The organism is Streptomyces sp. NPDC088261 (assembly GCF_044740805.1).
GTDB lineage: Bacteria > Actinomycetota > Actinomycetes > Streptomycetales > Streptomycetaceae > Streptomyces.
Genome location: NZ_JBIURL010000002.1, coordinates 512,928 through 628,270 on the forward strand (window position 1 = coordinate 512,928; position 115,343 = coordinate 628,270).

Below are 115,343 nucleotides of genomic sequence, written 5' to 3' on the forward strand. Positions count from 1 at the left end.
GGCCGCCGGCGACGGTGGGCAGGAAGTAGCCGGGGTGCAGCCGGTCGAGTTCGAGGGGCCCGTAGATCCACTGGCCGGTCAGCCAGCCCCCGAGGAGCACGGTCAGTACGAGGAAGATGTCCACCAGCACTTTTCCGGCGGTGGGCGCCTGGGGGGCGAGCCCTTCGGAAGCGAGCAGCATGGGTGTGATGACGGCGAGCGAGGAGAACGGGCTCGCGACGGGGTCGAGCAGGTCCGCACGGAGGGCCCCCGGCTTCGACAGCACGTACCGCAGGTAGAACGCCACCGTGGCCAACCAGACCACGGCGGCGAGCGCCAGCAGCCCGTTTCCCACGGCGTGAGTGACATGCCCCTGGTCGGCGGCCGTGACCCAGCAACCCGCGAGGCCGGCCAGACCGAAGCCCATTCCGAAGAAATTGAGCGGGATCCGTTGCGCCTGTGCTGTCAGGGCGAACTCCTCAGAAAGGTGTGGGCGGGCAACCTCTGGGACCTGGGTCTGGGGTACCGCTGACGGGCCGGCGGCCCAGGGTCAGGGCGTGACCACCGTTTCGACGCGTCCGGTCGCGACGTCGTGGACCAGCCCTGAGACGCGCGCACCGAGCTTCGGCTTCATGTCGCCTGTCCGTCACACTAACCTCGGGACTTCATCGTTACAAGCATGGTTGTCGTGCGGGCAACTACCGTGTTTGAGAAAGTAAGCTATGATTATCGTATGAAGCGTCGCAACTTTGGCCAGTACTGCGGACTCGCACGAGCCCTTGAACTGGTGGGCGAACGCTGGGCACTGCTGATCATTCGCGATCTCGCGGTGCGACCGCAGCGCTACACCGACCTGCTCGAAGGGCTGCCCGGCATCCCGACCAATGTGCTTTCCACCCGGCTCAAGGAGCTGGAGCAGGCGGGCCTGGTGGAGCGGCGCGTCGCGCCGGCGCCGGAGCGCGGTGTCCGGTACGTCCTCACGCCCGAGGGGAGCGCCCTCGAACCGGCGGTCCACGCCCTCGGACGGTGGGGAACGAAGCATCTCGAAGAGCCCCGGCCGGGAGACGTCGTCACCCCGGAGTCCGTGACCATGTCACTGCGGGCCGGGTTCAATCCCGCCGCCGCGACGGGGCTCAACGAGTCCTGGGAGATCCACGCCGACGACATGGTGCTCCACGCCGTCGTCACGGACGGGCGGTTGGCGGCCGGCGTCGGCCCCGTACCCGGTGAGGCGGACCTGGTCATCACCCTGACCGCGGAGGGCCTGCCCTCTTCTCAGGCACTGCTGCGAGCCGCCCGGTGCGGGCTGGTCGAGTTGGAGGGACGGCGCGCACTCCTGAACACGTTCGTGAACGTGTTCACCCGCCCCGTCGACCAGAACGCCCCTCACGACTGACGCTTCACCCCCACGTACCCATGACCTCCTGTCCAGGCAGCGGGTCGGCGGGCGCCGCGCCCTTCGCCTCGCGGACCGACCGGGGCAGAGCCCCTGTCCTCACACAGTGGAGACACTCATGTCCACCTCACTCGTCAGCAAGACCGTCCTTGTCTCCGGGGCGACCGGTGACACCGGCCGGGCGACCGTACGGGAGTCCCTCGCCCTCGGCCTCGATGTCAGAGCACTCGTCCGTACGATCGACGCACGATCCCAGGCCCTTGCCGATCTCGGCGCCGAGGTCGTGGTCGGGGACTTCATGGACCCCAACAGCCTCCGCTCGGCCATGGAGGGAACGGACGCGGCGTACCTCTGCTATCCGGTCAGTCCGGGGCTCCTCCCCGCGACCGTCAACTTCGCGCAGGCCGCGAAGGAAACCGGCGTCGGCACCGTCGTCAACTGCTCCCAGCGGTCCGCGAATCGCGAGTCCACCAGCCCGTCGTGCCGCGACACCTTCATCGCCGAGCAGGTGCTCGACTGGTCCGGCCTCGATGTCATCCACCTCCGCCCCACCCTGTTCCTCGAATGGCTCCAGTACTTCTGGATGCTGCCCAGGCTGCGGCAGGGCGTCCTGTCGATGCCGGTCGGCGACGGCACCAGTTCCCCCGTCGCCGCGGCGGACCAGGGACGTGCCATCGCCGCGTTGCTCCGTCACCCCGACGAGCACATCGGCACCACCATCCCGCTCTCCGGGCCCGCGGAGATGAACCACACGCAGATGGCGGCCGAGCTCTCCGAAGCCCTGGGCAGGAGGATCGTCTTCGAGAACCCGCCCATGGACGAGTACGCCGCGCATCTGGAGAAGGTGGGCGTTCCTCCGTACGGTGTCGCCCACATCACCGGTGCCATGCTCGACTACCAGAACGGCGCCATGTCGGGAGCCGACAACAACATCGAGAAGATCACGGGCCGCCGCTCGATGACGGTCGGCGAGTACGCCCGCACACACGCCGATCTCCTCAACGGGGTCAACGGCTAAAACAGGCCCATAACATCCACAGCGATGGCCGACCGGCCAGGGAACAGGGAAATGGCCCTGCGGGATTCATGAATCCGGCAGGGCCATTTTCCCGCGAGAAGGCCGCCTAGACGTCGAACCCGCGTGCGCCGAGGTGATTCTCGAGGTCGCCGGGTTGCTGTAGCCCTTGCTCGAAGGACCGGCCGATCCATCCGCTGACTTTCGGCCCCATCAGCCGGGTGAAGAACGCGTCGGATTGCGGCGCGAACTCCTGGTCCTCAGGAAGGGTCATCTCGTTGACCCAGCCCTTCAGTTCCGCGATGGCACCGCGATCGGTACGGGCGACACGTTGGGCGAACGCGTCGACGAACGCGTCGAGTTCCGCGTCCGGGAGGGAACGATTGACGTATCCGTACCGTTCGGCGAGGTCGCCGTCGAAGTCGTCGGCCCCGGCGAGGATTTCGAGCGCACGGGCACGACCGACCAGGCGTGGAAGCCGGGATACGGATCCGCCGCCGGGTGCGAGGCCCGTGGTCATCTCGAACTGCCCGATGAGAGTGCGCTCGCGGCTCGCGAAGCGGATGTCGGTGGCGAGGAGGAACTCACTGCCGGCTCCGCGCGCGCGGCCTCGGATGCTGCTGATGGAGATGACCGGCAGCTTGCTGAGCCGGATGAGTACGTCCACGAACGCCTGCTGGCCGGTGACGGGTGGCGGCTCGCTCGCCAGGGACGACGTGTCGTCCGTGAGATCCCAGTGGGCGCAGAAGAATTCGGGGTTCGCGCTCTCGAACAGGATGACGGTCAGGTCGGGGTCCGCTTCTGCGGCGTCGACCAGTGCTCGCAACTCAATAATTGTTTGCGAGCTGAAGACGTTCACGGGTGGATTGTCGAACGAAACCCGCCACATCGAGGGCGATGGCTTGGTGATGGTGAAGTGGTTCACGCATTGACGCTACAGGGCTGACTTTGAAAAACACAAGCCAACCGGATGCGTTTCGCCCGCGCGGTCGGGTGAAATGCACGGGAGTCGATGCGGAGGAATTCTTTCCGGGCAGGGAAGGATTGTTATGTAGATTCGGATTCCTGCTGGGCTGTGGTCTTTCGGCCGGTGGGAGGGCGTACCCCGGCGCGGCGCCGGGCGCCCTCCCCGGGACCGGCCCGCGATCAGGCGCCGCCGGTGTTGATCAGGTGGGCGTGGGCGCGCGCGAACTCGCCGACCGTCATGGACCGCGTGCCGGTGATCTTCTCGATGTTGTGGTCGGAGCCGGCCATGCGGCCGTCCTGGTAGTCGGCCATGATGCCGGCGATGCTGTCGACGAGGAACGGCGGAAGGCCGAGCTCGCGCAGATCGGCCGCGTACTCCTCCAGCGGCAGGTCCTGGTAGACGATCTTCCTGCCGAGCGCGTCGGACAGTTCGGCGGCCAGCTGCTCGAAATCCATCTCGACCGGGCCGGACAGCGCGGTGACCTTGCCGACGCGCTTCCCTGGCTCCTTCAGCAGCGCGGCGATGGCCCTGCCCTGGTCCTGAGCCGCCACCGGGGCGCAGCGGCCCTGTCCGGCCGGCAGGCGCAGGACGCCCTGCTGGAGGGGGCCCAGCACCCACGGGTAGAGCAGCTGGTCGAGGAACACGGTCGGGCGCAGGTGTGTCACGTCCAGCCCGGACCAGTTGAACACCTCTTCCGCGATGAACGTGTCACGGCACGAGGGGCTGACGGACTCGCGGTTCACGGAGCGCTGGGAGAGGTTGAGGGCGGTGGGTACGCCGGTCTCCTTCACGGCCTGCGCGAAGTTGACGGCGGCGTGGATCAGGCCGGGGTCGATCGGGAAGACGAAGTACGCGGCATCGGCGCCCTCCAGGGCCGGGCGCAGTGTGTTGATCTCCAGCTGATCGCCGACGACGATCTCGGCGCCGAGATCGGCGAGGGCGCGGGAGCGTTCGTCGTGGCCACGCACGAGGGCCCGCACGCGCATGCCGAGCGCGAGGCTCTCCTTGACGGCGGCCCGGCCGGTATTGCCGCTCGCCCCGGTGACGAGGACGGTCCTGGTGTCGGTCGAGGAAGACATGGGGTTCTCCAGGTGAGCTGGTCGCATGACGGGTTGCCGGACTGTCCTGTCAACACTACAGGTCTACTGCATTGTTGCAAGTGAACTTGACAGGACGACGCGCAGGGCGCGATCGCGCCGCCGCCGGCACGTAGCCGAGGGCCGCAGGGGCGAAGAAAATGGCACTCCCCAGAACGATGTGGACTTCATCATCGCTATCGAACTTGCAAAACAGCAGTAGACGCCTATGCTGGAAGCATGACATCACTCAAAGACGCAACCGTTCTCGTCACAGGTGCCAACGGCGGACTGGGGACCGCCTACGTCTCCGCCGCCCTGGAGCGCGGCGCTCGCCGCGTCTACGCCACGGCGCGTCGTCCCGGCCAGTGGGGCGACGAGCGTGTGGTGGCTCTGACGTTGGACGTCTCCGACCCGGCCTCGGTCGAGCGGGCGAAGGCCCAGGCCGGTGACGTCTCGATCCTGATCAACAACGCCGCGACGTTCCCGCGCGGAGACCTGCTGACGGCCCCCGTCGACGAGGTGCGGGCTACGATCGACGCCAACCTGCTGGGCCCGATCCTGACGGCACGTGCTTTCGCTCCCGCGCTCCGCTCGGCGAAGGGCGCGCTCGTCAACGTCGGTTCGGTGCTCAGCTGGTTCGCTGTCGGCAAGGCGCACAGCGTTTCCAAGGCGGGGCTGTGGATGGCCACGAACGCCTTGCGGCTCGAACTCGCTCCCGACGGAGTCCACGTCCTGGGCGTCTACCCCGGGCCGATCGACACGCCGATGCAGCCGGGCGCGGACCGTACGGGAATGAGCGCGCCGTCCGACATCGCCGCCGCCACGTTCGACGCGCTCGAAGCGGGTGAGTTCGAACTGATCCCGGACGAGATGGCGAAGAAGGTGCACGGAGCCCTGTCCGCCCCGGTGACCGCCCTGTACCCGGCGCTGGCGCCGAAGTAGCCGGCCCGACACCGGTAGCCCGGCGGGTTCACTGGTCTTTCAGTGGCCCCGCCGGGCTGTTGTGTGTCCCGTTCGCCGTTGTGTGAGTGGTTCTGTGACGGGTGCTGGGCCTACTTCGGCTTGGCGGCGCCGGCGGTGGCCTTGGTGTCGACCTTCGGGAGGGGGAACACCCGTATGAACGTCTCGAGGAGTGTGCGCGGCCCGTCCAGTTCCACCAACCCGCACGTGGCGGCCTGCATGAGTGCCCGGTACGAGGCCAGGCCGTCCGGCTCGAAGGTGATGGCCAGGTCGGGCTTGCCCGGCAGCGGCCCGACGCCGGATTCAAGTTTCCCGTCGGTGACCGCCGCGTGCAGCACCATGGCGGGGGAGCGGATCTCCCACGACGCGTTCACTCCCGCTGCCGCCTCCGGATCGAACACGGCTCGGAGCGACAGGATCACCGAGCCGGGGGTGACGACATCCCCGGGCTGAGGTTCTTCGAGCTGGGTCGCTCCCCAGAGGCCGAGGGTGAGGATCGCCGGTTCGAGGTCACGTCCCACGGGCGTCAGGGCATACAGAACACCGCGCTGCGGCGCCGGTGCGATGCGGCGCTCCACCAGGCCCGCCTGCTCCAGCTCCTTGAGCCGGGTGGAGAGCACGTTGGTTGGGATGCCCGGCAGGCCGTTGAGCAGGTCGGTGTACCGCTGCGGCTGAGCTGCGAGATCACGGACGACCAATAGGGCCCACCGTTCGCCGACCAGCTCCAGGGCCCGGGCGAGGCCACAGTACTGCCCGTAATCACGACGTTTCATTCTGCAAGAATATCAAACTTGCGTATGTGATGCAGGAATTGCATGTGGATACTTTACTTGCAAAGATGCAGTGAAGCGTCTTACGGTGATCGGCATGAATCAAAGAAGCCAGGTGGCTGCCCCTACTCCAGCGATCGGGCAGGCAGCGACATACAACCCTCGCGCGATCCTCGCCGTCCTTTCGCTCGCCGCGTTCATGGCGAGCCTGGACGTCTTCATCGTCAACGTCGCCTTCGACAAGATCGGCGAGAGTTTCCACGGTTCGTCGATCAGCGATCTGAGCTGGGTGCTCAACGCGTACGCGATCATCTACGCGGCCCTCCTGGTCCCGCTCGGCCGCCTGGCGGACAAGATCGGCCGCAAGCGGATGTTCCTCCTGGGGCTCGGGTTGTTCACCCTGGCGAGCGTGGTCTGCGCGGCAGCCCCAGGGCTGTGGTGGCTCGTGGCGTTCCGGGCGATCCAGGCCGTCGGCGCGGCCGCACTGACGCCCACCTCGCTCGGCCTCCTGCTGGCCTCGGTGCCGCCGGAGAAGCGCATGCCGTACGTCCGGATCTGGTCCGCCGTGGCGGGGATCGCCGCGGCGGCCGGCCCCGTCATAGGGGGCCTGCTCGTCTCGGCGAGCTGGCGCTGGGTGTTCCTCGTGAACCTGCCGGTCGGCATCGTCGCACTCATCGCGGCCGCCCGGGTCGTACCGGACTCGCGGGACGCCAAGGTCTCCAAAGTCCCCGACCTGCTCGGAGCCGGCGCGCTGACCCTGGGGACAGGCGCGCTCGCGCTGGCCATCGTGAAGGGCGGCGACTGGGGCTGGGGCAGCGGCGACACCCTCACGGCCTTCATCGTCGCGGCCGTGCTCCTGGTCTGGTTCGTCTGGCGAGCCGAGCATCACCCCGTGCCCCTCGTCGAGCCCGACCTCTACAAGGTCCGCACCTTCGCCGCGGCGAACATCGCGATGATCGCCTTCAGCATCGGCTTCGCCGGCTACCTCCTCACCCTCGTCCTCTGGTTGCAGAACGTCTGGCACTGGTCGACCATCTCCACAGGGCTCGCCGTAGCCCCGGGCCCCGCGGTCGTGCCGATCATCACCGTGCTCGTACAGCGGCTCGGCCGCCGCGTGCAGCCCGGTGTACTCACCACACTCGGCTGCCTCACCTTCGGAGCCGGGATCGTCACGACGCTCCTGCTGGTGGGCCCCCACGGTTCGAACTACGCGAGCGGGCTGCTGCCCGGCGAGCTCCTCTCCGGCATCGGCATCGGGCTGGCCCTGCCCACCCTGCTCGGCTCCGCGACCGCCGGACTGCCACCGCACCGCACCTCCACCGGCAGCGGGGTCATCAACATGACGCGCCAGATCGGGTACGTACTGGGCGTCAGCGTCATCCTCGCGATCCTCGGCACACCGACCTCCTACGCCCGCGCGCACAGCGCGTTCACCCACGGCTGGTGGACCCTGGCGGCCATCGAGGTGGCCGCGGCGGTGGCCGGCCTGGGCCTGCTCGACCGACGCGCGAAAGCGAAGTGACGTTCGCCCGCTGCCCGTAGAGAGCCGTTCTTCCGCCGGCCCCAGCTTGTCGAGGCAGGCCGTGGAGCGGACGTGCTCGCCCGGGTTCTCCGCCATGGCGTCAACCTTCATGGAGCGTGCTCCCCGCGCTCCGGCTCGGTCATCTCAACCGTCGTCTGTGAACGTCCGCAGAAGCGTTCAACGCGTGCACGCATCGGTCTTCTCTGCCGGGTTCTGTCGCGGCGCCGGGTCTGCCTCACTGGAGGTGGACAACGGCGTGTCGTGGCCGGTCTCGGCGGCTGGCTCCGGTCCAGCCGCCTTCAGAGCCACACTCCGTCCCATCCGGAAGATCACCGGCCTCCCGGGCTGTCTCTTCCCCGACCTCTTGAGGATGTGTGCACCTCTCATGACGATGCGAACCAGTCTTCTGCTGGGAACGACGGCCGAAGCGGGAGGAGGGCTGCGGTCCCTGCCCGCCGAGCAGGTGCCGGTGCTGGCGGCGGAGATCAGAGAGTTCCTGGTCGAGAAGGTGTGTGCGTCGGGCGGGCATCTGGGTCCGAATCTGGGGATGGTGGAGCTGACGCTCGCTCTGCACCGGGTGTTCGAGTCCCCGCGGGACGCGCTGGTGTTCGACATCGGTCATCAGGCTTATGTGCACAAGCTGCTGACCGGCCGCCGTGACGCGTTCGACTCGCTGCGGCGGGCCGGAGGGCTGACGGGGTATCCCTCACGTTCGGAGTCGGTGCACGACCTGGTGGAGAACTCGCACGCTTCCACCGCGCTGTCGTACGCGGACGGTCTGGCCAAGGCCCGCCAACTCGCCGGTGAGAGTGACCGTGCGGTGGTGGCGGTCATCGGCGACGGCGCGATGACCGGCGGCCTGGCGTGGGAAGCGCTGAACAACCTCGGCGCCGCGAAGGACCGGCCCGTCATCATCGTCCTCAACGACAACGGCCGCTCCTACGCCCCTACCACCGGAGCCCTCGCCGAGCACCTGAACGTGCTGAAATTCGGCGGCGGCGCGGAAGCGTGCCGCAATCTGTTCACCGATCTCGGCTTCGCCTACTCCGGGCCCGTCGACGGACACGACACCGGGGAGATCGAGCAGGCGTTACGACAGGCCCGCGCCCTGTCCCGGCCGGTGGTCGTGCATGTGATGACGGTCAAGGGCAAGGGCTACCGGCCCGCCGAGACGGACGAGGCGGACTGCCTGCACGCGGTGGGCGAAGTCGACCCGGCCACCGGTCGCCCCGTCCCCACCCGCACGGCCAAGGCCGCGTCGTGGACCAGTGTCTTCGGCCAGGAACTCCGCCAGATCGCCGCCGGGCACCCCGAGGTGGTGGCCATCACCGCCTCCATGCTGAGCCCGACGGGCCTGCTCCCCATGCAACAGGCATTCCCGGAGCGGGTGTTCGAGGTCGGAATCGCCGAGCAGCACGCCGTCACCAGCGCGGCCGGGCTGGCGATGGGCGGCTACCACCCCGTCGTCGCGATCTACGCCACCTTCCTGAACCGGGCCTTCGACCAGGTCCTCATGGACGTGGCCCTGCACCGGCTGCCCGTCACGTTCGTCCTGGACCGGGCCGGTATCACCGGCCCCGACGGACCGAGTCATCACGGTATGTGGGACCTCGCCGTTCTCTCCACGATCCCCGGCCTGCGCATCGCCGCCCCCCGAGACGCCACGCGGCTGCGTGAACAGCTGCGCGAGGCCACCACCGCCCAGGGCGGGCCCAGCGTGCTGCGGCTGCCCAAAGCCACCGTGGGCTCCGACATCGAGGCGCTCACCCGCATGGACGGCCTGGACATCCTGCACCGCACCCGCCGCGGCCCCCTGGATGTGCTGCTCGTTCCCACCGGCCCGCTCGCCGCGGCCGCCATGGACGCCGCCGTGCTGCTCGAGGAACAGGGGCTGGGGGTGACGGTCGCCGATCCGGGCTGGGTGCTGCCCGTCAACCCCGCTCTGCCCGCCCTGGCGGCCCGCCACCGTGTGACCCTCACGGTCGAGGACGGACTGCGCACCGGAGGCTTCGGCACCGCCCTGGCCCAGGCCTGCACCGATACGGCCGTGTCCGCCCCGGTGATCAGTTGCGGTCTGCCGACCGCCTTCATCCCCCAGGCGCCCCGCACCCACCTGCTCGGCAGGGCAGGACTCGACGGTACCGGCCTCTCCACCGCGGCCCTGGCCCATCTGCGCCCGGGCCCGACAGAGCACGCACCGGCTCCCACTCCCAGGAGCACTCGATGACCGCCCTCGGCCTAGGCCCGCCCACCCCGTCCCCCGCGTCCCGGGCCACGCCGATTCCAGCGCGCCGCCGCCCGACCCGGCAACTGAACGTCGGAACGGTGCCCGTGGGCGGCGGCGCCCCGATCTCCGTACAGACCATGACCACGACCTTGACCGCCGACGTCGACGCCACGCTGCGGCAGATCGCCGAAATCACCGCCGCCGGCTGCGACATCGTCCGCGTCGCCGTCCCCTCCCAGGACGACGCCGACGCCCTGCCCGCCATCGTGGCCAAGTCCCCGATCCCGGTGATCGCCGACATTCACTTCCAGCCCCGCTACGTCTTCCAGTCCATCGACGCCGGCTGCGCCGCCGTCCGCGTCAACCCCGGCAACATCAAGAAGTTCGACGACAGGGTGGGCGAGATCGCCCAAGCCGCCACGGCGGCCGCGGTGCCCATCCGCATCGGCGTCAATGCCGGCTCCCTCGACCCACGCCTCCTCGCCAAACACGGCTCCGCCACTCCCGAAGCCCTCGTGGAGTCCGCCCTGTGGGAGTGCTCCCTGTTCGAGGAACACGGCTTCAGGGACTTGAAGATCGCGGTCAAGCACCACGACCCCATGACGATGATCGCCGCGAACCGGCTGCTCGCCGCCCGCTGCGACTACCCCCTCCACCTCGGAGTCACCGAAGCCGGCCCCGCCTTCCAAGGAGCCATCAAGTCCGCCGTCGCCTTCGGCGTCCTCCTCGGCGAGGGCATCGGAGACACCATCCGCGTCTCCCTCTCCGACGACCCGGTGCAGCAGGTCAAGGCCGGCTGCCACATCCTCGCCGCCCTCGGCCTGCGCCCCCGCAAACTCGAAATCGTCTCCTGCCCCGGCTGCGGCCGCCTCCAGGTCGACATCCACAAACTCGCCGGCCGGGTCGAGGCCGCCTTCGACGGCTTCCCCCACCCCTTGCGCATTGCCGTCATGGGCTGCGTCGTCAACGGACCCGGCGAATCCCGCGAAGCCGACCTCGGCGTCTCCTGCGGCAACGGCAAGGGCCAGATCTACCGACAGGGCCGCGTCCTGCGCACCGTACCGGAATCGAAGATCGTCGAGGCATTGATGGACGAAGCTCTCGCTCTCACCGCCGCCTGCGACGACGAGGCAGGTGATCAGCCATGACCGCTTCCAGCGGTATCCACACCGCCCCCGCGTACTCCTCCCACGCCTCGGCCGCGTTCCGGAAAGGCGAGGTGCGCCAACGCGTCTCGCAGATCCTGGACGACTTCGTCGACGGCAAGATCACCGCAGCCAGGACCGGCGCCCTCCCCGAGGAACTCGCCCAGTACGTCGGGGATCTCCTCAACGCCGGCGGCAAGCGCATCCGCCCGCTGCTCTGCGTGCTGGGGTGGCACGCCGCGGGGGGCACAGGCAGTGTGAATCAGGCGGCACGGGTCGGAGCCGCACTGGAGATGTTCCACGCCTTCTGCCTGGTCCATGACGATGTGATGGACCACTCCGCGACCCGCCGCGGCCGGCCCGCCATGCACCATGCCCTGGCTGCCCACCACAGCAAGGACCGCACCCCGCAGGCGGCCACCGACATCGGCACCGCGGCCGCCATCCTCCTGGGCGACCTCGCCCTGATCTGGTCCGACGAACTCCTGCACGCCCCCGAGACAGCCCTGGACGCGCGGCAACGCACCCACGTACTCCCCCTGATCGACACCATGCGCAACGAGGTGCTGTACGGCCAATACCTCGACCTGACCGCCACCAGCCACCCCACCCCCGACGTCGGCCGCGCCCTGCGCATCATCCGCTACAAGACCGCCAAGTACACCGTCGAACGCCCCCTGCACATCGGCGCCGCCCTCGCCGGCGCCCCCGACGCCCTCCTCGCCCAGCTCAGCGCGTTCGCCGTGCCCCTGGGAGAGGCCTTCCAGCTGCGCGACGATCTCCTCGGCGTCTTCGGCCATCCGGACGAGACCGGGAAACCGGCCCTGGACGACCTGCGCGAGGGCAAGCACACCTGCCTGATCGCACTCACCCTGCACCGGGCCCCCCGCGCCCAGGCCGATCAGCTGCGCCTGCTCGTGGGATGCCCCACCCTGACCGAAGACCAAGCACACGTCGCACGGCGCATCATCACCGCCTCCGGGGCCCCGGACACGGTCGAGGAGATGATCCGCGAACGGTACGCGCGCGCCTCGTCCGCCCTGGCCGCGGCCGCTGTCCCCGCCGATACCCGCACCAGCCTCCAACACATCGCCCACCAGGCCGTATGGAGGACCACATGAACACCGCCACCCCGCCCCAGGGCCACCCGGCCCGTCCCACCCGGGCCACGAAGCGGGTACTGCTCGCGTCACCGCGAGGCTGGTGCGCCGGGGTGGACCGTGCCGTGGCCGCCGTCGAGAAGGCGCTGGAGCTGTACGGGGCCCCGATCTATGTCCGCCACGAGATCGTCCACAACAAGTACGTCGTGCGGACCCTGGAACGTAAGGGCGCGATCTTCGTCGAGCAGACGGAGGAGGTCCCCGAGGGCTCCCTCGTCGTGTTCTCGGCGCACGGCGTGGCCCCGGCCGTGCACGCGGAGGCAGCCGAGCGGAAGCTCACCACCATCGACGCGACCTGCCCACTGGTGACCAAGGTCCACAAGGAAGCGGTCCGGTACGCGAACGAGGACTACGACATCCTCCTGATCGGCCACGAGGGCCATGAGGAAGTCATCGGCACCTCCGGTGAGGCCCCGGACCGCATCACCCTGGTCGACGGCCCCGCGGACGTCGCCAAGGTCGAGGTCCGTGACGAGTCGAAGGTCGTCTGGCTCTCCCAGACCACCCTCTCCGTGGACGAGACGATGGAAACGGTCGACGCGCTGAAGAACAGGTTCCCGAACCTGCTCTCGCCGCCCAGCGACGACATCTGCTACGCCACGCAGAACCGCCAGATCGCGGTCAAGAAGCTCGCCGAAGAAGCCCAGTTGGTCATCGTCGTCGGCTCCCGCAACTCGTCGAACTCCCAGCGCATGGTCGAGGCCGCCCTCGGCGCCGGCGCGGACGCCGCCCACCTGGTGGACTTCGCCGACGAGATCGACGAAGCCTGGCTTCAGAGCGTCACCACGGTCGGCCTGACCTCCGGCGCATCGGTCCCCGACGTGCTCGTCGACGGCGTCCTCACGTGGCTGGCCGAGCGCGGCTACACGGACGTGGAGACCGTCAGGACCGCCGACGAGTCCATCACCTTCTCGCCGCCCAGGGAACTCCGCCGCGACCTGCGCACGCCACCGGTGGACAACCCGTGACACCCCACCGACTCCATGCCCTGAGGCAATGCCCTGAGGCCGAAGCATCCAGTCATCATCGAGGAAGGAGTACAGCATGCCTTCAGGCTCACAGTCGGTGACGGTCCCCGGCCCTGAGCACGTACGCCGCCTGCGGGCCCAGGGGGAGCGCATCACGGATGTGTGGGACGCCGTCGCCTGCGGACTCACCGCTGGTCGTGGATGTGCCGAGCGCCTCACCCAGGTGGAAGCGGCCGTGCACCGTGCGCCGGACGGTACGCCCCGGATGCGGTGCGCGGATGAACTCCCCATGTACAGGGTCCAGGAGCCGGTCTACGAACCCTACCGGTCGGCGGAGGTACCGAGCTTTGAGGCAGGGGACCGTGCGGCCCGCCGGATCCTGGGCGCAGCCTTCGCCCCCGAGGTCCTCCAGAGCGTGATGGAAAGCCCGCTTCTGGCGACGGCTCAGGTCACCGCCGCGCAGATCCAGGCCGGGCTGTGGACGGCGCGGAAGGACAGCCTGGCAGCCCTGATAGAAGCGGTGCCCAGGAAAGGCGGTGAAGTGACCAGGATCCTGGACGAATACTGCGTACGCCATGCCGGAAGTCCCCTCCAGGCCGCGCCGATGGCCCTGCGCGACTTCATCCTGCTGTGGTTTGCCGCCGCCTTCATCCGCGCGGACGGCCGGACGCTCGACCTGTGCGGTTCAACGTCATGCTTGATGATGGCCGTCGACTACGTCGACGCTCGGGACGACGCCGGGGGCGGCGGCCACGCCGCCTACGCGACAGCGGCCAGTGAGGGACTTGCCTGCCTCGGAGGGAAATCCGTCACTCAAGCCCTGCGGGACACGGTGCTCGTGGACGCCGTCCTCAACGCCCGGGACATCACGACGGCAGCGACCAGTCGTATGACGGACCCGAGCGGATTCGTCGACGCCGCGGGCGGACCGGTGACACCCCAGGAGTACCTGCGGGCACGCTGGTGGGACGCCGCCATGGTCCCCTACCACCGCCTGCCCATGAGCGCGCCCGGATACCGGCACGTCACCGACGAACTGGGCACCTTCACGGTGGCCGACCGCTGTGGGGCGATCAAGCGCGCCCTCGACTGCGCCATCCGCTACAACGACATCGTCGACATCGTGCCGGACTGCGCCAACGGAGAGTCCTTCAACGAGATACTCCTCGCGCTGGCGTCCAGGGGAGGACATGCCGTGTACGGCTACGCGGACGCCCTCGCACGAGTCACCGACGATGTTCTCCGGTGCGACTGCGGTGCTGGCGGACACGAGGAAGCGGCCGAACTGGCCATGGGTGACTGCCTGTTCTACCTGCTGACCACTCGCTACCAGCTGCGGAGGCAACTGCGAGGCCTGTCGGCCGCGGGCGGCGCGATCAAGGAAGCCTATGCGCGGCGGCCACCAGGCGCACGGCTGAAAGCCGTGGCCTCCACCACGCTGCGGCCGGGAAACCTCCTGTACTCGGATGCCTGGGAACCCCTGTGGGAGCCGGTCGAAGCGGCACACCACATGCCCGGGAGGTGGGCAGACCACCTCGCCCGGCGCGCGGCACGGCGCGGCCTTCCGGCCGACACGGCCGCGCGCGACCGCGAACGGTGTGAAACCGTCATCACGTCGCTCCTGGCCGACTGCGACACCGCTCCCCTCGAGTCCCTGCCCACCCTCGCGAAGCGATGGGGTGAGGTCTTCGACGGTGTGCTCACGGCTGCGGTGGCGGACCACGCGCCACTGCGCCAACACTCCCGTACTTTGCGGGAACTTATCGAACGCATCTGGCTGCTGTGCGTCGTGGATGGCGATGACGGTACGCCGCACCCGGCGGAACGGGCTGACGAGCAGTTGGCCATGGACACCACCCAGGCTCTTTTCGCCACCTATGGGCTCTCCCCGACCGAGGGCTTGGCCATCAGGCGGGCCTTCAGCGGTGTGGCGACCAGCGCTGTCGAGTTGAGCGGCCTCAACCCCTACAGCCGCCTGTCCGACGGCATCAGCCGGATCCTGCTGGACCACAACTCGCACGGGTGATCGCTGTGGTGATCGTGTTCGACTGGATCGTCAGCGCCCCGGAGTCGTTGCCCTACTTCTTCTTCGCGCTGTCGGCCATGGCTGCGGGTGCGGTTGCTGAGCCGGTCACTCCGTTACGGGCAGGCATTCGGTGAGCAGGGCGGTGACGTCGCGCCAGGCGCGCTGGGCGTGTCGGGGGTGGTGGCCGACGCCGGGGACCGTGGGATGGTCGACCGGCGGGTGGTGGAAGGCGTGCAGGGCGCCGCCGTAGACCACGAGGCGCCAGTCGACGCCCGCCGCCTGCATCTCGGCGGTGAACGCGTCCCGTTGCGCGGGAGGCATGATCGGGTCTTCCGACCCGACCCCGGCCCACACCGGGCAGCGGATGCGCGCCGACTCGCCCGGCCGGCCCGTCGTCAGCGCGTTGACCGTGCCGATCGCGCGCAGGTCGACGCCGTCACGCCCGAGTTCCAGCGCGACGGCGCCGCCGGTGCCATAGCCGATGGCGGCGATCCGGTCGGGGTCGGTCCGCGGTTCGGCGCGCAACACGTCGAGCGCCGCGTGGCCGATGCCCCGCATCCGGTCGGGGTCGGCGAGCAGCGGCAGGCAACGGGCCAGCATCTCGTCCGGGTCGCCCAGGTAGCGTCCGCCGTGGAGGTCGAAGGCCAGCGCCACGTATCCCAGTTCGGCCAGCGCGTCCGCCCGGCGGCGCTCGACGTCGCTGAGCCCCATGCCCTCCGGTCCGACCAGCACTGCGGGCCGGCGGCCGACGCCGGCCGGGAGCGCGAGGTGCCCGGTCATCGTGAGGCCGTCGGCCGGGTACTCGACCGTGCGCGTGGTCATCGTCGGCATCGTCGTCATGAGACCGACCGTAGTGATCGTCGCGCCCGGCCGGGCCGGTGTTCTCCGCCGGCGGACAGCGGGGGAGTGCCTCCTGAGCCGGACGCGAAGGGGTTCGCGAACGCGTTCGCTTGTGCCCGCGCGACGGGGCCCGGGGTGATGCGGCGACCGGTCGGTCTCGCTCGCCGCATCACCCCCGCCTGCCGTGCGGTGTCGTTACTTCGCCTCGCTCTCCGCCGGCTCCTTCGTGAAGGCCGCCGCCGTCGTGCGCAGCGGGACCTCCTTGATGAAGAAGGCCAGGACGAAGGCGAACACCAGCACCACCGCGCCCACCAGGAACGCGACCGTGACCGCGTTCGTGAAGCCGACCTTGAAGGGGTGGGCGAGAACCGGGTCGAGGTGGTTGAGGAACGACGTGTTGTCGAGGGTGCCCGCCGAGCCGGAGGACGCCGACGTCAGTGTCTTGAGCTGGTCGGGGTGGGCCTTCGCGGCGGCCTGGAAGGCCGCAGTGCCGCGTGCGTCGGCGAAGGCGTCGCTGATCTTGCCGCCCACCACGGAGTAGACGATCGACAGGAACACGGCGACACCCGCCGTACCGCCCATCTGCCGGAAGAACGTGGTGGACGACGTGGCGACGCCGATGTCGCGCGGCGGCACGGCGTTCTGCATGGCCAGCACGATGGTCTGCATGTTCAGCCCCAGACCGGCGCCGACCACGAACATCGAGATGTCCGTGTAGACGAGGCCGCTGTCGGCCGACAGGCGCCACAGCATGAGCATGCCGATGACGAGCAGTGCGCCGCCGATGATCGGGAAGATCTTGTAGCGGCCGGTACGTGAGGTGATCTGCCCCGCGACGACCGAGAGCGCCATGATGCCCAGCACCAGGGGGAGGGTCAGCAGACCCGCCCTGGTCGGGGAGTTGCCCTTGACGAGCTGGAGGTAGAGCGGCAGCAGGGTGATGCCGCCGAACATGCCGATGCCGATGATCGTCGACTGGGCGGCCCCGACGGCGAACACGCCGTTGCGGAAGAGCCGCATCGGCAGCAGCGCGTCGTCCCCGGCCCGGTGCTCGGCGACCAGGAAGCCGACGACGCCGAGCGCGCCGACGACGTAACAGGCGAGCGAGGAGCCGGAACCCCAGCCCCACGTCCTGCCCTGTTCCGCGACGATCAGCAGCGGCACCAGCGCGACCACGAGCGCGAGGGCACCCGCGAAGTCGATGCGGTGCTCGCGCCGGGTGTGCTCCAGGTGGAGGACCTTGGCCACCACGATCAGCGCCACGACGCCGATCGGGACGTTGATGAGGAAGATCCAGCGCCAGCCGTCGATGCCGAGCAGGGTGTTCTGGCCGGCCAGCGCGCCGCCGACGACCGGGCCGAGCACGCTGGACGTACCGAAGACGGCCATGAAGTAGCCCTGGTACTTCGCGCGTTCACGCGGCGCGATGATGTCGCCGATGATCGCGAAGGCGAGGGAGAACAGGCCGCCGGCGCCTATGCCCTGGAACGCGCGGAACCCGGCGAGCATGTACATCGAGGTGGAGAGGGTGCAGAGCGCCGAGCCGGTGATGAACACCGCGATGGCGAAGAGGAAGAAGGGCTTGCGCCCGTACTGGTCGGACAGTTTGCCGTACATCGGCGTGGCGATCGTCGACGTGATGAGGAACGCCGTGGTCACCCAGGCCTGGGCGGTCAGCCCGTCGAGGCTTTCACCGATCTTGTAGATCGCGGTCGAGACGACGGTCTGGTCCAGGGCCGCCAGGAACATCCCGAGCAGCAGACCGGACAGGATGACCATGATCTGCCGGTGGGTGTAGCCGGTTCTCGGCGCCTCCCCCGTACCGACCGGGCCGATATCGGCGGACGCGGCGCTGGTGGAACTCATGCGGTGCTCTCCTCTCGGCCCGCCGCCGGGCCGAGGCCCTTCCAGTCCTTGTCGGCGAGCACGTTCTTGTACGTTTCAAAGTCGTCGATGAATCGCACCAGCAGTGCGGCCAGCCGCTCACGGTCGTGGTCGTCCCATGCGTGGAGCATTTTCTCGAAGTGCACGTCACGCGACCTGGTGCGGTCGGCGACGGCATGCCGGGCCTTGTCGGTGGCCACCAGGAGGCAGGCGCGGCCGTCATCGGCGTCGGCGCGTCTTTCGAGGAAGCCGTCACGTACGAGCTGTGCCACGTGACGGCTGACGGTGGAGGGATCGGAGTGGACCAGCTCCGCCAGCTTCGTGACGCGCATGGGCCCGTTCTTGACGAGGGCGCCCATGACGATCTGGACCGACCAGTCGACGTCGTCGCGGGCGCGGTCCAGCAGCTGCGCGCGGGTACGGACGAACATCCGCATGAGGCGGTCGACACCGTCGGCGAGCTGCCGGACGGTCTCACCGCCGCCGGACCCCTCGGGTGACGAGCCGGGATCCCCTTCCTGGGGCGGATCACCCATGCCCGTACCTCCCTCCTGCGAGTATATGGTTGCGTGTATCACGCAACCATATACTGTCCCGGCGGTGGTTTCGACGCCGGGGCGGCGCCGGTAGCGCTCGCGGCCGAACCTGGCGAAGCAAGTCCGGATCCCCTTTCATCACGCCCTGCGCCCTGATCCGAACCACAGGCCCCCGTTCCGGGGTCGTCGCCCGCGCGGGAGAGGTATAACTCTGTCTTCGGGCGTCTTCGGGCGAAGACGCGTCAGCGGGGGGGGCTTGTTGAAGCGGGGGCTGCGGCATGTTCTGTTCCTGTGGGCGGCGGCGACACTGCTGTGCGTGTTGCCCGGCGCGCCCGCCCGGGCCGCGGACGACGACTGCCACGCCGGACAGCTGAAGTCGGCGCGGGTCACCGCGTCGGTCCGGTTCACGCACGAGAACGAGGACTACAGCAAGGCCGCGGGGCGCTTCACGGTCCAGGTGCCCAAGTCCTGGAGCCGGGCGCCGGATCTGCTGCTGAACGGCGACACCGAGCGGTACCGGACGGCGATGAGGTGTCTGCTGCGGCGGCCCGACGACCCCTATCCGTACCGGGACACGGAGGGGCGTACCGAGGCGCCCGAGGTGACCGTCGGGAAGAAGTGGGTGACGGTCGACCAGCGGGTCATGACCTGGGTCGTCGCTCTCGGCACCCGCGAGTTCGGGCCCTGGGAACTCACCGTCGGCACCCGGCTGTGGACCCTGGAACTGATCCGTCCGCCCGCCCTGGACGGCTCCTGGTGGCAGGAGGTCACCGTCGACCTGGGCGGAAGGGCCGCCCGGAGCGTCTCCTCGATGCCGACCACGGGCGCCACCACCGACCTGACCTGGAGCAGGGCGAAGCCGGGCGGTACGCCTCCGGGGATACGGGTCGCCCTGCAACCGCCGGCCGCCAAGGCGTCGGCGGCACGGTGGAGCGAGCACCCCTGGTACGTCCTGGACGCGCTGGCCTGGCTGCTGTTGCAGGTGGTCTTCCTCATCCTGCTCCTGGTCGCGGCCGGCACGGTGCGCCGCGCACCCGCCGCCACCCCGCGCACCGACGCGGAGACCCGTACCGTTCGCAACCTGCTGTCCGTGTGCCTGCTGACGTTCGCGGTCACCGTCGTCCAGCTGCTCGACGGTCCGCTGCTGGGCCACTTCGCCGAGCGGGGCACGGCCCTGTTCTGGACGGAGGAGCAGCGCATCGCCGTCCAGTTCGGTCTCACCGTCCTCACCGGATGGGCGCTGTGCGTCTTCGGCAGACCCGGCAGAACCGCGGCCGGTCTCGTGATCGCCGCCACCGCCTACACAGCCGTGGTGGCGTGCCGCCCCGGATGGCTGGGCCTGCCCACCCAGCTGACGCTGGACTGGGAGAACTTCCCCGACGAGGTACGCAGGTTCCGGGAGACCGGGGCCCTGCTCGCATTCGCGGGGGCCTGCGCGTGCGTGGTGCTCATCTGGCTGGTGGGCGCGGCGGCGTCCCTGCTGCGGGTGTGGCGCGCCGTCGACGCCCCGGTGGCCGGACGGCTGTGGGGCCGTTTCCCGCACACCTTGCTGGTCGCGCTGGTCCTGGTGTCGGTGACTGTCTCCGCGGTGAGCGTGTGGACCGCCGAGAACCTGTGGGAGCAGCAGAGCTGGCTCAGCAGACGCGACGCGGACGAGGCTTTCGGACTGCGGCACGTGACGACCCTCTTCAACGACCTGCGCTGGTTCCCCGCCGACTGGCTGGACTGGTTCTACGGCGGCTCCCTCTGGTGGTGGGGCCCGTCGCTGGCGATCCTGGCCGTCCTGCGGGCCCGCGCCGGGGCGGCCCCCGCCCCTCCGGCCGTCCTTCCCGCACCGGCGGACCTGCGCCTCCTGAAGGTCTTCTTCGTCGTCTGCGTCGTGCCGCTGGTCGGCTGGTACGCGGGTGTCCCGCTGCCCCTGCTGCCGCTGCTGGCGCTCTGGCTCGCCCTGACCGGGCTGCTCGCCCTCGGCGCCAGACGCGCGGTCCTGTACCAGAAGCTCTCCTCGGGGCGCCGGCTGCACGAGGTGACGAGGGAATCCGACCGGCGGTACCTGCTCAGGACGGCACGCCGCTACCGGGAGCTCCACGCCCAACTGCGACGCCTCGAACAGGGCCAGCAGGACGAGGACCGCTCCGAGCTGGAACGCAAGCTGGACGCGCTGCACCGGCTGCCGCACCCCGCCCCGCCGCCCGGCCTGCCGCGCACCTGGATCCGGCTGCCCCCGTCCATCGGTCCGGTGGAACTGGCCCTGGCCTGGGGGCCGCAGGCCACCTCATGGGGCAACGCCTTGCGGGCCGCGCGTTTCGCCGCGCTGCTCTCGGTGCCCGCGGTGGCGATACTGGTCTGGGCCGAGCAGGTCCGCGGCATTCAGTGGGACGACAAGTTCCTCCAGCGCTTCGGGTTCGCCGAGGCGGTGATGTCGGCGCTGACCATGGAACTCATCTGGGTCGGCGCCGGGTTCGTGCTGGGCGCCCTGTGGCGGGTGCTGCCCGGCCGGCGTGGTCCGGCCCGGGCCTTCGGTCTGGCACTCGTCTACGCGGCTCCGGTGTTCGTGCAGTGGGCCGGCGACTGGATCGTGGACCAGCCCCTCGGCACCTGGCCGCTCCACCTCAGCCTCACGCTGCTCGTCCTCACCCTGACCGGAGTCGCGATGGACATCGACACGTTCCGCGGGGAGAGGCGCTACTGGCCGACCAGGGCGGGCCTGCTGCTGTCCCTCTACCAGTGGCGTACGGCCTCGCTCCAGATCGCGTTCCTGATCGGCCAGATCGTGGCGCTGGTCACCATCTGGCAGCAGCTGAAGGGCAACGAGCCGATGATCGTGATCGAACGAAGCCCCAGCGAGAACGGGGGCAGCGCGGGGAGCGACGGCCCCTAGCGGTCTGCGGATGCCTTAGCTGTACGGATGCTTTCGCCGTACGGGTGCCGTCGCTGTACGGCGGCGGATCAGACCCTTGCCGGCAGGGCGACGCCGGTCAGTTCCTCGGCCCTGGCCCACAGCCGCTCGTTCGCGGTGGTGTCCCGCGCGCGGCCGGGGACCCGCAGCGGCGCCGTCGGCCCGACGAGGCCGAAGCGGCCGCCGGGGCCGTAGAACATCCCGCCCTCGGCGTCCGGGCTGGTGGCGGCGTACAGGAGGGGTTCGGCACCGGTTTCGACGCCCTGCTTGGGCAGGAAGGTCAGACTGTTGAGCATGGACCGCTTGGGCCTGTCCCGGCCGAGGCTGGCGCCCGAACTTTGGAGGTTGGTGACGGTGTAGCCGGGGTGGGCCGCCGCGCTCAGCAGGTTCCAGCCCCGTTCGCGCGCCACGTCGGCGAGCCGTACCGCCAGCATCAGGTCGGCGAGCTTGGACTGGGCGTAGGTCATGTTCGCGCTGTACCGGCGCCTCTCCCACTGGAGGTCGTCGAAGCGGACGCGCCCGTAACCCGCGGTGCCGCTGGTCATCGTGGCGACGCGCGGCGCGGGCGCCGCGAGCAGTGCGGGAAGCAGCCGCAGGGTGAGGGCGAAGGGACCCAGGAAGTTGCTGCCGAACTGGAGTTCAAAGCCGTCGGCGGTGACCATCCGGGTGGGCGGCGCCATGACGCCCGCGTTGTTGACCAGCAGGTCGAGCTTCCCGTCGGCCAGCACGCCGTCCGCGAACTCCTGGACGGAGCCGAGGTCGGCGAGGTCCAGCCGGCGCACCTCCAGCTCGGCGCCGGGCTGGTCCGCCACGATCTCGGCCCGCGCCCGCTCGCCCTTGGCGGGGGTACGTACGGCCATGATCACGCGCGCTCCGGCGGCGGCCAGCCGACGGGCGGCCTCCTTGCCGGTGCCGCTGTTGGCGCCGGTGACGACGGCGGTCTTCCCGGTCTGGTCGGGAACGGTGTACATGGGGGGCTCCTCAGTGCTCGCGGCCATCCTCGGACCCTCAAGAGACCACGGGTCCGATAATTCGATGGTAGCGGACCGTCGGTCCGATAACAAAAGACCGGGGGTCTGTGAGGGGGGCGGTCTGTCTGAGGGGCGTGGCCGCCGGGTCAGGAGCCGGCGCGCGCGAGCGCTCCCGCGGTCAGGGTGACCAGCACCTGCTGGAGAGAAGAGGCGAAATCCATCTTCAGCGCGGCGAGGGACGGATCGGTCTCACAGGCGACGAGCATCGCCCGGGAGGGACGGGCGTGGGTCCACACCGCTCCGATGATCATGACCGTGGAGGCCGCCAGTTCCGGTGCCCGGTCCTTGAGTTCGGGCAGGTGGAGGCGGGTGAGCGAGACAAGGTCGCCCACGTTCGCGATCGCGGCCCTCTTGTAGCGGGCGGCGACCTCCGGTGACACGTTGTGCTCCAGGACGCCCGCCTGTGCGCTGAGCAGGTCGCACAGCATCCGGCGCCCGGCGAGGGAGTCGGTGACCACCGCGGCGAACTGCTCAGCCCGCTCCTCCGCCGGCGCCTCCGCGTCGACGCCCTCGGCCAGCCGGCCGGGCAGCTCGGCCGTCCACTGCTTCCAGGCCTGGTCCAGAAGCTCCAGCAGCACTGCCTCACGGGACTCGAAGTAGCGCAGCACGTTCGACTTGGCCAGCCCGACGCGACGGCTCAGCTCGTTGAGGCTCACCTCGTTCACGGTCGCCTCTTCGAGCATGGCGGCGGCGGTGTGGAGGATCGCGCGGCGCCGTATCTCGCGCTGCTCCTCGCTGCGTGCGCGCTGAAATGTGGTCATGCCCCCAGCTTACGGACTCTTGGTCTTTTGACCGGAGACCGGAGGTCCGGGGTTCCGCGGCGATGCCCGCCGCGCCCTTTGCGCGTACGGGAATCAGATGTGCGGAGGCGTTCAGCAGACCGTTGTACGTGGTGAGCCCGGCGCACAGCAGTGGTGCCACCGCCGCCGACGGCAGGCTGTCGGGGACGGCCATCAGCCCGGTCTGCCGGGCGATCATGTACTCGGCGTAGCCCCCGTCGACCTCCAGCCCGGTCTTCGGCTGGTTCTTGCAGGTCACGAAGTCGAACGGGACTCCGGTGGGTGGGCACCGGTTCGGAGCGGGGTGGCCGATTGCCCGGGCTTCCTGGACGGGACGAAGAACTCGTCGGCCCCGTACCGCTCCAGCAACGGCCCGGAGGGTCAGCCCCCGGGGAGCGAGTAGCCCGACGCGACGTTCAGCGTGGTGGCGAACGTCAGGTACATCAGCCACAGGCCGGTGAGGATGCGGAAGGTGCCGAGGCCCTTCTCGCCGATGACGGTCACCGGACCCTTGCCCGCCACCCGGCCCGGGCGGCCGAGCGGGACGCTCGCGAAGAGCTCGAAGAAGTACACCGCGGTCAGCCCGGTGAAGAGCAGGCCCACCGGCCACGCTCCGATGCGGTAGAAGACGACCATGCCCAGGATCGAGATGATCATGAACGCGACGCACATTCCGCCATTGGTGCGCGCGTCGGACTGCCGGTAGCGGTTCCATCCCAGGGCGAACCAGTGGATGCCGTACACGCTGAACGCCAGGGCCGTCATGTACAGGGCCTTGTCGTCGAAGACCTGGAACCAGGTCAGGCCGACGAAGAGGTAGATCCCGGCGAGAGCCTGGCACAGGCCGGGCATGAAGACGCCCCAGACACCGGTGGCCCGGTCCACGGCGGCGTCGCGCGCCGGGGAGCCGAACAGTTCCTGCGGCCCGTAGATCAGATAGCCCGTCCCCAGACCGAAGAATCCGAGGACCACGGGAACGAACGCGGACTGGGGGAAAACGAGGGCGAATCTGCTGGGATCCATGCGGCGCGGCTTTCGCTGGGGAATCGACCGGACAACGACGCTGTCCGGACCGGTGTGCGTGGGTCCGAGTAAATCCATCCGGCGCGGGGGCGGCGCCCTGACACGCCGCAATGTCCCCAGTGACGCTCTGATGAGCGGAAGGCGGCAGCCTTCCCTACGCTGGGGAGAGTCCGAGGCAGTCGTGCGGGTGGCGTGACCAGACGCGGAGAGACGGGTCATTCATGAGCATCATCGAGGCTTCCGCCGCCATCGGCGTCCCCGTCCGAATGGCGTACAACCAGTGGACGCAATTTGAAACGTTTCCGCGGTTCATGGACAGCGTGGTGTCCGTCGAGCGGTCCACGGCGACCCAGACCCACTGGGTGACGAAGTGCGGCGGGCTCACCCGTGAATTCGACACCGAGGTGGTGGAGCAGCGCCCGGACGAGCGCGTCGCCTGGCGGAGCCTGGGCCGGCCGCTCCACTCGGGTTCCGTCACGTTCGTCCCGCTGGGCGACGAGCTGGTCCGGGTGACGATGCGGATCGAGGTGTCGCCGCGCGGGATCCTGGAGCGGGCCGGCAACGCGATGGGCGTGGTGCGCAAACGGGTGGACCAGGACCTGGCGAACTTCAAGGAGTTCATCGAGGGCCAGGGGTGCGAGACCGGGCAGTGGCGCGGTGCGATCACCGAGAGCCGCGTGCGGCCGGACTCCGGCCAGAAGCATCCGGAGGTCCCCAACTGGCCGAGCGGCTGACAGCCTTCGAGCGGCTGACAGCGCCGGCTGACCGCGTCCGGCCGGCCCCTCCGCGCCGTACCCCTGTCTCACCCACTCGGCCCTGGGCGGCCGTGCCGCCCGCGTGCGTACGCCCGCCCCCGGTGCGTAGATGGACCGACGGCAAGTGACGATTCCGGCTTCGCGTGCACCGTCCGGCTGGGCGCGGCGCGCAAAAGGAGATCGATTCCGGGTGAGGAAACCACCGACAGCGGACCAGGCCGACGAACCGACCGGCGACCTCGCACAGATCACCCCGCCCAAGCGAGCGGCGGCCGGAGTGCCCGCGGTGACCCACGCCCTGACGTACTCCCTCGCCGAGGCCTCCGTCACGCACACCGCGCTCACGCTGCTCAACATGAATCAGACCAAGGGCTTCGACTGCCCGGGCTGTGCGTGGCCCGACCCCGACCCGGGCAGCCGGCACGTCAACGAGTACTGCGAGAACGGCGCCAAGCACGTCAACGACGAGGCGACCGGGCGGCGGATCACCCCCGACTTCTTCGAGAAGTACTCCGTCACCGAGCTCGGGCGCTGCTCGGACCAGTGGCTCAACCAGCAGGGCCGGCTCACCCAGCCCATGGTGAAGCGGCCCGGGTCCGACCACTACGAGCCCCTCAGCTGGCACGACGCGCTCGGGCTGATCGCCCGGGAGCTCCAGGGCCTCGACTCGCCCGACGAGGCCGTGTTCTACACCTCGGGCCGGGCCGGCAACGAACCCGCGTTCCTGCTCCAGCTCTTCGCGCGGCTCTTCGGGACCAACAACCTCCCCGACTGCTCCAACATGTGCCACGAGTCGAGCGGCGCCGCGCTGCACGAGACGCTGGGCATCGGCAAGGGCAACGTCAGCCTCAAGGACATCTACCACGCCGATCTCATCATCAGCCTGGGCCAGAACCCGGGCAGCAACCACCCGCGCATGCTCTCCGCGCTGGAGAAGAACAAGCAGCGGGGCGGGCGCATCGTCGCGATCAATCCGCTGCCGGAGGCGGGCCTCATCCGGTTCATGAACCCGCAGACCCCCCGCGGCGTGATCGGCAACGGCACCCGGATCGCCGACGACTTCCTCCAGATCCGCCTCGGGGGAGACCTCGCCCTCTTCCAGGGCCTCAACCTGCTGCTCCTGGAGGCCGAGGACGCGGCGCCCGGCACCGTACTGGACCGTGCCTTCATCGACTCGCACACCAACGGCTTCGCCGAGTACGCCGAGCACCTGCGTACGACCGTCTCCTGGCCGGACGTCCTCGCGGCCACCGGACTGACCCGGGCCCAGATCGAGCACCTGCGCGACCTCGTCCTCACCAGCGAGCGGATCGTGCTGTGCTGGGCGATGGGACTGACGCAGCACAAGCACTCCGTACCGACCATCCGCGAGATGGTGAACCTCCTGCTGATGCGCGGCAACATCGGGAAGCCCGGCTCGGGGGTGTGCCCGGTGCGGGGGCACAGCAACGTGCAGGGCGATCGGACCATGGGGATCTGGGAGCAGATGCCCCAGCAGTTCATGGACGACCTCGGGCGGGAGTTCTCCTTCACTCCGCCGGCCGAACACGGCCTGGACACGGTGAACTCGATCCGGGCGATGCGCGAGGGCCGCGTCAAGGTCTTCCTCGCGCTCGCGGGCAACTTCGTACGGGCCACGCCCGACAGCCGGGCCACCGAGGAGGGGATCCGCCGGTGCCGCCTCACCGCGCACATCTCCACCAAGCTGAACCGTTCCCACACGGTCTGCGGTGAGACGGCGCTGATCCTGCCCACCCTCGGCCGCAGCGAGCGCGACTACCAGGCGGGCGGCGAGCAGTTCGTCACCGTCGAGGACTCGATGAGTCAGGTGCACGCCTCCCACGGCCGCCTCGCCCCCGCCTCCAAGCACCTCCTCAGCGAGGTGTCGATCATCAGCCGGCTGGCGCGCAGGACGCTCGGTGAGGGCGGGACGGTGCCCTGGGAGCAGTTCGAAGCGCATTACGGAGCCATCCGCGACCGGATCGCCCGGGTCGTGCCTGGGTTCCAGGACTTCAACGCCCGCGTGGTGCAGCCGGGCGGCTTCCCGCTGCCCAGCCCGGTGAACGAAGGGGTGTTCCCGACCGGCAGCGGAAAGGCGGAGTTCAGCCGGAACGCCTTCGAGGCACTGCACGCGCCCCCGGGCCACCTCATCCTCCAGTCGATCCGCTCGCACGACCAGTGGAACACCGTCCCCTACACCACCAACGACCGCTACCGGGGCATCCACGGATCGCGCCGCGTCGTCATGGTCAACCCGCGGGACCTCCGGACCCTCGGCCTGGCCGACGGCGACCGGGTCGACCTGGTGAGTGTCTGGCGCGACGGCGTCGAACGGCGCGCGGAGGACTTCCGGCTGGTCGCCTACCCCACGGCGGTGGGCTGCGCGGCCGCGTACTACCCGGAGACGAACGTGCTCGTACCGCTGGACAGTGTGGCCGACGTCAGCAACACGCCCACGTCGAAGGGGATCACGGTCCGCCTGGAGCGGCTGGACGGCCTGCCCCTGGGACTGGCCTGAGTGCGACGCCGCGGCGCCGCCGGCCCCGGCGGCTCCTCCGGGGTGGGACCGGCCACTGCGGGCGGCCGGCCCGGTTCAGACAGAGGCCGCCTCGTTGACGGCCTCGGACGTGGCGCGCCATACGTCGCAGGGGCCTCGGGGAGCCACGGACGCGCCGGTCACGCTTCACTTTCCCGCGTGGACGCGGCGGTGGTCCGGTCGGTGGGATCGTCGTCACCCGGCCGGCCTTACGGTTCCGGGATCGGGGCTTCCGGAGCGGGAGGTCCCGTCGTGGTCAAACCGGCCGCGAACGTCGCCAGCATGGCGTCGAGACGGGGGCCGATGTCGGTGGTGGCATACCCCCACCCCGGCTCCTCCTCGTACAACTTCGCCAGCGTGGGAGTGGGGTTGGCGACCTGCCAGAAACCGGCCGCCAGGAAACCGGCCACCGCCAGCAGGCTGACGATCTGTTCCCTCGTCAGGGTGCTCGCTCGGCTCACCGCGGCGGCGATGTCGTCACGTGCCGCGGTCGCCGCGGTCTTGTACTGCCGGGCCCGTTCGAGGCCGACGTCACCTTCGAGGTGCAGGACCGTGTGCGTCAGCAGGTCGCAGAACACCGGCAGCGAGGTCAGCGTCCTGCTGACCACGGCCGCCACCTGAGCGGGTGTCAGACCGGTGTGCCCGGCGATCTCCTTCCGCACCGCGTCGCGCCACTGGCCCCACCCGCGCTCCGCCAGTTCGAGGAGCAACTGCTCCTTGCTGGCGTAGTAGCGCCGCACTCCCGTGCGGTGGAGACCCGCCTGCTCGGTGACGGCGGCCAGTGTCACGTACCGGACGCCGCCGCGTTCGAGCGCGACCGCCTCGGCCGCCCGTAGCAGGTCCTCCGCGCGGCGTGCCTTGTTCTCGGGTGATCTGGCTCTCTGCATATGCCCATCTTAACGCGTATGCGAGTGCGTTATGGTGGGCCGCATGCCGATCGCTTCTCCTTCCACCCGATCACCCCTGGGGCGGGGGCTGTTGACCGCTCTTCCCGCCCTGGCCGCCCTCCTGGCCGCGCTGATCGTCCCCTCCACGCCGGCCGAAGCCGGCCCCGGACGGGCCCCGGCGGCGTACGGCAGCACGACGGTCCCCGACGTGCGCGTGCAGATGAGCGACGGTACGGCGCTGACAGGCGATGTCATCCATCCGGCGGACCCCTCCACCGGGCAGCGCGCCAAGGGCAGGTTCCCCGTCCTGCTCTCCCAGAATCCGTACGCCTGCGACACCACGGAGGGGAACCTGCGCGGCCTGGGACAGGGCGCCCTCGGCGACCCGGCGTACTTCGTGGAGCACGGATACATCTACGCGTCGGTCTGCGTGCGCGGTACGGGCCGCTCCGGCGGGACGTACGACATGTTCGGCCCCCGCGAGCGCCGTGACGGGGTCGAGCTGGTCGCGTGGGCGGCCGACCGCCTCACCGGGTCCGACGGGACGGTCGGGCTGACCGGCTGCTCGTACCTGGGCATCAACCAGCTCTTCACCGCCTCGCTGCTCCCGCGCGGTTCCGCCGTGAAGGCCATGCTCCCGGCGTGCGCCGGGGCGGAGACGTACCGCGAGGCGATGGTCTCCGGCGGGATGCCCACCCAGATCCGCAACTACTTCACCTATCTCGGCACCCGGATGGGCCCGCGCGCCGGCGCGTACGGCACGGCCCTGGCCGCGAACGTGCAGGAGGGAGGCGACAAGGCGTACGCCGGGGCGTGGGCGACGTACCGCACGCCCGGGAACCTGGCCGCCGCGATCGTACGGGCGGACATCCCGACCCTGCTGTGGAGCGGGAACCTCGACCTCTACGCGCAGGGCTCCCAGGAGATGTACACGTACCTTCAGAACGCGTACTTCCACCGGCCTGTCCATGCGAGTCCCGCGCCCGGGCAGCGCACAACGCCCCGCTACCAGGCCTTTGTCGGCCCCGGGGGGCACGGCGAAGGCGTGGACCGCGCGGTGGCGCTCGACTGGTTCGACACCTGGCTCAAGGGCAGGCGCACCGATCTCGGCTCCGCCACCGCCCCGTTGCACCTCTACCAGCAGGGCACCGGCAACTGGGTCCACACCACGGCCTTCCAGCAGGTCCGCGCCTACACCCCCTACTACCTCGGCCGCGACGGCACCCTCGGCCCCGCCCGGCCGCGCTCCACGGGGGCGGACCGGATCACGTACACCGAACCGTCCGCCGCCGACGGGCGACTCACCTACACCACACAACCGTTCCGCGCGGGCGCGAACCTGGCCGGCCCGATCAGCGCGCGCCTGACGGCCAGTTCCACCGGCACGAACCTCACCCTCATCGCCCAGCTGGACGACATCGCCCCCGACGGGACCGCCACGAAGATCACCTCCGGTTCCCTCGTCGCGAGCCTGCGCGCGCTCGACACGGACCGGTCGTGGCGCGACGCGAAGGGCGTCGTCATCCGCCCGTACGGCACGTTCACCGCGGACCGGTATCTGCGGCCCGGGCGGGCGTATCCCCTGACGATCGGCCTGTCTCCCCGGGTCACCCGGCTCGCCCCCGGCCACGCGCTGCGGCTGACCCTCACCACCCAGACCCCCAAGGCCGCCTGCCTCGCGCCGCTGGGAGTGGATCCCTGTTACCCCACCGATCCCCAGCGGCGGACCCTCCCCGGCACCTATACGGTCCACCATTCACCCACGACGCTCTCGGCGGTCAACCTGCCGCTCGTCACCGGCCCGGGGCCGGCGGACAGCCCGGTCGTCGCCCAGCACGCGGGCACCGTGCCGCACTGACGTCAAATCGAGCCGCACTGACGTCGAGGAGTCCGTGGACCGGCAACTGGTGCTTCTCGCCCCGTCCCGGGCCGCGTCCGGCCGCGGTGCGCGGCCCTCGCCGTCAGTCCGACGCCGCGGCTCAGGCGGTGTCGAGCTCCGCGCGTTCGCTGTCGGTGAGCGTGAGGTCGACCGCCGCCGCCGAGTCGCGTGCGGTCTCGGGCCGGGTGGAGCCCGGGATGGGGATGACGATGGGGGATGTCGCGAGCATCCAGGCCAGGACCACCTGCTGGGGGCTCACCCCGTGTGCCTGGCCGACGCGGGCGAACCGGTCGTGGACGGGGGTGCCTGCGTCGGAGCGGGAGACGCCGCGCATGGGGCCCCAGGGCAGGAACGCGATGCCCATGGAGTGGCAGAGCTCCAGCTCGGGTCCGCTGGAGCGGAACGTGGGGGAGTACTGGTTCTCCACGGCGGCCAGGCGTCCGTCCAGAAGGGTATGGGCGAGTGCGATCTGCGCGGTGCTCGCGTTGGAGACGCCGGCCATCCGGATCTTCCCGGCGTCGAGCAGGTCGCGGATCGCGCCGACGGAGTCTTCGTACGGTACGTCCTGGTCGGGGCTGTGCAGGAAGTACAGGCCGATCGCCTCGACCCCCAGCCGCTGGAGCGAGCCCTCGCAGGCGGCCTTGATGTGCTCGGGGCGTCCGTTGACCGGCCAGATGTACGGGCCGGGGTTGAGGTCGGGTCGCGTATGACCGCCCTTGCTGGCGACGAGCACGTCCGACCCGCTGCTGTGGGAGGCCAGTGCCTTGGCGATCAGCCGCTCGTTGTGCCCGACCTCGTCGTGCCCCGCGAGGTGGTACGAGTCCGCGGTGTCGATGAGGGTGACGCCGGCGTCGATCGCCGCGTGGATGGTGGCGATCGCCCGCGCTTCGTCGGGCCGGTCCTCGAGTGACAGATTCATGGCACCGAGTCCTACGGCGCTGACCTCGACGTCACCGATCTGGCGTGTCCGCATTTCCGGTCCGCCCCTTCTGGATGAAATAGACCCTATGGCGCTTTTGCGCCTCACTCTAGGGCCCGTTCCGGTTCCCGCTCCGTACGGATGCGCCGTGTCGGGGGCGTGCCCGCACGGCCGCGTTCAGGGGCGGGTGACCCCGTCGGCGCCGGAGGGCGGATGGGCCTCGGTGGCGATGCGCAGTGCCTCCGGGCGGGGGGAGAAGGAGTTGTCCAGGACGAGGGTGGCGGCGCCCACCGCCGCCACGTCGTCGGGTATGGCCGATTCGCTGAAGCGGATGCCGTGGGGTACCACGAGGCCGGGGTCGGAGCGCACCGCCTCGGGCAGCGTGGTCAGCGCGAGGGGGGCGATCCGGGACCAGAACGGGCCGCCGAACACGATTTCTCCGACGTCGAGCAGGTTGATGACGACGACCAGGGCCCGGGCGATCTGCCGTGCGGCGGTGGTGAGGATCTCCACCGCCTCCGGGACGCCGGCGTCCGCCGCGTCCGCCAGGAGGCCGAAGGCGGCGCCCACTTGGAGGACGTCCGTGGTGTCGCCCGCCTGATCCTCCGTCAGCACACCGTGGTGGACGGCGTGTGCGACGAGCGTCCGGGGGGCCGTCACCACACCGACACAGCCGCGCCGGCCGCAGGCGCACACCGGGCCGCCGGGGTCGACCGGTACGTGGGCGGTGTCACCGGCGTTCGAACTCACGCCGCGAACCGCCGAGCCGCCGATGGCGACGCCGGTCGCGAAGCCCGTTCCGTAGTACAGGAAGGCGAAGTTGCGGCGGGCGCCCGGCTCGCTGAACCACAGCTCCGACACGACCGCCGCCGTGGCGTCCTTCTCGATGAGGACCGGCAGGCCGGTGGCGAGATGGAGGGCCGAGCGCAGTTCCACCCGGTGCCAGCCGGGCAGCATCGGGGGGTTGAGCACGACGCCGGTCGCCGGATCGATCGGGCCCGGCGACGCCACGCCGACACCGAGGACCTTCGCGCGGTCGACGGCCGCCGTCAGCAGGAGGGCGTCGACCATGGCCGCCATCTCCCGTACCACCTTGGCCGGGTCCTGCACCGTGGGGGTCGCCGTACGGATGCGTTCGCGCACCCGCCCGGACAGGTCGATCAGCGCGTAGGTGATCACGGCGGGGTCGATGTGCACGCCGACCGCGAACCCGCCGCCGGGGTTCAGGGTGAGGAGCTTGGGCGGCTTGCCCCGGCCCTTGGCCGGTGTGGCCCGCTCGATCACGAGCCCGGCCTCGACAAGTCTCCGGCAGACGTTCGAAACGGTCATGCCGCTGAGCGCCGTGAGCGTGGAGACCCTGGTGCGCGTCACACCCGACGGGTGGCGGCGGATCGCGTCGAGGACGACGGCGACGTTGAACTCGGCGAGTGCGCCGAGATTGACACCGGTACCGCTCATCTGCGATTTCCCCCTCGCTCCGTACGGGACGGTCACCGTACCCGCCCACCGCGTCCTGACGGTCCGTGAGCCCGCCGAGGCCGGTGTCCGCCAAAACTTTCCTGGGTGCAGAGATCTTGACGGGGCCGAAAACGTACCCCTACTGTCCGATTAAGTAATCACTCTGTTGAAAATACCGAAGGGAGGAGCGGTGTCAACACTGACCCCCTCACGGGTCCCGGCGCGCGAACCGCGGTCCCGTCGACGGCATCCCGCCCACCGCGGGCACGCGACCGCCGCCTGGCTCCTCATCGCGCCGGCCCTGATCGGGTTCGTCGTCTTCGCCGTCTACCCGACGGTGCGGGGCACGTACTTCAGCTTCACGACGTACCACATCCTCTCCCCGGCGGAGTGGACCGGACTCGCCAACTTCCGCCAGATGCTCGGCGACCAGACGTTCTGGCACTCGCTCCGGGCGACGCTGTACTTCGTCGTCCTCAGCGTCGCGATCGGCATCCTGGTCTCGCTCGTCACCGCGGTCGTCCTCCACCGGCTGACCCGGTCGACGGTCATCAGAGGGCTGGTGATCCTCCCCTTCCTCATCTCGGGAGTGGTCGCCGCCGTCATCTGGTCCTGGATGCTCGACCCGCAACTGGGCATCGTGAACGTCGCGATCAAGGCCGTGACCGGGCAGCGCGTCGAGTTCCTCGGATCGAGCGCGCTCGCGATCCCCTCCGTGGCACTGATCAGCGTCTGGAAGTCGATGGGATACAACGCGGTCCTCATCTTCGCGGGGCTCCAGACGATCCCCGGGGAGATCTACGAGGCCGCGCGCCTGGACGGGGCGTCCGAGATGCGGATGTTCCGCCACATCACGGTGCCGTTGCTGCGGCCGATCCTGGCCATGGTCGTGATCCTGTCGGTCATCAGCTCCATCCAGGTGTTCGACATCGTGCAGGTGGCGACGAAGGGCGGTCCGGCCAACGCCAGCAACGTCCTCCAGATGTACATCTACGACACGGCGTTCAGCCAGTACAACTTCGGCTACGCGTCGGCGATGTCGCTCGCCCTGTTCGCGATGCTCACCGCCATCACCTTCATCCAACTGCGTGTGACCCGCGCCAACGAGTCCGACACGAATTGAGGACAGCTCCGTGTCCCTCCTCTCATCGAGCCGGCGAGCCCCGGGCGGATCCCACGTCACGGGCCGGCCGTCGCGTGTCCCCGTCGGACGCGTCCTCGCGTGGATCTACGTCGGGGCCGTCCTGGCCGTCACGATCTTCCCCTTCTACTGGATCCTGCGGACCGCGCTGTCCTCCAACGACGCCCTGTCACGGGACCCCCAGTCGCTGGCCCCGGTCGGCCTCACGCTCAGCGGCTTCGGACGCGTCCTCGGGCTCGTACACGGCAACGCCACCGGCACACTGAGCGCCCTCGACTCGGGCGACCTGCTGCTCTACCTGCGCAACTCCACGCTGTACGCGTCGCTCATGACGGTGCTCGTCATCTTCTGCTCGACCACCGCGGCGTACGCGTTCGCGCGCCTGTACTGGCGGGGGCGCGACCTGGTGTTCTCGCTGTTCCTCGTGGCGCTCATGGTGCCGGGCATCATGAGCATGCTGCCGAACTTCGTGCTCATCAAGGACCTCGGCCTCCTGAACACGTTCCCCGGCCTGATCCTGCCGGGCGCGCTGTTCTCGGCGTTCAACATCTTCTTCCTCCGGCAGTTCATGCTCGGCCTGCCGACGGAGATCGACGAAGCGGCGCGGATCGACGGCGCGGGACCGATCAGGGCGCTGTTCTCCGTCACCATCCCGATGACCACGGGACCGATCACCACACTGACGATCCTGACGTTCATCAACACCTGGAACGAGTACTTCTGGCCGCTGCTGGTCACCAACGACAAGAGCACCGAGCCGCTCACGGTGGGGCTCGCCTCGTTCCAGCAGAACGCCCCGACCGTGTCACCCGACTGGGGCGGGCTCATGGCCGCGACGCTCGTCGCCGCGCTGCCGATGCTCCTGGTGTTCGTCGTCTTCGGCCGGCGCATCGTCAACTCCATCGGCTTCACCGGCATCCGCTGACACCGGCGCCGCCCCCCCCGGCACGCACACCCCACTCAACGAGGAGTAATGGAATGCAGCGAAAGTCGCTCACCGCTCTGGTCGCGGTCGCCCTGGCCGGCGCCACGGCTCTCACGGGCTGTTCGTCCAGCAGCGGAGGGACCACCACCGCGGGCGGCAGGACCGTCATCAACTACTGGAACTGGGACCCGAACATGGTGACCGCCATGGGCGCCTGCGTCGCGGGCTTCGAACAGGCCAACCCCAAGTACACGGTCAAGATCTCCCGCTACAACGTGCCGGACTACTTCACGAAGCTGACCGCCAACTTCGTCGCGGGCAACGCGCCGGACGTCTTCCAGGCCTCGGGCCAGTACTACCCGACGTACATCGCGCAGCACCAGATCGCCGAGATCGGACCGCTGCTGAAGGAGAACGGCTACAAGAACAACTTCGCCAAGGGCATCGATCCCGTCACCGGCACCGACGGCAAGACCTACGGCCTGACCGTGGACTGGAACGCCACCGGTATCTACTACAACAAGGACCTGCTGGCCAAGGCCGGTGTCACCGAGGCGCAGATCCAGGACCTGACCTGGAACCCCACCGACGGCGGCACCTTCGGCAAGGTCGTCAAGGCCCTCACCGTGGACGAGCACGGCGTGCACGGCGACAAGCCGGGCTTCGACGCCAAGCACGTCGCGACGTACGGTTTCCAGCTCATGGCCCCGCAGGACCCCAACGGCTCGCAGACGTTCAGCTCCTTCGCCGGCGCCCTCGGCTGGAAGGCCGGCGACACCTTCCCGTACCCGACCCAGATCCCGTACGCGGACCCCCGCTTCAGCGAGACGATGAAGTACCTGCGCTCGCTCTCCGACGACGGGTACGCCCCGAAGATAGGGGAGTTCGGTGCCAATACGAGCGTCGAGGACCAGCTCACCAGCGGCAAGATCGCGATGATGATCCAGGGCTCGTGGGACGTGGCCACCTTCTCCGGAAACTCCAAGGTCAAGGTCGGCGTCGCGCCCCTGGTCAAGGACAGCAAGACCGGCAACCGCCTCATCCAGGGCGGCGGTGACCTCGAATTCATGTGGCAGGGCTCGAAGAACAAGGACGGCGCCTACAAGTGGCTGACCTACATGACCTCCGACGCCTGCCAGAAGGCGGCCGCGCAGGCCAACCCGGCCTTCTTCTCCGGGATCCCGGCGGTGTTCGACACGACGGCCAAGCAAGTGGCGGCGAAGGGCATGGACATCTCCGCCTTCAGCAACTACCTCAAGAGCGGTCTGAGCGCCGGAGCCAACTACTCCAACGGCGCCGGACTCCAGACGGCGGTCGTCCCGGTCTTCCAGCAGTACTGGGAGCACCAGGTCGGCGACAGCGTGTTCAAGCAGCTCCAGGAGAAGAGCAAGGAGACGATCGGCCAGAAGTAGGGAGGGCGATCGGTCGGCCGGGCGAGGACGAAGGTGACACGCAGGATGGACGCGACCCGGGGTGACGGCGACCTTCACCGGATCGTCTTCGACGCCCCCGCGCGGAGCTGGCTGGAGGCCGCGCCGCTGGGCAACGGGCGCCTCGGCGCCCTCGTCCACGGCGGCACCGCGCGGGAGCGGATCTCGCTCAACGACGGAACGGCGTGGTCGGGCGGGCCGGGCAGCGCCCCCCGGCCGCCCGCCGACGGGCCGGCCGCCCTGGAGCGGGCCCGCCGCCACCTCGCCCGGGGCGCGTACGACGCCGCGACCCGGGAGGTCCAGCGGGTGCAGTCCGGCTGGGCGCAGTCCTATCTCCCTTTCGCGGACGTCGTCCTCACCCTGGCGCCGTCCCCGGGGTCCGCGTCCGGCTCCCGGGGGAGATCCGACGACGGGACGAAAGAAGAGAACCGGGGGAGTGAGGACGACCGCTACCGACGCGTCCTGCACCTGAACCACGCCGAGGTCGAGACACGATTCCGCCTCGGCACGGTCGCGGTGTGCCAACGGGTGTTCGTCTCCGCACCCGACTCAGTGCTCGTCGTCTCGGTCGAAGCCGACGCGCCCCTGGACGTCACCGTCGAGCTGACCACCCCCCTCGCGCTCCTGCGACGCGAGGGGGGTGACCACACGGCGGAACTGCGGTTCCGGATGCCGTCCGACGTACCACCGCCGCATGAACCCGATCACCCGGTCGTCTGGTCCGCGTCACCCGGCGACGCCCTGCGCGGTGTTGTCCACGCGCGGCTCGCCCACAACGCGACCGCCGCCCACCCGTCCGGTACGGCCGAGCTGAGCGCGCGATCGGCAACCAGACTCGACCTCGTCGTCGCGACCGCCACCACCTTCGGCGGGATCGGACGGCCGACGCGTCCGGACGACGTACTGGACGCGGCGGCCGGGACGGCCGAAGCCGCGCTCCGGCTGGGCGTTCCGGCCCTTCGCGTACGCCACCGCGCCGATCACACGGCACGGTACGACCGCGTCGCGCTGCGGATCGGGGGCGGTCCCGGCGATCCGGAGAGCACGGAGGGCACGGCCGCCACCTGGCGCCGGGTGACGGCGGCCGGCGAAGGAGGGGACGTCCTCGCCGACGACCCCGGGCTCGCCGTCCTGCTGTTCCACTACGGCCGGTACCTGCTGCTCGCCTCCTCGCGGCCCGGCGGCCTGCCCGCCACCCTGCAAGGGCTGTGGAACACCGAGCTGCGCGCGCCGTGGAGTTCGGGCTACACCCTGAACATCAACACCGAGATGAACTACTGGGCCGCCGGCGTCACCGACCTCGCCGAATGCGCCGTCCCCCTGCTCGACCTCGTGGAGGCACTCGCCGTCACGGGCGCCGTCACCGCGCGCGAGCTGTACGCGGCACCCGGCTGGGTCGCCCACCACAACACCGACGCGTGGGCCTACACCCCACCCGTCGGTACGGGCGACGCCGACCCTGCCTGGGCCTTCTGGCCGATGGCGGGAGCCTGGCTGTCGCTCGAACTGGCCGACCTGGTGCGCTTCGGCCACCCCGAACTGCTCGGTCGGGTACGGCCGTTGCTGCGCGGCGCCGCCGAGTTCGCGCTCCACCGGCTCGTTCCCGCCGGTGACGGGACGCTCGGCACGAGCCCGTCCACCTCACCGGAGAACCACTTCCGCACCCCCGCCGGCATCAGCGCGGTGGGACGGTCGTCCGCGATGGACCTCGCCCTCGTCGCCGCCCTGTTCGACGCCGTCGCCGAGTTCGCGTCCGGTGACGGTACGGACGAACTGCTCACCCGCCTGCGCCGCGCCCGGGCGATGATCCCCGGCCCCTCGACCGGGCGGGACGGCCTGATCACCGAATGGCGCGACGACCCGGTGGCGGCGGAACCGTACCACCGCCATCTCAGCCACCTCTGGCCGCTCCACCCGGGGCCGGGCCTCCCCCCGGACCTGCACCCGAACGCCGCCGCCTCGATCGACGCCCGCGGGGACGAGTCGACCGGCTGGTCCCTCGCCTGGCGGATCGCGCTGCGCGCCCGCCTCCGGCAGCCGGACCACGTCGCCGACCTCGTCCGGCTGATGCTGCGCCCCGCCCCGGCCGACCGGGTCGGCCAGCGCGCGGGCCTGTACCCCAACCTCTTCGCCGCGCACCCCCCGTTCCAGATCGACGGCAATCTCGGGTACGTCGCGGGCGTCGCCGAGGCGCTTCTCCAGAGTCACACCGGCCGTATCGAACTGCTTCCGGCCGTCCCCCCGGCCTGGACCCGTGGATCGGTACGGGGGCTGATCGCACGCCCCGGCGTCCGTGTCGACCTCGCGTGGGACGCCGACGACCACGGCCGCCCTGCGCTCACCACCGCGACCCTCACCCCGCGCGGCGCGCACGCGCGGGCACCGGTCACTGTCGTCGCGCACGGCCGCCGTACCACCGTCGACCTGACACACGGAGCCGTCACCCTCGACGGCCGGCACCTCGCAAGGAGAACGACGAGCTGATGACCGTACCGACCACCACCGCGCCCCGCCACGTCGTGGAGGTGACCGCCCACGGCGCGGACCCCACGGGCCTGCGCGACTCCTCGGCCGCCGTACGGGACGCGATCGCGGCGGCACGGCGGGCGGGCGGCCCCGTGACGCTCCGCTTCGCGCCCGGCACCTATGCCTTCCGGGCGTCGTCGGCGGTACGCCGTGAGCTGTACGTCTCGAACACCGTCGGCGCCGATCCCCGCTACCGCGAGAAGGCCATCGGGATCCTGCTGGAGGGATTCGACGACATCGAGATCGACGGCGGCGGCGCCCTGTTCGAGTACCACGGCCGGCAGACGACGATCGCCGTCATCGACTGCGGCCGGGCCGAGTTGCACGACTTCGCCGTCGACATGGTGCAGCCGACCGTCGTGGAGGTGACCGTACGGGAGACCGGCGTCGCCGGGGGCAGGCCGTACCGCCTGGTCTCGGTGCCGCCGGGGACCGATGTACGTCCCCACGGCCGCACCGTGACCTGGCGGGGGGAGACCGGCCCCGACGGCGGCGAACCGGCGTGGACCGGGGAGGGGGCGCTCGACTACTGCCAGGTGCTCGACCCCCGGGTGAGCCGTACCCGGCGGACGGAATGCCCGCTCTTCGACCACGTGGAACGTGTCACGGCGGCGCCCGGCGGCCTGCGTATCGACTACCGGGCGGACGCTCCCGTACCGGACGACGAAGGGCTCGTCTACCAGCTCCGGCACACCGACCGGGACCATCCGGGGGTCTTCGTCCTGGAGAGCGGGTACGCCCGGTTCCACGCCGTGCGCTTCGGATACCTGCACGGTTTTGGGCTGCTGGCGCAGAGCGGCGGCGACCTCCTCGTACAGAGCTGTGTCTTCGCCACGCGGGAGGGCACGGGCCGGACCACGGCCGGCTTCGCCGACTTCGTGCAGGCGTCCGGCCTCAGTGGCCGGGTGGTGGTCGAGGACTGCCGCTTCGACGGCGCGCACGACGACGCGATCAACGTGCACGGCCTCTATCTGCGGGTCGACCGGGTGGACGGCGACGAGCTGGAACTGTCCTACCCCCACCCGGAGACCGCGGGCTTCCCGCAGTTCTCGGCCGGCGAACGGTGCGAGATCGTACGGGTGGACGACGGCACCGTCGTCGCGACCGACGTGGAGGTGCTGGGTGTCGACGGGCCGAGCGGACGGGACCACGCGCACGACCTGACGCGCATGCGGATCCGGTGCGCGGGGCCGCTGCCCGGCGCCGTCACCGCCTCCGCGCCCGGCGAGTTGGCCGTGGAGAACATCACCCGCACGCCGGCCGTGACCGTACGGCGCTCGACGTTCCTGAACCTGCCGACCCGCGGCGTCCTCGTGTCGACCCGCAAGCCGGTCCTCATCGAGGACTGCGTGTTCACGGGTCTCGGTATGGCCGGCGTCCTGATCACCTGCGAGGCGGGCAGCTACTGGGAGTCGGGGCCGGTGGCCGACTGCACCGTCCGCGACAACCGGTTCGAAGAGCTCGGCGGCCCGGCGGTGCAGATCAGCCCTCCGCACTTCCCCGCCGGCGGCAGGTCCGTGCACCGCGGCATCCGGGTGCTCGGCAACCACGTCTCGAACTGCGCGCCGTGGCCGCACGAGGGCGACGAGGACCGGTGGTTGGGCCCGGAGGCCCGCCACTGGATCGTGGACGCGACGAGCGTCGACGGTCTTGTCGTCCTCGACAACACGGCGGCCTCGGGCAGCCTTTCGGTACGGCTCGACCACTGTCCGGGCGCGGAGGTGGGCGCGGGGTCCGGCAGCCCGGTCCGCGTCAGCCCGGCCGGTGCGGCCGACGGGGGCGACGCGGCCGGACCGTCAGCCGGCGTCCGGGGTCAGAACTGGTCGTAGTTGTAGTTCCCGGCGTACCGCGGGGCCCAGACCTCGGGCCACGGGGCGGCGTTGCTGCCGCAGGCGCCCAGCACGGTCTGGGAACGCCGTCCCGTGTCGCGCACGCACTGCCCGGTGGTCGCCTCGACGATCTCCCAGCGGTTCGCGTCCTGCGGGGTGGCGCGGTGGTTCCAGGTGAAGGTGGAGCAGCCGGAGCCGGTCGTCAGGACGAGCGGAGCGCCGGGGGTGGGGCCGCCGCCCTGCGGTCCGAGGCAGTACACACCGAAGGCGCCGATCGTGAAGGTGCCGTTGCCCAGGCTCTGGAAGTGGAAGTACTGGTGGAGTTCGTTCTTGCAGTCGAACGTCTGGACGACGGCGCCGCGTTGGGGGCGGCCCCCGCCGCGGAGGTCGAGGCACTTACCGCTGCCGGACGCCCGCACCGCGTAGACGGCGGCGTCACGGAAACTCGTCGTGTAGCGAATGCCGGGGTTCTCGGCGGCCTGCGCCGCGGTGGGCAGGAGCAGGCTGAACACTCCGACGAGGACGGCCGCGACCGCGCGCCCGCCGAGGTGACATAACTTCCGAACCACGTGATCTCTCCTGTTTTCCGGGGACGTTGTCGCCCAGGAACCTACCGTAGTTCACGGAATGCCAGATGTGCGGCGTTTGGTGAGGAACGCCCCTCGCGGAGGCCGACGGCCGGACGAGGCGCGGGGCATCCGCCCGAGGTACCCGAACGGACAGGCGTGCGAGGCCCGTTGGGGGGCAGACGGGGGAGACACGAACGGGACGAGCCGAAGAGAAGAGTGTGAGACCGATGACCTTGCCCAACTACCCGCAGCAGTCGGCCCCCGACGGGCAGCTCCACACCGAACCGGCCCCCGCGCGGAGCAACGGCCTCGCGGTCGCGGCCCTGGTTCTGGGGATCGCCGCGTGCGTGTTGTTCTGGACGGTCATCGGGGGCATCCTGCTGGGCCTGGCGGCGATCGTGACCGGCGTCATCGGTGCGCGCCGCGCTCGTGGCGGCCGGGCCCCCCGCCGCACGATGGCCATCGTCGGCGCGGTGCTGGGCGCCCTGGGCCTGATCGTCTCCGCGGTGATCGTCACCGTCGGGGTGTCGGTGCTGAACTCGGACGAGTTCAAGGACTTCAACGACTGCGTGCAGCACGCGAACACCCAGTCCGAGAAGGACAAGTGCGCGGACGACTACTCGGACGACGTCAACAACTGAACACACTGAACACACTGAACACACTGAGCTCACGGAACAAGCCGAACACCCGGAAAAAGCCGAACACGCTGAACACACGTCGCCCGGCACCCCGCCGCTCAGGCCGGAGGTGCCGGGCGATCAGTGGGTCACGGGCACTCGGGGGGTGCCGCGTTGACGTTCTGGACCCAGCGGGCGGCGACCCAGCCGGGCCTGCCGAGCAGCTTGTACCAGCGGGGATTGCCGTCCACGACCTCACCGTCGGACTTCTTGCATTTCAGGTCGATGACGGTGCCGTACGGGATGGAGTCGATGGGCGGCCTGCTGGTGTTCGGGGTCGGCCGCACGTTGACGGCCGGATGCGCGATGACCTGGCCCTGGTGGACGAAGGCCACGGCGGGCTCGGTCTGCGTGGTGAAGGACTCCGGGCCCGGGCCCGACGGGTGGCCCGTGGCGACGGCGGGGGCGGCCAGGGCCGTCCCCGCCAGCAGAACCCCGGCGAGCACGGAGATGGCCCGGTGCCCGATGGTCGGTGCGCTCATGACGGTTCCTCTTGCTGTCGATGAACTCCGGGCAACTTTCCCCGGCTGGATACCTTCATGGCACGGGCACACCCCGGTGAGGCCCGTTCCCGCCCGGGAAACGCCCGTTCTCACCCGAATGGCCCCATCGGGTGGGCCGTCCGGCCCCCTGCGGCGACGGCCCGGGTGGCGATGTTCCGCACGTCATGCTGATATGGCCGGTTGGCCGGTACGTACCGCGTCGCTCAGCCCGTCGGGGAGGGGCCGGGGTCCGTGCCCTCGACGAGGGAGTCGAACCGCAGCCCGCTGGACGACTCGCCCCGCCCGGTGCGCTTGCGCCGGCCGACCCACAGCCGGGCCCTGCCGTCCGCGCCGCGCGCGTACTGCCAGGTCCGGGTGACGGCCGCGCCCTCGCGCGGCACCTCCTCCTCGCGGATGTCCAACGGCCGGCCCGGCGTGAGCAGCCGGCCCAGCGGCAGGACCGGCTCGCGCCCGCCGTCCGGCCGGCGCCGCGTCAGATGCCCGCGCCGCAGCCGTACCGCTCCCGGCCTGATCTCGACGGGGAGCAGCGGGATCCAGTGCTCGGGGACCTCGGTGGCCAGCCGGTAGCCCAGGGTGCCCTTCGCGAAGGAGACCGGAGAGGGGGCGGGGGCGGTGACACGGGTGCGGTCCAGCGGCGAGCCCGCCGGGTCGGTGACGGTACGTTCGATCGCCCACGCCTGGTTGGCGTCCTCGTCACGGGCGAACAGGACCTCTTCCAGGGGCTCGCCCTCCAGTCCGGCCGCGGTGGCGGGCGGGAGCAGGAAGGCCGGGTGGCGTCCGCCGCCGGACCTGGACAGGGTGAACATCGACCAATGGGCGTCGCCCGCCCCGCCCCCGGGCGGTGGCATCAGGGTGGGGCCGCCCAGCACGGAACTGAAGGTGTCACCGACGACGACGGAGCTGAGGGTGGTGAGCGTCCCGGCGGGAATCTCCAGCGGGACGACGTACCAGTCGTTGCTGTAGACGGTGGCGAACTCGGCCAGCAGCATCCTGGCCAGGTCGTCGGGGGCGCTGTCCACGCCGCCCAGGGTGACCCGCGCGTCCTCGAACTCCCAGTAGCGGCGGGCGGGCATCCCCGGGAAGGCCGCGGGCGCGGGGAAGACCGTCGTGGTCAGCTCGGTGCGCCGGGGCGTCGGGGACAGACCGCTGGGCCCGCCGGCGGTGAAGTCGGCCCAGTCGAGACGGCCGCCCGGATACCCGGGGGCGTCCAGGGTGACCTCCGTACCGGGCCTGTTCGGATGCTCCAGGGGGCCGCCCACGTCCGCGCCGACCGAGAAGCGGTACTCCAGCCGGTCCGCCTGCCACGCCTCCCGTTCGGCGGGGGCCGCGGTGAACCGCGCGTCGTGCCAGGCCAGCCAGGTGCGCAGGATTGGTACGGCGGCCTGGACCTGCGGGGGCGTCAGGCCGAGGGCGGCGGGTACGGTCTCCGAATCCAGCGCCGTACGCAGCCCGTCGGCCGCGGTGTGCCCGTGCGGGGCGCGCCCGCCCATCACGGTGAGGAAGCGGCGTACGGCGGGGGTGACCGGCGAGGCGCCGGGCGCGTCGGGACCGGGCAGCGGCCAGGCGCGCAGTACGGCGGCGGAGGCCGCGCCCTGTCCGGCCGCGCCGAGCAGCCGCACCAGGTGCTGGCCGGACTCGGCGGCGGCGCGCAGATCGGTGGCGGGGGCGGCCTCGCGCTCGGCGAGGGCCTCCAGGGGGGTGCCGGCGTCGTACGCCTCGCGAGGGGCGCCGGGCGCGCCGGTGGCGGGCAGCGGTCCCGGGCGGTAGGCGGTCAGGGCGTCGGACTGGCCGCGTACCCGGACCCAGATGGGGGAGCCGGCGTCGTCCCCGAGGTATTCGCCGAACTGCCACTGGCGGGCCAGCAGCCACAGCGGGTCGTGGATCCGGGCCTCCAGGGCGGGCCGCAGATCGCCGGAGCGCGCGCGGGGTTCGAGTCGGGTCCAGCTGGTGATGGAAGGCATCTGCTACCTCGCGTACGGGGTGACGGGCAGGGCGGTGGGAACGGGAACGGCGGCAGGGGCGGGCGCCGGGAGGCCGGGTGTCAGGGGGCCGGGTGCCCGCCGGGCCGGTGTCATCCGGTGAGTCCCCGGGTGAAGTCGGTCGAGGCGACCTCGGTGGACGAGACGTTGGTGGCGAGTACGGCCGCGGGCAGCAGCTGCCCGATGTCGGTCATGGCGTCGGGATCGACGGGGTGCAGGGCCTCCAGGTCGACGGCGCGCAACTGGGCCAGGTCCAGGGCTTCCACGACCGTCTCCTCGATCAGCGCGGAGTCCCACAGCGCCCGCCCGTCCGGTGGCACGGCCAGCAGCAGGGCCTGGGGAGCGGCGGCGTCGGGACTGTCGGCGTGCACGGCCAGGCCGGTGGTCTGCGTGGTGCGCGGTACGGTCTCGCTCCACTCCTCCACCAGCAGGCCCCGGACGGGGCCGTCGAGCGCGTCGGTGCCGGACAGATGGAGGGCCAGCGCGAGGCGGTTGCCGGGGCTGCCTCCCGCGGCGCCGGGCAGCGCGGCCCAGCGGTCGCCCTGGACGTGGGGCAGTTGGGCGACGCGCACGGTGAGGCTGTCGCCGGTGCGCAGCGCCTCGGCGTAACCGAGCGTCGTGGTGAGCCGGTCCAGGCCGCGCCGGACCCGGGCCAGGCCGCCGAGGTGGGCGGCGGCGGTGAGCGGATCGCCGCCCTGGAGCGCCGTACTGGCCTGGAAGGAGGCGTTCAGCTGGGGGAAGGTGTCGGGATTGGTGGCGGACGGGGTGAAGGCGGGCAGTACGAGCACGTCGGGACCCAGGACGGCGGCCAGCACGCGGGGCGCGGCCGTCGTGGCGTCGAGACGTCCGGTGTCGACCTGCTGCTGGAGCTCGTCGGCCTCCTGGGCGCGCCGCGCCAGCTCGGGGAGGGCCGCCGCGGACAGGACGGCGAGCACCTGGACGTCGGCGCCGGTCTGTTCGGCGGACGCTCCCGGGGGCGGGGGCGGTGGCGGTACGACGCCGGGCACGCCCAGCAGGTTGGCCGCGACCAGGCCGGTACGCAGCCGGGCGGGGTCGGCGCTCTGCGAGACGTCCGCGAGCGCGGTGCGCAGCATGGCGCGCACGGCCGCCGCGCGGGCCACGAGCGAGGGGTCGGCCGGCGCGGGGGTGGCGGGCGGCTGCTCGGGCAGGGTGAGGTCGGCGGCGGTGAGCGGGCGCGCCGAGCGGAGCAGGTCGCGGGCGGCGCGCGCGGCCTCCAGCAGCGCGGCCAGGCCGGCGGCCTGGGGGCCGTGCGCCACCAGGCCGGTGACGGTGCGTCCGGTGCCGTCACCCGCGACGGCGGCGGTGGCGTGGAGCAGCAGATGCGCGGCGAGGTCGCTCCCCGCGAGCCCGGTCCCCCCGAGGTCACCGTCCTGCGGCGAGGCGTCCGGCCCGGGTTCGGGCGCGAGGGCCGCCCAGTCCCGCGGAGCCAGCGGCAGCCCGGTCAGCGGGACGGCGACGGTGGTCCCGTCCGAGAGGCGGGCGCCGACGCTGACCTCGGCGGGCGCCGGCAGCAGCCGGGACAGCCAGCCGTCGAGCGCCGGATCCGCGGCGCCGCGCGCCTGGCGGGCGCGGGCGGCGGGTGTGGCGGGCCAGCGGTCCGGCGCGGCGCCGTCGGGGCCGAGCAGGACCAGGACGCGGTGGGTGACGGCGTCCCCGCCGAGAGGGGTGCGCAGCACCTCGGGCTCGGGCGGCGGCGCCTCGCCGTTCGCCATGGCGTCCAGCGTGGCGCCGGCCCGGAGCGGGTTGCCGAGCACCGCCTGGTGGACGCCCTCGGCGAGGAGGGTGTCGGCGACGGAGTCGACGGCGTCGTCCAGATCGTCCAGGACCTCGGTGAGCGCCGCGAGTTCGGCGGTGGCGGTGGCCGGGACCCCGACGTCCCGTACCAGATCCAGCTGCCGGTCGGCGCGGCGGCGGTGCAGGGTCAGACCGTCCACCAGGTCGTGGGCGGCGACGGTCTCGCGGGCGGTGCCGGCGGTGTCCACGCTGGTGGCGTGGATCGGGGCGAGGGCCCGGAAGCGGTCGGTCCAGGCCGCGAGCGCGGGCAGCGGATGGTCGCGCAGGGCCCGTTCGAGCCGGGCGCCGAGCAGGGCCCCGAGGGGCTGGCCCTGGCGGACGCCGTCCAGGATCCAGGCGGCGGTGCGCACCCGCGCGGAGCTGAGGTCCACGGCGAGCGGCCCGCCGGGGGCGTCGCCGTGGGCCCGCTGGGCGGAGCGCAGCACCGCGGCGGTGGTGGCGTGGGAGAGCGACGGCGCGTGCACCGGCGCGGCGGTGTCGGCGGGGGCCCGCAGCAGCGGGCCGCTCTCGGCGCGGGGGTACTGCGCCAACGGCACCGGCACCGACGGCTGACGGGGCGTCAGGTCGGTGACCCAGCCGTACCCGCCCAGGTGCGTACCGGTGGGCCGCCCGCCCTGCTCGGCCGGCCGGCGCAGCCAGTCGAGGCGCCGGGCGGCCAGCGAGGTGATCCAGGCGTCCAGCCGGTGCGAGGTGGAGTCCAGCTGTTGGGCCAACAGCCGTTCCAGGTCGGCCGGTTCGCTCCCGGCCAGGGTCCGCAGGGCGGCGGCCGTCTCCATCAGGTCGCTGGTACGGGCGTCGCCGGTGCCGGAGCCGTACAGCAGGAACCGTACGGGCACGCCCCGGTCCGCCGACTGGTTGAGCCTGCGCACCAGGGTGGGGGTGGGCTCCAGGGCGTCCAGGTCGACGAGTTCCGCCTCCGGCCCGGTGCCGGGGCCGTATCCCTGGATGCGGGTGGCGGCGATGCCGTACTCGGCGAGCAGGGAGTGCCGGGTGAGGCGGTAGAGCAGGGGGGTGCCCTCCGCGCTGCCCAGCTGGGGCTCGGTGAAGAGGTCCAGCGGGTTACGGGTGGTGGACCCCAGCCGGGCGAGGTACTGGGCGGGCTCCCCGTTCTCGGTGCCTTCGGGGGCGAGCACCCACGGGGCGTCCAGCGGGAACGACTCGCGCGCGTGGACGAGCCGCCCCAGCCGGACGTCGAAGGGCGCGATTGCGAACCGGCCGGCGAGCGCGGCCGACGCGGCGCTGAGGTCCTCGCGCCACTGGTCGTTGAGGTTCAGCTCGCCGAAGCGCCAGAGCGCGGTGATGTAGTCGGTCCCGAGGGCGCTGCGGGCGTGGACACGGCGGGCCGTGGGCGCCATCGCCAGGACGCGCGCGACGGTCTCCATGGGCTGCGCGCCCCGGGTGACGCGCGGCACGGCGGCCGGGTCGGCGACGGCGCGTTCCCACAGACCGGTACGGAGCCGGCGGAGGAAGGGGACGACGGCCGGGTCCAGCCGGCGGCGGCCGGAGGCGGCCCCCTCGACATCGGTCCAGCGGGCGAGCGGCAGCACCGGCAGCACCCCGTAGGGCTGGGCGCCGATCCGGAGGGCGGGCAGCGGCCCGCCGGGGCGCAGATGGCCGATGACATGCGCGCGGGCGCCCCGGATCTGCTCGTCGGTGAACCGGCCGGCGGTGAGCTGGCTGAGCAGATAACCCCAGGTGGCGCCCCACAGCGCGGTGTTCATGGCGCGGGCGGCACGCTCGTCCGTCCGGTCGGCGAAGCGGGCCCGGGCCAGGGCCCCGGGGCTGCCCGCGGCGGGCCGCCCCGGGCCGCCGGTGGCGGCGGGGGGCAGGCCGAGGGCGAGCCGCAAGCGCGGGAAGCCCGCGTCGGGGTCGGTGGGCGCGGTGTCACCGTGGCGGACCCGGAGCGGGGCGCGCTGGGCGGGATCGGTCCTGCTGTGTACGGAGGTGGCGGTCGCGGTGTTGTTGCTGGCGGCGCCCGGCGGGACGAAGCCGAGACCCCGGGTGTGGAACTGGGCCTCGAACAGCTCGTCCAGCTCGGCCGCCGCGCCGGCCGGCCCGCTGGTGGCGTCGGTGTGCCGTACCCCGTGGGCGACCAGCCGCCGGTAGCCGTCGAGGGCCCCGACGCGGCGGGGCAGCCGCACGGCCATGCCGACGGCCTCGGCGGCGGCGAAGTCCACCAGCCACTTCGTGGCGTCGTCGACGGGCGGGGACGCCGGATCGAGGGCCGTGAGGTCCGCAGCGGGGTCGGGGCCCACCGTCAGCGGCCGGGGGACGTCGGCCGCCGCGGTGACCCGTACCGGTTCCTGCGTGGCGTCGAGCGGAAAGCCGGTGACGGTCCACCGGGTGGGCAGGGCGCGGGCCACCGCGCGTCTGGTCCAGGATCCGCTGCGCGGGGCGCCCAGCACGGGGAACCGGGGGAGGGGGTCCGGCAGTCCGCGTTCCCCCGGGTTGAGCGGCTCCAGGACGCGGGCGATCCAGGCGGCGCGCTCATGGCCGTACCGCTCGGCGAGCGCGTCCCAGGCCGCGTGTTCGTCGGGCTCGTCGCCGCGCGCGGCCCAGACGGACGTCCAGTAGTGCCTGCCCCACAGCTCCTCGTCGGTGGTCAGCGGCGGCTCGTGGGAGTCGATGTGGAGTTCGTCGGGGTAGACACGGACGAGCAGGTGGGTCTCGGTGAAGCGGGTCTCCAGCCGGACCGGGAGGAGCAGCACCGGGTACTGGGCGGAGAGGTTCCAGGTCGTCTCAGGCATCGTCGTCCGTCGGGGTGGAAGCGGAAAGGGGCGGGGTGGCGGCGGCCTCGGCGTCGGCGTCGGCGGAGTCCGCCGCGCGCGCGGCGGCGGCCGTCGCGGTGTTGTGCGGGCCGTGCGCGGAGTACTGCGGCGGCAGGCCCGCGCCGGGCGGGATCGGGGGCAGTTCCAGCAGGTTGTCCGCCGTGTCGCCGTCGCCGCCGGTCCGCAGCCGCTTGACGCCGTGGGCGTCGTGCGCGACCCGCACGGCGACGCGGTGGCCCGGCGCGCCCTCCACGTAGAAGCTCTCGCGGTTCTCGATCGCCGCGATCACCTGCGCGGCGGTCAGCCGCCACCAGCCGCCGGCCGGGTCGGGTCCGGCCAGCTCCCGTACCAGCACCCGGTCGCTGCCGGGCGCGCGCTTGCGTACGTGGGTGATCCGGCGTCCGGCACCGAAGGACGGCAGCAGATCGGTGGCGTGGAAGGCGACCCTGGCCGGCTGCTGGAGGGTGATGTGCGCCATGTGGGCGGAGTTGTGGGCCCACGTCGCCAGGGCGGGCTCCGGTCCCGGGGCCGGTTCCGGGCTTCCCGGCGGTACGGGGCTCCGGCCCGGCGGGACCGGGGGCGGGCGCAGGGGAAGGGTCAGCTCGCCGAACGGCGGCAGCAGCGGGGCGTACCGCAGCGCGTCCAGTTCGGTCTTCCCCGCCGCGACGCTCGCCCAGCTGACGGCCCGCCAGTGCTCCGGGGCGCCGCCGTACGCGGCGTCGCGCTCCGGTACGGCGTCCAGGCCGAACCGGGCGACGCCGGGATGCTCCTCGAAGACGAAGAACCAGCCGGGGTCGCCGCCAGGGCCGCCGCCCCGTACCTCGGCGGCGGTGAGGGGGAAGCCGAAGTAGAGGACATCGGGTTCCAGGGCGCCGGAGAAGACCGGGTCCCTCCGCTGGGTGCCGAGCCGGGGCGGGCCGCCCGGGACCGTGGGCGCGAGCGCCCGGCGCGCGTGCAGACCGAGGGCCGGGTACCGGCGTACGACCTCGCCGCGGAGCAGCAGCACCACGGCCTCGCCCCCGGCGGGTCCGTGCGCGACGGTGCCCAGACGGGCGTGTCGCGGCCACTCGGCGAGCGGCGGGACGTCGGGCGGCTCGGCGCCGGGGTCCGTGGTGCCCCGGGCGTCCCAGAAGTGCCGGAAGGAGGTGGCGGACCGGTCGGTGGGGAAGCCCCGCCAGAGCAGTTCACGGCCCAGCTCGTGGTTGGCGCCGGTCAGGAACGACTCGACGAAGGAGGGGTTGGTGCGCAGCAGCGTGATCGTGTCGGGCGGCACGCGCTCGACACCGGGCAGCAGATGGTCCTGACCCAGCTCGGTCAGCAGTTCGGCCATGGGCTGCGGGAAGGACGGCGGGGCGAGCAGGGGGCCGAGCGGGTCGCGGAGTGCGGCGCCGTCGAGATCGAGGCCCTCCAGCCGGGCGGTGACGTGGGCGGTGACCGTCTTCTCGGGGTCGACCGCCGCGTGGACGGCGTCGGCGAGGCCGCTGAGGGCGAGCCGCGGCTCGTCGTGCTGGACGGCGTGGGCCTGGGCCGCGAGCAGCGCCGTCTGGTGGGCGGTGGCGGCCGTACGGAAGTTCGCGGCGATGGCGCGCTTGCGGGCCAGGGTGTTGCCCGGCAGGTCGGTGACGCAGACCGCCGCGCCGCGCCCCGAGGAGCCGAAGGAACCGCCGGGATGGGCGCCGAGGGGAGTGCTCCAGGCCGTGGCGGTGCCGTCCTTGACGTCGGTGCCGATCCGGTAGGAGGCGCGGTTCGCGCCGTCGGGGTCGTCCACCGTGAACACCAGCAGATCGGGCCGCTGGTTGCCGGAGAAGTCCGCGACGGCCAGGCCGGCCCCGGCGATCCTCGGTCCGAAGGAGCCGGGGATCGTACGGACGTTGCTCCACGGCGAACCGCCGCCGGCGGGGCCGACGATCCGGCCGCGGGCGTTGATGTTCCAGCCGATCCGGTAGGAGCCGGTGACGCCGGCCGAGCCGCCGCTGCCGGTCTGCTCCATCAGCAGGACGACGAGTTCGGGGCGGAGGTCGCCGTCGAGGTCCGCGACCGCCAGGCCCATGCCGAGGACCGCGGGCGCGGTGTCGGAGGGGCGGCCGGGCCAGGGGATCTCCTCGGAGTCCGTCCAGCCGCCGGTGGCCGTGCCGCTGACGGGGTCCAGGGCCCAGCCGATCCGCAGGAACAGCCGCCGGTTGCCGGGCGTCCCGGCGAGATAGACGACCAGCAGCTCCTGCTTGCCGTCGTTGTCGAGATCGGCGAGCGTGGCCGTGCCGCCGAGGACGGGGTTCTTCTGGACGAGGGCGCCCGTGGCGCCGTCCGTCGTGCTCATCGGGACGGGGAGTTGCTGCGTCGGCGACCAGGAGGCCGGTACGCCCTCGGAGTTGAGGGTCCGGCCCACGCTGTACATGCCGAAGTTGCCCAGCGGGTGGTCCTGGATCCAGAAGGCCACCAGGTCGGGGGAGGACTCCCGGCCGGCGGCCGGCGGGTCCAGGTCCGCGGCGGCGAGGGCGAAGCCCATGGCGGTGGTGGCGTTCACCGGCGCGGGCAGCGGCGACGGCCCGCCCCAGCTCTCGGTCCTCCCGTCGAAGTCGGTGTTCCGGCCGACCCGGTACCGCGCGCCGCTCTCGGAGACGTCGCCGAGCAACAGGTTGGAGCGGAAGCCGAGGCGCGGACGCCAGCGGATGTCACGGGGCGGGTACGCGGTGAGGGCACCGCGCCCGCAGAAGGCCGTCCGGTCCAGCTGCTGCCAGGCGGGCGTCGCCGCGTCGAGATCGAGCCGCAGCAGGAGGCCGTCGCGCACGGCCCAGACGACGGCGTTCTTGAGCACGGCGTTCAGGGGGGTGCCCGCGGCGCCCGGCGCCCGTCCGCCGGGTTCGCTCCAGTCGGTGCCACCGGTGCACACCGCGACACCGGGAGCGCTGGTGGTCGTCACGGCGCGGCTGTCGCCGATGGAGCCGAGGGTGTGGCCGGCCTCGTCGCGGACGGCGTACCACTCGTAGAGCATGAGGCCGCCGAACCGGCAGGCGTACATCTTGCCGTCCTTGCCCTTGGCCATGTAACCCACCAGGAAGGAAGCGGCGTGGCGTACGGGGATCTCGTACGGGTCGAAACCGGCGGCGGGACGGCCGACGCCCAGCCAGCTCCACACCCCGTCCTCGTTGGCGCTGTACATGTTCAGGGAGCCGTCGGTGGCGACGGCCGAGACACTCCAGGGGTGGAGCACGGCCGGGACCCCGGTCAGCGTCTTGCCCTGGGGTGTGCCCAGTCCTTCCCAGATCCACAGGGAGCCGGAGAACTTCAGTTCCCACAACTGCCCCGCCGCGAGGCCGTAGACGCTGTCATAGGTGCGGTTCTGCGTCCCGCCGGGCACCCGGCGCTCGTTCCGGGCGACCGATCCGAGGCGCGAGCCGGTGTCGAGCGGACCGCCGGGCGGCCGCCCGTGGTCGTACCAGAGATAGCGGTCGCCGTCCCATCCCAGCCGGTACAGGCTCCCGTTGGCGCCCACCACGAAGGCGTGCAGGTCGCGGACGGCGGTGGGCGGGCCGACGGCGGTGGTGCCGGGCGGGGTGCCGTGATCGGTCCAGCCGACGGTGCCCTGGGAGGAGGTGAAGCGGGAGAGCACCCGGCCGTCGTGGGTGGTGGCGAACAGCCGGGTCGTCATCACCGCGCCCAGGAAGCGGATGTCGGGGACGACGGAGGCGGGTGTCTCGGCCGGCCCGGGGAGGTCGTCCTCCCAGCCGCGCCGGGTCAGCCGGTCGGCGGAGATCCGGGCGAAGGTCTCGGAGCCGGACACGTCCTCCACGGACGCCCCGCCCGCCGGCGGGGGCAGCGGCGGTGTGGCCGCGGCCCGGCGGCCGGTGAGCTGGGCCGCGAGGCCGGCGCCGCCGGTGTCGGCCGCCGCGCCGGTGCGCGCGGCCAGCGGGCCGCCGGGGCGCAGCAGCCGCCGGAAGGCCGGAGTGAGCGCCGCGGCGGCCTCGCGGTTGCGGTCGACCTCGCCGGCGGCCGTCCCGGAGCCGTACCCCGCGAGGTCACGGGCGGTGGCGGTGATCTGGAGCAGCCGGGCGTCCGCGAGGTCGTCGCCCGGTGGCGGGGCGAGCCTGCGGTGCAGGCTGTCGGAGACGGTACGGGCCAACTGGCCCTGGCGCAGGGCGTCGTTGGCGCGGCGCAGGTCGGCGGCCTGGTCCCAGGCGGCCGCCACCAGATCCTCCTGGTGGTGGCGTACGACCTCGGCGCCCAGGGCGGCGGCGGCCCGGTGGCGGGGGTCCAGGTTGACCTGCCGCAGCCAGTACGGCCCGGCCTGCGGTGACGGCAGCCGGGTCCCGCCGCCGGGGGTCCGGGCGTGGGGGCCGCCGGCCTGGGCGGCGCCGTAGACGGGCGGGGCGAGTTCGGGTTCGCCGGCGGCGCCCGGGGGCCCGCCGTCCAGGACACGGCTATACGCGGCGCGGAACGCGGCGGCCGTGGGCTCGTGCCAGGGGAGCGGTTCGGTGCCCGCCGTACGCAGCGCGCCCTGGAGGTCTACCAGCCGCCCCGGGCCGCCGGGCGGCAGCGCGGGCAGTCCGTCGCCGGCCCGGCCGACGTCGAGCGGGCGGGTGCCGACGTCGCCGGGCAGGGCGCGCGGGGTGAGGGCCTGGACCAGGGACTCGAAGTCGCCGTCCAGGCCGGTGCCGAAGAACCAGTGGTGGTAGACGGGCAGCTGCCAGGGCTCCTCGGCGCCGGGCACCGGCGGCCAGGCCGGCCGCAGTTCCGTCCGGTCGGCGGGCGGCAGCGGCCGGCCGAGGCCGGTGAGCCGGCCCGCCTCGAAGGCGGGGACGACGGCGGCCAGGTACGCGGTCTCCGGCGTGAGCCGGCGCGGGCACAGCAGCCGCGACAGGGTGCGCTCGGGGGCGTGGGCCAGCAGGTCGTTCACCTCCTCCGGGTAGGCGGTACCGCCGGTGGGGGCGTTGGTGGTGACCTGGGCGTGCGCCCAAGCCCAGGAGTGCGCGAGGTCGGGGAGTTCGGCGGGGGAGCAGACCAGCCGGGGCAGCCCGCCGCCGGGGGCGGTGTCGAGGACGGCCCCGGCGGCCTCCACGACGACCAGGACCAGCCAGGGCCGCAGCCGTCCCCGCGCGGCGGCACCGGCCGGGGAGAACATCCACGGCAGGTCGGGACGGTCGAACTCGACGGCGGCGAAGAGCTGGGGCTCCGCGTCCCGGCTGTCGGGGGCGGGAAAGGTCCGCAGGATCTGCGCGGGGTCCAGGGCGGTGATGTCCCCCGGACCGTACAGGCGGGTCCGCACGGTCCGTTCGGGGCGCTCGTTGACCCGAGGGTGGAGCGTGAGGGTGGTACGGGCCGGCAGCGGGCCGGTCAGCGGGTCGTCGGCGACACCGGTCGCGGCCAGGCCCTCACGGACCCAGGACAGAAAGGTCAGGCCGCCGGTCATCCGGCACCTCCGGAGGTCGCGCCGGCGCGGGCACCGGCGAAGGGGCGGTGGGTGGTGGCGCGGATGCGCGGGGGCGCGGCGGGCGCGGATCGCCCTCCCGCGCCATCGGGTACGGCGGCCGGGCCGGCCGCCCGGCCGTTGGTGCGCCGGGCCGGGGAGGCGGGTGCCTGCTGCACGGAGTACGGGGCGGCCGGGGCCCGGCGGGCCAGGTCCCGGCGCAGCTGGGCCGCTTCGGTGAAGGTCAGCGGGGCGGCGCCCGCGGACCGCGCCGCATCGGCGGTACCGCCCGTACCGCCCGCGCCGGCCGGCGCTCCGACGACCGCGAAGGAGGTGTCCCGTACCCCCAGAGCACGGCCCGGGGCCGTGAAGCGCTGCTTGCCGGTACGGCGCGTGGCGGCGCGGGCCGCCGGGGAGACGGCGGTACGAGCGAGCAGCGCGGCGCCGTCCTGGGCCCGCGTGGCCGCGGCCGCCGGCACCCGGAGGTCCGCGCGGGAGGTGACCGTACGGGCCGGGGAGAACCCGGCGGCGGCCGCCGGGCCCACCACGGTCAGGTCGTAGTCGGGTTCCGCCTGCGGCAGGACGTCGAGGTCGCGGCCGAAGCGGGTGGCGGGCTCGGCCGCACACCCGGCCGGAAGCCGCTCGAAGGACGGGCGGTCGAGCTTCTCGTCGTCGCCGAGGTCGAGGAACTGCGCGGGCGCGAAGTACTCACGGGTCTCGGCGGTCCGCAGACCGACCGGTTCGGCGGCCGGCGAGCTGCGCACCCGGAGCGCGGTCAGCCGCAGGGTGCGATCGCCGGAGACCCGGGCCTGGCCGAAGCGGTCGAGCGTGACACCGAGCGGCGCGACCCGCTGCGTGACGGCCAGGGAACCCAGCGGATGGACCAGCAACCGGTCCTCGGCATCGGTGATCTGACGGAGCGTCACGACAGAGTTCCCGGCGCCGGGGAGCTGGGCCGTCCAGCTGCGCGGGTCGTCCAGCGCCTCTTCGAGACGCGCGGCGACATCCACCCCCTCGGGCCGGGCGGCCGGGACGGCGGACCCGAAGGTCTTGTCGAAGGAGATCTCGGCGCTGAAGAAGAGGATCTCGAATCGGGCCCGGCCCCGTGCGTGCCAGCGGCCGGGCCCCGACAGCATGACCTCCACCCGTACGCCCATCACCGTCCTGGACCCGCACTTGAGCGCGAGCGCCCCCACCATCTCGGCCAGGAATCCGAACGGCTCGAACTGCACCAGGGCGTCGAACGACAGCATGCCTTCGACACTGAAGCCCAGGGCGGAGGCGTACAGCTCCACCCGGGCCCCGAACTGCGCCGTGTTGGAGGTCAGCGCCAGGTACGACTCCAGGCGCAGCCGCGGGTTGTCGCCGCTGAGCAGCGACAGGGTGAGCCGTTTGAGCCGGGGGAAGTTGGGTGGCGGCTGGAAGCGCGGATGGAACCCCCCGGCGGCCAGCGCGAAGGAGGGCCGGTCTCCCCAGGAGGCGCGCATCGCGAGATCGCCGGTGAGGGTGAAGGCCGCGATGCGGGAGTCGCGGAGCGAGGCGTCCAGGGACGCCTCGGCGCGCTCGAAGTCGACGGTGCCGACGATGTCGACGTTGACGACGACGAGGGCCGCCTCCGGGGTCGGCAGCGCCATCCGCAGCCGCCCGAGCAGGGCGAGGCGCAGCGGGGCGGGCAGTTCCAGCAGCAGCCCGACATCGATGGTGAGCAGCGTGGGCGTACCCCAGCCGATCCGGGCCATCGGGCCGACGACATGCCGTCCGGGGGTCGCGGGGAAGACGGCGCCGAGGGTCGCGACCAGCTCGGGGGCCCGGCCGAGCGGGTCGTCGGGAAAGAGCAGCGAGTCCAGTGCCCCCGTCCGTACCCCGGTGCGCAGGGCTTCCAGGTCGACGGACCGGTTGACGCCGATCAGACCGCCGACTCCGTTGAGGGTGAAGCCGAATCCGAGCTGTACGGGAGTGAACTCGGCGCTGATCACGACCAGCAGCGAGAATCCTTCGGAGCCGTCCGGCATCCGCGTGGTGAGCAGGCCGACCGCCTTGAGAGAGATGCCCTTGAGGTCCAGGGCCAGTACCCCCGCGTACTGCTCCTTGTCGGTGTCGAAGGAGAGATACCCGCCGCCGGTGACGGGCCCGGCCTCGATCTTCAGAGCGGCGCCGGTGGGCGGGACGAACGCGGCGTCCAGGGAGAACGGTCCGAGATCGCCGTCGCCGTCCGGCGCGGGGCGCAACTCCAGCGCCAGCCCCATCCGTTCGACCGTGGCGGTGACCGGTCCGAGGGCGACCTTCACCGTGCCGGTGACACCGGCCCGGATCCCCTCGTCGTCCGCGGCGAGGGCGAGCCGTACTCCCTGGACCTCCAGCGGCCCCAGCGTGAGGTGCACGGGAAGGGCGGCCTCCAGCGCGGCCGCGCCCTCGAAGCGCAGGCCCTTGCGGCGCGACCAGACCAGGCCGAGGGCGAACTCGGCGCGCAGCCCGTCGGCGGGCAGCACCTGGGCCAGGAAGCCGTCGCCGTCACCGGGGGCGACGACCACCGCGGCCCGTTGCGCCGCGAGGCCGATCTCGACCTCGGTGGTGGCCTCGGCCCCGGTGGCGGCGTCGGCGGGGATCGCCTCGGCGGCCAGCCAGAACCGGGCCTCGCCGATCTCCAGCCGCGTACCGTCGGCGGAGCCGAGGCGCAGCGCGGGACCGCCGTCGGCGAGGCGGCGCAGTTCGGCGCTGAGCCGGGCGTGGGGCGGCGAGGACTCGCCCAGGGTCGCCCCGTGCGGCCCGACGGCCAGGCCCTCCCCGGCGGCCGAGAGGTCCACGCGCAGGCCCCAGTGCCCGAGCAGCTGCTCGATCACGACGGCGCCGCTGGGGACGACCACCACACCGAGCCCGCCGGTCTCCTCGGAGGCCAGGCCGAGGGTCAGGTCCAGCTCGGCGCCGAGTGCGGGGTCGCCAGCCCGGTGGGTGAGGCTGAGCATGCGGCGGCCCAGCCGGACGCTGTCCGCGTCGAAGCCCAGTCCGGCGAGGTCGGCGTCCTCGCCGAGTCCGATCAGGGCGTCCACGCCCAGCGCGCGCAGCAGCGCGCCCAGGCGCGGCAGCAGGGTGCCGGCCAGCGCGTCGGCGGCGGCCTCGGTGGCCAGGCCGCCGGGGAACGCGGCTTCGGGGAGGTACACCTCGCGCAGCGTGCCGAGCGGGTCGGTGACCAGGCCGACCAGCCGCTCGGGACGCACCCGGGCCCGCGCGAGCGGCCGGCGTACGACCGCCCCACCGACGACGATGCCCGGCTCCACGGCGGCGTCGGCGGCCGGGACGATCACGCCGAGCAGCACCAGGCAGTGGTGCAGGACCGGGTGGTGGCGCAGCAGATGACCGACCACCAGATGGTCGAGTACGTCCCTGGCCAGGGCGGCGGCGTCGAGCGCGGCGAGGGACGCGGGCAGGGCCCGTACGGCCGTGAAGGCGGCGGAGGTCGCCGAGAAGACCCGTACGAGATCGTCCAGCGAGTCCGGCGGGTCCTCGGCCAGATCCACGAGCCGGGTCACCGCTCCGGCGATGTCCGTGAGCCACACGGCGAGGTCCTTGTCGCCGGCGGGCAGCGCCGCGAGGTCCCAGCCGAGCGCGTCGAGCAGCGCGTCCCGGTGCCAGCCGTTGCCGGCCGCGCCGAGCAGCGGCGCGAGCAGCAGCCGCACCTCGCCGACGAGCAGGGCCTGGGCGTTGCCGTCACCGGGGTCGGGTATGCCCGGCAGGGCGGGCGGTTCGGTTGTCATGGTGCGGCCCCTCATTCGTCGGCCGGGAGGCCGGTGGTGTCGAGCTGGAAGGTGGGGGTGTTGAGCAGGGTTGCCTGGCCTGCCCCCAGTTCGCCGAGGGGGAGGGTGTACTGCCGTGGGTTGCGCGCTCTCTGCTCGGACGGTGTGCCGGTGGGGAAGTACCACTCCGGCCAGTCGCGGACCTGGCGCAGGGTGTTGTTCGGTTTGACGGTGAGGACGGTGTCGGCGAGCGCGGTCAACTCCGGCGCGCGCCAGTGGACCGGGTCCCAGGCATGGGGATCGTTGGCCGCCGGGTGCGGGTTGTCCGGCGGACCCCAGTCGAGTTCGGGGTTGGCGTTCACGGCGTCGATCACAACCCTGTGGAGGTACTCCGCCGCTTTGCCGTCCCTCAGGACGTTGCCCGGCGCCAGAACGTGCCAGCGCAGGATCAGAGCGACCGTGCGCTCGGAGCGGAACACATCACCGATGGTGGTGCCGGCCACCATGCGGCGCGGCTGTTTGATGTCGGTACGGTTCCACTGCGCGGTCAGCAGATCGCGCACCCGCATCCTGGCCATGTCCCACATGGCGTGCCGGAACCGCTCACTGGTACGGCCGGCCATGACGAACCGGTGGAACCAGTGCCAGGTCCGGAAGTACTCCAGTTCACCGACCTCGCCGTAACCGCGCACCGGACTTCCGGCCCGGGCGGTGAAGCCGTCCAGCGGCTGGGCGGCGCCGTTGCGGTCGGTGGCGGTCCCGTAGGCCACGAACTTGCGCTGACTCGATTGCCACAGCCCCCTCGGCGGCTTTCTGCCGTTGAAGTTCTGCGCCTTCCCGGTCCCGGTCCACTCCCGGTCCGGTGCGACGCCGCAGACGCCCAACAGCTGGTCGTAGGCCGGTCGGTCGTAGGTCTTGAGATAGGCGAAGAAGGCCCACAGCTCGCTTTCCTCGGTCTTCCAGTACTCCCTGTCCGCGGGTGTGTCGGTGTCCTCCGGGGGGAGGATCCTGCCCATGGTCCAGTGGCACAGGCCCAGTGACGCGAGCGCGTTGTCGTGGGCGTTGACGCCATCGAAGAAGCCCATCGCCTCGACCTCGGAAACTGCCCTGATCACCTTGAACGTCGAGGTCTCGGCGGGGGTCAGACGTGCGAAGGTGTGACCGGGTCCCATCAAACGTTCGGGGGTGATCTCCGCTTCGCTCCAGCACTCCTGCCGGGCGGCATTGGCGTTGGGGCCGGAGAACCTCGCGTTGAGATCGGCTGCCCCGCCGTTGTACGACTCATGGCTGCCGAGAACGGAGCTTCCGTGGGAGGTGCTGTCGTCCTGCGGCATCCCGGCGGGGCGGTTCCACCGGTCGGAGAAGTCGCGGGAACTGGCGCGATCGCTGTCCACCTCGGGGCTGTCGTCCCAATGCCAGACGTTGTCCGCGAGCCGGGCGGCGGGTCCGCCGGGTGTAACCGGGATGCACTTGAGTCCGCCGCGGACCCGGTTCGTGTTGTCGTAGTGCCACACCTCGACGACGACCGGGCAGCGCCAGCGGTTCGCCTTCCAGCGGGCGATGATCTCGCGGGTGCCCGCGTCCACCACCCCGCTGACATGACCGGTGTAGCGCCGCTCCTCCGGCACGGCGACGCTCTCCAGCGCGGAGGCGTATCCGTACCACTGCTCGCTTTCGTCCACGGAGGTGTCGTACGGCAGCCAGGTGACGCCTTCGCCCACCGGGTGCTCGGCGCCGGCGGTGCGGTGCTGGGCCCGCTGTACCGTCCATTCACTGCCGGCTACCTGGTTCACCAGGACGTTCTCGTAGCCGATCCGCACCACGAAGGGCGCGGCGGGGAACCCCTCGGAGCCGTCCACGAGCAGGGTGGTCCCCGCGCCGGTGGCGGCCGTGCGCAGCCGGGTGAAGGCGGAGGCAACCCGCGCCACCCGCCCGCCCTTCGCGTACGTCTGGAGTTCGCGCACCGCCCACCGCACGAACCGGCCGTACCCGCCGTCGCGCGTGCGGACGATCAGGAACCCCAACTCCTGGAGATCCTTCTGGAGTTCGGCGACGTCCCGCACCTCGCCCCTGTCCGCGTCGCCCTCCTCCAGGGTGCGGTCGTGGTAGAGGACGGGAAGGTCCTCCACCGGCAGCGACGGGGCCTGGCCGATGTCCAGCGGTACGGACAGCCGGGTCAGCGGGGCGCCGGTCGGCTCCTGGTCGAGGTGCCACCACAGGGACTGGACCACGGACTTGGCGTCGCCGTCGCGCCAAGTGAACTGCACCTCGCCGAGGTTGTTCCGGCCGACCAGCTGCTTCCCCTCGCCCCAGAGGTCCTTGTAGCCGCTGTGGTTCCTGGCCGCCCTGACATAGCCGGCCAGCACCTGCCTGCGGGTGGCCTCCTCGCGCGGCAGGCCGACCGGCTGCGGTGTGCCTTTGCGCGGGTTCAGCCGGTCGCGGTCCTCGTGCCGGTAGAAGTCGACCTGGTACGCCCACTCGGGCGTCCGGGTGAGCTGGTGGGCGCCGGTGACGGCGGCCACGGCCGGGGAGCCCTTCGGCCGCCAGGCGAGGAACGTACCCGGGTGCGCGGCGTCGGGCTCCTTGCCCGCGTCGACCGGTGCGCCGCCCGGGTTGGCCCACGCCACGCGCCGTACGGACGGCACGGCGCGCGCCTTCACGTCGAAGCCGTTGCGGTGCAGGAACAGGCTGTCGGCGTCCTCCCCCCGCGCGGCGCCGCCCGTCAGCTGGGCGACCACCCCGCGTACGGCGCCGGTGCCGGGCCGCTCGTAGGCGGCGGTGGCCTCGTACGAGAGGCGGGCCGCGTAGCCGAAGCCGACGTCGCCGGAGAGCGCCACGATCCGGCGGCGCCGCACGGCCGGCGGCGCCGGATCCGTTTCCGTACCACCCGGCACGGCATCGGCTCCGGTGAGGAGCCTGGCGATCAGCGCCTCGAAGCCCCGCGCCTGATGTCCCCAGCCCTCGGGTACGTCCACCAGGAAGGAGGCGTCCGCGCGGGCGCCGCGCACGGCCGGGGTGGCGAATCCGGAAAGGAAGGGATGGCCGACCACCGGAGCGGCCGAGATCAGCAGGGTGACGTGGGTGAGGTCGTTGTCGGGGACGCCGTCCACCATCGCCGCGAGCGTCCGATCCGTCATCAGCAGGGCGGCGGGGTCCTGGGGACCGCCCGGATAGACGCGGTGGGTGCGGGTGTCCAGCACCAGCGCCTGATGCGCGGTCCAGGTCACCCGGTAGTGCCAGGCCAGCGCGCCGTCGGTGCGTTTCACCTCGCCCGTCTCGGTGAGCCCTTGGGGCACCCCCGTGCGGCGCGCGATCACCGCCGCCGGGGCGGCGGCGGTGTGGTCGGGGGCGGCCAGCGCCTCCAGCAGCGCGCGCCCCGCCTCTCCGGCGGGGCCCTCCTCGAACTGCCCGGGAGTGTTGCCCCACGCCTGGCAGACCGCGTAGGCGGCCAGTCCGTTGCCCAGCAGCCGGCGGCCGTGCTCGCTCCCGGTGAGGGCGGTCACGGACTCGGCGGTCGCGAACCAGTTGTCGCTGACCTCGTGGTCGTCGAGCACGGTGTACGTGGGGACGTTGGCGAGCGCCCGCCGCACCGCGGGCAACCCGGCCCGGAACGACTCCAGTTGGGCGCACTCGTCGGTGAAGCGCTGCTGGACGGCGTTCAGATCGGTCCAGGACGCCTCCGCGCCGGCCCAGCGGTCGGCGTCGGCCGGTGGGGGCGGCGGCTTCTCCCCGACGGGGACGCCGAGTGCCGTGGCGACACCCGGGTGGACGTCCCGGAACAGCTGATCCGTGGAGAAGGGCTTCCTGACGGGCGCCGCGCCGGGCTTCGGGGCCTCCGGCGCGGTGACCGGCCACAGCACGTCCGACCAGGCCAGCAGATACATGGCGGCGAACTCGCCGAACCGCAGCAGATGGCTGCCGCCCCGGGTGGTGGAGAGCTTGAAGTCGTCACGGACGACGGGCTGCCGGAAGCCGGGCCGCAGCTGGTCGGGGCCGAGTCCCGGGAAGGTCTCGTCGCGGCCGAGTAATTGCCGGCCGCGCTCGGTGCACAGATGCAGCAGCGCGTCGGCGACGTCGTCCGCGTAGATCTGATCTCCCGTCAGGAAGAGCTGCTGGGGCCGCCGTTCGGCATTGGACGCGTCGGCCTTGAGGATCTGGTCCAGCAGGGTGAGAGCGTCCTTGCCCGCGCCGTGCGGTTTGCGGTCGGAGGTGTGGAACAGCCGCAGGCCGCTCACCTTCTCCGGCGGTGTGACAAAGCCGGGCAGGTCGGCGACGCCCGGGTAGAGCAGAGCCCCGCGTGCCGCGTCGGCGGTGGCGGCGATCACGCCGGGGGTCAGCAGACCCTGGGCGTCGGCGGGTACGTCGGCCCCCGGCGCGCCGGCCGCGCCGAAGCGCAGCGCGTAGCGGTGCAGGGTGCCGGGCCTGAGCCTCGCCGAGGTCGCCACAGGACCGTCGCCGTCGGGCGGGGCGGCCGGCCGCGCCCTGGCGGTGACGGCGACCAGGTGCAGGTGGGGGCCGAGCGGGGTGGTCACCCGGGTGCCGCTCATGACGGTGTCGGCCGGGGTACGGACCCCGTTGGCGCCCTCGAAGACATCGAGGGTGACCTTGCGCGCCTCCTTGAGCGCGAGCCAGACGGTGACACTGTCGGAGTCCACCCGGCGCAGCACGGGGCCCGCGAGGACGAGCGGCAGCGCGGCGAAGTCGAGGGGCTGGAGCGCGGTCATCCCGCTCCTCCGTACGCCGGTGGGCGGGCAGGCGTGGACAGCGGCTTCACAGGAACGACCCCCGTAGTGGTGTGTGTGTCGGCGGAAACCCGTTCCACGGGCTTCCGGGACTGCGTGTGCGGATGTGCGGATCTGCGGAACCGTGTGGGGGGAACGTTTCCGGCGCTGAACTCCCGGATCCCGGCGGACGGACCTGGGGTGGGGCTCCCGGTCGGACGTCCGGTCGGACTCGGTGCCGTACCGGGGCGGTCAGACCTTCGGGACCTGGAGCGCCGCCCAGGTCTTCGGTCCGGGGATGCCGTCCGCGTCGTCCCGCAACTCCGCGCGGGAGAGCTGGAAGTCGGCGACGTTCCGCTGGTCGGCGACGCCCCACTCCGGGCCCGGACCGCTGGTGTAGTGCTTGCCGAAGCCGAGCGCGACCAGCCGCCGGCCCAGGGCCGTGACGACCGGGCTGCGGCGTCCGGCGCGGAAGAAGTCCGTGCCGGGGAAGGGCTCGTAGACCGGTTGCGGCGCGTCGGTCCCGGGCAGCCTCAGCTTCTGGCCGACCCGGATCTCGTCCGGCTTCTTCAGGCCGTTGAACTGGGCCAGGACCTGCCAGGTCGTCCCGTACCGGCCGGCGATGGACGACAGGGTGTCGCCCGCCTTCACCGTGTACGTCGTGACGGAGCCCTGGGATCCGCCGCTCTGGGACCCGCCCCCGGTCGACGGCCGCGACGGTGTCGTGCCGGGCAACGGGCCGGGGACGACCGCGGTGTTGATGCCGCCCGGGTCCCAGTGGTCGTTGCCGGGCACCTGGGAGTGGCTGTAGTGACCGCCGCGGCTCTGCCAGATCTCGCGGGGGCGCCGCGCGGCACCCGCGCTGGCGGCGGGCTTCCCCGCGGGCCACACGTCGGGGACGCCGTGCTTGCGGGCCGCGGCGATGAGCCTGCGGTAGTTCGGGCGGTCGGCCGGGACGAAGCCCTTGGTCCACGGTGAGGCGGCCCGGCCCAGCACCTCGACCTGGATGTTCACGACGCCCTCGCGATTGGTGCGGCGGGAGCCGTCGTTGCGCAGGGCCCGGCCGGAGGAGGTGAGCGGCCCGAACTGGCCGAGGAGGTCGGACACCGGATCGTAGATTACCTGCGGCTCCGCGCCGACGCGGATGAGGTAGGCGGCGATCGAGTACAAGTACGCGCGCCCGGCGGGTGATTCGGTGCTGTGCCAGGTGACGCGGGCGCCGGAGTCCGGTCGGTCCGACGCACCGCCGACCGACTGTCCGCCGAAGCGCAGCGCGCCCTCGATGTAGGCGGGACCGGTCGGCTTGCGCCGGGTCAGGCCCGCGCGGCCCGGCCCGGGGTCCGGGTCCGGCTCGCGAATGACGTACGGCTCGGCGTCCACCGGGAAGTAGACGTCGAGACCACCGTCCTCACGGAGCACCATGAAGGCGCCCGGCTGTCGTGGATCCTCTTTGACGGCGCGTCCGGCGCCCCCGGCGCCGGCGAGGGCCCTGACCCGGTCCGTGTGGTCCTGGTCGACCGTTCCCAGATAGGAGGTCGTGACCTGGAGCGTCACCGGATCGAGACGGTCCGTCGCGACGTGGTACGTGTTCATCCTCGGTCCCCCTGAAAGCCGTGCCGAACGCCGTTCCCATGGCGGTGGTGCCGTGTACGGAGCGTGCGGGGCCACGGGATCGGCACGGGACCGGCGGCGACAGGACGTGCGTCGCCCCCGGGCGGTCCGGCAGCCGTGGGCCGGCGGCGGACGCCCCACACGTCCGCACCGGTATGTCACAGCTTCCTCCCCCGAGGTGTGCCTTGCGGATGTATAGCTATCAAGGGCGGTTGAACGACTGATAAATACGCCGGAGTGCGACGGCGCGCGTCCGGCGTCCGGACGAACTCGCCTGTAACTCGGCCCCCTTGGCCCCGTCCGCGCCACGGACGGGGTAAGGGCTCGCGGCACCGGAACACACCCCGGCCAGGTTCTCCCGGACGCGGTGGAGCATGGCGCGGACGGCGTCCGGATCACCGGCGAGCGCCGCCGGCCGCCCAGGTGAGCAGGAACAGCACATCGCCCCCCCAGGCCGGCGACGGACTCCGGCACCGTGTCCACCTGATGGGTACGGACGGGGACGACGGTCAGGTCGTACCCGCCGGCCGGGTGCGCGACCACCGGCACCGGCACCCGCACGACCGCCGGGCCGTCTCCTGCGGGCATCTCGCCGCGCGGCTCGTCAGGGGCCCGTGGACAGGTGCTGGGCGCCGATCACGGAGAGCAGCTGGAGCTTTTCGTGGCTCTCGCTGCCGGGTGTGGCGGTGAAGATGAGGAGGGCCTGGTCCTGGTCGAGGTCGAAGAGCATCTGGCAGTACACCTCGATCACCCCGAGTTCGGCGGTCCTGACGCGTTTGAGGTGGCCGCGCTCGACGGTGATCTCGTGCTCGCTCCACAGCCGGGCGAACTCGGGGCTGGTGTCGAGGAGCGTGCGCGCGAGGTCGGCGGCCCGGCTGCCGGGGCCGTGGCGGGCGGCGAGGGAGCGCAGGTCGGCGGTGAAGGCCCGGCTGTGCGTGTCGTGGTCCTCGCGCGGGTAGATCCGGCGGGTGTCGGCGCGGGTGAACCACCGGTGGAACATGCTGCGGTCGAGTCCGGTGTAGCCGGTCTCGTCACCGAGCAGCGCCACGGCCGGCGGGGTCTGGAGCAGGGTCTCGCCGAGACTGGTGACCACCTGCGCCGGGGTGTCCTGGAGCCGGTCCAGCACGCGCATGAGGCCGGTGTCGACGTGCTCCATGCGCAGCTCACGGGCCGGTGTCGGGTACCCGGCCAGGCGGAACAGGTGGTCGCGCTCGTCCAGCGAAAGGTGCAGGCCCCGGGCGATGGCGGCGAGCATGGGTTCGGAGGGGCGGCTGCCGCGGTGCTGCTCGATGCGGCTGTAGTAGTCGGCCGACATGCCGCACAGGGCCGCGACCTCCTCACGGCGCAGTCCGCCGGTACGGCGGCGTTTGCCCCGGGGCAGTCCCACGTCCTCGGGTTGCAGCGCTTCCCGGCGGGTGCGCAGGAAGTCGGCGAGCTGGTCGCGGTCCATGGTCAGCGGGCCGCCGGTACGGCCGGGAAGGCGACGTGGGTCAGGCGTTCGGCCTCGGCCCAGATCCGGGCCGCCGCGTCGCGGTCCTCGGCGCTCTTGTAGAGGGGTTCCTCGGCGGGTCCGCCGGTGAGGTGGGCGAAGCCGTCGGGGCCGTAGAAGGCGCCGCCGCGCGCGTCGGCGCTGGTCGCCGCGTACAGCGTGGGCAGGGCCCCGGTCTCGGGCCACTGGACCAGGAACGGCAGGATCCTCGGGGCCGCCCGGAAACTCTTCGTACGCATACTGATCCTGTTGGTGCCGAGGTTCCATCCGGAGGTCTGCAAGTTGGTCACCGTCAGGCCCGGGTGCGCGGTGTTGGACACGATGCCCCAGCCGGCGGCGCGGCTGCGCCGGTCCAGTTCGAGCGCGAAGAGCATCTGGGCCAGCTTGGACTGTCCGTACGCCTTCATCGCCTTGTACGTGCCCCGGTAGTGCAGGTCGTCCCACTGGAAGGACCCCGCACGGGCCGCGAGCGCGGACAGGGACGTCACCCGTGCGGATGCCTCGCGCAGGAGGGGGAAGACGCGGGCGGTGAGGGCGAAGTGGCCCAGGAAGTTCGTTCCGAGCTGCAACTCGAACCCGTCCTGGGTCTCGTGCCGGGTCGGCGGGGTCATGACCGCCGCGTTGTTGATCAGGATGTCGACCGGCCGCCCCTCCGCGAGCAGTGTGTCGCCCAGGACGCGCACCGACTCCAGGGACGCCAGGTCGAGGTCCCTCGTGGTGACCCTGGCCCCGGGGGCCGCACCCCGGATGCGCTCGACCGCCGCCGCGCCCTTGGCCCGGTTGCGGACCGGCAGCACCAGCTCCGCGCCGGCCGAGGCGAGCCGTACGGCGATCTGCAACCCCAGCCCGTCACTCGCACCGGTCACCACGGCCAGCTTCCCGGCCTGGTCGGGGATCTCGTAGGTGGTCCTGGCCATATCGATCGGCTCCTTCACACATCCCGCTGGGACACATCATGGGTTCCCCCTCAGCCTGCCGGATTCCCGCCACCGCATTCAGGGACAGCTTGTCCGTGGATAACGACGACCACCCCCTTGCCACGCCGCACCACCCCGACCGGAACAACGGGGCGCGGCGATCCGGTCGGGCCGGGTGCCCGGGGTGATCAGGACGACCAGCGGCCCGGGGTACGGCCCCGGGCGGTGCCGTGTGCCCGGGGGCGGCGGCGGCTCAGGTACGGCTCGGGGGAGTCGAGGACGAACTCCTCGGCGCCCTCACCCCCGAGGAGCGCACCACGCTCCACGAGCTGCCGGCGCGCGGTCGGCTCCCGGCGCGCCGCGTGCATCGCGGACGGGCCGGAGCACGCACCGCCCCCTCGGCGCGACTGAACTCCCCCACGGGGCGCGGCCGGTGGGACGCCGGCGGGGGCCGGGGACGAGGAACCGCGATTCCCCCGGACGCGGCCCGGAAGGGGGCTACGCTCGGCGGCATGGGCAACCACATGGTGGTGCGTGTACCGGATGATTTCTGGGAGTTGCTCGACAGAGCGGACTTCGACGAGGTGGACGCCGGATCCCGCTCGGGCGACCAGTGGGCCTCGGTGGCGCGGGCCGCGGTGTCCGTCGGGAGCGAGGGGCTGGCTCTCACGGCGAACGTGGTGGGCGTCTATCTCGCGCGTGACCGGATCAGGGAATTCGTCCAGGGAGCCGCCGTCTGGTTCGGGTTCCGCGCTCCCGGCGACGGGCCTCCGCCGCCGCTCGTGCTCACCCTCACCGGTGAGGGCGGGGCCGAGACCCGTATCGAGATCCGCTCCGCGCCCGGACCCGACGGACGGGCCGTACTCGATGCGGCTGCCCTCACCGCCGCCGTCGTGTCCGCGATGAACACCCCGCCCCGTACGGCTGGGTGATGGGGCTGTCCGCGTCGTCCCAGGAGGCCGAGTTCAACCGGATCCAGCAGGCCGTCAACGCCGTGCAGGAGCGGGGACGGCGCGACGGCTCCGCCGCCGTCGCGGACGACATCTGGCAGCTCATGCGGCACTCCATGGAGAAGATGGCCCAAGGCGACCCCGCGTTCGCCCGGCTCGTCTTCCGGACGGCCCGCATCTCTTTCGGTGTGCACGCCGAACTGGGCCGGTGGCTCCTCGCGTCCGTCTCCAGCCTGTCGTTCGTCAGCGCCGTGGCCGTCATCGACGCCGAGAACACCAAGAACGGCGTGGCGATCCCCGAGGAGGCGCTTCCCGACATCCAGATGATGGCGGACATGTCCGTGGAGGTGGCCCACCGAGCCGGCGTCCCGCTCGCCGGCTACCTGGTCGCGGAAGGTCTGACCGGACTCCGGATGAGCGACCGCACCATGGCGCGCGAGCTGACCACGTTTCTCGGTGGCAAGGACGCCGTACGACGGGTGCGCAGGCTCCGTCGCACGGTGCAGGCGGCCGTCGACCGGAGGCCGGCCCCACCCACCGGGGCGCACACCGTCGCGGCCCTCCGGGCCCACGCCGACACGATGATGGTCCAGGAACTGGACCTGACACTCGCGGAGTTGTCGAGCGGAGACGCTCTCTACTCGACCGCCCGTACCGTGTCCGCCGTGCTCGCCGCGGACAAGACGGCACGCTCGGTCCTCTACCTCGCGCCCGGCGTGCGGGGCGGTACGGCGATACGGCTGGAAGCGCCGCAGAGCGGCCGGGAGTTGTGCGAGAGCATCGCCCTGCCCGGTCTGGGACTGAAAGACGTCCAGGCCCATCTCGACACGTTACGCGGGTCCTTGGCGTCGGAACCGCCGCTGGTGAAGGCCCGGGACCGGGCGGTCCGCGCGGCGCAGGCCGCCGTCACGGACGCGGTGTGGACACCCGTACTCGAAGCCTGGCCGGACCTTTTGGGAGGCCGCGTCGCCCTCGTACCCCTGGGGCAGAGCGCCCTCCTGCCGCTGTACACCGCGCCGGTCGACGGCGTCCCCGTGTGCGGCCTCCTCGACCTCACCGTCGTCCCCTCCGGCAACGCCCTCATGTTCGCGGCGGCCTGGCCCCGGCCCACCCGTGTCGACCCCCTGATCGTGGCCGATCCCTGGTACCACGACGGGGCGGGCGGGGAACCGATCCCGTTCACCGTGCCGGAGGTCCGGAGAGTCGCCGCCGCCCACGGCGTGACACCCACGATCCTCCGGGACCAGAACTCACCCGCCGCCGACACCCAGGGATCCCGGCGCCTGCGGGGTCTCGGCCGGTCCTCCGGCGGCGTCGCCCGTCCCACGGGTCCGGCACCGCACGGCCTGGCCCGGCAGATGACGTCCGCCAACCTCATCCATCTCGCGGGCCACGGATCGCTCGACGCCCACCGCCCCCTGGAGTCCACCATCCTCCTGGGCCGGCCCCTGCCCCTGTCCTCGCTCCTCGGACACGACCTGCGGCGCGGAACCACCGTCGTCCTGTCCGCCTGCCACCTGGCCGGCATCGGCCTCCGGCTCCCCGGCGAACAACTCGGCTTCCCCGCCGCGCTGCTGGCCATGGGGGCGAGTTCCGTGATCGCCGCGCTGTGGGCCGTACCGGACTCCGAACAGACCGTCGAGCTGATGGCCACCCTGCACGAGGAACTCCGCCGGGGAGTCCTCCCCTCCGCCGCACTCGGCACCGCGGTGACCAACGCGGCGGCCGCCGGAACCCGTCCCACGGCCTGGGGTTCCTTCACCCACTTCGGCGCGTGAGGGCCCCCCGCCCGCGCCCGCCGGGACCGGAGAAGAAGGTCACCGCCACCGTTGTGTGGCCCGGTGCCTGGCGGTGAGGACCAGGGCCGTTGACGCCAGGCCGATGGCGGTTCCGGCGGCGATGTCCGTCGGGTAGTGGGCTCCGCTGTGGACCCGCCCCACCGCCACCGCCAGCGCGGGAGCCGCGCAGACGGCTCCGGCGGCCGGCCAGACGACGGTCACGGTCGTCGCGAAGGCGATGGCCGCCGCGGTGTGACCCGAGGGGAAGGAGGAACTGGTCGGCCGCTCCTCCACCTCCGCGTTCGGGATCCATTCCTTGGGCGGGCGGCGCCGCTCGACCAGCTGTTTGCCGACCGTGTTGGACAGCGCCTCCGCCAGTCCCATCGCGGCCAGCCCCGCCCCCGCGGCGTTACGGCCCCGCCGTCCGCCCGCCGACGCCATGACGACCGCCGCCGCCCACCACAGCGCGGTGTGTTCCGCCGCGTTCTGCGCCGTCGGCAGGACCGTCCGTATCCACGGGTGGTCCCAGGCCGCGATCCGCCGGGTCAGCCGGTGGTCGTGGTGCCGCAGCGCGGCGAGGATCCTGCTCATGTCCGTGTCCCTCCCCGCGATGAGGTGCCTGCCTGGATCGGTGAGATGCCTGCCTGGACCGGTCCCCGCCCTCGCGGGTCAGTGCGGTCCGTCCGCCAGGGCGAGACGCACCTTGATCCTCTTGCCGACGGGTTCGCGCCGCACGTCGAAACCCTCACACAGGGCCAGCACTATCTCGATGCCGTGCTGTCCGATACGCCCCGGCTCGGCCGCCCGCGCGATCGGCAGAGCGGATTCGCTGTCCCACACGGTGATCTCGACGGCGTCGGGAAGCAGCTGGAGGTCCAGCAGGCACGGGCCGGGCGCGTACTTGCGGGCGTTGGTGACCAGTTCGCTCACCACCAGCTGCGTGTCACCGAGCAGCCGCGTCGACACCGGAACGCCGAACTCGCCCTGGAGCTGGGTCAGGAAGTCGCGGGCGAACCGGCGCGCCTCCGCGATCATTCCCGGCTCCCCGTCGAAGGCGGCACCGCGCCGGGGCGCCCGCGTCACCTCTCTGTGGCTGTCTGCTGTGTCGTGCACCCCGTGAAACCCGTCCACCCCGCGCATGTGATCTCCCCCCGGGCCGGCCGGTCCGTACCGGCGCGTCGCTGTGATCTCCTGGGCCTGTACCCCCATTCGGCCGGGCCAGTCGGTCGCGCGGCACTCCGCTCCCGGACGGCCTTCAACGAGCGTCGCCGGAGCCCCGTCCCACTCGGCGCAGCACGCCGAGGAACTCACGGTTGGTGACACCTTTGAGGACGTACGCGGAGACACCGGCGCGCGTCATTCCCTCGACCGAGCTGGTGTCGCCGTACGCGGAGAACGCCACGACACGGCTGTCCGGCGAGCACCGCGCGATCTCCCGGGCGACGTTGTGACCGCCGCCGGGGAAGCGGACGTCCAGGACGACAACGTCCGGTTCATGACGGAGAGCGAGCCGCACCGCCTGCTCCGCGTCCGACGCCGTCCCCACGACGCGCAGATCGGGCTCCGCCTCCACGACCTCGCGCAGGACGTCCAGCAGCAGGTCGTTGTCGTCGCAGAGAAGCACGCTCAGCGGACCGCCGGCGGGGCGGACCGCCGTCACCGCGGCCCGTCCACAGGAGCGGGGGAGTGCGCGGGGTCCGCGAGCTCCGCCGGGTCCGCAGGGCCATCAGCGCCATCGGCGCCATCGGGACCGGCAGGCTCCAGCGACTCCGCCGGGCCGGCCGCCTCCGCCGCCGGCCCCGCGGAGTCGGCCGGCGGGCTCGGCACCCAGAACTCCACCGTCGTCCCGACCCCCGGCTCGCTGCGCATCGACCACCAGCCCCCGGCCGTCTCCGCCCTCTCCCGCATCTCGATGATCCCGAAATGATCGCGACCGGCGTCCCCCGCCATGGGCTCCCCGTTGCCGTCGTCGGCGACGCGGGTCAGGATGCCCCCGCCGGACGACTCGACCCGTACGGAGATGGTGCGCGCGTGCGCGTGTTTGTACACGTTCAGCAGCGCCTCCTGGGCGATACGGAAGATGGTGACGGCCGTCTCGGGCCCGGGATCCCGGTCGAGCCGGTGCTCGAACGAGGGGGTCATCTTCCAGGAGCCCGCCACCTCGGTCAGGTGGTTGGAGAGCGCTTCGACCAGCCCGCTGCGGTCGATCCCCGGCGGATGCAGACGGAAGGTCAGGTTACGGAGCCGGCTGATGGCTCCCCGTACCGACAGGTCGAGACGTTCGAGCTCCGGGACGTACGCCTCCGGCACCCGCTCCGTCAGCAACTGGAGCCGCATGCCCACCGCGACCATGGCCTGGATGGAGTCGTCGTGCACGTCCCAGGCGATGCGGCGGCGCTCCGTCTCCTGGGCCTGGACGAGGTGGTCGAACAACCGCCGCCGCTCGCTGAGCGCGTTCTGCGCGGCCCGCCGTTCCGACATGTCGCGGGTCACCTTGCCGAAACCGGCCAGCCGGCCCTTGTCGTCCCACAGCGCGGTGATGACCACGTTCGCCCAGAACCGGGAGCCGTCCTTGCGGATGCGCCAGCCCTCGTCCTCGAGTCTGCCCTCGGCGACGGCGGTCTCCAGCTCCCACCGCGGCTTGCCCGACGCCTTGTCCTCGGTCGGGTAGAAGACCGAGAAGTGGGTCCCCACGATCTCCGCGGCGGAGTACCCGTTGATCCGCTCCGCCCCCGCGTTCCAGCTGATCACGTAGCCCTGGGGATCGAGCATGAAGATGCCGTAGTCGAGCACCCCCTGCACGAGCAGCGAGAACGCCGCGTCCGCCAGCGGGGCCGCCTGCTTCCGGGGCAGCTCGGGCGGCGGCGGGTGCGGAGTCACGTGAGGAGTCCTTCGCGGCGCGCGATCGTGACGGCCTCCAGCTGGGACCGTGCCCCCAGCTTCTCCAGAACCCGCTGGACGTGATTGCGCCCCGTGTTGACGGCGACCCCCAGCCGGGCGCTGATGTCCGCGGTCGTGAACCCCTCGCCCAGCAGGTCGAGGGTCTCCCGCTCGCGCGGGGTCAGGGTGGCGCCGAGCACCGGCTTCCGTCCGCTGAACCGCGCCAGTACGGTGCCCAGCAGCTCCTGGCTGAACACCACCTCGCCGGACGCCACGCGTCGTACGGCGTCCTCCAGCTCGCCCAGACCGCTGCTCTTCAGCACCAGGCCGGCCGCGCCCGCCTCGGCCACCCGCGCCGCCACCGACGCGCTGCCCTCGCCCGTCAGAACGAGGACCCGTACGCCCGGAACGAGTGCCTCCAGACCGGCGATGGCGGAGAGGCCGTCGCCGTCGGGCAGCCGCCGGTCCAGCAGGACGACGTCCGGCTGGTGCCGCTCGGCATCGGCCAGCGCCGCCGCCAGCGACGCGGAACGCCCCACGATCTCCAGACCGGGGGAGCGCTCCAGGGCCAGCCCTATCGCCTCGGCCACCATGTCGTGGTCCTCGACCAGAAGGACGCGGACCGGTCGGCCTGGCGCTGTGGGCATGGGCGTGTCCTTGCTGGTGGAGGGCCGTACGATCATGACAGACGGGGCGGCGCCCCGACGGCCGGCGGTTCTCATTCGCTGCGGGCCAGGAGCGAGTCCGCCCTGACGCGCCCCTCCGCCAGGATGCCATCGGCCCCGATGAGCGAGATCAGCCGCGCCAACTGCGCGCCGATGCCCGTCACGACGAGATCCGCGCCGGCCAGCAGGACGCACAGCCGCGTCTCCAGCAGGACGCTGAGCCCGGAGCAGTCGCAGAAACCGACCCCGCTCAGGTCGAGGCGCAGGCTCGTCAGCCGCTCCGCCATGCAGGCCGCCACCGCCTCCCGTACCTGGGGAGCGGTGGTGTGATCGAGCTCGCCGGCGAGCGTGACGCGTGCGTCACCCGCTCGCGTGGCGGTGTGCGAGGCCACGAAGCCCGTCACCTGTCGCATCATGACCTCTGCTTAGTGCGTGGACACCAGTTGCCGACTAGTGAATCTGCACTAGATGAGGAAGTCAACCAAGCGTCGGCTCCTGCCCTGATCCCCTGCCCGGCGGCGCGGGGCGGGACAAGGGCGGGAGCCGACGTGGCGGACGGTGGCGGACGCGGGGCCCGCGTCCGGATCAGGACGCCAGGTCGCCGGTGCTTCCCCCGGACGGCGCGGAGGTCCGCTGATGTCCACCGGGGTACGGCGGCGCCGCCGCGTCCCGGATGCTGGCGTGCGCGGCCGCGACGACCGCGTCGGGCGTGATGCCGAACTCGCTGTACAGGCGCTCGTAGTCGGCCGACGCCCCGTAGTGCTCCAGGCTGACGATACGACCGGCGTCGCCGACCACGTCCCGCCAGCCCTGTCCCACCGCGGCCTCGACGCTCACGCGCGCCCGCACGGCCGGCGGCAGCACCTCGTCCTGGTACGCGTCGGGCTGGGCGGCGAACCACTCCCGGCACGGCATCGACACGACCCGTACGGACAGCCCTTCCCGGTGCAGCAGCGTCCGCGCGTCCAGGGCGATCTGCACCTCGGATCCGGTCGCGACCAGGATGACGTCGGGGACGTCCCCCGACCCGTCCGCCAGGACATAACCGCCGCGGGCCGCGCCCTCGGCCGGGGCGTACGGGCCGCTCTCCCCGTCCGCCGGCGCGTCGCCGTCCGACGTCCTCTCGACGACGGGCAGGTTCTGGCGGGTCAGGACGAGTCCGGCGGGCCGGTCGGTGTGCTCCAGGATCGTCCGCCAGCACACGATGGTCTCGTTGGCGTCCCCGGGCCGTACGACGTCCAGGCCGGGAATGGCGCGCAGCGCGGCCAGATGCTCGACCGGCTGGTGGGTGGGGCCGTCCTCGCCGAGCCCGATGGAGTCGTGGGTCCACACGTAGGTGGCGGGCAGCTTCATCAGCGCCGCGAGCCGGACCGCCGGACGCATGTAGTCACTGAACGTCAGGAACGTGCCGCCGTACGGCCTGGTCAGGCTCTGGAGCGCGATGCCGTTGAGGATCGAGCCCATGGCGTGCTCACGGATGCCGAAGTGCAGCGTCCGCCCGTAGGGGCCGCCGGGGAACTCCTCGGTCTGCCGCTCGGAGGGCACGAACGACGGCTCGCCCTCCATCGTGGTGTTGTTGCTGCCCGCCAGGTCGGCGGAACCGCCCCACAGTTCGGGCAGCACCGGGGCCAGCGCGGTGAGGACCTCCCCGGACGCCTTGCGGGTGGCCATGCCCTTGGCGTCGGCGGGGAACTCGGGCAGCGCCCGCGTCCAGCCGTCGGGCAGCCGCTGGTCCCGGAGCCGGTCCAGCAGCGCGGCACGGTCCGGGTGGGCCTCGCGCCACGCGTCGTAGCCGGACTGCCAGGCGGCGTGCTGCTCCCGGCCCCGCTCGCCCACCGCCCGCGTCCTGGCGAGGACGTCGTCCTCGACGGCGAACGTTCGGTCCGGGTCGAAGCCGAGGAGGGACTTGGTCGCGGCGACCTCCTCGTCGCCGAGCGCGGAGCCGTGCGCCTTGCCGGTGTTGCGCTTCGTGGGCGCGGGCCAGCCGATGATCGTGCGCAGCAGGATGAACGAGGGCCGGGAGGTCTCCGCCTTGGCGGCCTCCAGGGCGGCCAGGAGCGCGTCGACGTCCTCGACGTAGTCGCCCGTGCGGGTCCAGTCCACCGTCTGTACGTGCCAGCCGTAGGTTGCGTACCGCGCGGCCGTGTCCTCGCTGAAGGAGATGTCGGTGTCGTCCTCGATGGAGATGTGGTTCGAGTCGTAGACGACGACGAGGTTGCCCAGCTCCTGGTGTCCGGCGAGGGACGCGGCCTCGGAGGTGACGCCCTCCATCATGTCGCCGTCGGACGCGAACACGTAGACGTGATGGTCGAACGGGCTGCTGCCGGGGGCCGCGTCCGGGTCCAGCAGACCCCGTTCCCGCCGGGCTGCCATGGCCATCCCGACCGCGCTCGCGAAGCCCTGGCCCAGCGGGCCCGTGGTGATCTCGACCCCGCGTGTGTGCCGGTACTCCGGGTGGCCGGGTGTCGCCGAGCCCCACGTCCGCAGCCGGCGCAGGTCGTCCAGTTCGAGCCCGTAACCGGCTAGGTACAGCTGGATGTAGAGGGTCAGGCTCGAATGCCCGCACGACAGGACGAAGCGGTCCCGGCCCAGCCACTGGTCGTCGGCCGGGTCGTGCCGCATCACGTTCTGGAACAGGAGGTACGCGAGGGGCGCCAGGCTCATCGCTGTGCCGGGGTGGCCGTTGCCGACCTTCTGGACCGCGTCCGCCGCCAGCACCCGTACGGTGTCCACGGCCCGCACGTCCACGGTGTCCCACCCCGCCCGCTCGGCCACGGGCAGGGCCAGTTCGGGGGCGCGGCCCGCCGGGCCGTGGGACTGGGATCGCTCATTCGCCATGCCGTGCTCTCCTTGAATGCAGCTCCGTGCGGGATGGACACCGGGACGTCCGCCCGGTTCCTTGACGCGGTCGCACCCCGGCGCGGCGCGCGCGCCGGGGGACCACTCCTGCTCCTCCTGCCCGCCATGATGGCGGACATTTCCTGCTGTAACGGTCATTCTGCCGTCGAATCGCCCATCCCCGCATCACGTCTACGGCTGTGCGGTGTCCGCGGTGTCCGGTGTGGTGCCGGGATCCGGCCGGTCGCTCGCGGTGGCCGTCGCCGCGGGCGGCTCGGTGGCGCTGGGCGGGGGAGTGCCGGACGGGGTGGCCGCCGGCGACGACGGACGCGTGGTGGGGGGCGGGGGCTCCGACGGGCGGACGGTCGCGCCACCGGCCGTCTTCTGCGGAGTCCTCTCCTCGCGCGGAGTCTTCTCCGCCGGTACGGAGGGGGAGGCCGGCCGGTCGGGCGCCGCGCCGCCGGGCGCACCGGCCGGTGCCTTCGCCGGTGCCTGCGAGGAGACCGCCGCACCGCCCTTCGCCGGGCCCGTCGCGGGCCGGGCCTCCGGTGCCTCCCCCGCGGGGCGCGTGTCCTCGGCGGCCGACGTGCGGGGTATGGATACGGGACCCTCGTGCCGGCCGTCGGACGACGACGTGGCGGCCACGCCGACGACGATCGCGGAGAGCGCGGTGGCGGCCGCGCCGAGGAGCACCGAACGGCGGCGCTGTCCCGCGTGGCCGGGGCGCCGGCGCCGGTCGCGCCGCGTGCCCGTGTCCTCGCCGGGCATGCCAGCCGTCCCAGACACCCCGGCCGTCCCGGGTATGCCGGCCGTCCCGGAGAGAAGAGCCGTGTGAGCGGGCGGGGCGTCCTGGGAGAAGGCCATCGGCGCCCGTACGGTCCGCCGCCCGACCGGTATCCAGTCCTCCGGCGCGGAGAGGAAGCTGATGGTCTCCTCGGCGGTGGGCCGCCCCGCCGGGTCCTTCGTCAGCAGCCGCAGGACGAATTCGTCCAGCTCACCCGGGAGCGGGGGGCCCTGGTGGCTCGGCGGTTCGGGGATCGCCTCGACGTGCCGGTAGACCATGACCGCCGGGGTGTCCGCGTGAAAGGGCGGACGGGAGGTGAGCAACTCGTACAGCACACAGCCCAGTCCGTACATGTCCGCCGCCGGCCCGGCGGGACGCCCCAGGGCACGCTCCGGCGCCAGGTAGGCGCTGGTGCCGATGACCTGGCCGTTCATCGTCAGCTCCGTGGTGGAGTGATCGGCGAAGCGCGCGATCCCGAAGTCGCCGATCTTGACGGTGCCGTCGGACGCCAGCAGCAGGTTCGCCGGTTTGACGTCGCGGTGGACCACGCCTTCGTGGTGCGCGGCGGCCAGACCGGCGGCGACCTGGCTCCCGATCCGGGCCGCCGTCGCGGGAGGAGTCGGCCCGTTGACGCGCAGCTCCTCCGCCAGGCTGTGCCCCTCGACCAGCTCCATCACCAGGTAGCCGCGGTCGGCCTCGGTGCCGCTGTCGTACACCGTCACCACGTTGGGGTGGCTCAGCCGCGCCGCCGTCCGCCCCTCCAGCTCGAAGCGGGCGAGCGCGGCGGCGTCGGCGTCCCGCTGTCTGAGGAGCTTGACCGCCACGGGGCGGCCCAGCACCTCGTCCCGCGCTCGCCAGACCTCGCCCATTCCGCCGCGGCCGAGCTGATCGCTCGTCCGGTACCGCCCGGCCACCAACACAGGGAATGCCTCTTCTCGCGTCTCCGACACCTCGTGCTCGGACGCCGCCGTGTCCGGCGGCTCTGTTCAGCGGGCCCCCGGTCGGGGGCGGTTCGTCCGGCCGACGACGGCCGGACCGGTTCTCGCGGTCATGCCTCGTGGTCCTGCCGCATGCACGCCTCGTGGCGTACGGCCCCGTCCGGCGGGCGGAAACAGGCGATGACCGTCTTCCCGTGGGACTTCCCGTGGGACCGGGTCCGCGTCTCGTAGCTGTCGGCCAGGGCGTGCACGATGGCGAGGCCGCGGCCCGAGGGCTCGGAGTCACCGGCCTGGCGGACCACGGGCTGCCCGGCCCCGGAATCGTGCACGCTGACGTGCAGGCAGTGGCTGTCCCAGGTCAGCACCAGCTGCGCGGTGCTCCGGGCGTGGATGTGCGCGTTGGTGATCAGCTCGGAGATGGTGAGCAGCACCGAGTCCACCGTGTCCGGTGCCTCCGTGTCCCATCCGAGCGCGTCCAGATGCGCGCGCGCCCAGGTGCGCCCGGCCCGAACTCCACCCGACACGGGGAAGGACTGGGCCCACCCCACCGCTCTCAACGACATGTCGTCCGGCATGTGCGACCTCCCTTCGTCGTCGGCCATCGACTACCCCGCGAGACGAAGGTCACCGCTCTCGGCGCAAACGGAATCCGGCGCGCGGGCCCGCGCCCCCGGGGGCCGCTTGACCTGAAGTCCGGTTGAGTTTCTAGCGTGTGCGTCGGTCGACCGCCCGACGACAGGAGAAACACGCAGATGATCCTCGTGACCGGAGCCACCGGAAACATAGGCAGTGCGCTGCTGAAGGAGTTGCGCGCAGGGGGTCATGGGCCCGTGAGGGGCCTCACCCGTGACACCGCGAGGGCCGCGTTCCCCCAAGGGGTCGAGGCCGTGGCGGGCGACCTCGCCGAACCGGCGTCGTTGAAGTCCGCGCTGGCCGGGGCGCGTTCGCTGGTCCTGCTGGCGGGCGTGGGCTCGGACGCCGGCGTCCTCACGGCCGCCCGGCACGCGGGCGTCGAGCACGTCGTCCTGGTGTCGTCCATCACCGTCGAGACCCACCCGCACCTGGGCCCGGCCCGCGCGAACCTGGCGGTGGAGCGGCTGCTCAAGGAGAGCGGCATGGCCTGGACGGTCCTGCGTCCGACGCAGTTCGCCTCGAACGCCCTGATGTGGGCGGCTGTCATCCGCGAGAACGGAACCGTCCGCGCGCCGTACGCGGACGTCGCGCTGCCCACCGTCCACCCCGCCGACGTCGCCGCAGTGGCACGGGTGGCGCTGACGGAGCCCGGCCACCGCGCGCGCACGTACGCCGTGACCGGGCCGGAGCCGGTGAGCGCCCGGCAGCAGGTCGGGTCGATCGCGGCGGCGCTGGGCCGGGAGGTGCCCTTCACGGAGATCAGCCGCGAGCAGGCCTACGCACAGACGGTCGCGGTCTTCGGGGCCGAGGCCGCCGACGCGGTGCTCGACGTCACGGGCGGCGACGCCAACGACGCGCTGCTGGCGGTACGTCACACGGTCCCGGACGTCACAGGAACTGCGGCCCGGCCGTTCCGGCAGTGGGCCGCCGAGAACGTCACGGCCTTCCGCTGAGCCGCCGCCGCACCGGCCGGCCGGGCGGGAGCATCGGTGTGCGACCGTTCGCCGCTGTCCGATCATCCTAATGAGGTACCCCGGGCGCGGGGTACCCCGATCGTGGCCGCCCCCGCTCGACGATGACGGCGGAACGACGCTCTCTGCCGGCCACGTGCGTACCTTCCCGCAGGAGTGAGGAGTCGCCCGGCCGGCCGGACTCAGGAGAAGGCAGATGCCGACCACCACCCGCAGATTCGCCCGGACCCTCAAGGTCGCCGTGACCGTGGTCCTCTCGACCGCCGCGTTCGCCGTGCCCGCGACCGCGACGCCCGCCGTGTCCGGCCCCTCGGCCCACGACCACGGCCGGGCGGTGTTCGTCCAGAACGACCGTGTCGCGGGCAACCAGGTGATCGCCTACCGCCGCCACGACGACGGATCGCTGCACGAGCGGACGGTCTACGGCACCGGCGGGAAGGGCGGCGTCCTGGCGGGCTCCGTCGTCGACCACCTCGCCTCGCAGGGCTCGCTGACGTACGACCCCCACCACAAACTGCTGTACGCGGTCAACGCCGGCAGCAACACCGTCACCGTGTTCTCGGTCGAGGGCGACCGGCTCCACCGTGAGCAGGTCGTCACCTCCGGCGGGGTGTTCCCGGTCAGCGTCGCCGCGCACCAGGACCGCGTGTACGTACTCAACGGGCGCGACGGCGGCTCGATCCAGGGCTACCGGCTGAAGGACGGCAAGCTGCACCCGGTCGCGGCCTGGCACCGGGAGCTGGATCTGGACACCGCCACCGCGCCCGAGTTCACCCACACCCCGGGCCAGGTGGCGTTCACCCCCGACGGATCGCAGCTGGTCGTCACCACCAAACTGGGCGGCAACAGCATCGAGGTCTTCTCCCTCGATCCGTCGGGCGCGCCGTCCGCCGAACCCGTCGTGAACAGCAAGGAAGGATCCCAGCCGTTCGGGCTGACCTTCGACGCCCACCGGCGCCTCGTCGTCGCCGACGGCGCGGAGAACAGCGTGCTGACCTTCCGTCTGCGGGAGGACGGCGACGCCGTCCTCGTCGACGACACCCCGACCGGCCAGCAGGCGAGCTGCTGGGTCGTGCGCGCCGGTGACCACTTCTACGTCTCCAACGCGGGCAGCAACACGCTCTCGCGCTTCCGCCAGAACCGCCACGCCCACCTCGAACCCCTGGGGAACATCCCCACCGACGCCGGCACGGTCGACGCGTCCGTCACCCCCGACGGCCGCTACCTGTACGTACAGACCGGCGGCGCGGGCACCGTGGACGCCTTCCGCATCGGCCGGGACGGCGCCCTCACCAAGATCGGCAGCACCGAGGTACCGGACGGAGTCGGCGGCGAGGGCATCGTCGCGCTCTGACCGGGTCAGGAGCGTCGGCCGACCGGGCGGAGTTGCCCGGACGGTGCTCGGTCGGCCGACGCCCCGCCGCCGGCCGCCCTAGTTCTGCGCCGGATGCGGCGCGACGTCCCCGGCCCGGGACGGGCCGGGGAGAGCGCCCTGGGCCGGGGCGGTGCGCGGCGGTGCCGCGTCCGGGGTGTCCGCGAGGGTGAACACGATCCGCGTGCCGGGGCTGTGCGTGTGGTCGATGGCGATGGTCCCGCCGTGGTACTCCACGATCTTGCGGCACAGCGCCAGACCGATGCCGTTCCCGGAGTACTGCTCGCGTGTGTGGAGACGCTGGAACACGACGAAGACGCGCTCGGCGAACTCGGGCGCGATGCCGATGCCGTTGTCCGTGATGGCGAACTCCCACGCGCCGTCCACCGGCCGGACCCCGAGATGGATCACCGGCGGACGGTCGGCCGACCGGAACTTGACGGCGTTGCCGATGAGGTTCTGGAGGAGCATGCCCAGCTGGGTCTTCTCCCCGTGCAGGACCGGCAGGGGATCGTGCGTGACCACCGCGCCCGATTCCTCGATGGCCAGGCCGAGCGAGTCGACGGTCCGGTCGAAGAGGTCGTCCAGGCGGACGTCCACGTGCTCGGTCATCAGACGCCCGATGCGTGAGAAGCCCAGCAGGTCGTTGATGAGCCCCTGCATCCGGTTGGCGCCGTCCACCGCGAACGCGATGTACTGCCGCCCCCGGTCGTCCAGGTTCTCCGTGTAGCGGCGCTCCAGGAGCTGACAGAAACTCGCCACCTTCCGCAGCGGTTCCTGGAGGTCGTGCGAGGCGACGTACGCGAACTGCTCCAGCTCGGAGTTGGAGCGCCGCAGCTCCTCGGCCTGCGAGGCGAGGCTCGCCTGCGCGTTCTCGCTGAAGGACAGCTCGGCGGCGAGCCTGGTCCGCATGGATTCGACGTCCGCCGCCAGCAGCCGCAGGTCCGCCGGGCCCGATCCCGCCACCGCGTGACCGAAGTCCCCGCCCGCCACCTTCCGCACGTCGAGCGAGAGCCGGTCGAGGTGAGAGGTGACGCCCCGGCGCAGGCCGACGAAGACCAGGCCCGCGAGCACCAGGATGACCAGGGCCATCGCCGTGAAGGTCCAGTTCCGGAACGTCCTCGCGGCCTGGAGATCGGCCCGCGCCCCGGCCCGCGCCACCTGGAGGTGCTTCTGCTGGGCCGACATCGCCGTACGCAGGGAGTCGAAGAGCCGCCTTCCTTCCTCGGCGCGTTCCCGGGCCAGGGGCACGGGGGCGGAGGACTCGGCGATCGGCCGCGCGATCCGCGACTGCCACTGCCGGGCCCGGCCGTCCACCTCGGTGAGGTCGCGCGCGGCGACCTTGTCCTCGCCGGTGAGGAGCCGGAGCTGCCGTACGGACGACTTCTGGCGCGCCAGACCGTCCCGGTACGGGGCGAGGAAGTCGGCCTGACCGCTGATGCCGTACCCCCGTATGCCGGTCTCCTGGTTGATCAGCGCGCTTTCCAGCTGTACGGAGGCGATCAGGGCGGGACTGGAGCGGTCGACCAGCCGGTTGTTGATGGCGGTGGAGCGCGCGAAGACCCAGGCGCCGCAGAGCGAGAGCCCGAGCAGCACCACCAGGGCCAGCGAGGTGCCGGTGACCAGCCAGCGCCGTGTCGTCCAGCCCGACACCGCACGGCCCGTCGTGGCGTGGCCCTTGCCCGTCATCTTCATGTCCACGCTTTCCTCGCAGTCACCCCCGGCGTCCGACGCCGGCGCGGTCAGCGTACCGTTGCCTGACAACAACTGTTGTCGAGGGCGGCGCCTGGTTAAGGTTCTCCCATGGTCCCCCACGTTGTCCCCGTGTCCGACGACCATGTGTTGACCGGCCTCGCCGAAGAGGCGGTCAGGGCGTTGGCGCACCAGCTGGCGACACAGGCCCGAGGGACCCTGGAAGGACGGGTCCCGCGAGGAGACGGAGACAGCGACCTGACGCCGACGGCGACGCACGACCCCGGCCACGAAGCGCCGACGGAGCTGGACCGGCTGCGCGCCCTGTCGTACCTGAGCCGGGCCGTGGAGCGGTGCGCGCGCGAACAGGCGGCCGTGGCGGCGCGGGCCGGCGCGAACTATCCACAGCTCGGCGACGCCTGGGGCATCACCCGCCAGGGCGCCCGCCGGCGCTGGCCCGGTCTCCTCTTCACCGCTCAGCCCCCCTCACGCCCCCTCCCTTCCCCCCAGCACAGGAGCTCAGCCGTGAACGCTTTCTCGCTCGACCGCCCCTACAGCGTGCTCCTCGTAGAGGACGACCTCGCCGACGCGCTGCTCATCGAGGAGGCTCTCGTCGGGCGCGGCATGGCTCGTACGATCTCCCGGGTCCCCGACGGCCTCGCGGCCCTGGAGCACCTGCGCGACCCCCGCGAGGAACGGCCCGACCTGATCGTCCTCGACCTCAACATGCCGCGGATGAACGGCAGGGAACTCCTCGCGGTCCTCAAGGACGACCCGGCCCTGGGCACCATCCCGGTGGTGGTCCTCACCACGTCCGCCGCGCCCGACGACATCAAGGACGCCTACCGCCAGCACGCCAACGCGTACGTCGCCAAGCCCGTCAACCTGGACGAGTTCATCACCGCCGTCCAGGGCATCGACGCCTTCTTCCTGGACACCGCGACCCTGCCGCGCCCCTAGCCGGCGGTCCGGTCGCGCGTGAGGCGGCGCGGCGGGGGCGGAGGGTTCAGGGGGCGGGGCTCGGGGGCGTGACGAGTGGAGCGTTCATGTCGCGCAGCTTCTGGAGGTTCCCGCCGACCTTGGTACGGAGCTGTGCGAGCAGCTCCGGTTTGCCGCCGATGGCCCAGCGGGGTCCGACGAGGTAGGTGCCGCCGTACATGGCGGCCGCCTCCAGCCAGGTCCGCTTGAACTTCTCGGCGGGGAAGGTCGTCACCGTCCAGCTCCCCCGCGGGGTGACACAGACGCCTTCCCGGAGTTCGTCCGCGTCGGTACGGACGTCCGCCTCGCACCCGGTCAGCGCCGCGATCTTCTCGATGTTCGCGGGGGCGGCGGCCGGCGCCTCGCTCGTCCGCGCGGCGGCGGGCCGTGCGCCCTTCTCGTCGGCCGAGCAGGCAGTGGTCAGGGCCAGCGCGGTGAGAGCGAGCACGGCGACGAGCGGGGTGCTGCGGGCGGTATGCGGGCGGTGGGCGGTCACCGGGCGTCCCCTTCACAAGATCGGCGGAGTCGTAGCGCGTGAAGGGATACGGACGCCACCGGGCGCGTGTTCAGCGGCCCGGCCGCCCGTGCATGATGAGCGCGTCATGAACCCGTCCGGAGAACGCGCGCCCGGTCGGCCGCCGCGACTCGCGCCGGCCGGCCGATGGGTCAGAGCTGCCGTATTCACGCTGATCAGCGCCGTGCTGGCCGCCGTCGGGCACCATCTGGCGTCGGAGGAACCGGTCCCCTGGGCGCGGCTGGCCGCCCTGGCCGCCGTGATGGGGACGGTCTCCGCCGCCGGAACGGGCCGGGCCCGTTCGTGGGGGACCGTGATCATGGTCACGTGCGGGGCGCAGTTCGTCCTGCACACGGCGCTGTCCGCGTCCGCCGCGTCGGCCCACGACCACGCGGGGGCGCATCCGGGCGCGCGCCCGGGCTACGAGGCGCACTACGGCCCGATGGTCATGACGCTGGCGCACGCCACGGCGGCTGTCGCCGTGGCGCTGCTGATGCATCGCGCGGACAGGGCGTTGAGCGGGTTGCCCCGTACCGTCGGCCGCTGGGCGAGGACGGGGATCGCGCTCGTCGCTGCGGTGTGGGGACGATGGCCGGTTCCCGCACGGGTGGCGGAGTCCGTACGCCGGCGCCCGCCGGATGCCGCGGTGCGGCCGGCCACGGAGACGATGCTGTCGCACGTGGTCGAGCGGAGAGGCCCGCCACGGGGCCGGGCAGGAGACGTATTCCGCCCGACCCCGGCGGGCCGCCCGTACGCGGGACGAGTCCGCCCGTACTGAGAGAGTTCGATCTACGTGAACCCCACATCCATCGGTCGTGTCCCGCTGCGGTATGCGGTGGCCCTCGCCGCCGCCGCCGTCGTCGTGGCGGCCGGGGCGGGCCCCGCCGCCGCACACGCCGAGGTCACCGCTTCCGACGCGCGGGCCCTGGCCGAGAACGTCACGCTGACCTTCACCTCGGAGGCCGAGAGCGGCGACGCCGGAATCAAAAAGCTGAGGGTGGTCCTGCCCGAGGGAATCGCGCCGGACACGGTGGCGCTCAAGGACGCCCCCAAGGGATGGAGCCTGACCGCCACCGCCGACGGGTACACCGTCGGCGGCGCCGCGCTCGGCGTCGGCACGGACGCCGAACACAGCGTTACGGTGCGGCAGTTGCCGGACGCCGAGTCGCTGGCGTTCAAGACCGTCGAGACGTACGGGAACGGCGAGGTCTCCCGCTGGATCGAGGTGCCGAGCGGTGGCGAGGAGGTGGAGAACCCGGCGCCCGTACTGGAGTTGAAGGCCGCGGCGCCCGGGGCCACCCCCATCGCCCCGAGCCCGAGCCCCAGTCCGACGCCGGAGCCGAGCGACAGTTCTTCCTCCCCGGCCCCGGCTCCGTCCGCTCCTGCGGCCGCGTCGGCGGAGCCCGCCGAGGCGGCCGCGGCGGACGACTCCGACAGCGACACCACGGTGATCGTCGCGATCGTCGCGGTGGTGGTCGTCCTGGTCGCCGGCGCGGGAGTGTGGTGGTCACGACGGAGCCGTAACCAGGCATAGTCCGTCTCGCCCGGCAGGGTGTGACCGCCCCCGGCGGGCCGGGGCCTTCTCACGGCCCAGGCCCGCCGGGCCGGACGGGGCAGGGACGCCCCGCCGTCAGGCCCGTACCGCCGCCGTATCCGCCGGCACACCCAGGTTCCCCCTGCGGGACAGGGCCGCCACCGCGGTCGCGCATCCCGCCCCGAGCAGAGTCAGCACCAGCCAGGGCAGAGCCGCCGCACCGGCGTCGCGTCCCGCGTCCAGGACGGCGCCCGTGGCCAGATTGCCCGCGGTGATGCCCACGCCGCAGACGGTGTTGTAGAGGCCGTAGTGGGTGGCGACCCACCGGCCGCCGGACAGGGCGACGATGGTGTCCATCTCGAACGGGTACAGCACCGCCGTCGCCACCGCCAGCAGCCCGGCGCACACCAGAAGCGGCACCATGGCGAGCGCGGCGCTCCAACTCCCCGGTGCCGGAGCCGCGTTCGCCGTGAGGGCCGGGGGCAGGAACGCCGCCGCCATGAGGGTGAGCCCGGCGACCAGACAGCGATGAGGCGTCCACGTACGCCTGCACCAGGCGGTGATACGCAACTGTCCGGTGAGCGCGACCAGGCCCGACACGACGAACAGCGCACCGGTCGCCGCCGCGCCGTACGTGCCGTCGCCCACCAGGCGTGTCGTCTCCAGGGGCAGCGCGAGGTAGATCTGGAAGGACAGGACGTACGAGCCGGTCATCGCGGCGGCGAACAGCCAGAAGGGGCGGTTGCGCAGGACCGTACCGGCCTGCTCCCGCCACGTGGCGCCAGGCGTGCCCGACGCGCCCTTCCGCGCGGGCAGCCGCCGCAGTTGCAGCAGGGTCAGGAGGGCGAACAGCGCCGCCGCCACCCCGCAGGTGAGGGGGAACGCCACCGCCGTCAGGGCCAGCCCGACGAGCGGACCGAGCAGGATCCCGGCCTGGTAGTGGACGTTGAAGAGCGCGAACGCCTCCACCCGGCGCTCCCCGGCCTCGGCGGCGAGGCAGGCGCGCACGGCCGGGTTGAACAGCGCGCCCGCCAGGCCGGTGGCGGCCGACGCCGCGAGGAGGCCGGGCAGGGAGTCGACCACGGCGAGCGCGGCGAAGCCGACCGTACGCAGCGCACACCCCGCGACGATCAGCGGGCGGTGACCGAGCCGGTCGGCGAGCATGCCGCCGATCAGGAACATGCCCTGCTGGGAGAGATTGCGCATGCCCAGGACCAGACCGACCGCCCAGGCACCGAGAGCCAGCGTGGTGGACAGGTGGACGGCCAGGTAGGGCATGAGCATGTAGAAGCCGAGGTTGATGGTGAGCTGGTTGACCAGCAGCAGTCGCACGGTGGCGTCGAAGGAACGGGTCTGCTTCCAGACGGAGTTCACAGCCGACCCTCCGTCACATCGGCGTTCGTACCAGGCTTCTGGCCGGTGGGGGCGGAGAGCGGATCGGTGACCGTGGTGCAGCGCGTCCATCGCGACACCTCGGCCGCCCCGGAGGTGACCAGCGTCTCCGGGCCGGTGGGTCCCTCCGTGAGGAGGAGACCGTGGGCGCGGCAGTAGTCGTCGTTGAAGACGGTGTCGAAGTAGCGGTGCGGCCCGTCCGGGAAGACCGCGGCGATACGGGTCCCCTCCGGCTGCGTACGGGCCAGCCAGCCGGCCACCAGCGCGACGGCGCCCACACTCCAGCCCCCGGTGGCGAACTGCCGCGCGGCCAGACGCCGGGCGCACCAGACCGCCTCGGCCGGGGCGACCCAGTGGACCTCGCTGAAGGCTCCGTAGTCGACGTTACGGGGGTAGATGGACGAGCCGAGCCCGCGCATCAGCCGCGTCCTGGCCGGCTGTCCGAAGATCGTGGATCCGATGGTGTCGACCCCGACCAGCCGCAGCGCGGGCATGCGCGTACGCAGGCCACGGGCCACCCCGGCGGAGTGGCCGCCGGTGCCGACCGCGCACACCAGCACGTCGATGTGGTGCAGCTGGCGCGCGAGTTCACCGGCGAGTCCGGCGTACGCGGCCACGTTGTCGGGGTTGTGGTACTGGTCCGGGCACCACGCGCCGGGGTACGCGGCCAGGAGCGCGGCGACCTTGCGGCGGCGCGCCTCCTGCCATCCGCCGTCGGGGTGCGGCCGGTCGACGACGTACAGGCTGGCGCCGTGGGCGGTGAGCATCCGCTCCATGATCGGCTCCATGCCCGGGTCGGTGACCAGGTGCACCGGATGCCCGAGGAGGACCCCGGCCAGCGCCAGGCCGAGGCCGAGCGTCCCCGACGTCGACTCCACGATCGGGGCACCGGGGAGCAGATCCCCGCGCTCCCGGGCCCGGTTGACCATGTACAGGGCGGCGCGGTCCTTGATGCCGCCGGGGTTGAATCCTTCGAGCTTCGCCCAGAACCCGTGGGGGGCGGTCGCGAAGGGCTCGTCGACCCACAGCACCGGCGTGTTGCCGACGGCGCCCCCGACACTGAGGGGGTTCAGGGGCAGGGGCAGGGTCGGAGGCAGAGACAAGGGCAGGGACGGGGACAGTTCAGTCATCGTACGGACGTCTTTCGAGCGGGCCGGGGCACACCGCGGTGGCTCACCTGTTGCCGGAGGAGCGCACCGGGGGACCCGGAGAAGGGGCGGTCGGGATGGTCAGACCGCGCGCCGGGCGGCAGGAGGCCGCCGTACGACCGCGCGGTCCGGCCCGGTCACGTCCGAGACACGCACACCCGGCCGAGCACGTCACGTCCTCCGCCTGCGGGGGGCCCGCGCCGAGACGCGCCGCCGCACAGGGAGGTCCTTGTCCCGGCCCGCCGGCCGCCGACCGTCGCGGGGAGCGCCGGAGGGGGCGGGTCCTCGTCCAGTTGGGCGGCGAGATGGTGCTCCACCTCCGGCGCGCAGGACGGGTCCGGGTCGGCGCACCCTGACACGAGGTCAGCGGCGGACGCCGACACGGCTGTACGGCCGCCGGGCGCGTCGAGCAGCCGGTGATGCCCGCCGCTGTCGCACGCACCCAGCAGCAGGGCGGTCAGCGCCGCCAGCACGAGGGCGACCACCCAGCTGCCGTACTCCCGGAAATGCCCCGACCGACTTCGCACAGTGACGCTCACGTTACCTTGTGTCGCCGACCGGGCGGGCGACGGGCGGGCCCGTGACCCGCCCCGGGGGTAAAGCGCAGTTCAACGGCGCGCCAAGCGCGGACCGGGAGGTGTTGTTCTCGATCGTCGTGAGCGGTGTTCATGTTCCGTTCGGTTTGCCACCCGAGACTCCTCGTTGCCCCCCAGCGGTTGAACGAGAGGCTTCATCGTGAAGAACAAGAACAGCGAAGATCCGGAGTACTCAGCGATCTCGCGGCGCCGGTTGGTCAAGTACGCGGGCGTCGGGGCGACGCTGGCGGCCGCCGGCCCGCTGGCGGTGGCCGGCCCGGCCGCGGCCCACGACGATGACGACCGCGACCAGGGGAAGCACGGCGACTCGCGCAACCGGGCGTGGCGCGCCGGCGACCACCACGTGCACTCGGAGTACAGCGGCTCGTTCGACACGTCGACCAATCCGCCGAAGTTCATCAAGGGCGGCGACGCGGTCTACCCGATCGTGACCAACGCGATCATGGCGAAGCACTTCGGTCTCAGCTGGGTGATGTGCACCGACCACGGCGGCCCGACGCACTCGAAGGTCAACCTGGAGCAGGCGTACCCCGACCTGCTGCGCTCCCGCACCCTGGTGCCCGGCGTGCTCCAGTTCTGGGGCATGGAGTTCGACGCCCCCGCGCTGGACCACCACACGCTGATGATCCCTCACCACGCCGACGAGGCGAAGCAGCTCTTCGAGCTGGAGAGCCGCTTCGCGAAGAACGACCCCTTCCCCGCCGACCCGGGCCGCGACACCGAGGCCAAGATGGTCGAGTTCCTGAAGGCCGCGAAGGGCATGCCGCGCAAGCCGCTGGTGATCGCCCACCACGCCTCGCGGTCGGCGACGGGCCTCGGCGTGTACGGTCAGGACACGCCGCGCGAGTTCCGTAACGGCAACAACACGGCGCCGGACATCTACGTCGGCTTCGAGGGCGCCCCCGGCCACCAGGCGGGCCCGCTCATCGGCGGTGCGCGCGGCGGCTACAGCAACTACCCCACGCACGGCGGCTTCGACCAGATGACCGCGCGCGTCGGCGGCCTCTGGGACGCGCTGCTCGGCGAGGGCCGGCGCTGGTGGATCACCGCGACCTCCGACTCGCACGTCCACTGGACCCGCGGCGGCTCCGACTTCTGGCCGGGCGAGTACAGCAAGACGCACGTGCTGGCGCGGCAGGACTACGCCGACATCATGGACGGCCTGCGCAACGGGCGGATCTGGGTGGGCACCGGTGACCTGATCACCAGCCTCGACCTCAGCGCGAGCAACCGCGGCAACGAGGCGTCCGTGGGGGAGACCCTGACGGTGAGCCGTCGCAACCGTACCGACGTCGAGATCGAGATCAGGTTCCGGCCGCTGGAGGGCAAGAACGCCAACGGCGACCGCCCGGAGGTCCGGCGCGTCGACCTGATCACGGGCCGGATCACGGGCCCGAGCGCCAACCTCGACGCCGACACGAACCCGACCACCAAGGTGGTGGCCCGGTTCGGCCCGCGCGACTGGCGCCGGGAGGGCAAGGAGTACGTCGTCCGCCACACGCTGCGCGACGTGGAGGGCGACCTCTACGCCCGCGTGCGCGGCACGAGCACCGACGAGGCCGAGCCGCTCGCGGACGGCAAGGAGAGCCCGTGGGACGACCTGTGGTTCTACTCCAACCCGGTCTTCGTGAAGGTGCGCTAGTCGACTGACGTCCGACCGCACTATGGGGTGGGCCCGCCGCGACGCGCGGACGGGCCCACCCTGTTCCGTTCCGCCCCGCTCGGCCCCGGCGCGGGTCAGACGGCCAGCTCCGTCAAACCGCCCGGCGAAGGCGAAAGGCCGAGGCGGGTGTAGTACTCGGTGCCGAGGACCCGGTCCCGCACCTCCTGGCCGGCCCGGGACAGGAGGCCGGGCAGGGACCGTTCCCTCGCCGCCTCACTGCGATGCGCCAGGATCGCGCGCCACTTCCGGCCGGCCCACGCCGTCACGTCGACGGTCGCGGTGACGTACGCGTCCGGCACGCTGAGCACGGCCTTGCCGGCCCCGGCCAGGAGCGGCGCCAGATCGCCGACCCCGGAGTGCGGGTGGGTGGCCGAGTAGAGGGCGCCGGTCCGCCAGGGCGCCCCGGCCTCCGGGTAGAGGTGCGCGAATCCGGCGGCCTCCACCGCGAGCAGGGTCACCCGGTGCGTGTGCCGGTGGTCGGGGTGGCCGGTCAGCTGGCCGAGGGCGTCGTGCGTGACGACGACGTCGGGGCGGAACTCCCGTACCTCCGCGACCAGTCGGGCGACGACCTCGTCCAGCGGCGCGTCACGGAACCGAGGGCGGCCGGGAGCCGACGACTCGTCGCGCGCGTCACCGTACCCGAGCATGCGGGGCCTACCCGCGCCGAGGACACCCAGGGCGTCGCCGAGTTCGGCGGCCCGGTGGCCGGTGGGAGACCAGGTGGTGGTGACCACCGCCGTGCGCGCGCCGCCTGCCGCGTGCTGGGCGAGTACGCCCCCGGCGAGGAGGGACTCGTCGTCGGGATGCGCGAACACGCCGAGCAGGGACGGCGGAGGGGGCGCGGCCCGTCGGCCCGTCGACCTGGCGTCGCCGCTCATTCGTCCCCCCAGTCCCAGTTGTCGACGTACGCGGCGACGCCCGTACGGCGGGCCTCCGCCAGGGCGCTCAGGCGCGCGAAGTCCCGGCCGGGCATCAGCGCCTCCCACGCGGCCAGGGGCAGGACGCGGACCTCGTCGTGCTCGTCCGGCTGCACGGCGATGCCACGGATCCGCGCCGCGGTGAGCCGGCCGCCGTCGAAGACGCAGCCGATCGTGCTGTACGGCCACGCGGCGCCCGGCAGCCCGTACACCGTCGCCAGGAGCCGGGGCGGCCCGGCCGGCGTGATGCCGGTCTCCTCCTGGCACTCCCGGACGGCGGTCTGCCACGGGCGCTCACCCGGGTCCATCGTGCCGCCGACCAGCTGCCAGGGGTGCGCGGGGGAGTAGACGGAGTGCAACTGGAGCGGTCGGTCGTCCTCGTCGGTGAAGTAGAAGCACGCGAAGGCGGTCGCCTTGAGGACGGTCTCGGCGTACTGCTCGGGCGGCAGCCACCCGGCCCGCCCTTCCCCGCTCTCGCGCGGGGCCGGTGCGGCCGGTCTTTCGAGACGCGTCATCCGCATCAGCGCGGGGGCGCCCGCGAACCCGAATTCCCGGTACAGCGGCGCCGCTTCGTCACTGGCGTGGAGCTCGAACAGCGTGACGTGCTCGGCGCGCAGACGGTCGAGCAGCGCGGACACCACGGCCCGCGCGTATCCGCGCCGCCGGGAGTCCGGCCGCGTGGCGACGACGTGCAGGCGGGCGGCCAGACCCCTGGGGTAGGCCGGCGCCGGGAGCACCGGATGGATCAGGCCGAGGGCGCAGGCGGCGATCGAACCGTCCGGACCGTCGATGACACAGGCCCGCGCGTCCCCCGCCGGCGCCAGCCGCGGCGCGAGTTCGCCGGTGCACCGCCGTACCCACTCCTCACTCAGGGGCTCGGAGAGGACGTACGAGGACCGCATCCGGACGATCCCCTCGGCATCGGAAGGCCCGGCCCCCCGAACGGCCGGCGGCCCGGCCGCGCCGTGCGGCCCGGGCGCCCGTACAGGGGGAGCGGACCCGATGTGCGGAGAGGTCACCGTCACCACCCCCTCTCGGAGTACGACCGGCCGGTGCGGAGATCGGATTTCTCGGTGGGCTCGGTCATGCGGCCGGGTGTCCTCCGTCTGGGCGTCGGTGTGGCACTGGTGCTCTGGAAACGCGCCGGATCCGGTCTCGTCACGGCCCGATCGTGGGCATGTTGTGAACGTCAGTTCGCCTGGGCGGGAGGGAGAGCGCGGCCCAGCGCCCGGTCGAAGACCGTCAGGAGGAGGTAGAGCACGGCCGCGCCGAGCATGATCCAGGCGAGGTGGTGCATGCCGCCGGTGCCCGCGCGCTGCCCGAAGGACGCGGCCGTCGTGGAGGAGGCGACCATCGAGCCGACGTACGCGAAGGTACGCAGCAGGCCCGCCGAGGAGGCGGTGCGCTCCGGGTCGGCCTGGAAGTAGACGGAGTTCTGGAGGGCCAGGTTGTTCAGCCCCTGGGGCAGGCCGAAGATCACGGCCACGAGTATCAGCATCCACACCGGGCCGGCCCCGGTGAGCGTCAGCATCACCAGGCAGGCGGCCACCTGCCCGAGGCCGCCGACGAGCAGTTTGGCGCGGACGCCCTCGCGCCGCCCCGAGACGATCGAGACGCCGATGGCCACCAGGAACATGGGGATCTGCACCAGCCCGGCGTGGAAGGGCGAGAGCCCGAAGCCCTCCTCCGTCCACTGCGTGAACCCGTAGAGGAACGAGTAGGACACGACGTACGCGACCAGCGCGCGCCCGTACGTGATCAGCAGGGGCGTGTTGCCGCCCAGCACCCGCAGATCGATGAACGGCGTGGCGGCCCGCAGCTCCCGGGCGCCGAACGCGGCGCTCGCGGCGGCGGCGATCGCCAGCAGGTACCAGTCGCGCAGGTGCAGGTTCATCAGGAACAGCAGCAGCGAGACGAGCATCGCGGCGAACAGCGCCATGCCGGGCAGGTCGAGCCGGGCGGCGAGGCGTCCGGCCCGGCCCGGGGGCAGCGTGGTGGTGGGCGCGGGGGAGCGTTCGGTGCCCGCCGCCGGGGAGTCCTCCGTACCGGCGTCGGGGAAGCCTCCCGTTCCGGTCTCCTTGGGCAGCCGGAGCAGCCCCAGCAGCACGGCCGCGGCGGCCAGCGGTACGTTCAGCGCGAAGGTGGCGCGCCAACCCCCCAGACCCACCAGCAGGCCGCCCAGCAGCGGGCCGATCACGGCGATGGTCTGGTTGGCGACGGCCAGCGCGGTCAGTACCCCGCCCGGACTGTCCCGCCCGGTGCGCCGGGACTCGCTGCGCAGCAGCGCCATCGCGGCGGGATACCCGGCGCAGGTGCCGAAGCCGAGCAGGACCCGCGAGGCGATCAGCACCCCGAGGTCCGGCGCCAGGGTGCCGATCACCCCGGCGATCCCGACCAGGCTCGTACTGACGAGGAAGAGCCTGCGCGGTCCGAAGATATCGATGAGCCGCCCCACGACGGGCTGTCCGAGGGCGGTGGCCAGGTAGAGGGCCGAGACCAGCCACGCGGTCCGCGCGGGCGGCGCGCCCAGGGCGTCGCCGATGGGGATGAGTGTGACGGCGATGATCGTCGAGTTGATCGGGTTGAGGACCGAGCCCAGCATCATCGGCGGCAGCAGCCGCCGGTCGAAGCCCGCCGGCGCGGTCCTGCCGCGGCCCGCCGTCTGCTGGTCAGCCATGGGTCAGCCGCTCCAGTACGGCCATGGCGCCGATCACCGCACGCCGTTCCTCCTCCGTGCACCTCTCCTGCAACTCCGTGGCGAGCCACTCCTGCCGGGCCTGCCGCCCCTCCGCCACCCGCCGGTGCCCCTCCGCGGTGAGCGCGATGAGCAGCCTGCGCCCGTCGTCCGGGTCGGGCCGCCGTACCACCAGCCCCAGAGCGGCCAGGGACGCGACCGTCGAGGTCATCGACTGGTGGCGTACGCCCTCGGCCGCGGCGAGCGCGCTGGCGGTGACGCCCTGCTCGTCGGAGAGACGGCTCAGGACGGACGCCTGCGCGAAGGTGATGTCCTCGGCCTCGGCGGCGTTGAGGATGCGGCGCCGCAGGCGGCCGATGACCGTACGGACCTCGCGCGAGGCCTGGACCGCCGAGGGGTACAGGCGCGGACTCTCATTCATGTACCCTACACTAGAATATGCAGGGTGAGGTGTACAGTCTTGCCTGCGCGGTTCGCGCAGAAGGGCCCGCCCGCTTTCGCGCCTGAATTCTGAACGCGGTCTTTTCTGTCGAACGCATTCCTGGCCAGGAACGACGACGGGGGCCGGCCGGAGCGAATTACGCTCCGGCCGGCCCCCGTCGGGAGCTGTCGTGGTCAGATGCGGCGGTGCTTTCCGTAGTGCCCGCCCACCTGCTCGTGGTAATCGGCATCGCCGAGGTGCTTGTCCTTGTCGAACTCGGGGGCGTCCTTGATCTCCGCCTTCGTCCGGTCGACGTAAATGGTCTCCTCCGCGGTGTCGACCCGCGTGACGGTGCTGGCCGGCAGCAGCACGTGCTTGCCAAAGATCCAGACACCGGTGTCGACCACCAGGTACGACGAGCCGACCTCGTCGGAGTGCTTGTCGACCTTCCCGATGCTTCCGTCGCTCGCCTCGACCTTGTAACCGGTCAGGGTGTTGCCCGCGGTGTGACCGGCCGTCGGCTGGTATCCCCACATGTTGTCGCTCATAAAAGGCTCCTCGTTCGACGGCGTATTCCTGCGAGAGCGTCATCATGTTCGGTGACCGCCTCTCAGAAATGCGGGTGCCCGGGTCTGTCGGTCCCACACCTGGGAACGCCTCGGAAAAGAGCAGGTTTTCCCGAGGGAAAGGCGGGCAGAATGCGGCCGGCATTGGCCCGTGTCAGGCCCCGGGGAGTCCCCTGTCAGCCCCCGGGGGAGTCCTGTGTCAGGCCCCCGGGAGTGCGGACGCCACACGCGGGAAGAGCGCGGCCGCCGTCTCCCGCTGCATCAGCGCCTGCTGCTCCGGCGTGAGGACGCCGCTGCCGGCGAGGGTGGCGGCCAGGCCCTCCGCCACCCAGCCGGGAGTGAAGGGGAAGTCGCTGCCGTAGAGGAGACGGTCGGCGTCCGCCAGGGTGAGCAGCGAGGGGAGCAACCGGGGGAGGGCGAAGCCCGCGACGTCGTAGTAGAACCCGCGCAGGGCTCCGAAGACGTCGGTCGACTCGGCTCCGACGCCCAGGGCGAAGACGGAGAGCCGGTCCGCGACCGACGGCAGTACGGCACCGGCGTGCGGGACGATGAACCGGATGGCGGGGAAACGGTCCCGTACGCCGCGCAGGATCAGGTGGGTCACGGCGCGCGTGGTCTCGAACGGGAACTCCAGCATCGGCCGGGGCCATCCCAGGCTCGTCGCCTCGGCGTGCGGCGGTGACGTCGGGTGCAGGAGGACGACGGCGGCCCGCCGGTCCAGTTCGGCCATCAGCGGGTCGTACCGGGCATCGCCGAGATAGCGGCCCGCGTAGTGGGTGTGCAGGACGACACCGTCGGCGTGCAGTGTGTCGAAGGCGTGATGCGTCTCCCGCAGCGCGTCGGAGACGTCCGGCAGCGGCAGGGAAGCCAGCAGCCCGAATCGGCCCGGGTACGTACGGACGACAACGGCGCCTTCCTCGTTGACGGTTCGCGCCAGCTCGCGGATCCCGGCGGGGTCGCCGAAGCCGATTCCCGGTGAGGAGACCGACAGGACGGCCGCCGCGACGCCGGTGCGGTCCATCAGGGCGAGCGCCGACTCGGGGTTCCAGTCCGGGATGGCGGGCATCCCGTCGGGCTGTCCGTGACCGGCCGCCTCCATCGCGGCCCTCAGCCGGGGGGTGATGAAGTGCGCGTGCACATCGATGGCGCCGTGCAGCGGCGGACGGGTGGGCGCGGCGTCAGGGGGCGGTGTCATCGGCCGTCCCCCGTTCCGGTGGTCCTGGCACGCGCGCGGTCGGCCCCCAACCGCGCGTAGAAAGCGATGAGTTCGGGGCGGTCCACGGCCGCCGGGCTGACCACGTCCCCGGCGGAAGCGCCCTGGAGCAGGCGCTTGACCGGCACTTCGAGCTTCTTGCCGGTGCGGGTGTGCGGGATCCCCGGGACGGCGAGGACCTCGTCGGGGACGTGGCGGGGCGACGCGCCCGTACGGATGGCGTCCCGGACGCGGTCGCGCAGGACGTCGTCGAGCACGGCACCCTCCGCGAGGACCACGAACAGCGGCATCCAGTACCCGCCGTCCGGCTCCTCCGCGCCGATCACCAGCGACTCGGCGATCTCGGGCAGTCGCTCGACCGCGTCGTGGATGTCGGCGCTGCCGAGCCGGACGCCGTTGCGGTTGAGGGTGGAGTCGGAGCGGCCGTGCACGATGACCGAGCCGCGGGAGGTGAGGGTGATCCAGTCGCCGTGCCGCCAGACGCCGGGGTACGTGGCGAAGTACGCGTCCCGGTAGCGGACGCCACCGGGGTCGTTCCAGAAGTACAGCGGCATGGACGGCATCGGGCGGGTCACCACCAGCTCCCCCACCTGGTCCACGACCGGCCTCCCGTCGGGGGAGTAGGCCGCCAGCGCGACACCGAGGTGCGGGGCGGACAGTTCGCCGGCCCAGACCGGTGTGGTGGCGGCGCTCCCCGCGAAGCCCGACACCACGTCGGTTCCGCCGCTGGTGGAGGCGAGTTGGACCCTCTTGCCGACATGCTCACCGACCCATGGGTAGGCCGAGGCCGGCAGGGTGGATCCCGTGCAGCCGACGGCACGGATCGCGGACAGGTCGTGCACCGACGGGTCGATGCCGAACTTGGCCATGCCGAGCAGGTATGGGGGACTGGTGCCGAAAATGGTCACGCGGTGGCGGGCGGCGAGGTCCCACAGGACGTCCGGGCGGGCGAAGGGGGCGGGGCTGCCGTCGTACGTACAGGCGGTCGCGCCGGTCAGCAGCGTCGAGACGACGAGGTTCCACATCATCCAGTGGGTGGTGGTGTACCAGAGGAGACGATCGGCCGGTCCCAGGTCGGAGTGGAGGCCCAGTGTCTTGAGGTGTTCGAGCAGGACGCCGCCGTGGCCGTGGACGATTCCCTTGGGAAGCCCCGTCGTTCCCGAGGAGAACACCACCCACAGGGGGTGGTCGAAGGGCACGGGCGTGCAGACCAGTTCCCCGGTGCGGGCGACCGCGTCGTCCCACCGCACCGTGCGGACGGAACGCCGGTCGTCGGACCACCCCGGACCCGCGTGGTCGACCAGCACCACGGCCGTGAGCGTGGGCAGGCGGCCGGCCAGCTCCAGGGCCGCGTCACGGCGGTCGTGGACCGTACCGTTGAAGAGGTAGCCGTCCGCGGCGAACAGCACGGTGGGCCGGAGTTGGGCGAAACGGTCGGCGGCGGCCTCGGGGGCGTAATCCTGACCGCAGACCGACCACACGGCCCCGAGGCTGGCCGCGGCGAGGAACGCGACGATGGCGTGCGGGGTGTGGGGCAGGTAGCCCGCCACCGTGTCCCCGGCGCCGACGCCCAGGTCCCGCAGGGTGGCAGCGATCGCGGCGACCTGGGCCCGGAGTTCACCCCCCAGGACGTCGTACCCCGCCCCGGTCTCGTCCAGCGCGAGGAGCGCGGGCTCGTCGTCCCGCAGGTGACGCAGCGCGTGGTGCGTGTAGTTCAGGGTCGCGCCGGGGAACCAGCGCGCGCCGGGCATCAGCTCCTCGGCCAGTACGGTCTCGTAGGGGGTCGGGGAGTCGACGTCGAAGTACTCCCACACGGCGCCCCAGAACTCTTCGAGTTCGGTGACGGACCAGCGGTGCAGCACGTCGTAGTCGGCGGGGTCGCCGGCCCGGTCGAGACCCGGGTAGCGGGCGGCGGCCCAGCGGCCGAAGTCGACGATGCGGCTGTCCGGGGTGTCCGCGGGGTCCGGGGTCCAGAACGGCTCCGGCGGTGGGGGAGTGTCGGGTTTTGTCATGCTGTCGTCTTTCTCATCGGGGGGGCGGAATCGCTCAAGGGGCCGGAATCAGCGGGATCAGTGGGGCGGACGCGGAGTCCTGGGCACCGGCGTGACGCGCCGACGGCTCGGGACGGCGGGTGGTGCACAACAGGCGGGCCCAGCGGCGGGAGTGGGCGAAGCCGTCTCCTCCGGCCGGCACGGTGTCCAGGACCACCCGGTCGGGGCGGACCAGCGCCGCGTCCGCCCCGCCGCCCCGCAGCCAGGCGGCGAGGACGGCCGCCGCGTCACCGGTGTCCTGCACGTGGACGACCCGGGCGCCCATGCCCCGCGCCACGGCGTGCGCGGCGGGGGACAACGGCGTGGCGGTCAGGACGGCCCAGGAGGTTCCGAGGACGTCGTCCAGGCGGACGCGCCGGCCCTTGAACCGGACCCACGGCTGGGGGCAGTGGGTGCCCGCCAGCTCGCGCCGGCGACCGGGCACCCGCGTACGCGGGTGGATCAGCGGCCCCGGGGCGAGGGCCGGGCTGAGGTCGCGGCCCGCGGCCTTGGCCAGGCCCGGGACACGGGCGGCGGCGCCGACCAGGGCGCGGCGTGCGGCGGCCGCCGCGTCCTGCCCTCCCGTCATCGCCCAGCCCGTGGCGACGGCGAGACGGATCACGTGTCTCGCGTGCGGTTTGCGTTCGAGCTGGTAGGTGTCCAACAGGGCGTCGTCCGCGCCCTCGTTGAGCACCCGCGCGAGCTTCCAGGCGAGGTTGTGGGCGTCGCGCAGTCCGGCGCAGAGGCCCTGGCCGACAAACGGAGGCGTCAGGTGCGCGGCGTCGCCGAGGACGAAGAGACGGCCCCGGCGCCAGCGGTCCGCGATCCGGGCCCGGAACGTGTAGCGCGCCTGTCGCCGGATCTCGAAGTCGCCGGCCGTGGCGAGGTCGATCCAGGGGGCGACCAGGCGCCGGAGCCGTTCCCGGCCCTGCTCGCCGTCCAGGCCCTCGTCCCGGCCCAGGCGGAACTCCCACCGGTAGCGGTCCTCGCCGATCCGCATGAAGGTGGCGGGCCGGTGCGGATCGCACACCTGGTCCACACCGCCCCAGGTGCGCACGGGTGCGCTGGTGCGCACGTCGATGGCCGTCCACTCCTCCTCGAAGCGCAGATCCTCCCAGCGTGCGCCTATGGCCCGGCGCACGAGACTGTTCGCGCCGTCGCAGCCGAGGACGGCGCTCGCCCGCAAGGAGTGGACCTCCCCGTCGCCCCCGGCCGCCCGGTAGGACACCCGGGCGGGGCCGTCGCCCTCCTGCGTCACGTCGAGCACCTCCACCCCCTCGCGCAGCTCGCACGCGGCGCTGCGGGCGAGGGCGGCACGCAACAGGCCCTCCAGCTCCGGCTGGTCGAACATGCTGGTCTCCGGGAATCCGTGCGACCCCTCCGCGGTACGGGGGAACTCCGCGATCACCCGATGGCGGGCGTCCAGGAGCCTGAGCCCGTGCGCCGGGCGGGCGATCGAGGCGAACTCGGCCTCCACACCGGCGGCTTGGAGGATACGGCGGACCTCGTCGTCCGTGGCGACGGCACGCGGCAGGGGATAGACGGCGGTGTGACGCTCCAGGAGGACGCTGCGGACTCCGTGCCGGGCGAGCAGCAGGGCGGCCGTGACACCCACGGGCCCGGCGCCGACGATCACCACGGGAACGCCGTCCGCCGACACAGGAACCTTGCTCGCCACGTCGTCCGTCGACTCGCCCGCCGTACGCGGCTCGTTGAGGCTCATCGCGCGTCGACCACCGAGGTGCGCTGCTCCCCGAGGTCGAGCCGCCCGTTCGCCGTCGCGATGCTCGCCGTGATCAGGTCTCCCTCGCGCAGATAGCGCGGATTGCGGGCCTGGCTCCTGAAGAAAGCCTTCCACTTCATGGCGGGCGGCAGCAGCGCACCGATCTTCTCGACCGCCTTGGGCGGGGCCTTGAGGGCCGTACCCCCGGGCGTGCCGGTCAGCAGCAGGTCGCCGGGGGCCAGCGTCTGGAAGCGCGCCAGCAGGGTCAGCGCCTCGGCGGGGCGGACGATCATGTCGGCCACCGTGCGGTCCTGCCGCAGGTCGCCGTTGACCGACAACCGCAGCCGCAGGTCGAGGAGATGGGCGAAGTCGTCCGGGTCGAGCAGCGTCAGGAACGGTCCGGTCGGGGTGAACGTCGGATACGACTTGCTCTCGTAGAACTGCGTCTTGCTCAGCTGCACATCACGCGCGCTGACGTCGTTGGTGACGACAACTCCCGCGACGTACGAGGGCAGATCCCCGTCGCCCACGACGGCGCCGACCGGCAGCCGTGCCCCCATGACCAGGCCGAGTTCGATCTCGTAGTCCAGCAGCCGCACGTGCGGGGGCCGTACGACGCTGTCGTGAGGGCCGCTGATGGAGCCCGACGCCTTGCGGAAGAAGGCGGGCGGGATGTCTCCGGTGAAGCCCGAATCGCGGGCGTGGCTGTGGTAGTTGACCATCTGTGCGACCACACGGCAGGGCACGGTGACGGGCGGCAGCACCGCCAGTTCGCCGATCGGCGTGCCCGCCCCGGGAGAGGCGGCGGCCTCCCGTACGGCCCCGGTGACGGCGTCGCGGTCCGCGATCAGCTCGGCCGTGGTGACGGCCCCGGTGGCGACGGGTACGGCGCGGTCGTCTCGTACCACCCACCAACCCTCGGCGGTGCGCAGGACGTTGGTGCTCATGAGTTCATCGCTTTCAGCAGACCCGCCAGGCGGGCGGGATCGATTTCGGTGTCGCCGCGCAGCGCGGCGCAGAGGTCGCGCAGCCGGGCCGGGGACGGGGCGGCTCCGAGGAAGTCCCGGGTGGCGGGCGGCCCCCACTGGGCCAGCCCGCTCGCCGACATCGGGGCCCAGCCCGGCTCGACGTCGTGGGAGAACAGGTCGCCGTCGGCGAAGTGTTCGAGCATGAAGTGGTCGGGGTCGCGCCAGTAGTCGAAGATCTGGCTGCCCTGGACGTGCCGCCCGATGCCCCAGCTGCGCCGGTAGCCGCGCTCGGCCAGGTACTCGCCCCCGGCCGCGAGCGTGTCCAGGTCGGTGACCTGGTAGGCGGAGTGCACGTACCCCGTACCGGGACCCAGGTGCATGGCGAGCGTGTGGTGGTCGGCCGGCTCGCTTCCCCGGTCGCAGCGGACGAACGCCATCGTCGGACCCCGCTCGCGCTGTCCGTCGAGGAAGAGGAAGTCGCTGACGATCATGCCGAGGGTGTCGAGATACCAGTTCAGGGCCCGGGCGAACACCCGCGTCTCCAGAACCACGTGCCCCAGGCGCTGGATGCGCGACGGCTCGCGCGGCGGGCGCTGGGTGGCGTTGACGCGGCGGTGGTCCGTACCGAAGTTGAGGGTGAGTGCCGGCCGGCCGGGCAGGCCCGCCAGCGTTTCGGCGGAGTGCGCCACCCGGACCGAGAAGCCGGAGGGGTCGAGCAGGTCGACACACTGCCCGCCGGTCGGCGCGTCGGAGTCACGTACGGCGGAGCCGGTGACGCGGGCGAGCCGGTCCAGGTCCGCGCGTTCCGCGGCGCGGAACACCGGGCCGATGAAGCGTGACGCGCGCCCGCGCCGGATCACCATGCACGGGGAGCCGGCGAAGGTGCCGCGCAGCCAGAGCGCCTGTTCCGTACGGGCCGCGGTCGCGAACCCGAAGTCGCGGGCGAAGACCTCGGCCCGGTCCAGATCCGGCTTCTGGAACTCCAGCCAGGCCAGGTCGGCGACCTTGATCACGGGGTTGCGGGCCCGCCCCTGGTGCTCGCCGCGCCGTGCGCCGTCCTCGCTGTGGAGGTCCTGGTGGGCGGTTCTGGGACCGTGGGTGGGCGTTCTGGACATCGCGACCTCCGAGCGGCATTGCCTTGATGATGAAACTATCAACTCTGAAGATTCCCACGTCAAGGGGTGTGGCTGGCGAATGTGATCGATTCATCAGAAGTGTGCCAGCGGCGCGGCCGCGGCAGGGTGACGTCAGCGTCCTGCCCCTGCGGACATCGCGTTTGGTGGGTTCAGGGGCGCCGCCATAGGGTCACCGGCATGTCTCTACGACTTCGTATGCGTCAAGCACTGCCGGAAGCGATGCGCGCCCGCGACAAGGCCGCGGTGAGTGCTCTTCGCGCGACGCTCGGCGCGCTGGACAACGCGGAGGCGGTGCCGGTGGGCGAGGCCCAGCTCCGGGGCGTCGCCCTTGAGGAGTCCCCGTCCGGCGCCGGTGCCACGGAGGCGGCGCGGCAGGAGCTGAGCGAGGACGGTGTGGTGGAGATCGTACGTGCGGAGGCGGCCGAACGGCTGGCGGCGGCAACGCAGTTGACCGCGCCCGCGCACGCCGACCGGGCGGCGCGGCTCCGTGCGGAGGCCGCGGTGCTGCTCCGTTTCCTCGACGGTCCCGACCCCGTGTAGGAGAGCCGCGACCGATTTCCGCGCCCTGGAGCGGATCACGCGCGGATCACCCGCGGATCACGTGTGGATCATCGACATCAGCAGCTCATGGGTCTCGTCGTCGGCGGCTGCCACCAGCCCGTGTCCCTCGCCCATCGGGGCGCCGTCGATCCCGCTGACGACACAGCCCGCGGCCCGGCACAACGCGATGCCGGCGGCGAAGTGCACGTTCTGCGAGAGGTCGCCTCCGTCGGTGACGTACGCGGCGCGCCGGCCGGCCGCGACCCAGGCCAGGGCCAGGGTCGTGGAGACAACGCGCGGCCGGAAGCGTTCGGCGAACTCGGGGCGGGCCAGGAGATCCACGGCCCGGAATCCCGGCGCGGCCGGAAACGGCGGATCCAGATTGACGTCCACCAGCCGGGTGTCGGGCGTGGGGGCCAGCCGTACGTCGCCGGCGCCTTCGTGCCGTACCCAGGCGGTCTCCCCGTCGGTGAAGAAGACCTCACCGCTGAACGGGTCGGCCACCGCCGCCGCCCCCGCGCGCAGCGCCACGTTGACGGCCACGAGCATCGAGCCGGCGGCGTAGTTGAGCGTGCCGCACAGGGGGTCCACCAGCCACTGGCGCTCGGCGTCGGCGGCGCCCCGGTGCCCGCCTTCCTCGCCAAGCACCGCGTCGCCGGGCCGCCCGGCGCGGATGACGCCGAGGATCGCCTCCTCGGCCTCGACGTCGGCGGTGGTGGCGAAGTCCCCGCCTCCCTTGTCGATACGGGCCGGCCGCAGGCCGTACAGGTCACGGACCACGGCCGCGCCGGCGCGTGCGCCCGCTATCGCGATGTCCGCGTCCCCGGACCGTGCGTACGAGTTGCTCACGCCGTGCAGCCTATCGAGCGGAGGGGGGCGGCCAAATCCCCAAAGGTGGTGGTGTCCTGACGAACAATCACCTCTTGGTCAACAATGGTCACCGTCGCTGTGCGTCATTTCCGCGCACGGCGCCCGCCCCGTCACTGGACAGTGACGGCAAGCCGATCGACCTGTACGGGTTCAACACGACGCCCGTCTTCCCCGTCGACTTCACGGTCTGCAACCAGTACATCTCGACCCACCCCCGGTCGCCCTTCACCGGCCGGCTCGTCGCACAGAGACCCGGGACGGGGCGTCGGCTCCAGCTCATCGGGGACGAGCTGACGACGGAGGAGCCGGATGGCCGGCACCGGAAGCGGCGCGTCGCGGCCGAGGAGGTGCCCGCGGTGCTGCGCACCGAATTCGGCATCGTCCTGGACGCGGCGGACGCGGAGCGGGTGGTCGAGTTCCAGCGTGTCGCCGCGCCGGGCGGCCGGTAGGCAGTCCGCCGGACCGTTGTCAGTGCTGGGTGGAACAATTCCGGCATGACCGATGCGACAGTCAAAGACGACCTTCTCCGTTATCTGCAAGCCGCGCGCGACGCCCTGCTGTGGAAGCTCGACGGGCTGTCCGAGTACGACGTCCGCCGCCCGCTGACTCCGACGGGAACGAACCTGCTGGGGCTCGTCAAGCACGTCGCCGCGGTGGAGCTGGGGTACTTCGGCGAGACGTTCGGCCGGCCGTTCTTCGACGAGCCGCCGTCCTGGTACGGGGAGGGAGCCGAGCCGGGCGCGGACATGTACGCCACCGCGGACGAGTCGCGCGAACAGATCGTGGGGCTGTACCGGGAGGCGTGGGGCCACGCGGACGCCACGATCGCCGCGCTGCCGCTCGACGCGATCGGGCATGTCCCGTGGTGGCCGGAGGAGCGCGCCCAGGTGACCCTGCACCGCGTCCTGGTGCACCTGATCGCCGAGACCCACCGGCACGCCGGCCATGCCGACATCGTCCGGGAACTCATCGACGGGGCCGTCGGGAGGGCGGAGGGGAACGACAACATGCCACCGGGCGACCAGGCGTGGTGGGAGGAGTACCGGGGCCGCCTGGAGCACGCGGCGCGGGAGGCCGCTGCCGGGGCTGCCGGTCAGAGCGCATAGAACGCGCGCCCGCGCCGCGACACGGCCGCAGTGTCGGCTGCGGTGTCGGCCGCGGCCGGCGGATCCACCTCTCCGTCGTGCTGCCTCACACCCCGCGGTTCAGGACGCGGCCCAGCCAGTCGGTGCGTGAGCCGCGGGCCGCCGTCGAGACGTGGGCCTGGGGGTACAGCGCGTCGAAGCCGTGGAAGCCGCCCGCCCAGACGTGGAGTTCCGCCTGGCCGCCCGCCGCCCAGATCCGGGTCGCGTAGTCGACGTCCTCGTCGCGGAAGACCTCGGCCGACCCCGCGTCGATGTACGTGGTCGGCAGGCCCGACAGGTGGTGGGCGCGGGCAGGGGAGACGTAACCCGGCACGTCCTCGTCGGGGAGGCCGCCGAGAACGGACCGCCACCCGAACTCGTTCATCTCACGGGTCCAGACGCCAGGCTCACCCGCGTACTGCCGGCTCGACGTCGTGACGTTGCGGTGGTCGAGCATCGGGTAGATCAGCATCTGGGCGGCGATCGCCGGGGCGCCCCGGTCACGGGCCATCAGCGTGAGCCCGGCCGCGAGGCCCCCGCCGGCGCTGGCGCCCGCGACGACGATCCTGGCGGGATCCACACCCAGCTCGTCGGCGTGCTCGGCGATCCAGAGCAGGCCCTGGTAACAGTCGTCGACGAGGGTCGCGCCGGTCGCCTCCGGCGCCAGCCGGTATTCCACGGAGACGACAACCGCGCCGAACAGGTCCAGCCACTCCAGCGGGATGTCGAGCTGCGAGAAGCGGTCTCCCATGACCATCCCGCCGCCGTGCACCCAGTAGACACACGGCGCCCCGGTCGAGGGGCCGGTCGCCGTGGAGTGGTCCGTCACAGCGGGGGAGAAGACCGACAGCGGAATGTGCGCGCCGTCCCCGCCGGAAACGGTGACCTCGCGTCGCTCGACCTTCCGCCCTTCCAGGAGTGCGTCGACCGGTGTCGGCGGGAACTGGCGCAGCTGCGCCAGCAGTTCCGGGGTGAGCTCGGACATGAGCGGCATGTCGGCCATCAGAGTGCGCAGTTCGGGATCGAAGCCGGGACGGGCGAGCGTCATGGTGGGTTCCTTGTCCAAGAGTCGGCAGAGGCGGACGGCGGGTTCAGAAAGCGGCTTTGCCACGTACCGGTACGTAGTCCGTGTACGCGGACTCCTCGGCCAGCATTCCCGCGATCCGCGCCACGATGGCCTGCGCGGCCTCCCCCGCGAAGACCCGGTGGTGGTCCTCCTCGCTCGTCCACCCCTCGGTGACGTGTACGACGTCGGGGTCGGCCGCCGAGCGGGAGACGAGGTAGACGACGCAGTGCTCGCTCGCGCCGGGGTTGCCCTCGTCCAGACCGGTCAGCAGTACGTCGACCAGCTCGTCGCTCATTCCGGGCCTGGCGGTCAGGGTGGCGTTGAATCCGTAGGTGGCGATCACAGGAGGGCCTTCTTTCGGGGAGAGGAGGAGCGGGGGAAGTTCGTGTCTCCATTGAATCGCCTTGACCTGCGCAAACGATAGAGCGATCCTCCCAGGCACTTGCACGATCCTCTCCTCCTCCGGAGCCCGTGACCGGTGGTGTGCTGCAATGGAGGCATGTACCTCGACCAGCTCCGTACCCTGCTGCTCCGGCACGCGCGGCCCGACTGGACCACGCCCGTCGACGGCGTACTCATCTCGAAGGTCGAGCGGTCGGACCCGCCCGCGCTGTCGATGTCCGGCACCGTTCTGGCGGTCGTCGCCCAGGGCGGGAAACGGCTCGCGCTGGGCGAGCGGGTCTACGACTACCGGGCGGGGCAGTACCTCGTCACCTCGGTCGACCTCCCGGTCACCGGTCACTTCGTCGGCGCGAGCCCGGAGCACCCGGCCGTGGGCTTCGGGCTCGCACTGGAGCCGGCCGCCGTCGCCGAGTTGCTGTTGCGGGCGGGGCCGGGGGACATCCCCCGCGGTGGCGGGAGCGCGCTGCCTGCCATCGCCGTCAGTGACGCTCCGGATCCGCTGCTCGATGCCGTGATCCGGCTGGTGCGCCTGATCGACGAGCCCCGCGACCGGGCGGTGCTCGCACCGCTCGTCAAACGCGAGATCCTGTGGCGGCTGATCACCGGCGAGCAGGGCGCCATCGTCCGGCAACTCGGCCTGGCCGACAGCAGCCTCAGCCATGTCGCGCGGGCGGTGCGGTGGATCCGGGAGCACTACGCGCAGCCGTTCCGCGTCGAGGACGTGGCACGGATGGCGGGGATGAGCGTCTCTGCCTTCTACCGCAACTTCCAGGTGGTGACCGCGATGAGCCCCATCCAGTTCCAGAAGCAGATCCGGCTTCAGGAGGCCCGTATCCTGCTGGCCACCCACCCCGGCGATGTCACCGGGGTGGGCCAGCGTGTCGGTTACGACAACTCCTCGCAGTTCAGCCGGGAATACCGGCGCCAGTTCGGCGCCCCGCCCGGCCAGGACGCCGCCCGCCTGCGCCGATCGGCCCGTACCGCCACGGCCGTGCTGCCCTGACCGGGCGTGATCGGAGCCGACGAATGCGGCGGCGCGTCAGACGGTGACCTCCACCAGTTCCAGCCCCGTCAGCCCGGCCAGGCACCGCAGCTCCGGGAGCAGTCCGCCGGTCGCCAGCGCCCAGTGGTGCCCGACCCCGCTCGCGCTCCACGCGTCGGTCCACTCGCCAGGGTCGCAGCCGAAGTCGACCCGCGACGTGGTGTTGCCGATCTCCAGCAGTGGTCCCGGCACCACCTCGCCCTCGGCCGCGACCAGCCGGTAGCGGCCGTCCCGCGTCTGCCCCAGACCCACCAGGGTGACCGGCCCGTGCCGTACGTCGAACTCGACCGAGACGCCCCAGCCGCGCTTCCCGTGGTACACCTCCAACCCGCGCAGCAGCGGCTTGTGTTCGCTGATCGCCAGATGCCCGGGGCCGTCGTGGCCCATCTCGACCACCCCCGACGTGAAGTCGAGCGCCTGGAGTTCGGTGAACGACCCGCCCGCCCCGAGCCGGTCGGCGATCAGCATGGCGAGCGAGGTGCGGAGTTCGTACTCGCCGCACGCCGGGACACCGCGCGCCGTCAGCAGCGACGAACCGAGGATCATCCCCGCGCCGAGCCGTTCGTGGACCTCGGCGTCCAGGCCCCGGTGGTAGTACGCCAGCGAGTCGAGGTCGAAGTCCGCGACCAGCCGGTCCAGTCCGACGGCTACCCTCGCGGCCCACCGCAGATCGTCCTCCACCACCGAGTCGGCCAGCTCGAACACCGCGCGGGTCTCGTCCAGCTTCTCGTCCAGCTCGCGGTCGCCGACCTGCTCCACCCGCACCCGCAGGTCGTCGAACTCCAGGACCTCCATGTGGCCCCCGAGGTTGCCGGTGACCATCGTGAGGTCGGTGGAGACGTCGTACATCCCCGGATACAGGTGGCCCATCAGACCGTGGCGCCCGTTGCGCAGGACGGACCGTACCCCCGCCGCCCGGATCCACCGGCCGATGCGCTGCCACGCCCGCTCGTCCTCCAGATACCCGGAGACCGAGCGGAACGGCACACCGACCCGTTCGAAGGCGTTGGCCATCTCGGGGAGCGGACAGGCACCGCAGTACGCCAGCCACTGACCGGTGTCGAAGGAGGCGTGGTCCATGGACGGGGTGGGCTGGAGGTTGATGAGCAGGACGGGCGCGTCGGCGCGCCGGGCGACGGGGACGAGCATGCTCGCCGTCATGTACGTCGTGAGGAAGCCGACGATCAGGTCGCAGCCGGCCGCCCGCAGTGTCTCCGCCGCCTCCGCCCCCTCCTGGGCGTCGGAGATGAAGCCGGCGTCGATCACCTCGGCGTCGAACTCCCGCATGCGCTCGGTGACCCGGGCGGCGGAGCGGCGCAGCTGGGGCAAGAGGTCGGGGAACTGCGGCCAGTACGCGCCGAGTCCTCCCGCGACGAGCCCGATGCGGGGGGTGCGGGCGACGGCGGGGGTACGGACGGTCATGACGGCTCCTTCGGCGTGACGGACCGGAAGGTCGACGATGGCAGGGACCGCACGTCGCACCGGCGGTACGACACGCCGTCGAGGCCCTGGCTTTCCACGGTCGCCGACTTTCAGAATCAGAAGTCGAACGTGTCGATGTTGTTCCTGTCGAAGACCGTCGGCTCGCCGAGGACGACCTCGCCGTCCTTGCCGACGGTGTACTCGCCGAGCCGGCCCGCCGTGAACCTCTCGCCCTCCGCGCCGGTGATCTGCCCGGAGGCCAGCGCGGCGGCCGCGTACGAGCCGAGGTAGCCCAGCTCCTCCGGGTTCCACAGCGAGAACTGCGCGACCGTCCCGTCCTTGACGTACGTCCGCATCTGGTTCGGGGTGCCCAGGCCGTTGAGGACCACCTTGCCCCGGTACGAGGAGTCGCTGAGGTAGCGCGCGGCCGCCGCGATGCCCACGGTGGTCGGCGAGATGATGCCCCTGAGGTCCGGGTAGGCCTGGAGAAGACCCTGCGTCTGCTGGAAGGACTTCTGGTCGTCGTCGTCCCCGTAGGCGACCTTGACGAGCTTCATGTCCCGGTACTCCGGCCGCTTCAACTCCTCCTTCATGAAGCTGATCCAGGTGTTCTGGTTCGTGGCGTTCTGGGTCGCGGAGAGGATGGCGATCTTCCCCCGGTTGTCCAGCTGCTTGCCCAGGTTCCGCACCAGACCGCGGCCGATCTCCTCGGAGCCGGCCTGGTTGATGAACAGCTGCCGGCAGTCCTTCGCGGTGTCGGAGTCGTACGCGACGACCTTGATGCCCTTGGCCATGGCCTGCCGGAGGGGGCCGCACACCGCGTTGGGGTCGTTGGCCGCGATCAGGATCGCGTCCTGGCGCTGCTGGACGAGGGTGTTGATGTACGACACCTGGGAGGAGGCGCCGGCGTCCGAGGGGCCGACCTCCTTGCCGGTCCCGCCGTACTCCGCGGCCGCCGCGATCCCGGCCTCGTCGACGATCTTCTCGTACGGGTTGTTGACCTGCTTGGGCAGGAAGGCCAGCTTGAGGCCCTTCTTGAGGGGCGCGTCCGGGTCGGCCTTCGCGGTGGCGGCGCCTCGCGCCCTGCCGTTGTCCTTCGCCGCGCTGTCCTTGGTGGTGCCGGAACAGGCGGTGAGGGCCACGGCGAGCGTGCAGGCCGCCGCGACGGTGGCGGCCGTCCGGCGTCGGGCGGCGGCGGTACGGAGCATCATGGCGGAGGCCCTTTCGGAGGGTTCGGCGAGACCGGTGGGGTCATGTCCGGTGAGGTCAGGACCGGTCGGGTGAGGACGCGGAAGGGGGAGAGGACGCTTCGGACTCCCGCGATACGGTCCCCGCGCCGGCCGCACGCCGGTGCCGGCGCTCGACCGCGGCGGCCACCACCCGCGGGGTGAGGACGGACCCGACGAGCAGCAGGCCGGTCACGATGACCTGGACCTCGTTCGCCACGTCGTTGAGCGTGAGCAGGTTCTTGAGGACGCCGATGAGCAGCACCCCGGCGACCGCCCCGAAGAGGGTGCCCCTGCCGCCGTCGAAGTCGATCCCGCCGAGCAGCACCGCGGCGATCACGAGCATCTCGAACCCCAGCCCGTTGTCGGCGCGCGCGCTCCCGTACCGCAGGGTGAAGACGACGCCGGCGAAGGCCGAGAACAGCCCGGTGACGACGAAGAGGATCAGCTTGAGGCGCTTCACCCGGATCCCCGCGAAGTACGCGGCCTCCTCCTGCGCGCCGATCGCGAACAGGGCACGCCCGAAGGCGGTGGAGTGCAGCACCACGCCCGTGACGACGGCCAGCACCAGGAACAGCGCGACGGGGTACGTGACGAACGTGCCCGGGATCGTCGTGGTGTCCACGGCCCAACGGGCGTACGTGTGCGGGAAGTCGGTCACGGCGTCGCTGCCCAGCACGACGGAGGCGAGGCCCCGGTAGAGGGCGAGCGTCCCGATCGTGACGGCGAGCGAGGGCAGTCCGACGCGGGTGACGAGCCAGCCGTTGAGGAGACCGCCGGCGACTCCGGCCAGCAGCACCACGGGCACGATGGCTTCGAAGGCCCACCCCGCGTTCCACAGCGCCCCGGTCAGCGCGCTGCCCAGACCGAGCAGGGAGGCCACGGACAGATCGATCTGACCCGCCACCACGAGCAGGGTCATCGGCAGGGCGATCAGGGCCACTTCGGCGATGTCGTTGAACGCGAAGGCGAGATTGCCGCCGGACGCGAACCCGTCCGTACCGGCCAGGCCGACGGCGAACACCGCCACCAGCAGCACCCCGACCGCCGTGTCCCACCGCGCGCCGGCGGACCTGACCCACGCCCCGGCGGGGCCGCGTGCGGAGGAGGCGGGGGAGGTGCCGGTCTCAGGCGCCATGGCCATGGCGGGCGCTCCTCTTCCTCAGGGCCGCGGTCATCCGCAGGTTGACGATCCGGTCCACACTGATCGCCGCCAGCAGCAGCGCCCCGCTGATGGCGCCCTGCCAGAACGCGTCGACCCTCAGCACGACCAGGGCGCTCCCGATGGTGGTGAGGAGCAGCGCGCCCAGCGCGGCGCCCCACACCGTGCCGACCCCGCCGGTGATGGCGACCCCGCCGACGACCACCGCGCTGACCACGGTCAACTCCCAGCCGTGCGCGTCGTCCGCGACGACGGTGCCGAAGCGGGCGAGCCAGAGAGCGCCGGCGAAGCCCGCCACCGCTCCGGAGAAGGCGTACGCGGCGAGGATCCGGCGCCGGATCGGCACTCCGGCGAGCCGGGCGGCCTCGGGGCTGGAGCCGATGGCGTACAGCTCCCGGCCCGAGCGGTAGCTCCGCAGGTAGTACGCCGTGCCCGCGAGCAGCACCACGGTGATCAGCGGCAGGTACGGGACGCCGAGGACGCCGCCGCTGCCCAGGTCGAGGAGCGGCCGCGGCACGTCGGTGGCGCTGATCTGGTCGCCCTGCGCCCACCCGTAGTCGAGCCCCTGGATGATGTAGAGCATCCCGAGCGTCACCACGAGCGCCGGGACCCGGCCGAAGCCGACGAGCGCGCCGCTGACCAGCCCGCAGACCACGCCGATGGCGATGCCGAGCAGCATGACCACCAGCACGCCGTGACCGGTGCCGGAGACGAACGTGCCGCATGCGAAGGCGGAGAGCCCGACGACCGAGCCGACCGACAGGTCGATGTTGCGGGTGAGGACCACCACCGACTGGCCGACGGCGAGGAGGACCAGGATCGAGGCGTTGAGGAGGAGATCCTTCACCCCCTGGCCGTCGAGGAAGCGCGGGTTGGCCAGCCACGTGCCGAGGATCAGCAGCGCCAGGGCCCCGGCGATGCTGATCTCCCTGGCCCGGAAGACCGCGTCGGCCAGGGAACGGGCGGAGCGGTCCGCCGGGCGGGTCGTGGTGGGTCCGCCGGTCAGGGTGGTCATGCCGCCGCCTTCCCGGCACGCCCGGTCGCCGCGGCCATCACCCGTTCCTCGGTGGCCTCCGCGCGGGGGATCTCGGCGGCGAGCCGCCCCTCGTGCAGGACGAGCACCCGGTCGGCCATGCCCAGCACCTCGGGGAGGTCGGACGAGATCATCAGGACCGCGAGGCCCTCGCCCGCGAGGGCCGAGAGCAGCCGGTGCACCTCGGCCTTCGTACCGACGTCGATGCCCCGGGTGGGCTCGTCCACGATCAGCACGGAAGGGCGGGTGGCGAGCCACTTGGCGAGCACGGCCTTCTGCTGATTGCCGCCGGACAGGACGGCGGCGGGATCCGTGAGCCGGTGGTACGTGAGCCGGAGGCGTACGGCCCAGTCGGTGGCCCGGCCGCGTTCCAGGGCCCGGCGCACCATGCCGCCCCTGCCGAGGTCGCCGAGCCCGGTGAGGCCGATGTTGCGTTCGACGGACATCGCCATCACCAGACCGTGCTGCCGCCGGTCCTCCGGGACGAGGGCCAGGCCGGCGTCCATGGCGGCGGTCGGCGAGCCGGGCCCGAGGGCGACGCCGTTGACCTCGACCCGGCCCGCGTCGGCCCGGTCCACCCCGAAGACGGCCCGCGCCACCTCGCTGCGCCCCGCGCCGACCAGGCCGGCCAGCGCCACGATCTCGCCGCGCCGGACGTCGAACGAGATGTCCCGGAACACCCCCTCCCGGGTGAGCCGCCGTACCGACAGGGCGACCTCGCCGGCCCGCGCCGCGCGCGGGGGGTAGAGGTCCCCCAGGTCCCGGCCGACCATGCCTCTGACCAGGTCCTCCTCGGTGAGGCCGGCCAGCGGCGCCGAGGAGACCCGGCGGCCGTCGCGCAGGATGGTGACCCGGCCGCAGAGCTCGAAGATCTCCTCCAGGCGGTGCGAGACGAACAGCACCGCGGCCCCTTCGCGCAGGAGGGTCCGTACGACCGCGAACAGGCGCGCGGTCTCGGCGCCGGTGAGGGCCGCCGTGGGCTCGTCCATGACGAGGACCCGCGCGTCGAAGGAGAGCGCCTTGGCGATCTCGACGATCTGCTGGTCGGCGGGGGACAGCCCGCGGGCGGGCCGCCCGGGGTCGAGGCCGACGTCGAGCCGCCGCATCAGGGCCGCCGTCGACTCCCGTACGGCCTTGTGGTCGATCCGGGACAGGGACCGCTTCGGCTGACGGCCCATGAAGATGTTCTCGGCGATCGACAGGTCGGGGAACAGCGTCGGTTCCTGGTGGATGACGGCGATCCCGGCGTCCCGGGCGTCGGCGGGACCGTGGAACGTCACCGGTTCGCCGTCGAGGAGGACCGTGCCGCGGTGGGGCCGGTGCACCCCGGCGAGCGTCTTGATGAGGGTGGACTTGCCCGCGCCGTTCTCACCGGCGAGCGCGTGCGCCTCACCGGCGTACAGCCGCAAGGACACGTCCCGCAAGGCCCGTACGGCACCGAAGGACGTGCTGACGTCCCTGAGCGCCAGTACGGGGACGGCGGCGGGACCGGGGCCGGAGACGGGTGGGGGACCGGGGCCCTTGGCGGGCTCGTTCATGGGGGCTCCTCAGCGGTGGGGACCGGGTGCGCGCCGCCCTCCGTGAAAGGTTTCAACGAGGTTGCTGGGAAGCTAGACGGCGCGGGGGAGCGGCGTCAATGGGCGTGCGTACGGCAATTTCACGCCGCCTGACGGGCCGTCGCCCGGCGGCGCAACCCGCCGCGCGGAGGGTTGACACACCGTCACCCCTCCCATAGCTTCACCGCGATGAAACGATTCACGTCCGCACCACGGGAGCGCTGAGAGATGACGGGTCGATCCGCCGTGTCCGCCGTGAAGGCGGCGCTGAAGTCGCAGGCCGTCGAGACGCCGTCCTGGGCGTTCGGGAACTCCGGCACGCGGTTCAAGGTGTTCGCGCAGAAGGGCGTGCCGCGTACGCCCCGGGAGAAGCTCGCGGACGCCGCCCGGGTGCACGCGCACACGGGCGTGGCCCCGACGGTGGCGCTGCACATCCCGTGGGACCGGGTCGACGACTACGCGGCGCTCGGCGCGCACGCGCGGGACCTGGGCGTCCGGATCGGCGTGATCAACGCGAACGTCTTCCAGGACGACGACTACAAACTGGGATCCGTCACCCACCCGGACCCGGCGGTGCGCCGCAAGGCGCTGGCGCACCTGCTGGAGTGCGTGGACGTCATGGACGCCACCGGCTCGCGCGACCTCAAGCTCTGGTTCTCCGACGGCACCAACTACCCCGGCCAGGACGACATCGCGGCGCGCCAGGGGCGTCTTGCCGAGGCGTTGGCGGCGGTGTACGAGCGGCTCGGCGACCACCAGCGGATGCTGCTGGAGTACAAGCTGTTCGAGCCGTCCTTCTACACGATGGACGTCCCCGACTGGGGCACCGCGTACGCCCACTGCCTGCGGCTGGGCCCCCGGGCGCGGGTGGTGGTCGACACCGGCCACCACGCGCCCGGCACCAACATCGAGTTCATCGTCGCCGTCCTCCTGCGGGAGGAGAAGCTCGGCGGCTTCGACTTCAACTCCCGCTTCTACGCGGACGACGACCTGATGGCCGGGGCGGCCGACCCCTTCCAGCTGTTCCGGATCATGTACGAGGTCATCCGCGGCGGCGGATTCACCCCGGACACCGCCTTCATGCTCGACCAGTGCCACAACATCGAAGAGAAGATCCCCGCCGTCATCCGGTCGGTGATGAACGTCCAGGAGGCCACCGCGAAGGCGCTGTTGGTGGACGCGGAGGCCCTGGCGGCGGCCCAGCGCGCCGGTGACGTCCTGGCCGCGAACGCCGTGATCATGGACGCCTTCAACACCGACGTACGGCCGCTGGTGGCCGAGGTGCGCACGGAACTGGGCGCGGACGCCGACCCGGTGGCCGCCTACCACGCCTCCGGATACGGAGAGAAGATCGTCGCCGAGCGGGTCGGCGGCACGGCGGCCGGCTGGGGCGCCTGAGGATTCCGGCCGCACTCGACCGTCCGTACACCGCAGTGGCACACCCACCGAGGGACATGATGACCGACCAGCCTCAAATCCACCCCGTGGCAGCCGAGTTGATCGCCCGCTCGCACCGGCTCGGGGCCGATCCGCGGAACACCAACTACGCGGGCGGCAACACCTCGGCCAAGGGCTCCGCCCCCGACCCCGTGACGGGCGACGCCGTCGAGCTGATGTGGGTCAAGGGCTCCGGCGGCGACCTGGGCACCCTCACCGCTAGCGGACTCGCCGCGCTGCGGGTCGACCGCCTGCGCCAACTGGCCGGAGCCTACCCGGGGGTGGAGCGCGAGGACGAGATGGTCGCCGCCTTCGACCACTGCCTGTACGGAAAGGTCGGGGCCGCCCCGTCCATCGACACCGCCATGCACGGCCTGGTCCGCGCCGCCCACGTGGACCACCTCCACCCGGACTCCGGGATCGCCCTCGCCTGCGCGGCCGACGGTGAGAAGCTGACCGCCGCCTGTTTCGGCGACACCGTCGCCTGGGTCCCCTGGCGGCGCCCCGGCTTCCAGCTCGGGCTCGACATCGCGGCGGTCAAGGAGGCCAACCCACAGGCGATCGGCTGCGTCCTCGGCGGCCACGGCATCACGGCCTGGGGCGACACCTCCGAGGAGTGCGAGAGCAACTCCCTCCACCTCATCCGTACCGCCGAGGCCTTCCTCGAAGCGCAGGGCAGGGCCGAGCCCTTCGGACCCGTACGGGAGGGGTACGGGCCGCTGCCCGAGGAGGCGCGGCGCGCGCGGGCGGCGGAACTCGCCCCGTACCTGCGCGGACTGGCCTCCACCGA

The 115,343-nt window shown here is 72.2% G+C and carries 89 protein-coding genes (2 of these 89 cut by a window edge); 33 read left to right on the forward strand and 56 right to left on the reverse strand.

Translation table 11 applies throughout. The features are described 5' to 3' along the window. Positions 1–448, reverse strand: the 5' end (the start) of a protein-coding gene (locus ACIODU_RS06175) for a TDT family transporter (protein WP_401764946.1). It extends 512 nt beyond the left edge of the window; 448 of the gene's 960 nt are visible here — the first part of the coding sequence; it begins with the start codon at positions 446–448; its stop codon lies beyond the left edge, outside the window. Between the two features lie 264 nt (positions 449–712). On the opposite strand from ACIODU_RS06175, the gene ACIODU_RS06180 reads away from it, so the two are divergent. Both ACIODU_RS06180 and ACIODU_RS06185 read left to right on the forward strand, forming a co-directional pair. Beyond that, entirely contained in the window at positions 713–1,375 is a 663-nt protein-coding gene (locus tag ACIODU_RS06180; protein ID WP_401764450.1) for a winged helix-turn-helix transcriptional regulator, read from the forward strand. A 118-nt stretch (positions 1,376–1,493) separates the two neighbouring features. Beyond that, positions 1,494–2,393, forward strand: coding sequence for an NAD(P)H-binding protein (locus ACIODU_RS06185; protein ID WP_401764452.1), 900 nt, complete (start codon positions 1,494–1,496; stop codon positions 2,391–2,393). 106 nt (positions 2,394–2,499) lie between these two features. On the opposite strand, the gene ACIODU_RS06190 is transcribed toward ACIODU_RS06185, so the two are convergent. Both ACIODU_RS06190 and ACIODU_RS06195 read right to left on the reverse strand, forming a co-directional pair. Next, positions 2,500–3,315 carry an enoyl-CoA hydratase/isomerase family protein gene (locus ACIODU_RS06190; RefSeq protein WP_401764455.1) on the reverse strand — a complete coding sequence of 272 codons (816 nt, stop codon included), beginning with the start codon at positions 3,313–3,315 and terminating at the stop codon, positions 2,500–2,502. 221 nt (positions 3,316–3,536) lie between these two features. Further along, entirely contained in the window at positions 3,537–4,436 is a 900-nt protein-coding gene (locus tag ACIODU_RS06195) for an NmrA family NAD(P)-binding protein (protein ID WP_401764458.1), read from the reverse strand. Positions 4,437–4,673: 237 nt separating this feature from the next. On the opposite strand from ACIODU_RS06195, the gene ACIODU_RS06200 reads away from it, so the two are divergent. After that, entirely contained in the window at positions 4,674–5,378 is a 705-nt protein-coding gene (locus ACIODU_RS06200; RefSeq protein ID WP_401764461.1) for an SDR family oxidoreductase, read from the forward strand. Positions 5,379–5,488: 110 nt separating this feature from the next. Here the strand turns inward: ACIODU_RS06200 and ACIODU_RS06205 are convergent, their stop codons facing one another. Further along, positions 5,489–6,169 (reverse strand): winged helix-turn-helix transcriptional regulator, encoded by a 681-nt coding sequence (locus ACIODU_RS06205; protein WP_401764464.1) that lies wholly within the window; start codon positions 6,167–6,169, stop codon positions 5,489–5,491. Positions 6,170–6,281: 112 nt separating this feature from the next. On the opposite strand from ACIODU_RS06205, the gene ACIODU_RS06210 reads away from it, so the two are divergent. The 6 genes from ACIODU_RS06210 to ACIODU_RS06235 all read left to right on the forward strand — a co-directional run bounded on the left by ACIODU_RS06210 (position 6,282) and on the right by ACIODU_RS06235 (position 15,214). Next, a complete protein-coding gene (locus tag ACIODU_RS06210; RefSeq protein ID WP_401764467.1) occupies positions 6,282–7,688 on the forward strand; it encodes an MFS transporter in 1,407 nt (468 codons plus the stop codon). Between the two features lie 385 nt (positions 7,689–8,073). Then, positions 8,074–9,915 carry a 1-deoxy-D-xylulose-5-phosphate synthase gene (locus tag ACIODU_RS06215; protein WP_401764470.1) on the forward strand — a complete coding sequence of 614 codons (1,842 nt, stop codon included), beginning with the start codon at positions 8,074–8,076 and terminating at the stop codon, positions 9,913–9,915. Then, positions 9,912–11,063, forward strand: coding sequence for a flavodoxin-dependent (E)-4-hydroxy-3-methylbut-2-enyl-diphosphate synthase (ispG, locus tag ACIODU_RS06220; protein ID WP_401764472.1), 1,152 nt, complete (start codon positions 9,912–9,914; stop codon positions 11,061–11,063). The genes ACIODU_RS06215 and ispG overlap by 4 nt, the downstream gene beginning before the upstream one ends. Next, positions 11,060–12,181 carry a polyprenyl synthetase family protein gene (locus ACIODU_RS06225; RefSeq protein ID WP_401764475.1) on the forward strand — a complete coding sequence of 374 codons (1,122 nt, stop codon included), beginning with the start codon at positions 11,060–11,062 and terminating at the stop codon, positions 12,179–12,181. The genes ispG and ACIODU_RS06225 overlap by 4 nt, the downstream gene beginning before the upstream one ends. Beyond that, positions 12,178–13,188, forward strand: coding sequence for a 4-hydroxy-3-methylbut-2-enyl diphosphate reductase (locus ACIODU_RS06230; protein WP_401764478.1), 1,011 nt, complete (start codon positions 12,178–12,180; stop codon positions 13,186–13,188). The genes ACIODU_RS06225 and ACIODU_RS06230 overlap by 4 nt, the downstream gene beginning before the upstream one ends. Before the next feature lie 289 nt (positions 13,189–13,477). Then, on the forward strand, positions 13,478–15,214 hold the full coding sequence (locus tag ACIODU_RS06235; protein ID WP_401764481.1) for a hypothetical protein: 1,737 nt from the start codon (positions 13,478–13,480) through the stop codon (positions 15,212–15,214). A gap of 105 nt (positions 15,215–15,319) precedes the next feature. On the opposite strand, the gene ACIODU_RS06240 is transcribed toward ACIODU_RS06235, so the two are convergent. The 3 genes from ACIODU_RS06240 to ACIODU_RS06250 all read right to left on the reverse strand — a co-directional run bounded on the left by ACIODU_RS06240 (position 15,320) and on the right by ACIODU_RS06250 (position 18,474). Further along, complete coding sequence (locus ACIODU_RS06240) at positions 15,320–16,045, reverse strand: dienelactone hydrolase family protein (RefSeq protein ID WP_401764949.1); 726 nt, start codon at positions 16,043–16,045, stop codon at positions 15,320–15,322. A 204-nt stretch (positions 16,046–16,249) separates the two neighbouring features. After that, on the reverse strand, positions 16,250–17,920 hold the full coding sequence (locus ACIODU_RS06245; protein ID WP_401764484.1) for an MDR family MFS transporter: 1,671 nt from the start codon (positions 17,918–17,920) through the stop codon (positions 16,250–16,252). Further along, on the reverse strand, positions 17,917–18,474 hold the full coding sequence (locus ACIODU_RS06250; RefSeq protein WP_401764487.1) for a MarR family winged helix-turn-helix transcriptional regulator: 558 nt from the start codon (positions 18,472–18,474) through the stop codon (positions 17,917–17,919). Before ACIODU_RS06250 ends, ACIODU_RS06245 begins: the two co-directional genes overlap by 4 nt. 316 nt (positions 18,475–18,790) lie before the next feature. On the opposite strand from ACIODU_RS06250, the gene ACIODU_RS06255 reads away from it, so the two are divergent. Beyond that, positions 18,791–21,355 (forward strand): DUF6185 family protein, encoded by a 2,565-nt coding sequence (locus ACIODU_RS06255; protein WP_401764490.1) that lies wholly within the window; start codon positions 18,791–18,793, stop codon positions 21,353–21,355. Between the two features lie 68 nt (positions 21,356–21,423). On the opposite strand, the gene ACIODU_RS06260 is transcribed toward ACIODU_RS06255, so the two are convergent. From ACIODU_RS06260 to ACIODU_RS06270, 3 genes are all read right to left on the reverse strand, one after another. Beyond that, the gene (locus tag ACIODU_RS06260) at positions 21,424–22,344 is read right to left on the reverse strand and encodes an SDR family oxidoreductase (RefSeq protein WP_401764494.1); all 921 of its coding nucleotides are present in this window, start codon (positions 22,342–22,344) and stop codon (positions 21,424–21,426) included. A gap of 146 nt (positions 22,345–22,490) precedes the next feature. Then, complete coding sequence (locus ACIODU_RS06265; RefSeq protein ID WP_401764496.1) at positions 22,491–23,165, reverse strand: TetR family transcriptional regulator; 675 nt, start codon at positions 23,163–23,165, stop codon at positions 22,491–22,493. A gap of 399 nt (positions 23,166–23,564) precedes the next feature. Beyond that, positions 23,565–24,206, reverse strand: a complete 642-nt coding sequence (locus tag ACIODU_RS06270; protein ID WP_356420166.1) for a hypothetical protein — start codon at positions 24,204–24,206, stop codon at positions 23,565–23,567. A gap of 221 nt (positions 24,207–24,427) precedes the next feature. On the opposite strand from ACIODU_RS06270, the gene ACIODU_RS06275 reads away from it, so the two are divergent. Then, complete coding sequence (locus tag ACIODU_RS06275; protein ID WP_356420163.1) at positions 24,428–24,940, forward strand: SRPBCC family protein; 513 nt, start codon at positions 24,428–24,430, stop codon at positions 24,938–24,940. 211 nt (positions 24,941–25,151) lie between these two features. Then, entirely contained in the window at positions 25,152–27,479 is a 2,328-nt protein-coding gene (locus ACIODU_RS06280; protein WP_401764499.1) for an FdhF/YdeP family oxidoreductase, read from the forward strand. A gap of 227 nt (positions 27,480–27,706) precedes the next feature. Here ACIODU_RS06280 and ACIODU_RS06285 read toward each other — a convergent pair whose 3' ends face one another. Beyond that, positions 27,707–28,384 (reverse strand): TetR family transcriptional regulator, encoded by a 678-nt coding sequence (locus ACIODU_RS06285; protein ID WP_401764501.1) that lies wholly within the window; start codon positions 28,382–28,384, stop codon positions 27,707–27,709. A gap of 43 nt (positions 28,385–28,427) precedes the next feature. On the opposite strand from ACIODU_RS06285, the gene ACIODU_RS06290 reads away from it, so the two are divergent. Further along, entirely contained in the window at positions 28,428–30,242 is a 1,815-nt protein-coding gene (locus ACIODU_RS06290) for a CocE/NonD family hydrolase (RefSeq protein WP_401764504.1), read from the forward strand. Between the two features lie 121 nt (positions 30,243–30,363). On the opposite strand, the gene ACIODU_RS06295 is transcribed toward ACIODU_RS06290, so the two are convergent. Both ACIODU_RS06295 and ACIODU_RS06300 read right to left on the reverse strand, forming a co-directional pair. Continuing rightward, a complete protein-coding gene (locus tag ACIODU_RS06295) occupies positions 30,364–31,236 on the reverse strand; it encodes an aldo/keto reductase (RefSeq protein ID WP_401764507.1) in 873 nt (290 codons plus the stop codon). Positions 31,237–31,359: 123 nt separating this feature from the next. Beyond that, entirely contained in the window at positions 31,360–32,640 is a 1,281-nt protein-coding gene (locus ACIODU_RS06300; RefSeq protein ID WP_401764510.1) for an ROK family transcriptional regulator, read from the reverse strand. A 190-nt stretch (positions 32,641–32,830) separates the two neighbouring features. On the opposite strand from ACIODU_RS06300, the gene ACIODU_RS06305 reads away from it, so the two are divergent. From ACIODU_RS06305 to ACIODU_RS06325, 5 genes are read left to right on the forward strand one after another with little or no spacing between them, the layout of a single operon-like run. Then, complete coding sequence (locus ACIODU_RS06305) at positions 32,831–33,763, forward strand: sugar ABC transporter permease (protein ID WP_356420145.1); 933 nt, start codon at positions 32,831–32,833, stop codon at positions 33,761–33,763. Between the two features lie 10 nt (positions 33,764–33,773). After that, complete coding sequence (locus tag ACIODU_RS06310) at positions 33,774–34,706, forward strand: carbohydrate ABC transporter permease (RefSeq protein ID WP_401764513.1); 933 nt, start codon at positions 33,774–33,776, stop codon at positions 34,704–34,706. Between the two features lie 53 nt (positions 34,707–34,759). Further along, positions 34,760–36,118, forward strand: coding sequence for a sugar ABC transporter substrate-binding protein (locus ACIODU_RS06315; RefSeq protein ID WP_356420140.1), 1,359 nt, complete (start codon positions 34,760–34,762; stop codon positions 36,116–36,118). Positions 36,119–36,163: 45 nt separating this feature from the next. Continuing rightward, on the forward strand, positions 36,164–38,620 hold the full coding sequence (locus tag ACIODU_RS06320; protein WP_401764515.1) for a glycosyl hydrolase family 95 catalytic domain-containing protein: 2,457 nt from the start codon (positions 36,164–36,166) through the stop codon (positions 38,618–38,620). Then, positions 38,620–40,491, forward strand: a complete 1,872-nt coding sequence (locus ACIODU_RS06325) for a right-handed parallel beta-helix repeat-containing protein (protein WP_401764518.1) — start codon at positions 38,620–38,622, stop codon at positions 40,489–40,491. The genes ACIODU_RS06320 and ACIODU_RS06325 overlap by 1 nt, the downstream gene beginning before the upstream one ends. On the opposite strand, the gene ACIODU_RS06330 is transcribed toward ACIODU_RS06325, so the two are convergent. Then, complete coding sequence (locus ACIODU_RS06330; RefSeq protein WP_356420132.1) at positions 40,476–41,060, reverse strand: RICIN domain-containing protein; 585 nt, start codon at positions 41,058–41,060, stop codon at positions 40,476–40,478. The two genes, ACIODU_RS06325 and ACIODU_RS06330, sit on opposite strands and share 16 nt — an antisense overlap. Before the next feature lie 227 nt (positions 41,061–41,287). On the opposite strand from ACIODU_RS06330, the gene ACIODU_RS06335 reads away from it, so the two are divergent. Further along, on the forward strand, positions 41,288–41,701 hold the full coding sequence (locus ACIODU_RS06335; RefSeq protein ID WP_356420129.1) for a DUF4190 domain-containing protein: 414 nt from the start codon (positions 41,288–41,290) through the stop codon (positions 41,699–41,701). A 128-nt stretch (positions 41,702–41,829) separates the two neighbouring features. On the opposite strand, the gene ACIODU_RS06340 is transcribed toward ACIODU_RS06335, so the two are convergent. The 10 genes from ACIODU_RS06340 to ACIODU_RS06385 all read right to left on the reverse strand — a co-directional run bounded on the left by ACIODU_RS06340 (position 41,830) and on the right by ACIODU_RS06385 (position 67,046). After that, positions 41,830–42,222 (reverse strand): SH3 domain-containing protein, encoded by a 393-nt coding sequence (locus ACIODU_RS06340; protein WP_356420126.1) that lies wholly within the window; start codon positions 42,220–42,222, stop codon positions 41,830–41,832. A 224-nt stretch (positions 42,223–42,446) separates the two neighbouring features. Then, on the reverse strand, positions 42,447–44,204 hold the full coding sequence (locus ACIODU_RS06345; protein WP_401764523.1) for a hypothetical protein: 1,758 nt from the start codon (positions 44,202–44,204) through the stop codon (positions 42,447–42,449). 110 nt (positions 44,205–44,314) lie between these two features. After that, positions 44,315–48,784, reverse strand: coding sequence for a hypothetical protein (locus ACIODU_RS06350; RefSeq protein ID WP_401764526.1), 4,470 nt, complete (start codon positions 48,782–48,784; stop codon positions 44,315–44,317). After that, positions 48,777–54,212 (reverse strand): DUF3892 domain-containing protein, encoded by a 5,436-nt coding sequence (locus ACIODU_RS06355; protein WP_401764528.1) that lies wholly within the window; start codon positions 54,210–54,212, stop codon positions 48,777–48,779. The genes ACIODU_RS06350 and ACIODU_RS06355 overlap by 8 nt, the downstream gene beginning before the upstream one ends. Next, positions 54,209–57,961 (reverse strand): DUF6603 domain-containing protein, encoded by a 3,753-nt coding sequence (locus ACIODU_RS06360; RefSeq protein ID WP_401764530.1) that lies wholly within the window; start codon positions 57,959–57,961, stop codon positions 54,209–54,211. Before ACIODU_RS06360 ends, ACIODU_RS06355 begins: the two co-directional genes overlap by 4 nt. A gap of 11 nt (positions 57,962–57,972) precedes the next feature. Then, positions 57,973–62,664, reverse strand: a complete 4,692-nt coding sequence (locus tag ACIODU_RS06365; RefSeq protein ID WP_401764533.1) for a peptidoglycan-binding protein — start codon at positions 62,662–62,664, stop codon at positions 57,973–57,975. Positions 62,665–62,913: 249 nt separating this feature from the next. Beyond that, on the reverse strand, positions 62,914–64,254 hold the full coding sequence (locus tag ACIODU_RS06370) for a peptidoglycan-binding protein (RefSeq protein WP_401764535.1): 1,341 nt from the start codon (positions 64,252–64,254) through the stop codon (positions 62,914–62,916). A gap of 622 nt (positions 64,255–64,876) precedes the next feature. Further along, positions 64,877–65,722, reverse strand: coding sequence for a helix-turn-helix transcriptional regulator (locus ACIODU_RS06375; protein ID WP_401764538.1), 846 nt, complete (start codon positions 65,720–65,722; stop codon positions 64,877–64,879). Between the two features lie 2 nt (positions 65,723–65,724). Next, positions 65,725–66,678: an SDR family oxidoreductase gene (locus ACIODU_RS06380; RefSeq protein ID WP_401764541.1), complete on the reverse strand. Its 954-nt coding sequence runs from the start codon at positions 66,676–66,678 to the stop codon at positions 65,725–65,727. Between the two features lie 188 nt (positions 66,679–66,866). Beyond that, the gene (locus ACIODU_RS06385; protein WP_401764544.1) at positions 66,867–67,046 is read right to left on the reverse strand and encodes a hypothetical protein; all 180 of its coding nucleotides are present in this window, start codon (positions 67,044–67,046) and stop codon (positions 66,867–66,869) included. A 144-nt stretch (positions 67,047–67,190) separates the two neighbouring features. Here ACIODU_RS06385 and ACIODU_RS06390 point away from each other — a divergent pair, with 144 nt between their 5' ends. Both ACIODU_RS06390 and ACIODU_RS06395 read left to right on the forward strand, forming a co-directional pair. After that, positions 67,191–67,610 (forward strand): hypothetical protein, encoded by a 420-nt coding sequence (locus ACIODU_RS06390; RefSeq protein ID WP_356420095.1) that lies wholly within the window; start codon positions 67,191–67,193, stop codon positions 67,608–67,610. Continuing rightward, positions 67,610–69,406 (forward strand): CHAT domain-containing protein, encoded by a 1,797-nt coding sequence (locus tag ACIODU_RS06395; RefSeq protein ID WP_401764548.1) that lies wholly within the window; start codon positions 67,610–67,612, stop codon positions 69,404–69,406. Before ACIODU_RS06390 ends, ACIODU_RS06395 begins: the two co-directional genes overlap by 1 nt. A 39-nt stretch (positions 69,407–69,445) precedes the next feature. Here ACIODU_RS06395 and ACIODU_RS06400 read toward each other — a convergent pair whose 3' ends face one another. The 9 genes from ACIODU_RS06400 to ACIODU_RS06440 form a co-directional block, all read right to left on the reverse strand. Then, positions 69,446–69,997, reverse strand: a complete 552-nt coding sequence (locus tag ACIODU_RS06400) for a phosphatase PAP2 family protein (protein ID WP_401764551.1) — start codon at positions 69,995–69,997, stop codon at positions 69,446–69,448. 78 nt (positions 69,998–70,075) lie between these two features. Beyond that, a complete protein-coding gene (locus ACIODU_RS06405; protein WP_401764952.1) occupies positions 70,076–70,441 on the reverse strand; it encodes an ATP-binding protein in 366 nt (121 codons plus the stop codon). 220 nt (positions 70,442–70,661) lie between these two features. After that, positions 70,662–71,066: a response regulator transcription factor gene (locus ACIODU_RS06410; RefSeq protein WP_401764554.1), complete on the reverse strand. Its 405-nt coding sequence runs from the start codon at positions 71,064–71,066 to the stop codon at positions 70,662–70,664. Further along, positions 71,063–72,286 carry a PAS domain S-box protein gene (locus ACIODU_RS06415; RefSeq protein WP_401764557.1) on the reverse strand — a complete coding sequence of 408 codons (1,224 nt, stop codon included), beginning with the start codon at positions 72,284–72,286 and terminating at the stop codon, positions 71,063–71,065. Before ACIODU_RS06415 ends, ACIODU_RS06410 begins: the two co-directional genes overlap by 4 nt. Beyond that, positions 72,283–72,933: a response regulator transcription factor gene (locus ACIODU_RS06420; protein WP_356420077.1), complete on the reverse strand. Its 651-nt coding sequence runs from the start codon at positions 72,931–72,933 to the stop codon at positions 72,283–72,285. The genes ACIODU_RS06415 and ACIODU_RS06420 overlap by 4 nt, the downstream gene beginning before the upstream one ends. A gap of 71 nt (positions 72,934–73,004) precedes the next feature. Continuing rightward, positions 73,005–73,367, reverse strand: coding sequence for an STAS domain-containing protein (locus tag ACIODU_RS06425; protein WP_401764559.1), 363 nt, complete (start codon positions 73,365–73,367; stop codon positions 73,005–73,007). A gap of 169 nt (positions 73,368–73,536) precedes the next feature. Beyond that, the gene (gene tkt / locus ACIODU_RS06430) at positions 73,537–75,789 is read right to left on the reverse strand and encodes a transketolase (RefSeq protein ID WP_401764562.1); all 2,253 of its coding nucleotides are present in this window, start codon (positions 75,787–75,789) and stop codon (positions 73,537–73,539) included. A 192-nt stretch (positions 75,790–75,981) separates the two neighbouring features. Then, positions 75,982–77,487, reverse strand: coding sequence for a protein kinase (locus tag ACIODU_RS06435; RefSeq protein ID WP_401764565.1), 1,506 nt, complete (start codon positions 77,485–77,487; stop codon positions 75,982–75,984). Positions 77,488–77,621: 134 nt separating this feature from the next. Continuing rightward, on the reverse strand, positions 77,622–78,086 hold the full coding sequence (locus ACIODU_RS06440) for an ATP-binding protein (protein ID WP_401764568.1): 465 nt from the start codon (positions 78,084–78,086) through the stop codon (positions 77,622–77,624). Positions 78,087–78,263: 177 nt separating this feature from the next. Between ACIODU_RS06440 and ACIODU_RS06445 the strand changes: the two genes are divergently transcribed. Beyond that, a complete protein-coding gene (locus ACIODU_RS06445; RefSeq protein WP_401764571.1) occupies positions 78,264–79,097 on the forward strand; it encodes an SDR family oxidoreductase in 834 nt (277 codons plus the stop codon). A 214-nt stretch (positions 79,098–79,311) separates the two neighbouring features. Further along, positions 79,312–80,469: a lactonase family protein gene (locus ACIODU_RS06450; protein WP_401764573.1), complete on the forward strand. Its 1,158-nt coding sequence runs from the start codon at positions 79,312–79,314 to the stop codon at positions 80,467–80,469. 78 nt (positions 80,470–80,547) lie between these two features. Here ACIODU_RS06450 and ACIODU_RS06455 read toward each other — a convergent pair whose 3' ends face one another. Then, entirely contained in the window at positions 80,548–82,176 is a 1,629-nt protein-coding gene (locus tag ACIODU_RS06455; protein ID WP_401764955.1) for an ATP-binding protein, read from the reverse strand. Positions 82,177–82,311: 135 nt separating this feature from the next. Between ACIODU_RS06455 and ACIODU_RS06460 the strand changes: the two genes are divergently transcribed. Continuing rightward, positions 82,312–83,139 (forward strand): response regulator, encoded by an 828-nt coding sequence (locus ACIODU_RS06460; RefSeq protein ID WP_401764575.1) that lies wholly within the window; start codon positions 82,312–82,314, stop codon positions 83,137–83,139. A 46-nt stretch (positions 83,140–83,185) separates the two neighbouring features. Here ACIODU_RS06460 and ACIODU_RS06465 read toward each other — a convergent pair whose 3' ends face one another. Next, positions 83,186–83,653, reverse strand: a complete 468-nt coding sequence (locus tag ACIODU_RS06465; RefSeq protein WP_356420053.1) for a hypothetical protein — start codon at positions 83,651–83,653, stop codon at positions 83,186–83,188. Between the two features lie 106 nt (positions 83,654–83,759). On the opposite strand from ACIODU_RS06465, the gene ACIODU_RS06470 reads away from it, so the two are divergent. Then, positions 83,760–84,449 (forward strand): hypothetical protein, encoded by a 690-nt coding sequence (locus ACIODU_RS06470; protein ID WP_401764578.1) that lies wholly within the window; start codon positions 83,760–83,762, stop codon positions 84,447–84,449. 15 nt (positions 84,450–84,464) lie between these two features. Beyond that, positions 84,465–85,205, forward strand: a complete 741-nt coding sequence (locus ACIODU_RS06475) for a DUF1775 domain-containing protein (RefSeq protein ID WP_401764581.1) — start codon at positions 84,465–84,467, stop codon at positions 85,203–85,205. A gap of 96 nt (positions 85,206–85,301) precedes the next feature. Here ACIODU_RS06475 and ACIODU_RS06480 read toward each other — a convergent pair whose 3' ends face one another. The 3 genes from ACIODU_RS06480 to ACIODU_RS06490 form a co-directional block, all read right to left on the reverse strand. After that, a complete protein-coding gene (locus ACIODU_RS06480; protein WP_401764583.1) occupies positions 85,302–86,579 on the reverse strand; it encodes an MFS transporter in 1,278 nt (425 codons plus the stop codon). Further along, positions 86,576–87,727: a PLP-dependent cysteine synthase family protein gene (locus ACIODU_RS06485; protein WP_401764586.1), complete on the reverse strand. Its 1,152-nt coding sequence runs from the start codon at positions 87,725–87,727 to the stop codon at positions 86,576–86,578. Before ACIODU_RS06485 ends, ACIODU_RS06480 begins: the two co-directional genes overlap by 4 nt. Positions 87,728–87,882: 155 nt before the next feature. Further along, positions 87,883–88,284: a hypothetical protein gene (locus tag ACIODU_RS06490; protein WP_401764589.1), complete on the reverse strand. Its 402-nt coding sequence runs from the start codon at positions 88,282–88,284 to the stop codon at positions 87,883–87,885. 196 nt (positions 88,285–88,480) lie between these two features. Between ACIODU_RS06490 and ACIODU_RS06495 the strand changes: the two genes are divergently transcribed. Next, positions 88,481–89,983, forward strand: a complete 1,503-nt coding sequence (locus tag ACIODU_RS06495; RefSeq protein WP_401764591.1) for a phosphoesterase — start codon at positions 88,481–88,483, stop codon at positions 89,981–89,983. 95 nt (positions 89,984–90,078) lie between these two features. Here ACIODU_RS06495 and ACIODU_RS06500 read toward each other — a convergent pair whose 3' ends face one another. The 10 genes from ACIODU_RS06500 to ACIODU_RS06545 form a co-directional block, all read right to left on the reverse strand. After that, positions 90,079–90,882, reverse strand: a complete 804-nt coding sequence (locus ACIODU_RS06500; protein WP_401764594.1) for a PIG-L deacetylase family protein — start codon at positions 90,880–90,882, stop codon at positions 90,079–90,081. Beyond that, complete coding sequence (locus tag ACIODU_RS06505; protein ID WP_401764597.1) at positions 90,879–91,823, reverse strand: GNAT family N-acetyltransferase; 945 nt, start codon at positions 91,821–91,823, stop codon at positions 90,879–90,881. The genes ACIODU_RS06500 and ACIODU_RS06505 overlap by 4 nt, the downstream gene beginning before the upstream one ends. 287 nt (positions 91,824–92,110) lie before the next feature. Then, positions 92,111–93,598, reverse strand: coding sequence for an MFS transporter (locus ACIODU_RS06510; RefSeq protein WP_401764599.1), 1,488 nt, complete (start codon positions 93,596–93,598; stop codon positions 92,111–92,113). Then, positions 93,591–94,037: a MarR family winged helix-turn-helix transcriptional regulator gene (locus ACIODU_RS06515; protein ID WP_401764601.1), complete on the reverse strand. Its 447-nt coding sequence runs from the start codon at positions 94,035–94,037 to the stop codon at positions 93,591–93,593. The genes ACIODU_RS06510 and ACIODU_RS06515 overlap by 8 nt, the downstream gene beginning before the upstream one ends. Before the next feature lie 194 nt (positions 94,038–94,231). Next, complete coding sequence (locus ACIODU_RS06520; RefSeq protein WP_356420023.1) at positions 94,232–94,585, reverse strand: PRC-barrel domain containing protein; 354 nt, start codon at positions 94,583–94,585, stop codon at positions 94,232–94,234. Between the two features lie 217 nt (positions 94,586–94,802). Further along, positions 94,803–95,798, reverse strand: coding sequence for an amidohydrolase family protein (locus ACIODU_RS06525; RefSeq protein ID WP_401764604.1), 996 nt, complete (start codon positions 95,796–95,798; stop codon positions 94,803–94,805). Beyond that, on the reverse strand, positions 95,795–97,828 hold the full coding sequence (locus ACIODU_RS06530; RefSeq protein WP_401764608.1) for an acetoacetate--CoA ligase: 2,034 nt from the start codon (positions 97,826–97,828) through the stop codon (positions 95,795–95,797). Before ACIODU_RS06530 ends, ACIODU_RS06525 begins: the two co-directional genes overlap by 4 nt. Positions 97,829–97,862: 34 nt before the next feature. Further along, the gene (locus ACIODU_RS06535) at positions 97,863–99,569 is read right to left on the reverse strand and encodes a bifunctional 3-(3-hydroxy-phenyl)propionate/3-hydroxycinnamic acid hydroxylase (protein WP_401764610.1); all 1,707 of its coding nucleotides are present in this window, start codon (positions 99,567–99,569) and stop codon (positions 97,863–97,865) included. Next, positions 99,566–100,516 (reverse strand): fumarylacetoacetate hydrolase family protein, encoded by a 951-nt coding sequence (locus ACIODU_RS06540; RefSeq protein WP_401764613.1) that lies wholly within the window; start codon positions 100,514–100,516, stop codon positions 99,566–99,568. The genes ACIODU_RS06535 and ACIODU_RS06540 overlap by 4 nt, the downstream gene beginning before the upstream one ends. After that, entirely contained in the window at positions 100,513–101,652 is a 1,140-nt protein-coding gene (locus ACIODU_RS06545) for a VOC family protein (RefSeq protein WP_401764615.1), read from the reverse strand. The genes ACIODU_RS06540 and ACIODU_RS06545 overlap by 4 nt, the downstream gene beginning before the upstream one ends. 240 nt (positions 101,653–101,892) lie before the next feature. Here ACIODU_RS06545 and ACIODU_RS06550 point away from each other — a divergent pair, with 240 nt between their 5' ends. Further along, entirely contained in the window at positions 101,893–102,213 is a 321-nt protein-coding gene (locus ACIODU_RS06550) for a hypothetical protein (RefSeq protein ID WP_356420411.1), read from the forward strand. A gap of 57 nt (positions 102,214–102,270) precedes the next feature. Here ACIODU_RS06550 and ACIODU_RS06555 read toward each other — a convergent pair whose 3' ends face one another. Further along, the gene (locus ACIODU_RS06555; RefSeq protein ID WP_401764618.1) at positions 102,271–103,062 is read right to left on the reverse strand and encodes an inositol monophosphatase family protein; all 792 of its coding nucleotides are present in this window, start codon (positions 103,060–103,062) and stop codon (positions 102,271–102,273) included. A gap of 74 nt (positions 103,063–103,136) precedes the next feature. On the opposite strand from ACIODU_RS06555, the gene ACIODU_RS06560 reads away from it, so the two are divergent. Continuing rightward, entirely contained in the window at positions 103,137–103,532 is a 396-nt protein-coding gene (locus tag ACIODU_RS06560) for an arylamine N-acetyltransferase (protein ID WP_401764621.1), read from the forward strand. Positions 103,533–103,577: 45 nt separating this feature from the next. Then, positions 103,578–104,189, forward strand: a complete 612-nt coding sequence (locus ACIODU_RS06565; protein ID WP_401764623.1) for a DinB family protein — start codon at positions 103,578–103,580, stop codon at positions 104,187–104,189. Positions 104,190–104,274: 85 nt separating this feature from the next. Here ACIODU_RS06565 and ACIODU_RS06570 read toward each other — a convergent pair whose 3' ends face one another. Together ACIODU_RS06570 and ACIODU_RS06575 are read right to left on the reverse strand one after the other, a co-directional pair. Further along, entirely contained in the window at positions 104,275–105,255 is a 981-nt protein-coding gene (locus ACIODU_RS06570) for an alpha/beta hydrolase (RefSeq protein ID WP_401764626.1), read from the reverse strand. A 43-nt stretch (positions 105,256–105,298) separates the two neighbouring features. Next, positions 105,299–105,616, reverse strand: a complete 318-nt coding sequence (locus ACIODU_RS06575; protein ID WP_401764628.1) for a putative quinol monooxygenase — start codon at positions 105,614–105,616, stop codon at positions 105,299–105,301. 156 nt (positions 105,617–105,772) lie between these two features. On the opposite strand from ACIODU_RS06575, the gene ACIODU_RS06580 reads away from it, so the two are divergent. After that, on the forward strand, positions 105,773–106,678 hold the full coding sequence (locus ACIODU_RS06580) for an AraC family transcriptional regulator N-terminal domain-containing protein (RefSeq protein WP_401764631.1): 906 nt from the start codon (positions 105,773–105,775) through the stop codon (positions 106,676–106,678). A 36-nt stretch (positions 106,679–106,714) separates the two neighbouring features. Here ACIODU_RS06580 and ACIODU_RS06585 read toward each other — a convergent pair whose 3' ends face one another. The 5 genes from ACIODU_RS06585 to ACIODU_RS06605 all read right to left on the reverse strand — a co-directional run bounded on the left by ACIODU_RS06585 (position 106,715) and on the right by ACIODU_RS06605 (position 113,098). Further along, entirely contained in the window at positions 106,715–108,139 is a 1,425-nt protein-coding gene (locus ACIODU_RS06585; RefSeq protein WP_401764633.1) for an arabinose isomerase, read from the reverse strand. 116 nt (positions 108,140–108,255) lie between these two features. Then, entirely contained in the window at positions 108,256–109,350 is a 1,095-nt protein-coding gene (gene rhaS / locus ACIODU_RS06590) for a rhamnose ABC transporter substrate-binding protein (RefSeq protein WP_401764635.1), read from the reverse strand. Between the two features lie 55 nt (positions 109,351–109,405). Further along, on the reverse strand, positions 109,406–110,509 hold the full coding sequence (locus ACIODU_RS06595; RefSeq protein ID WP_401764638.1) for an ABC transporter permease: 1,104 nt from the start codon (positions 110,507–110,509) through the stop codon (positions 109,406–109,408). After that, entirely contained in the window at positions 110,493–111,542 is a 1,050-nt protein-coding gene (locus ACIODU_RS06600; RefSeq protein ID WP_401764640.1) for an ABC transporter permease, read from the reverse strand. Before ACIODU_RS06600 ends, ACIODU_RS06595 begins: the two co-directional genes overlap by 17 nt. Then, complete coding sequence (locus ACIODU_RS06605; protein WP_401764643.1) at positions 111,539–113,098, reverse strand: sugar ABC transporter ATP-binding protein; 1,560 nt, start codon at positions 113,096–113,098, stop codon at positions 111,539–111,541. The genes ACIODU_RS06600 and ACIODU_RS06605 overlap by 4 nt, the downstream gene beginning before the upstream one ends. Before the next feature lie 246 nt (positions 113,099–113,344). On the opposite strand from ACIODU_RS06605, the gene rhaI reads away from it, so the two are divergent. After that, a complete protein-coding gene (gene rhaI / locus ACIODU_RS06610; protein WP_401764646.1) occupies positions 113,345–114,514 on the forward strand; it encodes an L-rhamnose isomerase in 1,170 nt (389 codons plus the stop codon). Positions 114,515–114,573: 59 nt separating this feature from the next. Then, positions 114,574–115,343, forward strand: the 5' portion of a protein-coding gene (locus tag ACIODU_RS06615) for a bifunctional aldolase/short-chain dehydrogenase (protein WP_401764649.1). It continues 1,282 nt past the right edge of the window; only the first 770 of its 2,052 coding nucleotides appear in the window; the start codon lies at positions 114,574–114,576; its stop codon lies beyond the right edge, outside the window.

What these genes read in the sequence shown, in the direction of transcription:
- ACIODU_RS06180 (WP_401764450.1), top strand. Translation starts at nt 713, where the DNA reads ATGAAGCGTCGCAACTTTGGCCAGTACTGCGGACTCGCACGAGCCCTT.
- ACIODU_RS06185 (WP_401764452.1), top strand. Translation starts at nt 1,494, where the DNA reads ATGTCCACCTCACTCGTCAGCAAGACCGTCCTTGTCTCCGGGGCGACC.
- ACIODU_RS06195 (WP_401764458.1), bottom strand. Translation starts at nt 4,436, where the DNA reads ATGTCTTCCTCGACCGACACCAGGACCGTCCTCGTCACCGGGGCGAGC.
- ACIODU_RS06200 (WP_401764461.1), top strand. Translation starts at nt 4,674, where the DNA reads ATGACATCACTCAAAGACGCAACCGTTCTCGTCACAGGTGCCAACGGC.
- ACIODU_RS06205 (WP_401764464.1), bottom strand. Translation starts at nt 6,169, where the DNA reads ATGAAACGTCGTGATTACGGGCAGTACTGTGGCCTCGCCCGGGCCCTG.
- ACIODU_RS06215 (WP_401764470.1), top strand. Translation starts at nt 8,074, where the DNA reads ATGACGATGCGAACCAGTCTTCTGCTGGGAACGACGGCCGAAGCGGGA.
- ispG (WP_401764472.1), top strand. Translation starts at nt 9,912, where the DNA reads ATGACCGCCCTCGGCCTAGGCCCGCCCACCCCGTCCCCCGCGTCCCGG.
- ACIODU_RS06225 (WP_401764475.1), top strand. Translation starts at nt 11,060, where the DNA reads ATGACCGCTTCCAGCGGTATCCACACCGCCCCCGCGTACTCCTCCCAC.
- ACIODU_RS06230 (WP_401764478.1), top strand. Translation starts at nt 12,178, where the DNA reads ATGAACACCGCCACCCCGCCCCAGGGCCACCCGGCCCGTCCCACCCGG.
- ACIODU_RS06235 (WP_401764481.1), top strand. Translation starts at nt 13,478, where the DNA reads ATGTACAGGGTCCAGGAGCCGGTCTACGAACCCTACCGGTCGGCGGAG.
- ACIODU_RS06240 (WP_401764949.1), bottom strand. Translation starts at nt 16,045, where the DNA reads ATGCCGACGATGACCACGCGCACGGTCGAGTACCCGGCCGACGGCCTC.
- ACIODU_RS06245 (WP_401764484.1), bottom strand. Translation starts at nt 17,920, where the DNA reads ATGAGTTCCACCAGCGCCGCGTCCGCCGATATCGGCCCGGTCGGTACG.
- ACIODU_RS06250 (WP_401764487.1), bottom strand. Translation starts at nt 18,474, where the DNA reads ATGGGTGATCCGCCCCAGGAAGGGGATCCCGGCTCGTCACCCGAGGGG.
- ACIODU_RS06260 (WP_401764494.1), bottom strand. Translation starts at nt 22,344, where the DNA reads ATGTACACCGTTCCCGACCAGACCGGGAAGACCGCCGTCGTCACCGGC.
- ACIODU_RS06265 (WP_401764496.1), bottom strand. Translation starts at nt 23,165, where the DNA reads ATGACCACATTTCAGCGCGCACGCAGCGAGGAGCAGCGCGAGATACGG.
- ACIODU_RS06270 (WP_356420166.1), bottom strand. Translation starts at nt 24,206, where the DNA reads ATGGATCCCAGCAGATTCGCCCTCGTTTTCCCCCAGTCCGCGTTCGTT.
- ACIODU_RS06275 (WP_356420163.1), top strand. Translation starts at nt 24,428, where the DNA reads ATGAGCATCATCGAGGCTTCCGCCGCCATCGGCGTCCCCGTCCGAATG.
- ACIODU_RS06285 (WP_401764501.1), bottom strand. Translation starts at nt 28,384, where the DNA reads ATGCAGAGAGCCAGATCACCCGAGAACAAGGCACGCCGCGCGGAGGAC.
- ACIODU_RS06290 (WP_401764504.1), top strand. Translation starts at nt 28,428, where the DNA reads ATGCCGATCGCTTCTCCTTCCACCCGATCACCCCTGGGGCGGGGGCTG.
- ACIODU_RS06295 (WP_401764507.1), bottom strand. Translation starts at nt 31,236, where the DNA reads ATGCGGACACGCCAGATCGGTGACGTCGAGGTCAGCGCCGTAGGACTC.
- ACIODU_RS06300 (WP_401764510.1), bottom strand. Translation starts at nt 32,640, where the DNA reads ATGAGCGGTACCGGTGTCAATCTCGGCGCACTCGCCGAGTTCAACGTC.
- ACIODU_RS06315 (WP_356420140.1), top strand. Translation starts at nt 34,760, where the DNA reads ATGCAGCGAAAGTCGCTCACCGCTCTGGTCGCGGTCGCCCTGGCCGGC.
- ACIODU_RS06320 (WP_401764515.1), top strand. Translation starts at nt 36,164, where the DNA reads ATGGACGCGACCCGGGGTGACGGCGACCTTCACCGGATCGTCTTCGAC.
- ACIODU_RS06325 (WP_401764518.1), top strand. Translation starts at nt 38,620, where the DNA reads ATGACCGTACCGACCACCACCGCGCCCCGCCACGTCGTGGAGGTGACC.
- ACIODU_RS06335 (WP_356420129.1), top strand. Translation starts at nt 41,288, where the DNA reads ATGACCTTGCCCAACTACCCGCAGCAGTCGGCCCCCGACGGGCAGCTC.
- ACIODU_RS06340 (WP_356420126.1), bottom strand. Translation starts at nt 42,222, where the DNA reads ATGAGCGCACCGACCATCGGGCACCGGGCCATCTCCGTGCTCGCCGGG.
- ACIODU_RS06345 (WP_401764523.1), bottom strand. Translation starts at nt 44,204, where the DNA reads ATGCCTTCCATCACCAGCTGGACCCGACTCGAACCCCGCGCGCGCTCC.
- ACIODU_RS06350 (WP_401764526.1), bottom strand. Translation starts at nt 48,784, where the DNA reads ATGCCTGAGACGACCTGGAACCTCTCCGCCCAGTACCCGGTGCTGCTC.
- ACIODU_RS06355 (WP_401764528.1), bottom strand. Translation starts at nt 54,212, where the DNA reads ATGACCGGCGGCCTGACCTTTCTGTCCTGGGTCCGTGAGGGCCTGGCC.
- ACIODU_RS06360 (WP_401764530.1), bottom strand. Translation starts at nt 57,961, where the DNA reads ATGACAACCGAACCGCCCGCCCTGCCGGGCATACCCGACCCCGGTGAC.
- ACIODU_RS06365 (WP_401764533.1), bottom strand. Translation starts at nt 62,664, where the DNA reads ATGACCGCGCTCCAGCCCCTCGACTTCGCCGCGCTGCCGCTCGTCCTC.
- ACIODU_RS06370 (WP_401764535.1), bottom strand. Translation starts at nt 64,254, where the DNA reads ATGAACACGTACCACGTCGCGACGGACCGTCTCGATCCGGTGACGCTC.
- ACIODU_RS06375 (WP_401764538.1), bottom strand. Translation starts at nt 65,722, where the DNA reads ATGGACCGCGACCAGCTCGCCGACTTCCTGCGCACCCGCCGGGAAGCG.
- ACIODU_RS06380 (WP_401764541.1), bottom strand. Translation starts at nt 66,678, where the DNA reads ATGGCCAGGACCACCTACGAGATCCCCGACCAGGCCGGGAAGCTGGCC.
- ACIODU_RS06385 (WP_401764544.1), bottom strand. Translation starts at nt 67,046, where the DNA reads ATGCACGCGGCGCGCCGGGAGCCGACCGCGCGCCGGCAGCTCGTGGAG.
- ACIODU_RS06390 (WP_356420095.1), top strand. Translation starts at nt 67,191, where the DNA reads ATGGGCAACCACATGGTGGTGCGTGTACCGGATGATTTCTGGGAGTTG.
- ACIODU_RS06395 (WP_401764548.1), top strand. Translation starts at nt 67,610, where the DNA reads ATGGGGCTGTCCGCGTCGTCCCAGGAGGCCGAGTTCAACCGGATCCAG.
- ACIODU_RS06400 (WP_401764551.1), bottom strand. Translation starts at nt 69,997, where the DNA reads ATGAGCAGGATCCTCGCCGCGCTGCGGCACCACGACCACCGGCTGACC.
- ACIODU_RS06405 (WP_401764952.1), bottom strand. Translation starts at nt 70,441, where the DNA reads ATGATCGCGGAGGCGCGCCGGTTCGCCCGCGACTTCCTGACCCAGCTC.
- ACIODU_RS06420 (WP_356420077.1), bottom strand. Translation starts at nt 72,933, where the DNA reads ATGCCCACAGCGCCAGGCCGACCGGTCCGCGTCCTTCTGGTCGAGGAC.
- ACIODU_RS06425 (WP_401764559.1), bottom strand. Translation starts at nt 73,367, where the DNA reads ATGATGCGACAGGTGACGGGCTTCGTGGCCTCGCACACCGCCACGCGA.
- tkt (WP_401764562.1), bottom strand. Translation starts at nt 75,789, where the DNA reads ATGGCGAATGAGCGATCCCAGTCCCACGGCCCGGCGGGCCGCGCCCCC.
- ACIODU_RS06440 (WP_401764568.1), bottom strand. Translation starts at nt 78,086, where the DNA reads ATGCCGGACGACATGTCGTTGAGAGCGGTGGGGTGGGCCCAGTCCTTC.
- ACIODU_RS06445 (WP_401764571.1), top strand. Translation starts at nt 78,264, where the DNA reads ATGATCCTCGTGACCGGAGCCACCGGAAACATAGGCAGTGCGCTGCTG.
- ACIODU_RS06450 (WP_401764573.1), top strand. Translation starts at nt 79,312, where the DNA reads ATGCCGACCACCACCCGCAGATTCGCCCGGACCCTCAAGGTCGCCGTG.
- ACIODU_RS06455 (WP_401764955.1), bottom strand. Translation starts at nt 82,176, where the DNA reads ATGACGGGCAAGGGCCACGCCACGACGGGCCGTGCGGTGTCGGGCTGG.
- ACIODU_RS06470 (WP_401764578.1), top strand. Translation starts at nt 83,760, where the DNA reads ATGAACCCGTCCGGAGAACGCGCGCCCGGTCGGCCGCCGCGACTCGCG.
- ACIODU_RS06485 (WP_401764586.1), bottom strand. Translation starts at nt 87,727, where the DNA reads ATGACTGAACTGTCCCCGTCCCTGCCCTTGTCTCTGCCTCCGACCCTG.
- ACIODU_RS06500 (WP_401764594.1), bottom strand. Translation starts at nt 90,882, where the DNA reads ATGAGCGGCGACGCCAGGTCGACGGGCCGACGGGCCGCGCCCCCTCCG.
- ACIODU_RS06505 (WP_401764597.1), bottom strand. Translation starts at nt 91,823, where the DNA reads ATGCGGTCCTCGTACGTCCTCTCCGAGCCCCTGAGTGAGGAGTGGGTA.
- ACIODU_RS06510 (WP_401764599.1), bottom strand. Translation starts at nt 93,598, where the DNA reads ATGGCTGACCAGCAGACGGCGGGCCGCGGCAGGACCGCGCCGGCGGGC.
- ACIODU_RS06515 (WP_401764601.1), bottom strand. Translation starts at nt 94,037, where the DNA reads ATGAATGAGAGTCCGCGCCTGTACCCCTCGGCGGTCCAGGCCTCGCGC.
- ACIODU_RS06520 (WP_356420023.1), bottom strand. Translation starts at nt 94,585, where the DNA reads ATGAGCGACAACATGTGGGGATACCAGCCGACGGCCGGTCACACCGCG.
- ACIODU_RS06525 (WP_401764604.1), bottom strand. Translation starts at nt 95,798, where the DNA reads ATGACACCGCCCCCTGACGCCGCGCCCACCCGTCCGCCGCTGCACGGC.
- ACIODU_RS06530 (WP_401764608.1), bottom strand. Translation starts at nt 97,828, where the DNA reads ATGACAAAACCCGACACTCCCCCACCGCCGGAGCCGTTCTGGACCCCG.
- ACIODU_RS06535 (WP_401764610.1), bottom strand. Translation starts at nt 99,569, where the DNA reads ATGAGCCTCAACGAGCCGCGTACGGCGGGCGAGTCGACGGACGACGTG.
- ACIODU_RS06540 (WP_401764613.1), bottom strand. Translation starts at nt 100,516, where the DNA reads ATGAGCACCAACGTCCTGCGCACCGCCGAGGGTTGGTGGGTGGTACGA.
- ACIODU_RS06545 (WP_401764615.1), bottom strand. Translation starts at nt 101,652, where the DNA reads ATGTCCAGAACGCCCACCCACGGTCCCAGAACCGCCCACCAGGACCTC.
- ACIODU_RS06550 (WP_356420411.1), top strand. Translation starts at nt 101,893, where the DNA reads ATGCGCGCCCGCGACAAGGCCGCGGTGAGTGCTCTTCGCGCGACGCTC.
- ACIODU_RS06565 (WP_401764623.1), top strand. Translation starts at nt 103,578, where the DNA reads ATGACCGATGCGACAGTCAAAGACGACCTTCTCCGTTATCTGCAAGCC.
- ACIODU_RS06570 (WP_401764626.1), bottom strand. Translation starts at nt 105,255, where the DNA reads ATGACGCTCGCCCGTCCCGGCTTCGATCCCGAACTGCGCACTCTGATG.
- ACIODU_RS06580 (WP_401764631.1), top strand. Translation starts at nt 105,773, where the DNA reads ATGTACCTCGACCAGCTCCGTACCCTGCTGCTCCGGCACGCGCGGCCC.
- ACIODU_RS06585 (WP_401764633.1), bottom strand. Translation starts at nt 108,139, where the DNA reads ATGACCGTCCGTACCCCCGCCGTCGCCCGCACCCCCCGCATCGGGCTC.
- rhaS (WP_401764635.1), bottom strand. Translation starts at nt 109,350, where the DNA reads ATGATGCTCCGTACCGCCGCCGCCCGACGCCGGACGGCCGCCACCGTC.
- ACIODU_RS06595 (WP_401764638.1), bottom strand. Translation starts at nt 110,509, where the DNA reads ATGGCCATGGCGCCTGAGACCGGCACCTCCCCCGCCTCCTCCGCACGC.
- ACIODU_RS06600 (WP_401764640.1), bottom strand. Translation starts at nt 111,542, where the DNA reads ATGACCACCCTGACCGGCGGACCCACCACGACCCGCCCGGCGGACCGC.
- ACIODU_RS06605 (WP_401764643.1), bottom strand. Translation starts at nt 113,098, where the DNA reads ATGAACGAGCCCGCCAAGGGCCCCGGTCCCCCACCCGTCTCCGGCCCC.
- rhaI (WP_401764646.1), top strand. Translation starts at nt 113,345, where the DNA reads ATGACGGGTCGATCCGCCGTGTCCGCCGTGAAGGCGGCGCTGAAGTCG.